General features: G+C 64.6%; 118 protein-coding genes and 1 pseudogene. 39 read left to right on the top strand and 80 right to left on the bottom strand.

The window, feature by feature from the left end:
- Nucleotides 1-688: CgeB family protein (locus tag ACTHJ1_RS13165; protein ID WP_440193062.1), on the top strand; the 688-nt coding region annotated here is incomplete at its 5' end.
- 5 nt (nucleotides 689-693) lie between these two features.
- The gene (locus tag ACTHJ1_RS13160) at nucleotides 694-1,641 is read left to right on the top strand and encodes a hypothetical protein (protein WP_440193060.1); all 948 of its coding nucleotides are present in this window, start codon (nucleotides 694-696) and stop codon (nucleotides 1,639-1,641) included.
- 21 nt (nucleotides 1,642-1,662) lie between these two features.
- On the opposite strand, the gene ACTHJ1_RS13155 is transcribed toward ACTHJ1_RS13160, so the two are convergent.
- Genes ACTHJ1_RS13155 through galE form a run of 4 tightly spaced genes read right to left on the bottom strand, consistent with a single transcriptional unit; the run spans nucleotide 1,663 to nucleotide 5,984 of the window.
- Nucleotides 1,663-3,495, bottom strand: a complete 1,833-nt coding sequence (locus ACTHJ1_RS13155; RefSeq protein WP_440193058.1) for a polysaccharide biosynthesis protein — start codon at nucleotides 3,493-3,495, stop codon at nucleotides 1,663-1,665.
- The gene (locus ACTHJ1_RS13150; protein WP_440193056.1) at nucleotides 3,492-4,046 is read right to left on the bottom strand and encodes a sugar transferase; all 555 of its coding nucleotides are present in this window, start codon (nucleotides 4,044-4,046) and stop codon (nucleotides 3,492-3,494) included. The genes ACTHJ1_RS13155 and ACTHJ1_RS13150 overlap by 4 nt, the downstream gene beginning before the upstream one ends.
- Complete coding sequence (locus tag ACTHJ1_RS13145) at nucleotides 4,043-4,981, bottom strand: UDP-glucose 4-epimerase family protein (RefSeq protein WP_440193054.1); 939 nt, start codon at nucleotides 4,979-4,981, stop codon at nucleotides 4,043-4,045. The genes ACTHJ1_RS13150 and ACTHJ1_RS13145 overlap by 4 nt, the downstream gene beginning before the upstream one ends.
- A gap of 4 nt (nucleotides 4,982-4,985) precedes the next feature.
- Nucleotides 4,986-5,984: a UDP-glucose 4-epimerase GalE gene (gene galE / locus ACTHJ1_RS13140; protein WP_440193052.1), complete on the bottom strand. Its 999-nt coding sequence runs from the start codon at nucleotides 5,982-5,984 to the stop codon at nucleotides 4,986-4,988.
- Nucleotides 5,985-6,103: 119 nt separating this feature from the next.
- Between galE and ACTHJ1_RS13135 the strand changes: the two genes are divergently transcribed.
- Nucleotides 6,104-7,237: a glycosyltransferase family 4 protein gene (locus ACTHJ1_RS13135; RefSeq protein WP_440193050.1), complete on the top strand. Its 1,134-nt coding sequence runs from the start codon at nucleotides 6,104-6,106 to the stop codon at nucleotides 7,235-7,237.
- Here the strand turns inward: ACTHJ1_RS13135 and ACTHJ1_RS13130 are convergent.
- The 5 genes from ACTHJ1_RS13130 to ACTHJ1_RS13110 all read right to left on the bottom strand — a co-directional run bounded on the left by ACTHJ1_RS13130 (nucleotide 7,234) and on the right by ACTHJ1_RS13110 (nucleotide 12,313).
- The gene (locus ACTHJ1_RS13130) at nucleotides 7,234-8,019 is read right to left on the bottom strand and encodes a glycosyltransferase family 2 protein (RefSeq protein ID WP_440193048.1); all 786 of its coding nucleotides are present in this window, start codon (nucleotides 8,017-8,019) and stop codon (nucleotides 7,234-7,236) included. The genes ACTHJ1_RS13135 and ACTHJ1_RS13130 overlap by 4 nt on opposite strands.
- Before the next feature lie 65 nt (nucleotides 8,020-8,084).
- Nucleotides 8,085-8,813 carry a glycosyltransferase family 2 protein gene (locus ACTHJ1_RS13125; protein ID WP_440193046.1) on the bottom strand — a complete coding sequence of 243 codons (729 nt, stop codon included), beginning with the start codon at nucleotides 8,811-8,813 and terminating at the stop codon, nucleotides 8,085-8,087.
- Between the two features lies 1 nt (nucleotide 8,814).
- The gene (locus ACTHJ1_RS13120) at nucleotides 8,815-9,960 is read right to left on the bottom strand and encodes a hypothetical protein (protein WP_440193044.1); all 1,146 of its coding nucleotides are present in this window, start codon (nucleotides 9,958-9,960) and stop codon (nucleotides 8,815-8,817) included.
- The gene (locus ACTHJ1_RS13115) at nucleotides 9,957-10,805 is read right to left on the bottom strand and encodes an alpha-1,2-fucosyltransferase (protein WP_440193043.1); all 849 of its coding nucleotides are present in this window, start codon (nucleotides 10,803-10,805) and stop codon (nucleotides 9,957-9,959) included. The genes ACTHJ1_RS13120 and ACTHJ1_RS13115 overlap by 4 nt, the downstream gene beginning before the upstream one ends.
- A 59-nt stretch (nucleotides 10,806-10,864) precedes the next feature.
- Nucleotides 10,865-12,313, bottom strand: a complete 1,449-nt coding sequence (locus ACTHJ1_RS13110) for a mannose-1-phosphate guanylyltransferase/mannose-6-phosphate isomerase (RefSeq protein ID WP_440193041.1) — start codon at nucleotides 12,311-12,313, stop codon at nucleotides 10,865-10,867.
- Nucleotides 12,314-12,525: 212 nt separating this feature from the next.
- Between ACTHJ1_RS13110 and ACTHJ1_RS13105 the strand changes: the two genes are divergently transcribed.
- Nucleotides 12,526-13,095 carry an SRPBCC family protein gene (locus tag ACTHJ1_RS13105; protein WP_440193039.1) on the top strand — a complete coding sequence of 190 codons (570 nt, stop codon included), beginning with the start codon at nucleotides 12,526-12,528 and terminating at the stop codon, nucleotides 13,093-13,095.
- A gap of 1 nt (nucleotide 13,096) precedes the next feature.
- On the opposite strand, the gene clsB is transcribed toward ACTHJ1_RS13105, so the two are convergent.
- From clsB to ACTHJ1_RS13080, 5 genes are read right to left on the bottom strand one after another with little or no spacing between them, the layout of a single operon-like run.
- A complete protein-coding gene (clsB, locus tag ACTHJ1_RS13100) occupies nucleotides 13,097-14,350 on the bottom strand; it encodes a cardiolipin synthase ClsB (RefSeq protein ID WP_440193037.1) in 1,254 nt (417 codons plus the stop codon).
- Nucleotides 14,347-15,060, bottom strand: a complete 714-nt coding sequence (locus ACTHJ1_RS13095; protein WP_440193035.1) for an endonuclease/exonuclease/phosphatase family protein — start codon at nucleotides 15,058-15,060, stop codon at nucleotides 14,347-14,349. Before ACTHJ1_RS13095 ends, clsB begins: the two co-directional genes overlap by 4 nt.
- A gap of 32 nt (nucleotides 15,061-15,092) precedes the next feature.
- Nucleotides 15,093-16,883, bottom strand: a complete 1,791-nt coding sequence (gene aspS, locus ACTHJ1_RS13090) for an aspartate--tRNA ligase (RefSeq protein ID WP_440193033.1) — start codon at nucleotides 16,881-16,883, stop codon at nucleotides 15,093-15,095.
- 38 nt (nucleotides 16,884-16,921) lie between these two features.
- Nucleotides 16,922-17,560, bottom strand: coding sequence for a DUF502 domain-containing protein (locus tag ACTHJ1_RS13085; RefSeq protein ID WP_440193031.1), 639 nt, complete (start codon nucleotides 17,558-17,560; stop codon nucleotides 16,922-16,924).
- Between the two features lie 14 nt (nucleotides 17,561-17,574).
- Nucleotides 17,575-17,907: an FmdB family zinc ribbon protein gene (locus tag ACTHJ1_RS13080; protein WP_440193029.1), complete on the bottom strand. Its 333-nt coding sequence runs from the start codon at nucleotides 17,905-17,907 to the stop codon at nucleotides 17,575-17,577.
- A gap of 165 nt (nucleotides 17,908-18,072) precedes the next feature.
- Here ACTHJ1_RS13080 and ACTHJ1_RS13075 point away from each other — a divergent pair, with 165 nt between their 5' ends.
- Nucleotides 18,073-18,366 carry a DUF1330 domain-containing protein gene (locus tag ACTHJ1_RS13075; protein WP_440193027.1) on the top strand — a complete coding sequence of 98 codons (294 nt, stop codon included), beginning with the start codon at nucleotides 18,073-18,075 and terminating at the stop codon, nucleotides 18,364-18,366.
- Between the two features lie 7 nt (nucleotides 18,367-18,373).
- Here the strand turns inward: ACTHJ1_RS13075 and ACTHJ1_RS13070 are convergent, their stop codons facing one another.
- Together ACTHJ1_RS13070 and ACTHJ1_RS13065 are read right to left on the bottom strand one after the other, a co-directional pair.
- A complete protein-coding gene (locus ACTHJ1_RS13070; protein WP_440193025.1) occupies nucleotides 18,374-19,672 on the bottom strand; it encodes a putative Na+/H+ antiporter in 1,299 nt (432 codons plus the stop codon).
- Between the two features lie 30 nt (nucleotides 19,673-19,702).
- Nucleotides 19,703-21,331 (bottom strand): GMC family oxidoreductase, encoded by a 1,629-nt coding sequence (locus ACTHJ1_RS13065; protein ID WP_440193023.1) that lies wholly within the window; start codon nucleotides 21,329-21,331, stop codon nucleotides 19,703-19,705.
- Between the two features lie 162 nt (nucleotides 21,332-21,493).
- Between ACTHJ1_RS13065 and ACTHJ1_RS13060 the strand changes: the two genes are divergently transcribed.
- The 3 genes from ACTHJ1_RS13060 to ACTHJ1_RS13050 are packed head-to-tail and all read left to right on the top strand — an operon-like array spanning nucleotide 21,494 to nucleotide 24,252.
- Entirely contained in the window at nucleotides 21,494-22,693 is a 1,200-nt protein-coding gene (locus tag ACTHJ1_RS13060; RefSeq protein ID WP_440193021.1) for a PLP-dependent aminotransferase family protein, read from the top strand.
- A gap of 31 nt (nucleotides 22,694-22,724) precedes the next feature.
- The gene (ubiA, locus tag ACTHJ1_RS13055) at nucleotides 22,725-23,648 is read left to right on the top strand and encodes a 4-hydroxybenzoate octaprenyltransferase (RefSeq protein ID WP_440193019.1); all 924 of its coding nucleotides are present in this window, start codon (nucleotides 22,725-22,727) and stop codon (nucleotides 23,646-23,648) included.
- A 13-nt stretch (nucleotides 23,649-23,661) separates the two neighbouring features.
- Nucleotides 23,662-24,252, top strand: coding sequence for a class I SAM-dependent methyltransferase (locus tag ACTHJ1_RS13050; RefSeq protein WP_440193017.1), 591 nt, complete (start codon nucleotides 23,662-23,664; stop codon nucleotides 24,250-24,252).
- Nucleotides 24,253-24,274: 22 nt separating this feature from the next.
- On the opposite strand, the gene glcC is transcribed toward ACTHJ1_RS13050, so the two are convergent.
- The gene (gene glcC, locus ACTHJ1_RS13045) at nucleotides 24,275-25,039 is read right to left on the bottom strand and encodes a transcriptional regulator GlcC (RefSeq protein ID WP_440193015.1); all 765 of its coding nucleotides are present in this window, start codon (nucleotides 25,037-25,039) and stop codon (nucleotides 24,275-24,277) included.
- 275 nt (nucleotides 25,040-25,314) lie between these two features.
- On the opposite strand from glcC, the gene ACTHJ1_RS13040 reads away from it, so the two are divergent.
- A complete protein-coding gene (locus ACTHJ1_RS13040; RefSeq protein WP_440193013.1) occupies nucleotides 25,315-27,492 on the top strand; it encodes a malate synthase G in 2,178 nt (725 codons plus the stop codon).
- 21 nt (nucleotides 27,493-27,513) lie between these two features.
- On the opposite strand, the gene ACTHJ1_RS13035 is transcribed toward ACTHJ1_RS13040, so the two are convergent.
- Nucleotides 27,514-28,452 carry a 2-hydroxyacid dehydrogenase gene (locus ACTHJ1_RS13035; protein WP_440193011.1) on the bottom strand — a complete coding sequence of 313 codons (939 nt, stop codon included), beginning with the start codon at nucleotides 28,450-28,452 and terminating at the stop codon, nucleotides 27,514-27,516.
- A 171-nt stretch (nucleotides 28,453-28,623) separates the two neighbouring features.
- On the opposite strand from ACTHJ1_RS13035, the gene ACTHJ1_RS13030 reads away from it, so the two are divergent.
- Both ACTHJ1_RS13030 and ACTHJ1_RS13025 read left to right on the top strand, forming a co-directional pair.
- A complete protein-coding gene (locus tag ACTHJ1_RS13030) occupies nucleotides 28,624-29,421 on the top strand; it encodes a fumarylacetoacetate hydrolase family protein (protein WP_440193009.1) in 798 nt (265 codons plus the stop codon).
- 122 nt (nucleotides 29,422-29,543) lie between these two features.
- Nucleotides 29,544-30,341 carry an enoyl-CoA hydratase/isomerase family protein gene (locus ACTHJ1_RS13025; RefSeq protein ID WP_440193007.1) on the top strand — a complete coding sequence of 266 codons (798 nt, stop codon included), beginning with the start codon at nucleotides 29,544-29,546 and terminating at the stop codon, nucleotides 30,339-30,341.
- A gap of 45 nt (nucleotides 30,342-30,386) precedes the next feature.
- Here the strand turns inward: ACTHJ1_RS13025 and ACTHJ1_RS13020 are convergent, their stop codons facing one another.
- The 9 genes from ACTHJ1_RS13020 to ACTHJ1_RS12980 all read right to left on the bottom strand — a co-directional run bounded on the left by ACTHJ1_RS13020 (nucleotide 30,387) and on the right by ACTHJ1_RS12980 (nucleotide 38,436).
- A complete protein-coding gene (locus ACTHJ1_RS13020) occupies nucleotides 30,387-31,163 on the bottom strand; it encodes an SDR family oxidoreductase (protein ID WP_440193005.1) in 777 nt (258 codons plus the stop codon).
- A 40-nt stretch (nucleotides 31,164-31,203) separates the two neighbouring features.
- A complete protein-coding gene (locus tag ACTHJ1_RS13015; protein WP_440193003.1) occupies nucleotides 31,204-32,085 on the bottom strand; it encodes a polysaccharide deacetylase family protein in 882 nt (293 codons plus the stop codon).
- A gap of 29 nt (nucleotides 32,086-32,114) precedes the next feature.
- Nucleotides 32,115-32,864, bottom strand: coding sequence for an ABC transporter ATP-binding protein (locus ACTHJ1_RS13010; RefSeq protein WP_440193001.1), 750 nt, complete (start codon nucleotides 32,862-32,864; stop codon nucleotides 32,115-32,117).
- Between the two features lie 7 nt (nucleotides 32,865-32,871).
- Complete coding sequence (locus tag ACTHJ1_RS13005; protein ID WP_440192999.1) at nucleotides 32,872-33,720, bottom strand: ABC transporter permease; 849 nt, start codon at nucleotides 33,718-33,720, stop codon at nucleotides 32,872-32,874.
- A 77-nt stretch (nucleotides 33,721-33,797) separates the two neighbouring features.
- Nucleotides 33,798-34,775 (bottom strand): ABC transporter substrate-binding protein, encoded by a 978-nt coding sequence (locus tag ACTHJ1_RS13000; protein ID WP_440192998.1) that lies wholly within the window; start codon nucleotides 34,773-34,775, stop codon nucleotides 33,798-33,800.
- A gap of 81 nt (nucleotides 34,776-34,856) precedes the next feature.
- A complete protein-coding gene (locus ACTHJ1_RS12995) occupies nucleotides 34,857-35,663 on the bottom strand; it encodes an enoyl-CoA hydratase (protein WP_440192996.1) in 807 nt (268 codons plus the stop codon).
- A 25-nt stretch (nucleotides 35,664-35,688) separates the two neighbouring features.
- Nucleotides 35,689-36,885 (bottom strand): CaiB/BaiF CoA transferase family protein, encoded by a 1,197-nt coding sequence (locus ACTHJ1_RS12990; protein ID WP_440192994.1) that lies wholly within the window; start codon nucleotides 36,883-36,885, stop codon nucleotides 35,689-35,691.
- 17 nt (nucleotides 36,886-36,902) lie between these two features.
- Nucleotides 36,903-38,291, bottom strand: a complete 1,389-nt coding sequence (locus tag ACTHJ1_RS12985) for an amidase (RefSeq protein ID WP_440192992.1) — start codon at nucleotides 38,289-38,291, stop codon at nucleotides 36,903-36,905.
- Nucleotides 38,281-38,436 carry a hypothetical protein gene (locus ACTHJ1_RS12980; protein WP_440192990.1) on the bottom strand — a complete coding sequence of 52 codons (156 nt, stop codon included), beginning with the start codon at nucleotides 38,434-38,436 and terminating at the stop codon, nucleotides 38,281-38,283. Before ACTHJ1_RS12980 ends, ACTHJ1_RS12985 begins: the two co-directional genes overlap by 11 nt.
- A gap of 93 nt (nucleotides 38,437-38,529) precedes the next feature.
- Between ACTHJ1_RS12980 and ACTHJ1_RS12975 the strand changes: the two genes are divergently transcribed.
- From ACTHJ1_RS12975 to ACTHJ1_RS12965, 3 genes are all read left to right on the top strand, one after another.
- Entirely contained in the window at nucleotides 38,530-39,192 is a 663-nt protein-coding gene (locus ACTHJ1_RS12975) for a GntR family transcriptional regulator (protein ID WP_440192988.1), read from the top strand.
- Nucleotides 39,193-39,256: 64 nt separating this feature from the next.
- Nucleotides 39,257-40,417, top strand: a complete 1,161-nt coding sequence (locus ACTHJ1_RS12970) for an acyl-CoA dehydrogenase family protein (RefSeq protein ID WP_440192986.1) — start codon at nucleotides 39,257-39,259, stop codon at nucleotides 40,415-40,417.
- 51 nt (nucleotides 40,418-40,468) lie between these two features.
- Complete coding sequence (locus tag ACTHJ1_RS12965) at nucleotides 40,469-41,833, top strand: MmgE/PrpD family protein (protein WP_440192984.1); 1,365 nt, start codon at nucleotides 40,469-40,471, stop codon at nucleotides 41,831-41,833.
- Nucleotides 41,834-41,867: 34 nt separating this feature from the next.
- Here ACTHJ1_RS12965 and ACTHJ1_RS12960 read toward each other — a convergent pair whose 3' ends face one another.
- Nucleotides 41,868-42,905 (bottom strand): LLM class flavin-dependent oxidoreductase, encoded by a 1,038-nt coding sequence (locus tag ACTHJ1_RS12960; protein ID WP_440192982.1) that lies wholly within the window; start codon nucleotides 42,903-42,905, stop codon nucleotides 41,868-41,870.
- Between the two features lie 218 nt (nucleotides 42,906-43,123).
- Here ACTHJ1_RS12960 and ACTHJ1_RS12955 point away from each other — a divergent pair, with 218 nt between their 5' ends.
- Complete coding sequence (locus ACTHJ1_RS12955; protein ID WP_440192980.1) at nucleotides 43,124-44,095, top strand: Bug family tripartite tricarboxylate transporter substrate binding protein; 972 nt, start codon at nucleotides 43,124-43,126, stop codon at nucleotides 44,093-44,095.
- A gap of 44 nt (nucleotides 44,096-44,139) precedes the next feature.
- On the opposite strand, the gene ACTHJ1_RS12950 is transcribed toward ACTHJ1_RS12955, so the two are convergent.
- Nucleotides 44,140-45,081: a LysR family transcriptional regulator gene (locus ACTHJ1_RS12950; protein WP_440192978.1), complete on the bottom strand. Its 942-nt coding sequence runs from the start codon at nucleotides 45,079-45,081 to the stop codon at nucleotides 44,140-44,142.
- A gap of 127 nt (nucleotides 45,082-45,208) precedes the next feature.
- On the opposite strand from ACTHJ1_RS12950, the gene ACTHJ1_RS12945 reads away from it, so the two are divergent.
- The 4 genes from ACTHJ1_RS12945 to ACTHJ1_RS12930 all read left to right on the top strand — a co-directional run bounded on the left by ACTHJ1_RS12945 (nucleotide 45,209) and on the right by ACTHJ1_RS12930 (nucleotide 50,075).
- Nucleotides 45,209-46,255 (top strand): 4-hydroxythreonine-4-phosphate dehydrogenase PdxA, encoded by a 1,047-nt coding sequence (locus tag ACTHJ1_RS12945; RefSeq protein ID WP_440192976.1) that lies wholly within the window; start codon nucleotides 45,209-45,211, stop codon nucleotides 46,253-46,255.
- A 51-nt stretch (nucleotides 46,256-46,306) separates the two neighbouring features.
- A complete protein-coding gene (locus ACTHJ1_RS12940; protein ID WP_440192974.1) occupies nucleotides 46,307-47,479 on the top strand; it encodes an L-rhamnonate dehydratase in 1,173 nt (390 codons plus the stop codon).
- A 2-nt stretch (nucleotides 47,480-47,481) separates the two neighbouring features.
- Complete coding sequence (locus ACTHJ1_RS12935) at nucleotides 47,482-48,399, top strand: dihydrodipicolinate synthase family protein (RefSeq protein WP_440192972.1); 918 nt, start codon at nucleotides 47,482-47,484, stop codon at nucleotides 48,397-48,399.
- A gap of 95 nt (nucleotides 48,400-48,494) precedes the next feature.
- Nucleotides 48,495-50,075 carry an aldehyde dehydrogenase (NADP(+)) gene (locus ACTHJ1_RS12930; protein WP_440192970.1) on the top strand — a complete coding sequence of 527 codons (1,581 nt, stop codon included), beginning with the start codon at nucleotides 48,495-48,497 and terminating at the stop codon, nucleotides 50,073-50,075.
- A gap of 56 nt (nucleotides 50,076-50,131) precedes the next feature.
- On the opposite strand, the gene ACTHJ1_RS12925 is transcribed toward ACTHJ1_RS12930, so the two are convergent.
- Complete coding sequence (locus ACTHJ1_RS12925) at nucleotides 50,132-50,659, bottom strand: hypothetical protein (protein ID WP_440192968.1); 528 nt, start codon at nucleotides 50,657-50,659, stop codon at nucleotides 50,132-50,134.
- An 11-nt stretch (nucleotides 50,660-50,670) separates the two neighbouring features.
- Nucleotides 50,671-51,501 carry a class I SAM-dependent methyltransferase gene (locus ACTHJ1_RS12920; protein ID WP_440192966.1) on the bottom strand — a complete coding sequence of 277 codons (831 nt, stop codon included), beginning with the start codon at nucleotides 51,499-51,501 and terminating at the stop codon, nucleotides 50,671-50,673.
- 83 nt (nucleotides 51,502-51,584) lie between these two features.
- Between ACTHJ1_RS12920 and ACTHJ1_RS12915 the strand changes: the two genes are divergently transcribed.
- Entirely contained in the window at nucleotides 51,585-52,550 is a 966-nt protein-coding gene (locus ACTHJ1_RS12915; RefSeq protein WP_440192964.1) for a LysR family transcriptional regulator, read from the top strand.
- A gap of 35 nt (nucleotides 52,551-52,585) precedes the next feature.
- Here the strand turns inward: ACTHJ1_RS12915 and ACTHJ1_RS12910 are convergent, their stop codons facing one another.
- From ACTHJ1_RS12910 to ACTHJ1_RS12890, 5 genes are all read right to left on the bottom strand, one after another.
- On the bottom strand, nucleotides 52,586-52,981 hold the full coding sequence (locus ACTHJ1_RS12910) for a polyketide cyclase (RefSeq protein ID WP_440192963.1): 396 nt from the start codon (nucleotides 52,979-52,981) through the stop codon (nucleotides 52,586-52,588).
- Between the two features lie 55 nt (nucleotides 52,982-53,036).
- The gene (locus tag ACTHJ1_RS12905; RefSeq protein ID WP_440192961.1) at nucleotides 53,037-53,417 is read right to left on the bottom strand and encodes a hypothetical protein; all 381 of its coding nucleotides are present in this window, start codon (nucleotides 53,415-53,417) and stop codon (nucleotides 53,037-53,039) included.
- A gap of 30 nt (nucleotides 53,418-53,447) precedes the next feature.
- A complete protein-coding gene (locus ACTHJ1_RS12900) occupies nucleotides 53,448-53,681 on the bottom strand; it encodes a hypothetical protein (RefSeq protein ID WP_440192959.1) in 234 nt (77 codons plus the stop codon).
- On the bottom strand, nucleotides 53,662-54,165 hold the full coding sequence (gene ssb, locus ACTHJ1_RS12895) for a single-stranded DNA-binding protein (RefSeq protein ID WP_440192957.1): 504 nt from the start codon (nucleotides 54,163-54,165) through the stop codon (nucleotides 53,662-53,664). Before ssb ends, ACTHJ1_RS12900 begins: the two co-directional genes overlap by 20 nt.
- 137 nt (nucleotides 54,166-54,302) lie before the next feature.
- Nucleotides 54,303-55,484 (bottom strand): MFS transporter, encoded by a 1,182-nt coding sequence (locus tag ACTHJ1_RS12890; protein ID WP_440192955.1) that lies wholly within the window; start codon nucleotides 55,482-55,484, stop codon nucleotides 54,303-54,305.
- A 141-nt stretch (nucleotides 55,485-55,625) separates the two neighbouring features.
- On the opposite strand from ACTHJ1_RS12890, the gene uvrA reads away from it, so the two are divergent.
- Entirely contained in the window at nucleotides 55,626-58,481 is a 2,856-nt protein-coding gene (gene uvrA, locus ACTHJ1_RS12885) for an excinuclease ABC subunit UvrA (protein WP_440192953.1), read from the top strand.
- 63 nt (nucleotides 58,482-58,544) lie between these two features.
- On the top strand, nucleotides 58,545-59,204 hold the full coding sequence (locus ACTHJ1_RS12880) for a glutathione S-transferase N-terminal domain-containing protein (RefSeq protein ID WP_440192952.1): 660 nt from the start codon (nucleotides 58,545-58,547) through the stop codon (nucleotides 59,202-59,204).
- 58 nt (nucleotides 59,205-59,262) lie between these two features.
- Here the strand turns inward: ACTHJ1_RS12880 and ACTHJ1_RS12875 are convergent, their stop codons facing one another.
- Nucleotides 59,263-59,925: an aspartate/glutamate racemase family protein gene (locus tag ACTHJ1_RS12875; RefSeq protein WP_440192950.1), complete on the bottom strand. Its 663-nt coding sequence runs from the start codon at nucleotides 59,923-59,925 to the stop codon at nucleotides 59,263-59,265.
- A gap of 163 nt (nucleotides 59,926-60,088) precedes the next feature.
- Here ACTHJ1_RS12875 and ACTHJ1_RS12870 point away from each other — a divergent pair, with 163 nt between their 5' ends.
- Genes ACTHJ1_RS12870 through ACTHJ1_RS12860 form a run of 3 tightly spaced genes read left to right on the top strand, consistent with a single transcriptional unit; the run spans nucleotide 60,089 to nucleotide 62,380 of the window.
- Nucleotides 60,089-60,925, top strand: coding sequence for a transporter substrate-binding domain-containing protein (locus ACTHJ1_RS12870; RefSeq protein WP_440192948.1), 837 nt, complete (start codon nucleotides 60,089-60,091; stop codon nucleotides 60,923-60,925).
- Nucleotides 60,926-60,938: 13 nt separating this feature from the next.
- Nucleotides 60,939-61,610: an amino acid ABC transporter permease gene (locus ACTHJ1_RS12865; RefSeq protein ID WP_440192946.1), complete on the top strand. Its 672-nt coding sequence runs from the start codon at nucleotides 60,939-60,941 to the stop codon at nucleotides 61,608-61,610.
- Nucleotides 61,607-62,380, top strand: coding sequence for an amino acid ABC transporter ATP-binding protein (locus ACTHJ1_RS12860; protein WP_440192944.1), 774 nt, complete (start codon nucleotides 61,607-61,609; stop codon nucleotides 62,378-62,380). Before ACTHJ1_RS12865 ends, ACTHJ1_RS12860 begins: the two co-directional genes overlap by 4 nt.
- Nucleotides 62,381-62,395: 15 nt before the next feature.
- On the opposite strand, the gene ACTHJ1_RS12855 is transcribed toward ACTHJ1_RS12860, so the two are convergent.
- The 3 genes from ACTHJ1_RS12855 to ACTHJ1_RS12845 are packed head-to-tail and all read right to left on the bottom strand — an operon-like array spanning nucleotide 62,396 to nucleotide 65,257.
- Nucleotides 62,396-63,544: a deoxyguanosinetriphosphate triphosphohydrolase gene (locus tag ACTHJ1_RS12855; protein WP_440192942.1), complete on the bottom strand. Its 1,149-nt coding sequence runs from the start codon at nucleotides 63,542-63,544 to the stop codon at nucleotides 62,396-62,398.
- A 10-nt stretch (nucleotides 63,545-63,554) separates the two neighbouring features.
- The gene (gene aroB, locus ACTHJ1_RS12850; protein WP_440192940.1) at nucleotides 63,555-64,634 is read right to left on the bottom strand and encodes a 3-dehydroquinate synthase; all 1,080 of its coding nucleotides are present in this window, start codon (nucleotides 64,632-64,634) and stop codon (nucleotides 63,555-63,557) included.
- Nucleotides 64,631-65,257 (bottom strand): shikimate kinase, encoded by a 627-nt coding sequence (locus ACTHJ1_RS12845; RefSeq protein ID WP_440192938.1) that lies wholly within the window; start codon nucleotides 65,255-65,257, stop codon nucleotides 64,631-64,633. The genes aroB and ACTHJ1_RS12845 overlap by 4 nt, the downstream gene beginning before the upstream one ends.
- A gap of 118 nt (nucleotides 65,258-65,375) precedes the next feature.
- On the opposite strand from ACTHJ1_RS12845, the gene ACTHJ1_RS12840 reads away from it, so the two are divergent.
- Nucleotides 65,376-67,808, top strand: coding sequence for a penicillin-binding protein 1A (locus ACTHJ1_RS12840; RefSeq protein ID WP_440192936.1), 2,433 nt, complete (start codon nucleotides 65,376-65,378; stop codon nucleotides 67,806-67,808).
- Nucleotides 67,809-67,871: 63 nt separating this feature from the next.
- Here ACTHJ1_RS12840 and cyaY read toward each other — a convergent pair whose 3' ends face one another.
- A complete protein-coding gene (gene cyaY, locus ACTHJ1_RS12835) occupies nucleotides 67,872-68,201 on the bottom strand; it encodes an iron donor protein CyaY (protein ID WP_440192934.1) in 330 nt (109 codons plus the stop codon).
- Between the two features lie 83 nt (nucleotides 68,202-68,284).
- On the opposite strand from cyaY, the gene lptM reads away from it, so the two are divergent.
- Complete coding sequence (lptM, locus tag ACTHJ1_RS12830) at nucleotides 68,285-68,476, top strand: LPS translocon maturation chaperone LptM (protein ID WP_440192932.1); 192 nt, start codon at nucleotides 68,285-68,287, stop codon at nucleotides 68,474-68,476.
- Nucleotides 68,473-69,762: a diaminopimelate decarboxylase gene (gene lysA / locus ACTHJ1_RS12825; RefSeq protein ID WP_440192930.1), complete on the top strand. Its 1,290-nt coding sequence runs from the start codon at nucleotides 68,473-68,475 to the stop codon at nucleotides 69,760-69,762. Before lptM ends, lysA begins: the two co-directional genes overlap by 4 nt.
- 257 nt (nucleotides 69,763-70,019) lie before the next feature.
- Here lysA and ccsB read toward each other — a convergent pair whose 3' ends face one another.
- Both ccsB and ACTHJ1_RS12815 read right to left on the bottom strand, forming a co-directional pair.
- Entirely contained in the window at nucleotides 70,020-71,204 is a 1,185-nt protein-coding gene (gene ccsB / locus ACTHJ1_RS12820; RefSeq protein ID WP_440192928.1) for a c-type cytochrome biogenesis protein CcsB, read from the bottom strand.
- Nucleotides 71,205-71,216: 12 nt separating this feature from the next.
- Nucleotides 71,217-73,313 (bottom strand): cytochrome c biogenesis protein ResB, encoded by a 2,097-nt coding sequence (locus ACTHJ1_RS12815; RefSeq protein WP_440193064.1) that lies wholly within the window; start codon nucleotides 73,311-73,313, stop codon nucleotides 71,217-71,219.
- Nucleotides 73,314-73,469: 156 nt separating this feature from the next.
- Here ACTHJ1_RS12815 and yihA point away from each other — a divergent pair, with 156 nt between their 5' ends.
- On the top strand, nucleotides 73,470-74,093 hold the full coding sequence (yihA, locus tag ACTHJ1_RS12810; protein WP_440192926.1) for a ribosome biogenesis GTP-binding protein YihA/YsxC: 624 nt from the start codon (nucleotides 73,470-73,472) through the stop codon (nucleotides 74,091-74,093).
- The gene (hemB, locus tag ACTHJ1_RS12805) at nucleotides 74,090-75,103 is read left to right on the top strand and encodes a porphobilinogen synthase (RefSeq protein WP_440192924.1); all 1,014 of its coding nucleotides are present in this window, start codon (nucleotides 74,090-74,092) and stop codon (nucleotides 75,101-75,103) included. The genes yihA and hemB overlap by 4 nt, the downstream gene beginning before the upstream one ends.
- 117 nt (nucleotides 75,104-75,220) lie before the next feature.
- Here the strand turns inward: hemB and dsbD are convergent, their stop codons facing one another.
- From dsbD to rplN, 21 genes are all read right to left on the bottom strand, one after another.
- Nucleotides 75,221-77,239, bottom strand: coding sequence for a protein-disulfide reductase DsbD (dsbD, locus tag ACTHJ1_RS12800; protein WP_440192922.1), 2,019 nt, complete (start codon nucleotides 77,237-77,239; stop codon nucleotides 75,221-75,223).
- Between the two features lie 5 nt (nucleotides 77,240-77,244).
- Nucleotides 77,245-77,592, bottom strand: coding sequence for a divalent-cation tolerance protein CutA (cutA, locus tag ACTHJ1_RS12795; protein WP_440192920.1), 348 nt, complete (start codon nucleotides 77,590-77,592; stop codon nucleotides 77,245-77,247).
- A gap of 115 nt (nucleotides 77,593-77,707) precedes the next feature.
- Nucleotides 77,708-78,136, bottom strand: a complete 429-nt coding sequence (locus tag ACTHJ1_RS12790; RefSeq protein WP_440192918.1) for a carboxypeptidase regulatory-like domain-containing protein — start codon at nucleotides 78,134-78,136, stop codon at nucleotides 77,708-77,710.
- 221 nt (nucleotides 78,137-78,357) lie between these two features.
- Nucleotides 78,358-78,747, bottom strand: coding sequence for a 50S ribosomal protein L17 (gene rplQ, locus ACTHJ1_RS12785; RefSeq protein WP_440192916.1), 390 nt, complete (start codon nucleotides 78,745-78,747; stop codon nucleotides 78,358-78,360).
- A gap of 246 nt (nucleotides 78,748-78,993) precedes the next feature.
- The gene (locus ACTHJ1_RS12780; protein WP_440192914.1) at nucleotides 78,994-79,986 is read right to left on the bottom strand and encodes a DNA-directed RNA polymerase subunit alpha; all 993 of its coding nucleotides are present in this window, start codon (nucleotides 79,984-79,986) and stop codon (nucleotides 78,994-78,996) included.
- A 212-nt stretch (nucleotides 79,987-80,198) separates the two neighbouring features.
- Nucleotides 80,199-80,822: a 30S ribosomal protein S4 gene (gene rpsD / locus ACTHJ1_RS12775; protein ID WP_440192912.1), complete on the bottom strand. Its 624-nt coding sequence runs from the start codon at nucleotides 80,820-80,822 to the stop codon at nucleotides 80,199-80,201.
- 11 nt (nucleotides 80,823-80,833) lie between these two features.
- On the bottom strand, nucleotides 80,834-81,235 hold the full coding sequence (rpsK, locus tag ACTHJ1_RS12770) for a 30S ribosomal protein S11 (protein WP_330914758.1): 402 nt from the start codon (nucleotides 81,233-81,235) through the stop codon (nucleotides 80,834-80,836).
- A gap of 15 nt (nucleotides 81,236-81,250) precedes the next feature.
- A complete protein-coding gene (gene rpsM / locus ACTHJ1_RS12765) occupies nucleotides 81,251-81,616 on the bottom strand; it encodes a 30S ribosomal protein S13 (protein WP_019937365.1) in 366 nt (121 codons plus the stop codon).
- A gap of 45 nt (nucleotides 81,617-81,661) precedes the next feature.
- Nucleotides 81,662-81,775: a 50S ribosomal protein L36 gene (rpmJ, locus tag ACTHJ1_RS12760; protein ID WP_003805360.1), complete on the bottom strand. Its 114-nt coding sequence runs from the start codon at nucleotides 81,773-81,775 to the stop codon at nucleotides 81,662-81,664.
- Between the two features lie 32 nt (nucleotides 81,776-81,807).
- Nucleotides 81,808-82,026, bottom strand: a complete 219-nt coding sequence (gene infA / locus ACTHJ1_RS12755; RefSeq protein WP_003806927.1) for a translation initiation factor IF-1 — start codon at nucleotides 82,024-82,026, stop codon at nucleotides 81,808-81,810.
- Between the two features lie 9 nt (nucleotides 82,027-82,035).
- Entirely contained in the window at nucleotides 82,036-83,361 is a 1,326-nt protein-coding gene (gene secY, locus ACTHJ1_RS12750; protein ID WP_440192907.1) for a preprotein translocase subunit SecY, read from the bottom strand.
- Nucleotides 83,362-83,375: 14 nt separating this feature from the next.
- Nucleotides 83,376-83,810 (bottom strand): 50S ribosomal protein L15, encoded by a 435-nt coding sequence (gene rplO, locus ACTHJ1_RS12745; protein ID WP_440192905.1) that lies wholly within the window; start codon nucleotides 83,808-83,810, stop codon nucleotides 83,376-83,378.
- Between the two features lie 9 nt (nucleotides 83,811-83,819).
- Complete coding sequence (gene rpmD / locus ACTHJ1_RS12740; RefSeq protein WP_330914753.1) at nucleotides 83,820-84,005, bottom strand: 50S ribosomal protein L30; 186 nt, start codon at nucleotides 84,003-84,005, stop codon at nucleotides 83,820-83,822.
- Between the two features lie 3 nt (nucleotides 84,006-84,008).
- Nucleotides 84,009-84,530 carry a 30S ribosomal protein S5 gene (gene rpsE / locus ACTHJ1_RS12735; RefSeq protein WP_440192903.1) on the bottom strand — a complete coding sequence of 174 codons (522 nt, stop codon included), beginning with the start codon at nucleotides 84,528-84,530 and terminating at the stop codon, nucleotides 84,009-84,011.
- A 15-nt stretch (nucleotides 84,531-84,545) separates the two neighbouring features.
- Nucleotides 84,546-84,911, bottom strand: a complete 366-nt coding sequence (gene rplR / locus ACTHJ1_RS12730; protein ID WP_330914751.1) for a 50S ribosomal protein L18 — start codon at nucleotides 84,909-84,911, stop codon at nucleotides 84,546-84,548.
- Nucleotides 84,912-84,932: 21 nt separating this feature from the next.
- Nucleotides 84,933-85,466 (bottom strand): 50S ribosomal protein L6, encoded by a 534-nt coding sequence (gene rplF / locus ACTHJ1_RS12725; protein WP_440192901.1) that lies wholly within the window; start codon nucleotides 85,464-85,466, stop codon nucleotides 84,933-84,935.
- 12 nt (nucleotides 85,467-85,478) lie between these two features.
- Entirely contained in the window at nucleotides 85,479-85,874 is a 396-nt protein-coding gene (gene rpsH, locus ACTHJ1_RS12720) for a 30S ribosomal protein S8 (protein ID WP_440192899.1), read from the bottom strand.
- 11 nt (nucleotides 85,875-85,885) lie between these two features.
- Nucleotides 85,886-86,191 (bottom strand): 30S ribosomal protein S14, encoded by a 306-nt coding sequence (gene rpsN / locus ACTHJ1_RS12715; RefSeq protein ID WP_440192897.1) that lies wholly within the window; start codon nucleotides 86,189-86,191, stop codon nucleotides 85,886-85,888.
- 12 nt (nucleotides 86,192-86,203) lie between these two features.
- Nucleotides 86,204-86,743 carry a 50S ribosomal protein L5 gene (gene rplE, locus ACTHJ1_RS12710; protein ID WP_440192895.1) on the bottom strand — a complete coding sequence of 180 codons (540 nt, stop codon included), beginning with the start codon at nucleotides 86,741-86,743 and terminating at the stop codon, nucleotides 86,204-86,206.
- A 13-nt stretch (nucleotides 86,744-86,756) separates the two neighbouring features.
- Entirely contained in the window at nucleotides 86,757-87,077 is a 321-nt protein-coding gene (gene rplX / locus ACTHJ1_RS12705) for a 50S ribosomal protein L24 (protein ID WP_440192894.1), read from the bottom strand.
- Nucleotides 87,078-87,087: 10 nt separating this feature from the next.
- Complete coding sequence (gene rplN, locus ACTHJ1_RS12700; protein WP_019937378.1) at nucleotides 87,088-87,456, bottom strand: 50S ribosomal protein L14; 369 nt, start codon at nucleotides 87,454-87,456, stop codon at nucleotides 87,088-87,090.
- A gap of 376 nt (nucleotides 87,457-87,832) precedes the next feature.
- Here rplN and ACTHJ1_RS12695 point away from each other — a divergent pair, with 376 nt between their 5' ends.
- Together ACTHJ1_RS12695 and ACTHJ1_RS12690 are read left to right on the top strand one after the other, a co-directional pair.
- Entirely contained in the window at nucleotides 87,833-89,260 is a 1,428-nt protein-coding gene (locus ACTHJ1_RS12695) for an NAD-dependent succinate-semialdehyde dehydrogenase (protein WP_440192891.1), read from the top strand.
- Nucleotides 89,261-89,302: 42 nt separating this feature from the next.
- The gene (locus ACTHJ1_RS12690) at nucleotides 89,303-91,837 is read left to right on the top strand and encodes a bifunctional diguanylate cyclase/phosphodiesterase (protein ID WP_440192889.1); all 2,535 of its coding nucleotides are present in this window, start codon (nucleotides 89,303-89,305) and stop codon (nucleotides 91,835-91,837) included.
- A gap of 4 nt (nucleotides 91,838-91,841) precedes the next feature.
- Here ACTHJ1_RS12690 and ACTHJ1_RS12685 read toward each other — a convergent pair whose 3' ends face one another.
- Entirely contained in the window at nucleotides 91,842-92,819 is a 978-nt protein-coding gene (locus ACTHJ1_RS12685) for a helix-turn-helix domain-containing protein (RefSeq protein WP_440192887.1), read from the bottom strand.
- 180 nt (nucleotides 92,820-92,999) lie between these two features.
- Between ACTHJ1_RS12685 and ACTHJ1_RS12680 the strand changes: the two genes are divergently transcribed.
- From ACTHJ1_RS12680 to ACTHJ1_RS12655, 6 genes are read left to right on the top strand one after another with little or no spacing between them, the layout of a single operon-like run.
- Nucleotides 93,000-93,887, top strand: coding sequence for an alpha/beta fold hydrolase (locus ACTHJ1_RS12680; RefSeq protein ID WP_440192885.1), 888 nt, complete (start codon nucleotides 93,000-93,002; stop codon nucleotides 93,885-93,887).
- A 22-nt stretch (nucleotides 93,888-93,909) separates the two neighbouring features.
- On the top strand, nucleotides 93,910-95,082 hold the full coding sequence (locus tag ACTHJ1_RS12675) for a substrate-binding domain-containing protein (RefSeq protein WP_440192883.1): 1,173 nt from the start codon (nucleotides 93,910-93,912) through the stop codon (nucleotides 95,080-95,082).
- Nucleotides 95,083-95,089: 7 nt separating this feature from the next.
- Nucleotides 95,090-95,860 carry an ABC transporter ATP-binding protein gene (locus tag ACTHJ1_RS12670; RefSeq protein WP_440192881.1) on the top strand — a complete coding sequence of 257 codons (771 nt, stop codon included), beginning with the start codon at nucleotides 95,090-95,092 and terminating at the stop codon, nucleotides 95,858-95,860.
- On the top strand, nucleotides 95,857-96,621 hold the full coding sequence (locus ACTHJ1_RS12665) for an ABC transporter ATP-binding protein (RefSeq protein ID WP_440192879.1): 765 nt from the start codon (nucleotides 95,857-95,859) through the stop codon (nucleotides 96,619-96,621). The genes ACTHJ1_RS12670 and ACTHJ1_RS12665 overlap by 4 nt, the downstream gene beginning before the upstream one ends.
- The gene (locus ACTHJ1_RS12660; protein ID WP_440192877.1) at nucleotides 96,618-97,628 is read left to right on the top strand and encodes a branched-chain amino acid ABC transporter permease; all 1,011 of its coding nucleotides are present in this window, start codon (nucleotides 96,618-96,620) and stop codon (nucleotides 97,626-97,628) included. The genes ACTHJ1_RS12665 and ACTHJ1_RS12660 overlap by 4 nt, the downstream gene beginning before the upstream one ends.
- Before the next feature lie 21 nt (nucleotides 97,629-97,649).
- The gene (locus ACTHJ1_RS12655) at nucleotides 97,650-98,708 is read left to right on the top strand and encodes a branched-chain amino acid ABC transporter permease (protein WP_440192875.1); all 1,059 of its coding nucleotides are present in this window, start codon (nucleotides 97,650-97,652) and stop codon (nucleotides 98,706-98,708) included.
- Nucleotides 98,709-98,751: 43 nt separating this feature from the next.
- Here the strand turns inward: ACTHJ1_RS12655 and ACTHJ1_RS12650 are convergent, their stop codons facing one another.
- From ACTHJ1_RS12650 to rplC, 13 genes are all read right to left on the bottom strand, one after another.
- A complete protein-coding gene (locus tag ACTHJ1_RS12650) occupies nucleotides 98,752-99,915 on the bottom strand; it encodes an iron-containing alcohol dehydrogenase (RefSeq protein ID WP_440192873.1) in 1,164 nt (387 codons plus the stop codon).
- A gap of 36 nt (nucleotides 99,916-99,951) precedes the next feature.
- On the bottom strand, nucleotides 99,952-101,340 hold the full coding sequence (locus ACTHJ1_RS12645) for an aldehyde dehydrogenase family protein (protein WP_440192871.1): 1,389 nt from the start codon (nucleotides 101,338-101,340) through the stop codon (nucleotides 99,952-99,954).
- Nucleotides 101,341-101,421: 81 nt separating this feature from the next.
- The gene (locus ACTHJ1_RS12640) at nucleotides 101,422-102,807 is read right to left on the bottom strand and encodes a glutamine synthetase family protein (RefSeq protein ID WP_440192869.1); all 1,386 of its coding nucleotides are present in this window, start codon (nucleotides 102,805-102,807) and stop codon (nucleotides 101,422-101,424) included.
- Nucleotides 102,808-102,988: 181 nt separating this feature from the next.
- A complete protein-coding gene (gene rpsQ / locus ACTHJ1_RS12635; RefSeq protein ID WP_330916185.1) occupies nucleotides 102,989-103,267 on the bottom strand; it encodes a 30S ribosomal protein S17 in 279 nt (92 codons plus the stop codon).
- Between the two features lie 2 nt (nucleotides 103,268-103,269).
- Nucleotides 103,270-103,461: a 50S ribosomal protein L29 gene (rpmC, locus tag ACTHJ1_RS12630; RefSeq protein ID WP_440192866.1), complete on the bottom strand. Its 192-nt coding sequence runs from the start codon at nucleotides 103,459-103,461 to the stop codon at nucleotides 103,270-103,272.
- 12 nt (nucleotides 103,462-103,473) lie between these two features.
- Nucleotides 103,474-103,890: a 50S ribosomal protein L16 gene (rplP, locus tag ACTHJ1_RS12625; protein WP_330916187.1), complete on the bottom strand. Its 417-nt coding sequence runs from the start codon at nucleotides 103,888-103,890 to the stop codon at nucleotides 103,474-103,476.
- A gap of 2 nt (nucleotides 103,891-103,892) precedes the next feature.
- Nucleotides 103,893-104,684 carry a 30S ribosomal protein S3 gene (gene rpsC / locus ACTHJ1_RS12620; protein ID WP_440192864.1) on the bottom strand — a complete coding sequence of 264 codons (792 nt, stop codon included), beginning with the start codon at nucleotides 104,682-104,684 and terminating at the stop codon, nucleotides 103,893-103,895.
- A 9-nt stretch (nucleotides 104,685-104,693) separates the two neighbouring features.
- Nucleotides 104,694-105,023 carry a 50S ribosomal protein L22 gene (rplV, locus tag ACTHJ1_RS12615; RefSeq protein ID WP_019937396.1) on the bottom strand — a complete coding sequence of 110 codons (330 nt, stop codon included), beginning with the start codon at nucleotides 105,021-105,023 and terminating at the stop codon, nucleotides 104,694-104,696.
- 10 nt (nucleotides 105,024-105,033) lie between these two features.
- Nucleotides 105,034-105,309: a 30S ribosomal protein S19 gene (gene rpsS / locus ACTHJ1_RS12610; protein ID WP_440192862.1), complete on the bottom strand. Its 276-nt coding sequence runs from the start codon at nucleotides 105,307-105,309 to the stop codon at nucleotides 105,034-105,036.
- A 12-nt stretch (nucleotides 105,310-105,321) separates the two neighbouring features.
- Complete coding sequence (gene rplB, locus ACTHJ1_RS12605) at nucleotides 105,322-106,149, bottom strand: 50S ribosomal protein L2 (protein ID WP_440192860.1); 828 nt, start codon at nucleotides 106,147-106,149, stop codon at nucleotides 105,322-105,324.
- Entirely contained in the window at nucleotides 106,150-106,446 is a 297-nt protein-coding gene (rplW, locus tag ACTHJ1_RS12600; RefSeq protein WP_440192858.1) for a 50S ribosomal protein L23, read from the bottom strand.
- A complete protein-coding gene (gene rplD / locus ACTHJ1_RS12595) occupies nucleotides 106,443-107,060 on the bottom strand; it encodes a 50S ribosomal protein L4 (RefSeq protein ID WP_440192856.1) in 618 nt (205 codons plus the stop codon). The genes rplW and rplD overlap by 4 nt, the downstream gene beginning before the upstream one ends.
- 3 nt (nucleotides 107,061-107,063) lie before the next feature.
- On the bottom strand, nucleotides 107,064-107,753 hold the full coding sequence (gene rplC, locus ACTHJ1_RS12590) for a 50S ribosomal protein L3 (RefSeq protein WP_440192855.1): 690 nt from the start codon (nucleotides 107,751-107,753) through the stop codon (nucleotides 107,064-107,066).
- Between rplC and ACTHJ1_RS12585 the strand changes: the two genes are divergently transcribed.
- Nucleotides 107,734-108,051: a hypothetical protein gene (locus ACTHJ1_RS12585; protein WP_440192853.1), complete on the top strand. Its 318-nt coding sequence runs from the start codon at nucleotides 107,734-107,736 to the stop codon at nucleotides 108,049-108,051. The two genes, rplC and ACTHJ1_RS12585, sit on opposite strands and share 20 nt — an antisense overlap.
- A gap of 17 nt (nucleotides 108,052-108,068) precedes the next feature.
- Here ACTHJ1_RS12585 and rpsJ read toward each other — a convergent pair whose 3' ends face one another.
- Both rpsJ and ACTHJ1_RS12575 read right to left on the bottom strand, forming a co-directional pair.
- Nucleotides 108,069-108,380 carry a 30S ribosomal protein S10 gene (rpsJ, locus tag ACTHJ1_RS12580; protein WP_003806903.1) on the bottom strand — a complete coding sequence of 104 codons (312 nt, stop codon included), beginning with the start codon at nucleotides 108,378-108,380 and terminating at the stop codon, nucleotides 108,069-108,071.
- A gap of 156 nt (nucleotides 108,381-108,536) precedes the next feature.
- Nucleotides 108,537-108,676, bottom strand: a pseudogene (locus ACTHJ1_RS12575) (elongation factor Tu); the annotation flags it as partial.

The following is a 108,676-nucleotide window of genomic DNA, read 5'->3' as shown; positions in this document are numbered from 1 at the left end:
GATCGCCTCGCCGCTGCCGCCGGCCGAGTATCTGAAATCGTTCGACCTGATCACTACATCTTTTCCTCATTTCGTGCCGCGCCTGAGGGCGATGGGGATCGCATCGGAGTATTTCCGGATCGCCTTCGATCCCAAGGTGCTGGAACGCCTTGGCCCTGTCGAAAAAGATATTGGCGTCAGTTTCGTCGGAGGCATTAGCCGCGACCACGTCAAGACGCTGCCTACGCTGGAATATCTGGCGCAAAATACGCCCATCGAATTTTTCGGCTATGGCGCCGATAATCTCGACGCCGCATCTCCCATCCGACCACGCCATCATGGAGAAGCATGGGGCCTGAGCATGTACCGTTCTCTAGCGCGCAGCCGCATCACGCTGAACCGGCATATCGACGTCGCGGAGAACAACGCCAACAATATGCGGCTCTTTGAAGCCACTGGTGTGGGAACCATGCTGCTGACGGACCGCAAGGACAACCTGGGCGAACTGTTCGAGATCGGCAAGGAAGTCGTCGCGTACTCGAGCCCGGAAGAAGCAGCCGAGTTGATCCGATACTATTTGGACCATCCTGAAGAGGCCCAGGCTATCGCCAAAGCCGGGCAGGCGCGAACCTTGCGGGAACACACCTATCGGCATCGCATGGAAGAGCTGGCACCCATTCTTGAGAAATACCTGACTGGTCGCCGGTAGTGCATATGGAACACTACATCACCCTTTTCGACAGCCTCTTCCTGCCACAAGGCCTGGCGTTGCACATGTCCATGGAGCGACATGCTGGCGCCTATACGCTGTGGGTTCTGTGCATGGACGAGAAAGCGCACGACGTGCTGGAAAAACTGTCGCTGCCGAATGTCCGGCTGCTGCGCGTGGGCGAACTTGAGACCGAGGAGCTCAAGCGGGTCAAGCCGGGACGCAGCAAGGGGGAGTATTGCTGGACGTTGACGCCCTTCACCCCGCGTTTTGTTTTCGAGGCAGACGCGTCCGCTTCCCGGGTTACCTATATCGACGCGGATATCTGGTTCCGCAAGTCTCCGGCCGCGCTCTTCGCCGAGCTGGAGCATTCCGGCAAACACGTGCTCATCACGGATCATGCCTATGCTCCCGAGCATGATCAGTCGGCAACATCGGGGCAATACTGCGTCCAGTTCATGACCTTCACCCGCAATGGAGGGGAGGCTGTCAGAAAGTGGTGGGAAGAGCGATGCGTCGAATGGTGCTTCAACCGCACCGAGGACGGAAAATTCGGTGACCAGAAATACCTGGACGATTGGCCTGAGCGCTTTCCGGACCAGGTGCATGTCTTGCACGACTGCGAATTGGCCATGGCCCCCTGGAATGCCGAACGATTCCCCTATGGGCGTGCTGTCATCTGGCATTTCCATGGTCTGCGCTTGATCGTAAAAGATCAGTCGCTTCAGGCCAGCTTCGGTCCTTATCACTTGCCTCAAGTGGTCTGGAGCTATATTTACAAGCCGTATCTGGCCGATCTTCGCCGCGCGATCGACCTTATCCGGAGTTGCGGCGAGACCGCGCGCTCACAAACCAGCGTCACCTTCATATCACGACTGCGCCACGCGGCCTATACGTTGCGGCAACATGGTCGAGGTCTTCTTATGATGCTGTCTGGTGTCGTGAAGTTCTAACGGCTCGCCGGTCGCCCGTCATCACTGGGCGGGCGAATACCCCGGCACATAGTGCTTGAGGCGCTGCTTGGTTTGCATCTCTTCATGAAATGGCATGGCCAGCCATGCCTCGATTTCCTGCAACCACGCCTCTCCCAAAGCCTGATCGGGTTTTGCTATCCGCAGCTTGGGGTGCGGCGTCGCTAGCGTTTGCTCGCTGTCGGCAAGCAGTTCTTCGTAGAGTTTTTCCCCCGGACGCAAACCGGTGACTTCAATCCGAATTTCGCCGTCGGTATAGCCGGACAAGCGAATCATGTCGCGGGCCAGATCGTAGATGCGCACGGGCTCGCCCATATCGAGCACGAAGATGCGGCCGCCTTCTTCGGCTTCGCTAGCCTGCAATCCCGCCTGCAGCACCAGCTGGGCCGCCTCGGGAATCAGCATGAAATAACGCGTGATCTCCAGGTGCGTCACGGTGACCGGACCGCCGGCGGCGATTTGTTCGCGGAATTTGGGGATCACGCTGCCGCTGCTGCCCAGCACGTTGCCGAAACGCACCATGACGAACCGCGTGGTCGGCGAAATCGCCTGCATCGCCTGGCAGACGAGTTCGGCCAGGCGCTTGGTGGCGCCCATGACGTTGGTCGGATTGACGGCCTTGTCGGTCGAAATCAGCACGAACTCTCGCACGCCGTGTTGCGCGGCTGCCCGAGCCAGGCATAGCGTGCCCAGCACGTTGTTGCGCACAGCCTGCCAGGCATTGGCGTTTTCCATCAGGGGCACATGCTTGTATGCCGCGGCATGGAACACGATGGCCGGTTTGTGCTCGGCAAAGACGCGCTCGAGTAGGACCGTATCCTTGACGTCGCCCACGACGTAGGTTGCCGCGAGCTTCGGGAAGGTTTTCGAGAACTCTTGCTCGATCCGGTACAACGCGAACTCGGACAGCTCCAGGAAGACGATGCGCGCCGGTGCATAGCGGGCGATCTGGCGACACAGCTCGGAGCCGATGGAACCGCCGGCTCCGCTGACGAGCACTGTCTGCTCGGAAAAAAGGCCGGACAGCCCGGCATCATCGAGCTGCACCGGGTCGCGCCCAAGCAAGTCTTCCAACTCGACACGTCGCATCTGCGATACCGAGACCTTGCCATCCAGCAGATCGCTCGACATCGGCAAGATCATCACCTTGAGCCCGGCATTGACGGCGATTTCGGTAGCTTTGCGGCGCACGCCAGCGGAAACCGACGACATTGCGACGATGGCGTGCTCCACGCCTAGGCGCTTGGCGTGAGCTTCGATCTCCTCGAAACTGCCCACCACCGGCACATTGAGTATGCGCGACCCCAACTTGCGCGAGTCATTGTCCAGCAAGGCCACCGGCCGCCAATTCGGGTTGCGGGCAAGATCGCGGAGCAAAGCGGCGGCGGCGGTTCCCGCGCCCATAATGATCACCGGCTCCGCGTTCATCTGGCTTGGCGAGAACAGCGCCCCATCCTTCCAGGCGCGGTAGAGGAAGCGGCTGCCGCCCATGAGCAGGATGAGAAAGATCGGGTCGAGGATCAAGACCGAACGCGGCACGTCGGCCAGGCGGTTGACCATGAACAAGACCACAGGTACCGCCAGCGCGGACGTGCCAACGGCCAGCACGATGCGCCGCAAGTCCGGAATGCTGGCATAGCGCCAGATGCCGCGATACAGGCCAAAGAGATAGAACGCCACGCCCTGCACCGGCACGACCCATGCCAGGTAGGACCACATGACCCGCACATATTCGGGCGGAACCTCGAGGTTGAAGCGAAACCAATAGGCCAGCAGCCACGCAATGGCGGCGACCACGAGGTCATGCAGCGTCGCGACGAAAGATCGGGAGTTCAAGATTTTCTAATCCGGTCTCCGCTCCCTTTGCCGAGAACGGTCATGAACAGATAACGGAAGTACGTGGTGGTGCTCAAATCGGCCAGCATTTTACGATCCGTCTCGGCGAGCAGATCAGGCGTGGACATGTCGATGCCATTGACCTGCGCCAGCCCCGTAATGCCCGGCCGCGCCTCGAACACGCCTTGCGCGGCGCGCGCGGCGATCAGCTCGGTCTGGTTGAATAGACAAGGACGTGGGCCGACCAGGCTCATGTCGCCGAGCAGCACGTTCCACAGCTGGGGCAGCTCATCCAGCTTGGAGCGGCGCAGAAACTTGCCCAGCGGCGTGACGGCGGAAGCGTCGGCCAGGTGGGTTGCCACCGAAGCCGTATCGGGCCGCATGGTTCTGAACTTCAGCAGCGTGAAGGGACGCTGGTGCCGCCCCACCCGGGTCTGGCGAAAGAATGGCGAGCCGGTGTCAAACAGCCCCAGAATGGTGAGTACCACCAGGACGGGCGAACCGAAAATCAAGCCACAAAGGGCAAACAGTATGTCTAGGACGCGGATCATCTGGCCATTTTTCTTAGTTGTTCATCCATGGATATGACAGGCTTCCAACCGAGCATTTGGCGAGTCTTTGACGCATCGACGACCAGCGACCCTAACAGGCGATCGGCTGCCGCCCGTTTGCCCAATGCCGCTGCGCAAAAGCGCAGCAGGCCGGCGGGAACGGGAATGAGGCGGGCAGGCAGGCCGTAGGCGGCCGCGACTTTGCGCAGCAAGGCGCTGGTGGAGACATCCTCGCCATCGGCCGCCATGAATACCTGGTTGGCTGCGGCGGAGTGGGTCAGGCAGGTCATGATCAGGTCGATCAGGTTATCCAGCGCAATAAGGCTGCGGCGATTGTCGATCGCGCCTAGAGGCAACGGAATGCCGCGCTCCAATACGCGCACCATGGCCTGGAAGTTTCCGCGAACGCCCGGACCGTACACCAGCGGCGGACGGATCACAACGAACTCCATGCCCGTCTCGAGGCACAGGCTGCGCAAGGCGCGTTCGGCGTCCAGCTTGGAGATGCCGTAGGCATCTTCGGGCGCGGGCTCGTCATCGGGCGTAAACGCCCGGCCGGGCGGCGTCAGCTCTCCGTTGACCTTGGCGCTGCTCAGAAATACAAAGCGCTTTACGCCGGCCTGCGCAGCCTGGCGCGCCAAGGCGATCGTCGCTTCCGTGTTCACGCGCCGAAACGCGAGCAGGGTGTCTTCGCCCTCCTCGCGCGACATGCTGGTGCGGGCGGCCAGATGCACGATCACGTCGATGCGATGCAATGCATCATGCCACTGGGTCTGATCGGCAATGTCACCGACGATCACCGGGGTCGCAAGACCGCCGAATGCCTGCGCCGTGCGCAGCACGGCCACGACTTCGTTGCCGCGCAGCGTGCATTCTTCGCAAAGCGCCCGGCCGACAAAGCCGGACGCGCCGGTCACCATTACGCGCAGACTCATCGGTTCACACCCTATTGCGTTGAAACTGCCAGGTGCTGGCGCACATGTCGTCCAGCGAACGCGTGGCCTGCCATCCCAGCAGGCGCTTTGCCTTGGCCGGATTCGCATAGCAGGCCGGCACGTCGCCCGGGCGCCGCGCCGCGATCACGTACGGGATGCCCCGCCCGCTCGCCTTCTCGAAGGCGCGCACCATGTCGAGCACGCTATACCCTTGGCCGGTGCCCAGATTGATGACATCCCACCCCTGATGGCTCTGAAGGTAATGCACGGCCGCGGCATGGCCTTCGGCCAGGTCCATGACGTGGATGTAGTCCCTGATGCCGGTGCCGTCCGCGGTGGGGTAGTCGTTGCCGAATACCTGCAGCCGCTCTCGCTCGCCCGACGCGACCTGCGCGATGAAGGGCATGAGATTGTTGGGAATGCCGTTGGGCCGTTCGCCGATCATGCCGCTTTCGTGCGCCCCGACGGGATTGAAATAGCGCAGGCACATGATGCGCCAGGCCGCGTCCGACCTGGCCACATCGCCCAGCATTTCTTCGACGTGAAGCTTGGTGCGTCCGTAGGGATTGATCGCGTGGGTAGGATGCGCTTCGTCGATGGGCAGATATTGAGGCAGGCCGTAAACCGTTGCGCTGCTGCTGAACAGCAGCGTCTTGACGGACACCCGTTGCATGGCCTGCAGCAGGCTCACCGTGCCGTGGATATTGTTCGCGTAGTACTCGATGGGAACGGCAACCGATTCTCCGACGGCCTTGAATCCGGCGAAATGGACAACAGCATCAATGCGATGCTCGCGCAGCGCCTTTTCGACGAGATCCGTAGCGCGCACGTCTGCCTGCACGAACGGCAGTTTCTTCCCCGCCATTGAAGAAATCTTCTCGGGAACCGCCGCATCGCTATTGGAAAGGTTGTCGAACAGCACTACATTGTGGCCGGCTTGAGCCAGAACCAGAGCCGTATGGCTGCCGATATAGCCAGCGCCGCCGGTAAGAAGGATATTCATGTAGGTCGTCAGTTGCCCTGCTTCGCGGGACCCGGAAAAATGATGCTATGCGACCATAGGCGACGCAAAGCGCGGCCATCAAGAAAGCCTTTGTAATTTTACTTCATCAAAATTAAGCCATGAACGACACGGTCGTATTAATCAGCCATGCGGTAGAGACCCTGACCAATTTTCGCGGACCGCTGATCAAGGCCATGGTGGCTGCGGGCTATCGTGTCGCCGCTTTCGCCCCGGATTACACCGACTCCAGCCGGCAGGCCATACGAGCACTGGGCGCGGAACTGGTCGACTATCCGCTCCAGCGCACGGGCATCAATCCTTGGCAGGACGTGCGCAGCATGCTGGCGCTGCGCAAGGCATTGCTGAAGATTCAGCCCGATGTCGTGCTGGCCTACACCATCAAGCCCGTCATCTGGGGCACCCTGGCCGCATGGCTGGCGCGCGTGCCGCGCCGCGTCGTCCTGATCGAGGGCCTGGGTTTCGTTTTCACCGACAGCGGCAGTTCGGTTCCGCTCAAGCGCCGGCTTCTGCGCGGCGTCGTGTCGGGGCTGTATCGCTTTGCGCTGGCGCGCGCGCATCGGGTCCTGATGCTCAATCCGGACGATATCCGGGACTTCGCGGCCCGGGGCCTGGTCGCTCCGGAAAAAGCCCTGAACATCGGCGGCATAGGCGTCGATCTGTCCGAATGGCCCGTCACGCCGTTGCCGGACGGTCCCATGACCTTTTGCCTGGCCGCGCGGCTGCTGCGCGAAAAAGGCGTCTACGAATACATCGAGGCGGCTCGCAATATCAAGGCCCGTCATCCCGAGGCGCGCTTTCTTTTGCTGGGGAGCACCGACAAGAACCCAGGATCCCTGCAAGCCGTAGAGGTGGAGCAATGGGTGCGAGAAGGCGTGGTGCAATGGCCGGGACACGTGCCCATGCGCGACTGGCTGGCCCGATCCAGCGTGTTCGTCCTGCCGTCCTACCGGGAAGGCGTGCCACGCAGCACGCAGGAAGCCATGGCCATGGGGCGCCCCGTCATCACCACGGACGTGCCGGGCTGCCGGGAAACCGTGGTCGACGGCGTCAACGGGATCATCGTTCCGCCGCGCAATGCGGCGGCGCTGGCGGCGGCCATGGAAAAGCTCATTCTCGATCCCGACCGACTTGCCGGCATGGGGGCTGCAAGCCGCCGCATGGCCGAGGAGAAATTCGACGTGCATCGCATCAACGCGGTCATTCTGCGGGAATTGCGCGGCCAGACGGCCTAGCCCAGCAAGCGATAGCGGACTTCGCGCGCGGCGTCCCGGCCCACGCGCAGCACGGTGGCGGCAAACGCCAGAGCTATCGCTCCCATTGCTTTCTGGCAATGAAAGTATTGCGCCTGCACGGCAAACAATGCCTTGCGCGTGCGCCACAACTTGCGCCAGGCAGTATGCGTGCGCAAGCGGTACGTAAGTAGCTGCGCCGGCAGTGTGTGATAGTGGCTGGATCGGTAAGCTCGCAGCAGCAGCTCCTGGTCTTCGCAGCAATACGGGCCGGGGTCTTGGTAAGGATTCTTGCGGAACCACTCCACCCGCCCCATCCAGGTGGGGTGGTACATGGGGAAACCCAGCCACGGACGGGCGCAGATCTCTTCATGGCTCGTCGCGTACGGCAGGGCTCCATTTGGCTTGCCGTTTTCGTCCATGGTGGCGCATTGCGTGGCCAGCAGGTCGACCTCCGGGTGCTTGTCCAGGAACTCGACCTGCCTGGCGAATCGTTCTGGATGGCAAAGATCGTCATGGTCCATCCGCGCGAAATAGCGGCCACGCGCCATGGCGACCGCCTGGTTCAGCCGGCCGGAGAGCCCAATGTTCCTGCCATCGCGCACGACGATGATGCGCGGGTCGTGCAAGAACGGAAGCTTGTCGATGGCATCGTCCGTCGAGCCGTCGTCGAGGATCAGCAACTCCCAGTCAACGAAGCTTTGTTCGACGACCGATCGCACGGCGGACTCCAGGACCTTGCCGCCGTTGAGAACGGATAGCGCGACCGTTATAGCGGGTGGCATTTTGTATTGTTAGTCCTATTAGGTCACAAACAGGGCGAGAAAGCAGGTGCCCCGAACCGCATTGCCTAGACCTTTATCACCAGGCCCAGCCGCTTGCACACGCGGTATCCGGCAAGCACCATGCCATACAGGGGATAGCGCCAGCCCAGCCGTTCGCGCTGCACTTGGCGGGTCTCGGCCACCGACCGCGCCACATTGCCCGACGCGCCGCCGCGCCAATGCAGCGCGGTCATCACCGGCACCGGACGGAACCGAACGCCGGCCACATAGGCTCGCAGAAAGAAGTCGTAATCTGACGCGATACGCAGGTCTTCACGAAACGGCCACTGCAGCAACAACTCGCGCTTGGCAAACAAGGCCGGGTGGTGCACCGTGCAAAAAAACGGCAGCTTCCACGGCACCGCGGGCAGCTCGCCTTCGGCAGTATTCATGACGCGCATGCCGGCGCAGACGATAGGGTCCTGGCCCGCTTCCAGCAGCGGCATGACTGTGGGAAAGCCTTCCGGCGCCAGCCTGTCGTCGCCATTGATGAACAGGACGTAGTGCCCGCGCGCCAGCGTCACGCCCTTGTTCATGGCGTTATAGATACCGGTGTCCGGTTCGCTTACCAGCCGGTCGATCAGGCCGCCGCGCGCCCGCACCCGCTCCAGGGTATCGTCGGTGGAAACGCCGTCCACCACCACGTATTCCACCCGACTGTCTTTTACCGCCGCCACGGAGTCCAGCGTTTTATCGATGGTGTCTGCACAGTTCTTGGTGACCGTGACGATGCTCAGTAGATATTCCGTCTGCATATCAGTCGATTTCTCTTTTTTCAAAAATCTGCCAGAACGCTTGCGCGCACACGGCGGGCAGATGCCGATCCATCAGAGGCAACGCCGCTGCGCCCGCAAAAATCGCGTCCGTCGCCTGGCGCAGGGCCGCCTGCAGATCGCTGGATGCGTTTTTCACCACGTAAAGATACGGATTGGGTTCTATATTTTCCGCCGCCACGGGCGTGCAAACGGCTCGCACCTGGTGCTGCAGCGCGGTCAGCACGGACGTTTTCGTGCCTGCGCCGATTTCCAGCGGGAACAGCTGTAGATCCACGGATTGCAGTAACCGGGCATAGTCGTCCACCCACGCCACATCCTGGACGGTGATGCGAGGACTTTGCGCGGTCAGCGTCTTGACGGTTTGCAACGCTTCGCGCGAGGCCTTGTGCAGCACCAGCTCTATCTTCGACTCGCCCGGCGGCAGGTGGCACAAAGTCCTGATCCAGTCCAGATACAGAGGCGTGCCGTAGAAAGCGTCTCCCAGGCCGGACATCAGAATGGTCAAGGGCCTGCCGGCCGGACGCGGCACAGGCACGGGCGGGTCGTAGTCCAGGAAAGGATGCGGCACGAACACAGGGCGCGCGCCCAGGCAGGCAAGCACCCGGGCATCCTGCCGGCCCACCACATGCACGCGGCGCCCGCGCAAATAGCGGGCCTCGAAGACCAGGTTCGCGAGCAATCCGGCCGGGTCGCGCAACAGCCGTCGCGGCTTGAAGCGCGACGCTTTCAGCTTGCGCCAATACAGCATGGTGGCGCAATCCATGCCGCTGATCACCACCGGTTGTTCGCAGTGGCGCAGCATGGGCGCGAACCAATAGGGATACGCCCATACCGCGTCGAATTTCCGCAGGTCGGGGAAAGCGAAACCCGCGATCTGCCTGACCCCTTTGGGCCACCACGCGGGCACGGCAGCGGCAGCAGGCGCGCATCGCACAAAACGCACGCCTTGCGAGGATAGTTCCCGCACTTCGGGAACCTCTTCGTAGCCGTCCAGGTTCTGGCCGAAGAGATAGACCGTCAGCGTCACTCCTGCCGGACGCCCTTGGATCATCCGGTACAGCAGCCCGCTGGGGCCGCCGACGTTTTCCTTGCGCGGCACGAAACAGGTCAGGCAGGCGATATTCATGCCAATCGCACCCAATCTCCGGGAATGAGATCGCGGGTGTCGCGCTGCGCGTCCTTGAACCATGCCAGCGGCGCCACGACGCGCTTGTGTGGGTAGGCACCCAGCCACGCCCCCCACCAGCTTAGCGAGCTGTTGGCGATCACGAAGTTCTTGCATGCTGCCATCAGCCAGAGATCCTGGTGGGCGTCATCCGGGCCGTTGACGTCGACCACAGTGAAATCCAGGCCGACGTCCAGGTTGTGCCGCACCCATTCCGGGTCATCAGAGAACACATAGCCATGGGGGTTCTTCAACTCCGCGGAAGTGATCTGAACGCCCTGGCGGTAGTAATCCATGGAGCAAAGGCCATGGAATTGGGCAGCATTCTTGTTGGTGACGTAGTCGCCCCTTCTCACATGCAGGCAAATGGCGTCTGTCGAGGAAATCTCCGTATGCAATGCGCGGCTCTTCTCGCTCAGATCGCCGACGCGGCCGATTTCCGCGCGAATGAGGTCTTGCGCATCGGAAAAATATTTTAGAGATTGCCAATGCCCGTTCAGGCATACGGGTGGAGATAGCGTGTTGACGTTGGGATCGAACCCAAACGACTTCTCGAAATACACGCCCCCCGTACTCGGCAGTCCTAATTGGCGCAGCATGCGTCTGAACGCCTTCTTCAGCAAGCTCTGAGGCTGCGTATAAAAGCCGATCGACTGTACTCGGGCATTCAATGCAAAAGGCGACAGCGCATAGTTGCGCGGCGTTATCGCATCAGAGGACGGAATATTGTCGAACCAGCTCAGGTCCAATACCAAGGGAACTGCGCACCGCGCCGCCAGGGCACGCGCCGCCGCATATTGGAACAATTGATTCCCCAGCCCTCCATACAACGAGGTAGTAACGACCTTATCCACCTGTCCCCCGATCACTGGCTGCGACCGTAATTGTCCTCAAGCCGCACAATGTCGTCTTCGCCCAGATACCCCCCTGACTGCACTTCGATGATCTCCAGCGGAATCTCACCGGGATTGGTCAAGCGATGCACCTCTCCCAGCGGGATATACGTCGACTGGTTTTCGGTAAGCAGCAGCACTTCCTTGCCGCGCGTGATCTCGGCGGTGCCCTTGACCACGATCCAGTGCTCGGCCCGATGATGATGCTTCTGCAGGCTCAGGCTCGCCTTGGGTTTGACCTGGATGCGCTTGACCTTGAAGCGGCCGCCTTCGTCGATGCTGTCGTACCAGCCCCAGGGACGATGCACCTTGCGGTGCAGGACGTGCTCTTCGCGATCGTTCGAGCCCAAGGCGTTGACGATGGCTTTAACGTCCTGGCTGCGGGCGCGGTCGGCAACCAGCACGGCGTCGGGCGTTTCAATCACGACCAAGTCGTTCACGCCCACCAGGGCGACCAGGCGGCTGGTGGCCTGGACCAGGGTATTGCGGCTGCCCGTAGTGATCACATCGCCCAGGTGCGCGTTGCCGGCTTCATCCTTGGGCAGGGTGTTCCACACGGCCTCCCAGGCGCCCAGGTCGTTCCAGCCGGCGTCCAGCGCCACCATGCGAATGGAGAAATCGCTGCCGGGGCAATGCTCCATGACGGCGTAATCGATCGATTCGCTGGGGATGGCTTCGAACTGGGCTCGGCCGGGACGCACGAACTTCTGGTCGGTGCTGCGCTGTTGCCATGCGATGCGCGTGGCCTGCACGATGTCGGGCCGAAAGCGCTCCAGCGCGGCCAGCCATACCGAGGCCTTGAGCACGAACATGCCCGCGTTCCAGTAGTAGCCGCCTTCGGCCAGGTAGGCCTGCGCGGTTGGCGCGTCGGGCTTTTCGACGAAGCGCTCGACAGGCATGTCTGCCTTGGTCGCATCGCCGGATGCTTGGGTTTTTATGTAGCCGTAGCCGGTTTCGGGGCGATCCGGCGTGATGCCCAGGATGACGATGGCGCCTTCTGCGGCGATGCGCACCGCCTGGCGCATGGCCGTCGTGAACGCGGCCGTGTCCGCCACGGTCTGGTCGGCAGGTGTCACCACCAGCACGGGATCGTCGCCGTTTTCGCGCGCGGCCAGCGCCGCCAGCGTCAGGGCCGGGGCCGTGTTGCGGCCGATCGGCTCGAGCAGGGCAGTGCCCGGCTCGATGCCCGCTTCGCGCAGTTGCTCCATAGCCAGAAAGCGGTGCTCTTCGTTGCTGACGATAAAGGGCGCGGCAACGGCCAGGCCGTCGCCTGCCAGGCCGGCCAGGCGATGGGCTGCTTGTTGGAACAGGCTCTCGTTGCCCGTGAGGCAAAGAAACTGCTTGGGAAAGCCTGCACGGGACAAAGGCCACAAGCGCGTGCCTGAACCGCCGCAGAGAATTACGGGCGAGACTGCGATCATGGGGGTGGGACTCCGGTTTGCGCCCGCTTGTCGGAACCGGGCTGCTTTAGATGCAAAAGTATAGTCTGCGGGCCGGTCATGGCCTCGATAGGCGTCCAAGTTGAAAGGCGATGCGCGCCTACCCTCGCACCCCTGGTGAAAACGCCAGCACAGGGTCAAAATGAACACATAGCCCGTTGCCGCATGAAACCAAATCCAACCAGGAGACAGCCATGCGCATAGCCGATGCCCAGTGGATCCCTTCCACGCCTCACCAGACCTGGGACGCGTTGGTCGACCCGCAGGTGCTGCAAAAGTGCTTGCCCGGGTGCGTCGAGGTCAGGCAGCTCAGCCCCGCCGAATACGCCCTGACCCTGCGCACCAAGATCGGCGGGCTGGAGCACGACTACCAGGGCGAGATTTTGCTGTCCGATGTGGAGCCCGGCCGCGGGGCCATGCTGGCTTTCGAGGGCATGGGCGCCGCCGCTGGCCTGGCCATCGGCACGGCCCAGCTCACGCTGGCCGAAAAAGAAAACGGCACGCGCGTGAGCTATACCGTGGCCGGCATGGCCGGCGGCAAGCTGGCCGAGCTGGGCGAGGCGGTGGTGCTCAAGGCCGGCCAGAAGATCCTGGACAAGTTCTTTGCCGCCTTCATCGAGCACATGTCGCGCCAGCCCCGCACGGCGCCCCCGCCGCCCCCGCCCGAGCCCGAGGCCACGGGCATGGCCAATTCATCCTGGTCCTGGGCCGTGGTGGCCTTGGTGGTGGTGGCGCTGGTGGGCTATCACCTGCTGTACCAATAGGTCAGAACGAATCGGCCTTGCCGGTCAACGCCACGCCCAGCCGCAGCGCGAAGAACGACAGCGTTTCGACGCCGCGCCGCAGCCAGCCGCGGCGGCGCAGGTCTTGCTGCGCGATGAGGGTGCCGCCGCGCGTCATGCCCTGCTCGATGCGGGCCTTCAGGTCGGCTCCGAAGGCCGCGTCGTCGACGACCACATTGGCCTCGCGCGCCAGCAGCAGGCTGAAAGGGTCCAGGTTGGACGAGCCCACCGTGGCGATGCCGTCCATGACGGCGGCCTTGGCGTGCAGATAGCCGATGCGGTATTCGTAGATTTCGATGCCGCCGGCGATGAACGTGTCGTACAGCGCGCGGGTGGCGTGGTAAAGAATGCGGTGATCCGACTTGCCCTGCAGCAAAATGCGCACCCGCACGCCGCGCGCGGCGGCATCGAGCAGGGCTTTGCGAAAATCCCTGCCCGGAAAGAAGTACGCGTTCGCGATGAGGATCTCGTGCCGGGCGCTGCGTATGCAGCATAGATACGCCCGCTCGAACACCTGGCGGTAGCGTACGTTGTCGCGCAGCACCAGCGCGGCGCGCACGCGGTCGTATTGCGAAGGCAGCGTCAAGTCCGTGTCGACGGCTTCGGCGACGAAAGCCCGCCGGGGCTTGAGCAGCGGCATGATCTGCCGCATGCGATGCCAGGCCTGAGGGCGGGGCAGGCTGGCGCGCAGGCGTACCCAGTTCAGGCGCACGTGCAGCAGGTCCTGCGCATGCATCACGTCGGCCACCAGCGGACCGCGGATCTGCACGGCAAAGTCGAAGCGCGGCGTGGTGCTGTCTTCGTCGTAGTCGTCTTCGATGTTGATGCCGCCGACAAACGCCACGGCCGCATCGATGACGGCCGTCTTGCGGTGCAGGCGGCGCAGCCGGCTGCGCGCGGGAACGAGCTTGCCCAGAAAGCGCGGCTCGGGGCGAAAGACCAGGCATTGCGCGTCGACGGCGGCCAGGCGGCCGCGCACGCGGTCGATGACGGCATGGCTGCCGAAGCCGTCGAGCACCACGCAGACATGCACCCCGCGGCGGGCCGCGGCCACGAGACAGTCGAGCACACGGTCGCCGGCGGGATCGAAGGCGAAGATGTAGGTCTCCAGGTGCACGCTGCGCTGCGCCGCGTCGATGGCCGCGCACAGCGCGGGAAAGAAATCGGCGCCGTTTTGCAGCAGGCGCACGGCGTTGCCGTCGGTCCAGGAGAGAAAGTCGAGCGCCTTGTCGTTCATCTGAGCTCGAGCTCGGCCAGCAGCGGCGCGTGGTCCGAAAGCCGGGCCCACTGCGGGCCGCGCAGGACGCGGGCCTCGTGCACGTCGAAGCCGCGCTGATAGATGCGGTCCAGGCGGAACCACGGGAACAGCGACGGAAAGGTGCGCGGCGTGCGGCCGAACACGTCGGACAGACCCAGGTCTTGCGTGAAGAAAGGGGTGAGCTTGTCGCCCCAGTCGTTGAAGTCGCCCGCCACCAGCACGGGAGCGTCGTCGGACACGAAAGCGCGGATGCGCTCGGCCAGGGCCTGCGCCTGACGCACGCGGCTGGCCGCGAACAGGCCCAGGTGCACCACGAAGCAGTGCACGTGCACCCCGCTCACGTCGACCAGCGCGTGCAGCAGGCCGCGCTGCTCCAGCCTGTGGTCGGAGATGTCCTGGTTTTCGTGCTGCAGGATGGCGTGGCGCGATAGAAAGGCATTGCCGTGGTCGGTGCGGTGCCGCACGGCGTTGCGCCCGTAGACCATGTTCAGGTCCAGCGCCGCGGCCAGGATTTCGTGCTGCGCGTCGAGCTGGACGATGCTTTCGTTGCGGCCCTGGACTTCCTGCAGAAAGACCAGGTCGGGATGCAGCCCGTGCAAGGCGGGCCGCAAGCCGTTGAGCGACTCGCGCAGCCCCAGGGACGAGCGGCCCTTGTGGATGTTGTAGGTGACGACGCGCAGCCTGGCCATCACCCTCTCCTTACCGTTGTCGCAACCCTTGCCTACTTGGCCTCGACGTTGCGCAGCCGGATGTGCAGCTCGCGCAGTTGCTTCTCGTCGACCTCGGACGGCGCCTGGGTGAGCAGGTCCTGCGCGCGCTGGGTCTTGGGGAAGGCGATCACGTCGCGGATCGACTCGGCGCCGGTCATCATGGTGACGATGCGGTCCAGGCCGAAGGCCAGGCCGCCGTGCGGGGGCGCGCCGTACTGCAGCGCGTCCAGCAGAAAGCCGAACTTCTCGCGGGCTTCTTCGGCGCCGATCTTGAGGGCGCGAAAGACCTTGCTCTGCACTTCTTCGCGATGGATACGCACCGAGCCGCCGCCGATTTCCCAACCGTTGAGCACCATGTCGTACGCCTTGGCAATGGCTTTGCCCGGATCGGTTTCGAGGTAGTCCTCGTGGCCGTCCTTGGGGCTGGTGAAGGGGTGGTGGGCGGCGGTGTAGCGGCCTTCTTCCTCGTCGTATTCGAACATGGGAAAGTCGACGACCCACAGCGGCTTCCAGCCGGCGGTGAACAGGCCCGTCTTCTTGCCGAACTCGCTGTGGCCGATTTTCACGCGCAGCGCGCCGATGGCGTCGTTGACGACCTTGGCGCTGTCGGCGCCGAAGAAGAGGATGTCGCCGTCTTTGGCGCCGGTGCGCTTGAGCAGTTCGGCGATGGCGGCGTCATGCAGGTTCTTGACGATGGGCGACTGCAGGCCCTCGCGGCCCTTGGCCTGCTCGTTGACCTTGATGTAGGCCAGGCCCTTGGCGCCGTAGATGCCGACGAACTGGGTGTAGGAGTCGATCTCGCTGCGCGGCATGTCGCCGCCGCCGGGCACGCACAGGGCCACCACGCGGCCGCCGGCCATATTGGCCGCCGAGGAAAAGACCTTGAAGTCCACGTCGCGCATCACGTCGGTGACGTCGGTGAACTCGAGCTGCACGCGCAGGTCGGGCTTGTCGGAACCGTAGCGCGTCATGGCTTCGGTCCAGGTCATTTGCGGGAAGGCCGGCAGGTCTACGTCCTGCACCACCTTGAACACGTGGCGGATCATGCCTTCGAAGATGTCGCGGATCTCGACTTCGTTCAGGAACGAGGTCTCGCAGTCGATCTGCGTGAACTCGGGCTGGCGGTCGGCGCGCAGGTCCTCGTCGCGGAAGCACTTGGTGATTTGATAGTAGCGGTCGAAGCCGGCGACCATGAGCATCTGCTTGAACAGCTGCGGCGACTGCGGCAGCGCGAAGAAGTGGCCGGCGTTCACGCGCGAGGGCACGAGGTAGTCGCGCGCGCCTTCGGGGGTGCTCTTGGTGAGCATGGGCGTTTCGATGTCGATGAAGCCCAGGCCGTCCAGGTATTTGCGCACCTCGATGGACACGCGGTAGCGCAGCATGAGGTTGCGCTGCATGGGCATGCGGCGCAGGTCCAGCACGCGGTGCGTCAAGCGCGTGGTTTCCGACAGATTGTCGTCGTCGAGCTGGAAAGGCGGCGTGACCGAGGCGTTGAGCACCTCGACTTCGCGGCACAGGATCTCGACTTCGCCCGACGCCATGTCGGGGTTGGTCGTGCCTTCGGGGCGGTTGCGCACCAGACCGACGATGCGGATGCAGAACTCGTTGCGCAGGCCTTCGGCGATCTTGAAGGCCGCGGCGTTGTCGGGGTCGAACACGATCTGGGCCAGGCCGGCGCGGTCGCGCATGTCGATGAAGATGACGCCGCCATGGTCGCGGCGCCGATTCACCCAGCCGTACAGGGTGACAGTCTGGCCGAGATGATCGCGGCAAACTTGGCCGGTGTAGCAGGTGCGGCTCATGGAAAAGACTCCGTATTGGGTATAGATGTGAAGTGTGTTCAGCGTGCGCCCAGATGCGCGTCGGACGCTTCGGGCATGGCGACGGGCGCAATGGGCGCGGGCGGCGCCACGACGCCCATCGAAACGATGTACTTGAGCGCGGCGTCGACCGACATGCGCAGCTCGATGACCTCGCCGCGCGGCACGATGAGGAAAAAGCCCGACGTGGGGTTGGGCGTGGTGGGCACGTAGACGCTCAGGTGCTCGCCCGGCAGATGCCCGGCCACCTCGCCCCCGGGTTCGCCCGTGAGAAAGGCGATCGTCCACGAGCCCTTGCGCGGGTATTCGATCAGCACCGCCTGGCGAAAGGCCCGGCCGTTGGGCGCGAGCACCGTGTCGCTGACCTGCTTGACCGAACTGTAGATGGAGCGCACCAGCGGGATCTGGTTGAGCAGGCGCTCCCACAGGGTGAACAGGCGGCGGCCCAGGAAATTGGCGGTGAACATGCCGGTGACGAGAATGACCGCGATCACCAGCACGAAGCCGAACCCGGGAATGTGCCGGTGAAAGAGCGCCTGGGACGACAGGAAGTCGGGTACGACGCCGCTGAGCGTGTTGACGATCAGGCCGATCACCCAGATGGTGATCACCAGCGGGATCCAGACCAGAAGGCCGGTAATGAAGAATTTTTTGAGCACGGGGCCCGGCCTTGTCAGGTGGACGATGAAGTGGGCGCTGCCGGCGGCGCAGCGGCGGCGGGCGCGGCGGCAGTGCTGCCGTCGCCGGACGATTTGGCCGGCTCGGACGGCGCGGCCGCATCGGGCGACGCAGCCGGCTTGGCCGCGGCGCCGTTGTTTGCGCCGTTGTTGCGGAAATCCGTGACGTACCAGCCCGAACCCTTGAGTTGGAAACCCGCGGCCGTGACCTGCTTGGCGTAGGTGGCCTGGCCGCACTGGGGGCAGACCGTCAGGGGCGCATCGGAGATTTTTTGCAGCACGTCGGCGGCATGGCCGCAGGCGCTGCACTTGTAGGCGTAGATCGGCATATCGAGCCATGCGCCCGCAAACCAGGGCGCCGTGAAAAATGAAGATAACAGGAGATTTTAGCCGAACCGGGGGAAATGCCGGGCCGGGCCGGCGGGGGCGAACGGCCCGGCGTCCGATGGCGTTAATCTAGCCCATTGCCGCAAGGTCAAACCAGGAGGATGGAAATGGCGAAAGGCTATTGGGTTGTCTCGTACCGCAAGATCAACGATCCGCAAAAACTGGATGCGTACGCCAAGCTGGCCAGCCCGGCGGTGATCGCCGGCGGCGGGCGCTTCGTGGCCCGCGGTGTGGCGGTGCAGGCCGCCGAGCACGGCCTGGTTCAGCGCACGACCGTGGTCGAGTTCGATAGCGTGGAAAAGGCCATCGCCTGCCACGACAGCGCGGCGTACCGGCAGGCGCTGGACGCCCTGGGCGACTCGGTCGAACGCGACTTTCGGATCGTGCAGGGCGTGGAGTGACGCGCCGCTAGAACAGCAGAAACGCCCCCGCCGCGACCAGCGTGGGCGCCAGCGCCGCCAGCAGCAGCTTGCCGGCAGAGATCGACTCGTCGGGAAAATACCCCTTGAGCAGCGCGAAGCCGGCCGGGTTGGGCGCGTTGGCGATGACGGTGAGCCCGCCGCCCGTCACGGCCCCGGCCACCAGCATCGTGCGCCAGGCCTCGCTGGTGCCGTGAACCAGCGAACCCAGGTAGGTCAGCGCCGCGTTGTCGGTGAGCGCGGTCAACGCCGCCGTGCCCCAGTACAGCACCTGGGGCGACAGGCCGCCCAGCAGATCCTGCAGCCACCACTGCTGCAGGCCGCCCAGCACGACCAGGCCCGCCAGGAAAAAGCCGACCAGCAGGCCCTCTTTGATCAGCAGGCGGCCCTGGTAGCGCTTGTAGGCGCTGCAAAAGCCGATAAAGAGCATGAGCAGGCCCAGGAATACCGGCGGATGGTGCGCTCCCAGCACCACGCCGGCCAGGAAGGCCAGGTGTACGGCCATGATCCAGACCGGCACCGGAGGGCGGCCGGTATTGCCGCTGCCCGCATCGGTCTCGTTCGCGTCCTGCCGTGCAGGACGGGTCGCGGCGGCTGCGGCAAGCACGTCGCGGCGGCACAGCCAGGTCAGGACCACGGCGTTGAACAGGACGGCCGCCGCGGCCCGATGGCCGAAATGCACGAGCATGTGGGGCGTATCCCAGCCGAAGGCAGTGGCCACCATCAGCACGGGCGGAGCGGCATACGCCGTAAGGACGCCGCCGATCGAGATGTTGACGAACAACACGCCCAGTGTCAGATACTTGAAGCGCGCGTTGCCGAGCGCGCGAAAATACGCGTCGCGCAGCAAGATGGCGGCCAGCGTCATGGCCGCCGGCTCGGTGATGAAGGAGCCGGCCAGCGGCACCAGGGCCATGATCAGGAAGAACATGCCCAGTTCGCGGCGCACCGGAATCAGCCGCACCACGCCGTAGAGCAGCAGGCGCGCCAGCTCCAGCACGGGCCGGCTGGCGGCCACGACCATGATGGCGAAGACGAACAGCGCCTCGGTGAAGTTGCTGCCGTCCAGATACTTCACGGCCGTGGGGACGTCGGCCAGCGCGGCGATGGCCACCAGCAGCACGAAGGCCCAGGCGCCGAACACGACCTCGACTTCGGCCAATAGATGCCACACCCCCGCATGCGGGCCGCCGCGATGCGCCAGCCGCGCAAAGATCGATACGGAAAACGTGTGCAGCACGGCTAGCGCGAAGCACAGGGTTGCGGTGATTTCGATGGCAGTGGACATAAGCGTGGAATCGGTTGACGCTGAAAAGCTTTAGTATTGCCGGCGCGCGGCGAGCAGCAGGCGCGCGCCTTTTTCCGCGATCATCAGGGTGGGTGAATTGGTGTTGCCCGAGGTGATGGTGGGCATGATGGACGCATCGATCACGCGCAGGCCCTCGACGCCGCGCACGCGCAATTGATCGTCGACCACGGCCAGCGGGTCGTTGCCCATTTTGCACGTGCCCACCGGGTGGAAGATCGTGGTGCCGATCTCGCGCGCGGCGTTGACCAGGTCTTCCTGGGTCTGCAAGGAGGCGCCCGGCTTGAATTCCTCCGGGTGGTACTGCGCCAGCGCGGGCTGCGACACGATGCGGCGCGTCAGGCGCACGCTGTCGGCCGCCACCTTGCAGTCTTCTTCCGTGGACAAATAGTTGCACAGGATCTCGGGCGCGGTGCGCGCATCGGCGGACGTGATGCGCACAGTGCCGCGGCTGGAGGGCCGCAGATTGCAGACCGACGCGGTGAAGGCCGGAAACGCGTGCAGGGCGTCGCCGAACTTATCCAGAGAAAGCGGCTGCACGTGATATTGCACATTGGCGCGCGTGTATTCGGGGCTGCTGCGCGCAAAGGCGCCCAGCTGCGACGGCGCCATGGTCAGCGGGCCGCGCTTGAAGAGCGCGTATTGCAGACCCATCATGGCCTTGCCCCGCAACGAGTTGGCCATGGTGTTGAGCGTGCGGGCATTGCCGCCGACCTTGTAGATGAGCCGCAGCTGCAGATGGTCCTGCAGGTTGCCGCCCACGCCGGGCAGATCGTGCAGCACCGGCACGCCCAACGATTGCAGCAGCGCCTGCGGGCCGATGCCGGACACTTGCAGCAATTGCGTCGAACCGATCGAACCCGCCGCCAACACCACTTCGCCTGCGGCGCGGGCTTCGCGCTCGACGCCGTCGGCCAGGCGATAGCGCACGCCCCGCGCGCGTTTGCCCTCGAAGGTGAGGCCGGCCGCTTGCGCGCCGGTGATCACATGCAGATTGGGCCGCTGCCGCACCGGATGCAAAAAGGCCTTGGCCGCGCTCCAGCGCACGCCTTGCCGCTGATTGACTTCGAAGTAGTTGCAGCCTTCGTTGTCGCCGCAGTTGAAGTCTTCGATTCTCGCCAGCCCGGCCTGCCCCGCGGCGTCGCGGAAGGCGTCGAGCAAGGTCCAGGAAAGACGCTGGCGCTCGACGCGCCATTCGCCGCCGGCGCCATGAAAGGCGCTGCTTCCGGCGTGATGGTCTTCGACCGCCTTGAACAGCGGCAGCACGTCGTCCCAGCTCCAGCCGCTGTTGCCCTGCGCCGCCCAGCCGTCGTAGTCGGCCTTTTGGCCGCGCATGTAGATCATGCCGTTGATCGACGAGCTGCCGCCCAGGACGCGCCCGCGCGGGTAGCCCAGGCTGCGGCCCGCAATGCCCGGGTCGGCTTGTGTGCGGTAGCACCAGTCGGTGCGCGGATTGCCGATGCAGTACAGGTAGCCGACGGGGATGTGCAGCCAGCGCCAGTCGTCTGGGCCGCCGGCTTCCAGCAGCAGCACCTTGACGGCCGGGTCGGCCGACAGCCGGTTGGCCAGCAGGCAGCCGGCGGTGCCGCCGCCGACGATCACATAGTCGTAGCGGGTTGCGGAAGCGTTTGAGGCGGTCATGCTTTTGTCTCCTGTTCTGGCTTAAATGTAACCGTACTGGCGCAATTCATGCCGGGTGATCGGTGCCGCATGGGTCGCCTCATAGGCGATATGTGACAATAAGGCCGATCCGGCGCATGTCTTTTTCGCCGTTATTTCAGCTCTTTTCTGGTCAGACACTCCATGGACAAACCTTACGAACCCGAGTGCGTTTTCTCGGAACGCGCCAATCAGCTCACCAGCTCCGCCATTCGCGAAATCCTCAAGGTCACCGAACGGCCCGAGGTCATTTCCTTTGCAGGCGGCCTGCCGGCCCCGGCGGGCTTCCCGGTCGAGAAGATGCGCGAGACGTTCGACAAGGTATTGGCCGAGAACGGCAAGGTCGCTTTGCAGTACGGCCCCACCGAAGGCTACAAGCCGCTGCGCGAGTGGGTGGCGCAAGACCTGAACAAGGCCGGCGCGAACCTGACCCTCGACAACATTCTGATCGTGTCCGGCTCGCAGCAGGCGCTCGATCTGCTGGGCAAGATCCTGATCGACAAGGGCAGCAAGGTGCTGGTCGAAGACCCGACCTACCTGGGCGCCCTGCAGTCGTTCAGCCAGTATCAGCCCGCCTATGCCACGGTAGCCACCGACGAGGGCGGCCTGATCCCCGAGGCCATCACGCCCGAGCTGGCCGCCGGCGCGCGCTTTCTGTACGCCCTGCCCAACTTCCAGAACCCCACCGGCCGCACGCTCGACCGCGCGCGCCGCGAGGCGCTGGTGCAAAAGGCCGCCAGCCTCAAGTTCCCCATCATCGAAGACGATCCCTACGGCGAGCTGCGCTATGCCGGCGAGCCCCAGCCGAGCCTGCTGACGCTGGGCGCCGAGGTCGGCGCCAACGTCATCCGCCTGGGTACGTTCTCCAAGGTGCTGGCTCCCGGCCTGCGCCTGGGCTTCATCGCCGCGCACGCCAAGATCATCCACAAGCTGGTGCAGGCCAAGCAGGCCACCGATCTGCACACGCCCACGCTCACGCAGATGGCGGTGTACGAGGCGGTCAAAGACGGCTTTCTGGCCGAGCACCTGCCCCATGTGCGCGAGATCTACCGCAAGCAGGGCCGCTGCATGCTGGAGTCGCTCGAACGCGAGTTCCCGGCCGGCGTCACCTGGACCAAGCCCGAAGGCGGCATGTTCCTGTGGGTGACGGTGCCCGCGCACATCGACACGCAGAAGCTCCTGACCGAGGCGGTGGAACAGAACGTGGCCTTCGTGCCGGGCGGGCCGTTCTTTGCCGGCAAGCCGCAGCACAACACCATGCGCCTGAGCTTCGCGACCGTGCCCGAAGAGAAGATCCGCACGGGCATCGCCATCTTGGGTAAGCTGCTCAAACAAAAGGTTTGAGATTGACGGCAGCGCACGTTGTTGTGACGTCATGACTTCTACGCGTTCTTCCGCCCCCGATCTGAACGACATCGTTTTCAACGATTGGGTCGAGCACTGGCTGCCGCGGTCGTGGCGGCCTTATGCGCGGCTGTGCCGGCTCGATCGCCCGATCGGCACGTGGCTGACGCTGCTGCCCTGCATCGCCGCGCTGGTGCAGGCGGCGGGCGGCTTTCCGTCGATCAGGCGGCTGATCGTGTTTTCGCTGGGCGCGCTCTTGATGCGCGGCATCGGCTGCACCGTCAACGACATGTGGGACCGCGACATCGACAAGCACGTCGAACGCACGCGCTTTCGGCCCCTGACCAGCGGGCAGCTGGGCATGCGGCAGGCGGTGGCTTTTCTCATCGGGCAATTGGCGGTCTGCGCCTGTCTGCTGTTCTTCATCAACGGCTATAGCCGTTGGCTGGCGCTGGCGGTATTGCCTTTCGTCTTCATCTACCCCTTCTGCAAGCGCGTGACGTACTGGCCGCAGGTCGTGCTGGGCATCTGCTTCAACTGGGGCATGCTGATGGCATGGTCGGATACGCGCGGCGTGCTGCCCCTGGCCGGCGTGGCGATGTGGCTGGGCGCAGTGCTGTGGCAGGTGGGCTATGACAGCATCTATGCCTATGTGGACGTGCGCGACGACCGCCGCCTGAACCTGCATTCCACCGCCATGCGCTTTGCCGACCGGGGCAAGGCGTGGATAGGCGGTTTCTACGCCGCCACGCTGCTGCTGTGGGCCTGGGCGGGGCATCGCCTAGACGCGGGCGGGTTCTATTACCTGGGCATGATCGTGCTGGCTGCGCATTTCGGCTGGCAGCTCGCGGTGTTCGATCTGCAGCGGCCCGACCGCAACTTCATGTTGTTCCGCGCCAACCTCTGGGTGGGCGTGATCCTGATCGCCGCGGCGCTGGCCGGCGCGCTGCTGTAGGCCGCATACCGACATGGATAAAGCGACCGTCGACACCTATACCGCGTCGGCGGGGCAATACGCCGACGAATGGCTCGAGCAGCCCGCGCCGGACGATATGTATGAAAGGCTGCGGCGCTTCTTCAAACTGGGCGGCACTACGGCCGATATCGGCTGCGGCGCGGGCCGCGATACGGCCTGGCTGTATGCCAACGGCTATCCGGCCGTGGGCTACGACGCGTCCGAAGGCTTGCTGGAACGCGCGCGGCTGGCTTTTCCGCACAGCCCGTTCAAGACGGCCTCGCTGCCCGAGCTGCGTGAAATCGAGGACGGCACGTTCGACAATGTGCTGTGCGAAACGGTGATCATGCACCTGCCGGCCGCGCAGATCGCGGCCGCCTGCCGGCGCCTGACCGCCATTCTCAAGCCGGGCGGCATGCTCTACCTGAGCTGGCGCGTGACCGAAGGCGCGGATGCGCGGGACAAGACCGGCCGGTTGTATTCCGCCTTCGATGCTTCGCTCGTGCTCGACAATCTGCCGGGCACCCGCATCGTGTTCAGCGAAGACGCGGTCAATCAGTCTTCCGGCAAACGCGTCTATCGCGTCGTGGCCCAGCGGATCTAGACGGCCTTTGCGCCGTCCGTATCTACGCCCACCCCTCCAGCCGCCGCGTTGCGCGCACCAGGCGCTGTTCTTCCTGCTCGATGTCGCTCAGGCTCTTGCGCACGCTGTCTACGTGCGCGGTCGCCGCGCGGTGCGCCTGCTCGGGCTGGCGGCCGACGACGGCATGAAACAGATCCGCGTGCTGCTTGTCGATGTCGCGTTTGTGCGGCTCGCGGTGGTAGAGGTTGTTGACGCAGGCGAACACCGATCCCAGCATCAGGTCGTTGAGCGCCTGCAGCGTGTGCACCAGCACCGGATTGTGCGAAGCCTCGCAGATCGACAGGTGAAAGGCATGGTCTAGATGCGCGTGTTTGGCCGTTCCCGTCTCCTGCACGCGTTCGGCCAACATGGCTTCGTAGCGGCGCCGGATCATGATGAAGTCGATATCGGTACCGCGCAGCGCGGCCAGACGGGCCGATTCGCCTTCGAGCAGGGCGCGCACTTCGAGCAGGTCATACAGGGTGCGAGGCTGCGACTGGAACAGATGCACCAGCGGCTGGGCATCGACTTGCGCAATCTGCGACACATAAGAACCCCGGCCCTGCTCGGTATGAATGATGCCGCGCGCGCGCAGCAGGCGCAGGCCTTCGCGCAGCGCGGTGCGCGACACGCCGAGTTTTTCGGTAAGACGGCGCTCGGACGGCAAGGGCTGCCCGCTCTTGAGCACGCCATCGGCGATCAGGCCCTCGATGCGCTCGGCGACGGCGTCGGCCACCAGGCGGGGGGGCTGATGCGCTTTCATGTCCATGGCTTTTTCCGAAAATCAGGGGGATCGATCGGCCGGCTATTGCTGGTATGACCAATGCCAGATCAAACCAGAAAAGAGCGACGGGTTTATACCAATGCCATGAAATATAAGAGAAATTTAATCAATCTGCTAATTTGTTGACGGAAAAACTGGTATGACCAGAGACCTTTGATATGGACAGCCTCGCGCGGCGCCGCCATTATTTGCATTGAAACGCGCCGGCGCTGACGACACCGCCCGGCGGCGCCCCACGACCCCCTCTTGCGAAACGCGCCATGACGACTCCCCGCATCAATCAATACGGCCTGCAGGTCGCCAAGCCTCTTTACGATTTCATCGAACAGGAAGCCCTGCCGGGCACGGGGCTGGACAGCGCCGCGTTCTGGAAGGGCTTCGCGGCCCTGGCGCACGATATGGCGCCGCGCAACCGCGAACTGCTGGCCCAGCGCGATCGCCTGCAGCAGCAGCTCGACGACTGGCACCGCGCCCATCCCGGCCCGATCGCCGACCCGTCGGCCTATCGCGCGTTCCTGGAAAGCATCGGGTATCTGGTGCCCGTGCCGGCTCAGGTCAAAATTCACACGACCCATGTCGATGCCGAGTTCGCCGTGCAGGCCGGCCCGCAGCTGGTGGTGCCCGCCTCCAACGCGCGCTACGCGCTCAACGCCGCCAACGCGCGCTGGGGCAGCCTGTACGACGCGCTCTACGGCACCGACGCCATCGCGCAAACCGGCGATCTCGCGCCCGCCGCCGGCTTCAACCCCAAGCGCGGCCAGGCCGTCATCGCGCGCGCGCGCGCCTTTCTCGATCAGGCGGCGCCGCTGGCCCAGGGGTCGCACGCCCAGGCCACCGGCTATTCGGTGCGCGACGGCAAGCTGGTGGTGACGACCGCACAAGGCGAAGCCGGCCTGCAGTCGCCCGAGAAATTCGCCGGCTATCAAGGCGACGCCGCGCAGCCTTCGGCCGTGCTGCTCGTCAACCACGGCCTGCACTTCGAGATCCAGATCGACCGCAGCCACGCCATCGGCAAGACCGACGCCGCCGGCGTGAAAGACGTGCTCGTCGAAGCCGCCGTCAGCACCATCATGGATTGCGAAGACTCGGTGGCTGCGGTCGATGCCGAAGACAAAGTGCACATCTACCGCAACTGGCTGGGCCTGATCAAGGGCGACTTGACCGAAGACCTCGTCAAGAACGGCAAGACCTTCACCCGCCGCATGAATCCCGATCGCGTCTACACCGCGCCGCAGGGCGGCAGTCTCACGCTGCACGGGCGCTCGCTGATGCTGATCCGCAACGTGGGGCATCTGATGACCAGCCCGGCCGTGCTCGACGACCAGGGACGCGAGCTGCCCGAAGGCATTCTCGACGCCCTGATCACGTCGCTGGCCGCCATGCGCGACCTCGCGCTCAAGCGCAACTCGCGCACGGGGTCCATCTACATCGTCAAGCCCAAGATGCACGGCCCGGCCGAAGTGCTGTTCGCCAGCGAGCTGTTCTCGCGCGTCGAAGATGTGCTCGACCTGCCGCGCAACACGCTCAAGATGGGCATCATGGACGAAGAGCGCCGCACCAGCGTCAACCTCAAGGCCTGCATCCAGGCAGCCGGCGAGCGCGTGGTGTTCATCAACACGGGCTTTCTGGACCGCACCGGCGACGAAATGCATACGGCCATGCAGGCCGGCCCCATGATGCGCAAGGGCGACATGAAGTCCAGCGCCTGGATCGCCGCCTACGAGCGCCACAACGTGCTGGTGGGCCTGGACTGCGGCCTGCGCGGCCATGCCCAGATCGGCAAGGGCATGTGGGCCATGCCCGACCTGATGGCCGCCATGCTGGAACAGAAAATCGGGCACCCCAAGGCCGGCGCCAACACGGCCTGGGTGCCGTCGCCCACCGCGGCGGTGCTGCATGCGCTGCACTACCATATGGTCGACGTGCAGGCCGTGCAGCAAGCGCTGGAAAAAACCGCTTACGCCGACGTGCGCGACGCGCTGCTCGAAGGCCTGCTGACCGTGCCGGTCGTGGCCGCGCCGCAATGGACGCCCGAAGAAATCCGTGCCGAGATCGAGAACAATGCGCAGGGCATCCTGGGTTATGTGGTGCGCTGGATCGATCAGGGCGTGGGCTGCTCCAAGGTGCCCGATATTCACGACGTGGGCCTGATGGAAGACCGCGCCACGCTGCGCATCTCCAGCCAGCACATCGCCAACTGGCTGCGCCACGGCGTGGTGACCCGGGCCCAGGTCGAAGAGACCTTCCGGCGCATGGCCGCGGTGGTGGACAAGCAGAACGCGGGCGACGCGAACTACCGACCCATGGCGGGCAACTTCGACACCTCGCTCGCCTACAAGGCGGCCTGCGCGCTGGTGTTCGAGGGCGAGGCCCAGCCCAACGGCTACACCGAACCCCTGCTGCACAAGTACCGCGCGCAGGTCAAGGCCGCGGCCTAGCGCGGCCCGACCTCACGCGGGTCAGTAGCCCGTCGCCCGATCGTACAGATTGGGCAGCGGCTCGCCGCGGCGGTGCAGGTCGATGAGCTCGGCCGCGCGCACCGCCCGGTCGCGCCGGCTGGGCGTGGACGCGATATGCGGCGTGACGATCACGCCGGGATGCGTCCAGAGCGGCGAATCGGCATCCAGCGGCTCGGGCTCGAAGACATCCAGCACGGCCTGCCGGAGCTGCCCGCTGTCGAGCGCCGCCAGCAGATCGGCCTGAACCATGTGCGAGCCGCGCGCCGCGTTGACCAGGCAGGCGCCGCGCGGCAGGCGGGCAAAGGTCCGGGCGTTGAGAATGCCGCGCGTGGCCTCGGTCGCGGGCAGCAGGCAAACCAGGATGTCGGTCTCGGCCAGGAAGGCATCGAACTCCGCTTCACCCGCATGGCACCGCACGCCCGGCAGATCGGCCCGGCGGCGCGACCAACCCGACACCATGAAGCCCGTGCGCCTGAGCAGATCTGCCGCGGCGGCGCCCAGACTGCCCAGGCCCATGATGCCCACGCGCGTGGCAGTCGAGCGCAGCGGCGGGAAGAAATCCTCCCAATGCCGGTTTGCCTGATTGACGATCATGCGCTTCATGTCGCGCACCAGCATCAGCGCCGACATCAGCACGTATTCGCTCATTTCGACGGCCGTGACATCCAGCATCATGCGCGCGATGGGCAGATGCCCGGGCAACTGCGGATCGGCCAGAATGTGGTCGACGCCCGCGCCGGAGCTGACGATGAGCTTGAGGTCGGGCAGCTCGGCCAGACGGCCCGCCTCGGGCGCCCAGACCAGGGCGTATTCGATGCCGCGCAAATCCGCCGGCGGATCGAACCAGTCCAGCACGTCGATTCCGGGCGAGACTTCCGCAAACAGGCTGCGCCATTCTTCATAGGCCTGCGGCCCACCGGATTTCACGATCAATCGCATGGTTTTCCGTTCAAGGTTCGATGCTGCATTGTGATTGAATTTTCCAGAAAAGGCTCAGGGCCTCGCGGCCGCTGCGGATCATGCCGATACAGGCTCGTGCCAGTCTCGGCATGATATTTTTCTTCTTTGCCGGATCGCCGCCCGCAGCGGCTGCCTGAAGGAATAACCACCATGACCCCGCGTATTCAACCCGAATCCTACGCCGGCTGCGACGCTGCAGCCCGCTTCCTGATCAAGGCCCGTCAGGCCGGCATGGCGGGCGAACGCCTGCCCGCCGACCTGCGTCCGGGCAATCTCGGCCAAGGTTTTGCCGTGCAACTGCGCACCGCCGAACTGCTGGAAAAAGAGCACCGCGATCCAGCCCTGGCCTGGAAAAGCGCCCTGCCCTCGGCCGACCGCGCCAGCACTGCGCCCATCTATGCATCGACCATTCTGCAGGCCGACGCCGGCCCCGTGACGATGCCGGTGGTCGACGGCAAGGTGCGCATCGAGCCCGAGATCGCGTTCGAGATCAAGCGCGATCTTCCGGCCCGCCCCCAGCCTTACACCGAAGCCGAGGTCGATGCCGCCATCGGCCGCGCGCGCCTGGCGCTGGAGATTCTGGGTTGCCGCTACGCCAGGCCCGACGACGCCAGCGCCAGCGAACTGCTGGCCGACCACATGTTCAACCACGGCCTGGTGCTGGGGCCCGATATCGCGTCGCCCGACGCCGCGCCGGTGGAGATGGACATCGTCATCCGCGCGGACGGCGACGCCCCGCAGAGCTACGCCGGCGTGCATCCCAACAAGTCGCCCAGGGCGGGGCTGTACTGGCTGGTGGAATTTCTGCGCGGCGCGGGCCTGGGCCTGAAGGCCGGCCAGCATGTCATTACCGGCTCGTATGCCGGCTATATCGACGTGCCCGCGGGCCAAGACTTGAAGATCGGCTTCGGCAGCCTGGGCACGCTGGCCGTGCGCTTTGTCGGCTGAATGCGGCCCGGGTCAGTAGGCTGCGGCCATGCCCTTCCGATCGAGACATCGCAGCCGCAAAAGCGCCGGAATATGAAAAAATTGAGTGTTGACTCTTCTCTTTTTCGACGGAATCCCGGCATATGAACCTGCCCTCCTATCCGACGCTGGATCTTCGACTGGACGGCGAGCATGTTCTGCAAGTCATGCTGAACCGCCCCGACACGGGCAACGCCATCAACACGCAGATGGGGCATGACTTGCTCGATCTGTGGCGTCGACTGACCGACGATGCCGGGTCGATTCGCTGCGCGGTCCTTACGGGTTCGGGCGACAAAATTTTTTGCGCGGGCGGCGATTTGAAAGAGCGCAACGGCATGAGCCGGCAGCAATGGCAGTCTCAGCACGAGCTTTTCGAGCGCATGTTCTGGACCCTGGTCGATCTGCCCATGCCCGTCATCGCCGCTGTCAACGGCCATGCCTATGCCGGCGGGCTGGAGCTCGCTTTGTGCTGCGATTTCATCTATGCCGCGCAAGACGTGCGCTTTGCCCTGACCGAAGTCACGCTGGGTATCATGCCCGGGGCGGGCGGCACGCAAAATCTGCCCCGCGCGCTGGGCGAACGCCGCGCCAAGGAAATCCTGCTGACCGGCAAACCCTTCACAAGCCAGCAGGCCCTCGACTGGGGGCTGGTCAACGCCTTGCACGCCCGTCAGGACATATTGCCCGAATCGTTGGCCACCGCCCGCGTCATTGCCGGCAACGCGCCGCTATCGGTGAAGCAGATCAAGAAGTCGGTGCGCTACGGCGGCCAGATGGAATTGCGCACCGCCTATCGATTCGAAGTCGAGGCCTACAACCATCTGGTCGATACCCAGGATCGACGCGAGGGCGTGCTGGCGTTCAACGAAAAGCGCAAGCCTGTTTTTCGCGGCGTATGAGTCCGGCGCCAGGGACTCCTACGCGCGTGTCGGGCTCAAAGCGAGCTAGCGGCCCGCGTACTGTTCGCCGCCGTCCAGATCGATGACCGTTCCGCTCAGGTAGCCCGCCCGGGGCGAGCAGCCGAAGACGACCAGGTCCGCGACTTCGGACGGCTCCATCAGGCGATGGAAGGGCAAGCCGGTCAGCGTCTCTTCCCAGCGTTCGGGATCGTTGAAACGCACCTGCGCTTTCTGGCGTGCAAGCGCGACGACACGATCGGTGCGGGTGCGCGACGGGTTCACGCCGAAGACGCGCACACCGTGATCCGGCGCCTGACCCCCCAGCGCCCGGGTAAAGGCGATGAGCGCGGCGTTGGCCGCGGCGCCGCAGATATAGTCGGGGCGAGGACTGGCGCCGGCCATGCCGATGATGTTGGCGATGACGCCCGAGCCGGCATCCCGCATGCGGGGGTAGTAGCAGCGAGCCAGATTGATGAATCCGTAGACCTTGAGCTCCCAGCCGGCGCGCCAGCGCGCTTCGTCGACCTGCTCGAGGCCGCCTCCGGGAACCGCCCCCGCGTTGTTGACGAGAATATCGACTGCGCCGACCTGCGCAGCCAGGCGCTGCGCCGCGCCGGGTTCGGCCAGATCGCCGACGACAACCTCCGTCTGCACGCGGTTCTCATCGGCCATTTTTTCGGCGGCCTGCTGCAGCGACGCGGCGTCGCGTCCCGCCAGGACAATCCGCGCGCCTTCGGCGGCAAACGACTGCGCGCAAGCCAGGCCGATCCCCTTGGTGGCGCCCGTGACGAGAACGCGCTTGCCGGATAAATGCAGATTCATGGGTGTCCTTGAGGTGAGCGTTTTGGCGTGAACGAGTCCGTCATTCGGGCTGAGGCGCGGGGCATTGCGACTTGAACCAATCCGCGATTTCTCCGCCCGTCATGAAGCACACCTTGGGACTGGCCATCAGCAGATCGAGCATTTTTTCGAAATCGCCGAACCGGTGCGGCACGCCCATGAGGTGCGGATGCAGCCCCAGCGCCAGCACCCGCGGTTGCTGTTCGCATTCCTGTTCGAAAAGCGCCAGCGTGCGCGTCAGGCGCAGCAGGAACTCGGGTGTGGAATGGCGTTCGATGGCGTAGATGATCGAATCGTTCAATTCGAGGTTGTAGGGCATCTGGATGAGCGACCCCTGCTTGACGCGCATCCAGTTGGGCAGGTCGTCGACGACCCAGTCGCATACGTACTCGACGCCAGCCGCCGCCAGGATATCGGGCGTGTCGACCGTCTCGCGCAGACCGGGGCTCAACCAGCCCCGAGGACGTCCGCCCGTGAAGCGTTGGAGCTTTTCCAGAGAATTCTCGATCAGCTCCTGCTCCGCGCCGGCATGGTTGATGGCTTGCTGATGCATGCCGTGACCGATGAACTCCCAACCGGCCTCGAGCATGGCCTGCGCGGCACGCGGATACGCGTCGATCACGCTGGCGTTGCAACTGGTAGAGGCCGGCAGGCCCCGGGATGAGATCGCCTGAAGCATGCGCGCCAGGCCCGCGCGCATGCCGTAATCGACCCAGCTGAAATTGGGCACGTCGGGCACGGTTTCCTTGCCGTGCGGCGGCGTGATGAGCGTGCGCGGCATGGGCTGATCGAAGCGCCAGTTCTCGACGTTGACGACCAGGTGAACCATGATCGGTCCGGCCGGCGGCGGCTGGCAGGGCGTACGGTCTTGCGGAAAGCGATGGGGGATGCGTGGATTGGCCATGATGGAAAGTGTCCGGGTGTCGCGTCGGATCAGTGACGCATCTTCAAGAGAATTTCGCGCTTCAGGTCGTTGAATACGTCGCCCGTGATCAGTTCGAGCGAACGCGGGCGCTCGATCGGAACCGTGATGCGCGTAGCGATGCGTCCCGGACGCGCCGACATGACATAGATGGTGTCGGCCAGCAGGATGGCCTCGTCGATATCGTGGGTCACGAAGACGACCGTTTTGCGCAGCGTCTGCCAAACCGAAAGCAGCAATTCCTGCATCGTCAGCCGGGTCTGCGCATCGAGCGCGCCGAACGGCTCGTCCATCAGCAGCACCTGGGAGCCCAGCGTCAGCACGCGGGCTATCCCCACGCGTTGCCGCATGCCGCCGGACAGCTGCACGGGCAGATGCCGCGTGAACCCCGAGAGCCCGGTAATTTCGAGCATTTCGCGGGCCCGGTCGACATAGGCGCTCTTGGGCTGACCGGCCAGTTTGGGACCGAACACCACGTTCTCCCAGACGTTGAGCCAGGGAAACAGCGCGGCCTCCTGGAACACCACGCCCCGGTCGGGTCCGGGCTTCGTAACGGCGGCGCCGCCGACCCGCAAATCGCCCTGGCTTGGCGACTCGAAGCCGGCAATCAGGTTCAACAGGGTCGACTTGCCGCAGCCCGACGGGCCGAGCAGCGCGACGAATTCGCCCTCGGAGACGGTCAGGTCGATATTGTCCAGCGCATGAACAGGCGTGACGCCGGGGTAGATCTTGCTCAACTGCGTGATCGAAATGTCCGACATGAGATCCTCAATGATTCTGCAACATGCGCCAGGCCAGGACGTGATGCTCGATCCACACGATCAGCCGATCGCTGACGAATCCCATCAGGCCGATCGACACCATGTCGGCGAGCACGATGTCCATGCGTCCGACGTAGTAGGCGTCCCAAAGCACATAACCCAGGCCGGATTTGACCGCCACCATTTCCGAGACGATGACGGCTGTCCAGGAGATGCCCAATCCGATGCGCAGCCCCGTGAAGATGGACGGCATGGCTGCGGGCAGCACGACGCGATGCAGCATATGCGCCGGCCGAGCCCCCATCATCAGCGCGGCGCGCACCAGATTGCGGTCTACGTCTCGGGCACCCTGGGTCGTGTTGACGACGATGGCGTAAAAGCCGCCCAGAAAGATCAGGAAGATCGAGCCCATGTCGCGTATGCCGAACAGAGCGATGGAAAATGGCAGCCAGGCCGTGATGGGAATAGGACGCAGCCCCTGGATCAGGGGATCGAGCATCTGCGAGATCAAGCGGCTCCAGCCGATCGACAATCCCAGGGGAATGCCAAAGAGCATGGCCAGCAGGAATCCCTGCAAAACGCGCCATGACGAGTACTGCACATTGGCCAGCCACGTGCCCTGATACGGGTTCAGGCCCATGCCCGGTTTGCCGAAGATCCAGACATACCAGGCCCGCGCCACCTGGACCGGGGTGGGCACCAACCCGGCCATGGCGGCACTTTGTCCGATCCATTGCCAAACCAGCAAAATCAAGATTGGCACGACCAGGCCGATGGCCGTACGCCTGAAGCCCTGCCGACGCAGGCCACGCGCTTTGGTCTGGCCCGACGACGCATTGGATGGCTTCAGATTCATTGTCGATGAACTCACCTGCTTCTCCCCTTGTGCGGATCGAGCGGCCTCACGCGGAAGGCCGCTCGCCCATGACGCATTTATTCCACCGCTTTGACCAGGGAGGGATCCCAGACCTTCCCGATCTCGGCGCTGACATCCTTGGGAATCACGCCCAGGTCATAGAACGTCTTGGCCTGTCGGCGCAACTGGTCCAGGTCCAGCACGCCCCCGAGCTTGATGAGCTTGGCCGATTCCCGGGTGACGTCGAGCGGCAGGCCGGTGTATTTCGAGTAGACCTGGGCAAACGCCTCGGGATCTTTAGCCAGCTTTTCTTCTTCGCTCTTGTAGGCCCACATGAAGCAAAGCATGGCCTCATGCTTGCTCTGCAGGGCGTCGCGGGTCGCCGCCAGGATGCCCAGCTCGGCGCCGACGGATTTGGACTTGTCGTACTCCAGGTTCTTGGCGAAATACGCATCGCCGTTCACCACCATTTGCGACTCGAACGGCTCCCAGAGCGCCACGGCGTCGACATCCCCGCGCTTGAGCGCCTGCACGAACGCCGTGCCGCCGCCCTGCACGTTGACCGCCTTGAACGTGTTGTAGGGAATGCCCTTTTCAGCCAGCGTGGCCGCCCATTGGAACCACACGGCAGAACCGGGCGCGATGCCTATGCGCTTGCCGGCCAGGTCTTTCCAGTCATTGATCTTGACGCCCTTGCGAACCACCAGATATTTGGGCGAGGACGCCACGCCGGTCAAGCCGACCACGCGGTCGCTGCCCTGAGCCAGGGCGATGGCCAGGTCGGCCGGACCGATGCCGGCCACATCCACCGAACCGGACATGAGCGCCGTGCGCGCATCGGCATAACGCACGAATTCGGCCGGCTTGACATTGACGTTGCAGGTCTTCATGCGCTCGGCGATATCCATCATGGGAGACAGATGCCCCACCTTGACGAAGCCCACGGTCAACGTCTGCGTCTGGGCGGGACCCTTGGGCGCGGGACCGACGGCGACGCTCAGGCCTGCATGGCCCAGCAGCGCTGCAGCCAACGTAATGCGATAAATCACTTTCATTTTTTTCCCCTATGGACGACTACACTGAACTGACTCAGGAACAAGCGGCTGCAAAGCCCTTCGACTACTGATTCGGCAGCCTTATCGCGCCATGAACCTCGGCGCTCTTTTCTCGCGAAACGCAATCTGTCCTTCTCGATAATCCTGGCTGCGAAAGCAGGCCTGGACCGCGTCGTCGACCTGTTGCGCATCCGGTGCGCCCGGGCCGCCCAGTATGTGGCGCATGGCCAGCCGCGCTGCGCGCAGCGTAAGCGGCGCGTTCTCGGCCACGGTTTGCACACGCGCCTGCACCAAGGCCGGGAAATCGGCATCCGGAAACACTTCTTGCACCAGGCCGATACGCCCGGCCTCGGCGCCGTCGACGATGCGCGCGGTCAAGAACAGGTCGGCCACGCGCGAGGCGCCCAGGATGTCGCACATACGCTTGACGCCCTCGCGGCTGTAGCCCAGACCGAGCCGCGCCGCCGGCATCCGGAATCGCGCTGACGCATTGCAGTAACGCAAATCGCATGCCAGGGCCAGGCCCATGCCGCCGCCCATGCATACGCCCTGGATCAGGGCCAGCGTCGGCACCGGGCTGGTCGTGAGGGCGTCCTGCGCGCGGGCCACGGCGCGGTCGTAGCGTTCGGTCTGCGCCGGATCGTTGCGCTGCTCGCCGAACTCGGAAATGTCCGCGCCGGACACGAATGCCCGCTCGCCCTCGCCCTGCAACACGATGGCCCGCAGATCGGAGCGCCGGGACACTTGCGCCAGCGCATCGCCGAGCGCTTCCCACATCGACAGCGACATGGCGTTGTAGCGTGCCGGATTGACGATGCGCACGCGCAAGACACCGGCAACGTCCTCGTCGATGTCCAGGCGGCCTCGGGTAGATTGAGCTTCATTCATGTCGATGGATCCTGTCGGGAAGAAGTCAGACCACGCCCGCCTGATGCAGCTCGGCGATCGCCTGCGGACCGTAGCCGAGCTCCTGCAGCAGCTCGTCGGTGTGCTCGCCCCACCCCGGCGCCGTGCGGGCGACGTCGGCAGGCGTGCGCGCGAGCGTGACCGGCTGCGTGATCAGGGTGCGCGTTCCGCCTTGCCACGCGTCGCACTCGCGCGCAACGCCGAGATGGGCAACCTGAGGGTCCTCGAACATCTCGGGCACGGTATAGACAGGACCTGCGGGCACGCCCGCCGCGTTCAGCGCCTCGACCCAATCTGCCACGCTTTTCTGCAGGAACACTTCCTGGATCTCGCGATTGAGCCGCTGGCGGTTGCGCACCCGAAGCTTTTCCGTCTCGAACTCGGGATCGGCCAGCCAATCGGGACGCTCGAGCACATCGCAGAACCGCCGCCAGTTTCCCTCTCCCGAGGCGCCCAGATTGAACAGGCCATCGCAGGCGCGGAAAAGACCCATCGGGCTGCTGGTGGGGTGATCGTTGCCCTCTTGGCGAGGCACATCGCCGTCGTTCAAGTAGCGTGCCGCCTGAAAATCCATCATTGCGATCTGGGCATGCAGCAGCGAGGCGTGCACCCATTGGCCTCGCCCGGAAACCTCGCGTTCGAGCAAGGCGGTAAGGATGCCCAGCGCGGCGTACAGGCCGGTGCTGGAGTCGGCCACCGCCAGGCCGGCACGTACCGGGCCCTGCGCTTCGAAGCCGGTCACCGACATCAATCCCCCCATGCCCTGCACGATCTGGTCGAATCCGGGTCGGTTGGCGTACGGTCCGGTCTGTCCGAAGCCGGAAATGCTTGCCAGGATGATGCGTGGATTGATCGCGCTGAGCGAGTCGTAGTCGACACCGAGTCGCGCCTTCACATCCGGCCGCCAGTTCTCCACCACCACGTCGGCATCGGCGACCAATTTGCGCAAAATCTCCAAGCCCTGCGGTTTTTTCAGGTTGAGCGTCAAGGATCGCTTGTTGCGGTTCAGGTTCTGGAAGTCGCCGCTCCATCGATCCGCGGCAAACATCGCCTCGTTCGGGTCCACGCCCGGCGGGGGCTCGATACGGATGACATCGGCGCCGAAGTCGGCCAGCATGCGCACGCAGGTGGGACCGGCGCGCACGCGCGAAAGATCCAGCACACGGAAACGCTTGAGGGCTTGAGAAGCATGCAAGGCGGGCATGGTGGGTTCGTATAGGACTAAATAGGTTGATGAGCGGGCAGGCGCGTAAAGCCCTGTCCGTCGAAGCGCCGCAGTTCGACCTGGCGGGCGAACGCCAGCAAAGTCGCTTCATCGCCAGGCCGCGCGATGGCTTGCACGCAGATCGGCCTGGCGTTGCGGTCGTAGGCAATGGGAAACACCGCGGCGGGCAGACCCAGGTAATTGACAAAGGACATCCAGCAGAAAAGATCGAGCAGGCGTCGTGGACGGAAATGCGGCGACACGGTGCTGACTTCGTCCTTGTCCGGCACCCCGGTGGGCAGCGCCGGCACGAGCAGCAGATGAACGTCGGCCAGAATGTCGGCGACGAAGCGGCGCGTGTGCAGAGCGCGTTCTTCCTGAGCCTGCAGGTACCACGACGCCGGCAACGCCACCCCCGGCAGCGCGATCGCTCGCGCCAGCGGGCCCAGCGCGGGCTGCGCGCCACGCAGGGCCAAGGTATGTGTCGACGCCGCCTCGGCGTAGAGCAGGGTCTGCGCCAGGCGCATCCAATGCGGCATGTCGTGCAGCAGGACATCTCGCCGGCGCCCCCGCGAGCTGCACGCGTCGGCAAATTCGTCCAGGGCACACTGCGTGGCCGAGTCGGTCGCCGACATGCCGGGGTCGCCGTGTATCCAGCAGGTCGCCACCTTCCACGCGTCGTCTGTCGCGGGCACTCCCGCGTCGCGAGACACAGGTCGGTCATTGGAAAACCGGGCCGACTGCAGGGCACGCCAAAGATAGAGCGCGTCGTCGGCGCCGCGCGCCAACAGGCCGACGCTGTCCAGCGAGGGCGCCAACGGCGCCACGCCGTCGACGGGCACCGCGCCCTGCGTCGGCTTGAGTCCGAATACCCCGCACGTCGCGGCGGGAATGCGTATCGAGCCGGCCGTATCGGTTCCCAGGGATCCGTAGCAGAGTCCGGCTGCGACAGCCACGGCCGAGCCGCTGGAAGAGCCTCCCACCGCCGCCCGGGCATCCAGCGGATTGATCACGTCCGGGTAGCGCGGATTCTGCGCCGTGGCGCCGCAGGCGTGTTCGGCCATGGCCAGCGCGGCCAGCGGCTGGCTGCCGGCGCGCGCCAGACGCACGATGGCCGACGCCGCGCGCGCGGGCGCCGCCGGCCAAGGGTGGGCCGCGCCGCACTCCGGCACGCGGTTGGCCAGGCGAAATAGGTCTTTGTGGGCGAATCCGACGCCCGACAAGGGTCCAGCGCTCTGCCGGCCCGGAACGCGCGGCATCTGCGCTACCGCGCAATGCCATGGCTCTTTGCGAAATGCCTCGCTCTGCGACGCAAGGGCCTCGTCAGGCGTCAGCGCCTTGCGCTCGATGAGTGCACGCAAGCCGGCAATATTGCCCGGCAGTCCGGCGGCGGTCTCAACGACCATGGGTCGGCGGCGCAAGGCGTGTCAGCGCACGCAGGACGGATTGCGCCTCGTCGGGCGTGACGGCGACGCCCGACAAGGCCAGCAGTGCCTGCAAGGCTTCGACGCACGACGCCGTTGCAGCTTGCTCGGGTTTCTTGATATTCATGCTGCTCCAATTTATTATTTGGACAGTTATAAATATATTTATAGATAAAGAGATAATTCTTGGCAACTCTTTTTTGCATTATTCGAGGCGCCTATGAAAGTCAGTGAACGGATCCGTCTGGCCATCGAGAGCGATATCCGCAGCGGCACGCTGCTGCCGGGGGACGCGATCGACGAGCAGAAGATCGCCGCCGATTACCAGGTGTCCCGCACGCCTGTGCGGGAAGCGATCCTGCAGCTGAAGGTGCAGGGCATCCTGGAAAGCCAGCCTCGCGGAGGGGCCGTCGTCGCCCGCATGGATGTCCAGCAACTGCTGGCGATCTGGGAATTGATGGCCGAGATGGAGGGGGTATGCGCGCGCATGGCGTGCGAACGCATGACCCAGACCGAGCGCGAGGCGCTGGCACGCCTGCATCAAGAGACTGCGTCGATGGCCGAAAGCGACGACGCGCAGGCCTGGAGCAAAGCCAATCAGGCGTTCCACGAGATGCTCTACCAGGGCTGCCGCAATCCCTACTTGCGACAGGAGCTGCTGCGTCTGCGCGCCCGCACCGGCGCCTACCTGAAACACTCGTTCAGCGCAGTGGGCCGGGTGCGCTCGTCGCACGAACAGCACGACGAGCTGGTGCAAGCCATTCTAGGCAACGACCCCGAGCGCGCCCATCGCATGATGATGCGTCATGTGAGCCTGGCACAGGGTGCCAAAGGTCTTTCGGATTTCCTCATCAACCTGCCCAAGTCCATGGTGAAGGTTTAGCCATCCGCCGCGCGAGCTCCCGACGGACACGCGCCCCTTCCACTCTTAACGATCTCCCGCAACCATGACCGATTCCGCCAACGACTACCAGGACATACGCGAAGCCGTGCGCGCGCTGTGCGCGCAATTTCCGGCCGAATACTTTCGCAAGATCGACGCCGCCCAGGGCTACCCCGAAGAGTTCGTCGACGCGCTGACGCAGGCGGGCTGGCTGGCCGCGCTGATTCCCCAGGAATACGGCGGCTCGGGCCTGGGCCTGACCGAGGCCTCGGTCATCATGGAAGAAATCAACCGCGCCGGCGGCAACTCGGGCGCCTGCCACGGCCAGATGTACAACATGGGCACCCTGCTGCGCCACGGCTCGGCCGAGCAAAAGCAAAAGTACCTGCCGCGCATCGCCAGCGGCGAGCTGCGCCTGCAGTCCATGGGCGTGACCGAGCCCACCACCGGCACCGACACCACCAAGATCAAGACCACCGCCGTCAAAAAGGGCGACCGCTATGTGGTCAACGGCCAGAAGGTCTGGATCTCGCGCGTGCAGCACTCGGACCTGATGATCCTGCTGGCGCGCACCACTCCCATCGACCAGGTCCAGCGCAAGTCCGAGGGCATGTCCATCTTCCTGGTCGACCTGCACCAGGCCATCGGCCACGGCATGCAGGTGCGGCCCATCGCCAACATGGTCAACCACGAGACCAACGAGCTCTTTTTCGACAACCTCGAAATTCCCGCCGAAAACCTCATCGGCGAAGAAGGCAAGGGGTTCAGGTACATCCTCGACGGCCTGAACGCCGAGCGCGCCCTGATCGCCGCCGAGTGCATCGGCGACGGCTACTGGTTCGTCGACAAGGTCTCGGCCTATGTGAAAGAGCGTGTGGTGTTCGGCCGGCCCATCGGCCAGAACCAGGGCGTGCAGTTCCCCATCGCCCGCGCCTTCGTCAATGTCGAGGCCGCCAGCCTCATGCGCTATGACGCCACGCGCCGCTTCGATGCCGGGCTGCCCTGCGGCACCCAGGCCAATATGGCCAAGCTGCTGGCCGCCGACGCTTCTTGGGAAGCGGCCAACGCCTGCCTGCAGTTCCACGGCGGCTTCGGCTTCGCCCACGAATACGACATCGAACGCAAGTTCCGCGAAACCCGCCTCTACCAGGTCGCTCCCATCTCCACCAACCTCATCCTGTCTTACGTGGCCGAACACGTGCTGGGCCTGCCGCGCTCATTCTGATTCGTCAGGCACGCTGTTCAACCCCGGAAAGCACCAGCCCGCAACGCCGCCATGCGTCTTGAGAGCCATCCCAGCGCCGAACTCGCGGCCTTTGCGAGCACCCTGCGCTACGAGCAGGTTCCGAGTGACGTGCTGCAGCGCTGCAAGGCGCTTTTGCTCGACAGCCTGGGGTGCAGCCTGGCGGGCGCAGGGTCGCGCCCCGTGTTGTCCATGGAGAAATTCGCCGTGTCCATGGGGCCGGGGGATGGCCCGTCGGAAGTCCTGATCTCGCGCCGCAAGACTTCGCCGATGTTTGCCGCCATGATCAACGCCGCGTCGGCCCACATGCTCGAGCTCGACGACGTGCACAACGGCGCCGTGCTGCATCCGGGCACGGTCGTCTTTCCCACCCTGCTGGCCATGGCCCAGGCGCTGGGGTCGTCGGGCCGGGCGTTCCTGACCGCCGCGGTGGCAGGCTACGAAGTGGGAATAAGGGTGGGCGAATTTCTAGGGCGCTCGCACTACAAGATCTTCCACACCACGGCCACGGCCGGCACGCTGGCAGCGGCGGCGGCCGCAGGCCGTCTGCTCGGCCTGAGCCCGGACCAGATGCTCGATGCCTTCGGCTCGGCAGGCACGCAGGCGGCGGGCTTGTGGGAGTTTCTGCGCGATGCGGCCGATGCCAAGCAACTGCACAGTTCCAATGCCGTCGTAAACGGCATGAAGTCGGCCTATCTGGCGCAGGACGGTTTCACCGGCGCCAAACGCATTCTGGAAGGGCCGCAAGGCATGGCCGCCGGCATGTCGACCGATGCCGACCCGGCCAGGCTCACCGATCGTCTGGGTACGCGCTGGACGCTTGCCGAGACCTCGTTCAAAACCCACGCCTCGTGCCGCCATACGCATCCGGCCGCCGATGCGCTGCTCAAGGTCATGAGGGAGCAATGCCTGAACGCTTCGCAGATCGCGCGCGTCGTGGCGCACGTGCATCAGAGCGCACTGGACATCCTGGGCCCGATATCGCAGCCCAAGACCGTGCTTCAGTCCAAATTCTGCATGGGGCACGTGCTGGCCATTGCCGCGCTGCGTGGCCGCGCCGGGCTGCGCGAATTCGACGCAGACTTCTCCGACCCGGAAATTCTGTCGTTTCGCGAGAAAGTCCAGATGCGCCTGGATGCGCAAGTCGAGGCGCGCTACCCCGCGCGCTGGATCGGAAAAGTCACGGTCACCACGACGGACGGCCGCGAACTCGATGCGCGCGTGGACGAGCCCAGAGGCGATCCGGGAAACAGCCTGACGCAGGCCGAGATTGAGGAAAAATTTCTAACGCTGGCGACGTATGCCCAGGCCGTGCGCGCCGACGAGGCGCCCGCGCTGATAGCGCGCGTACGGAATCTGGAAGATACCGCGCAAATCGGGCCGATTCTCGCTCGCTGATCTTCGGGCGCGAGTCCGATCGCGCCGACGCGCATCACGCCAGCATGTCGCGCACCCTGGGCACGACCTCGCGCCCATACAGCTCGATGCCGCGCATCAGCGTGTCATGCGGCGTGGGGCCGGCCGAATACTTGAGCTGAAAGCGGCTGGCCCGCAGCGCGCGCACCGTGGCCGCGATCTTGCTCGCTACGGTCTCGGGCGAGCCCACATACAGCGAGCCGTGTTCGATCTCGCTTTCGTATTCTTCGCGCCGCATGGACGGCCAGCCGCGCTCCTTGCCGATGCGATCGCGATTGGCCTTGAAGCCCGGCCAGAACTCTTCCCGCGCCTGTTCGTCGGTCTTGGCCACGTAGCCCGGCGAATGCACGCCGACCGGCCGCACGGGCCGGCCGAATTGCGCAAAGGCCCGGTGATAAAGATCGACATAAGGCGCAAAGCGCCGCGGGTCGCCGCCGATAATGGCCAGCATCAGCGGAAAGTCGTAGCGCGCGGCGCGCACCACCGATTCCGGGCTGCCGCCCACGCCCACCCAGGTCTTGAGCCTGCCGTGCTCCACGCCGGGATACACCGACTGGTTGTGCAGCGACGCACGCAGCCGGCCTTGCCAGGTCACCGGCTGTTGTTCGAGCAGGGCCGCGAACAGATCGAGTTTTTCTTCGAACAGCGCTTCGTATTGCTGCAGGTCATAGCCGAACAGCGGAAAAGATTCGGTAAAGGACCCCCGGCCGAGTATGACTTCGGCGCGGCCGTTCGATATCGCATCCACGGTGGCAAAGCGCTGAAAGACGCGCACCGGATCGTCGGAGCTGAGCACCGTGACGGCCGAGCCAAGGCGGATGCGATCGGTGCGCGCCGCCATGGCCGCCAGCACCACCTCGGGCGCGGACACGGCGAAATCGGGCCGATGGTGCTCGCCTACGCCGATGAAGTCCAGGCCGATCTGGTCGGCCAGCACGGCCTCGTCGACCAGATTGCGAATGACCTGTGCGTGCGAAAGCGGCACGCCTGCCGCGCCGTCGGTCACGTCGCCGAAAGTATCCAGGCCGAATTCGAGCGTGGAGGGAGTCGTCATGGAGGTAATGATGAAAAACGCCGTGCGCCGGGCAACGGCTTGGCCTTGTCCGGATCCGTCTGCGCCGCTCCGGGACACCGGGATTGATCACTTCTGGTAATCAATGGGTTCTAAATTTTCATTTTACGGGGAATAGAGCCCTTCCTAAGATGCATCGCATAACAACAGTCCCTCGCCCGCCGGCAGGGGCGATTCATCAAACCAGGGAGACTCCATTCATGAAAATTCGGCTGCTGACCGCGCTGGGCGCGGGTACCTTGTTGCTGGCCATGCAAGGGCCGGCCTGCGCGCAGGACACGAATTGGCCGACCCGGCCGCTGCGCATGCTGGTCGGTTCGTCGCCGGGCGGCGGCACGGACGCTTTCGCGCGCGCCACGGCGCAGGGCCTGACCCCCTTGCTGCATCAGAACGTCGTAGTGGAAAACCGGCCGGGCGCATCCAATACGCTGGCCAACGCCATCACCGCCACGTCCACCGACGGCAACACCATGGTCATGGGCGTTTCCACGGCGATGGCCATCGCGCCGCACCTGTTCAAGCTGAGCTACAAGCATGACGACCTGGTGCCGGTGGTGTTCGCGGGCGCGGTGCCCAATGTGCTGGTGGTGAACAACGATCTGCCGGCGCGGAACGTGCAGGAACTGGTCGCGCTGCTCAAGCGCAATCCCGGCCACCTGAACTTCGCCAGCAGCGGCGTGGGCAGCACCCAGCACATCGCCGCCGAGCTCTTCATGGATGCCACCGGAACCAAGATGGTCCATGTGCCTTACCAGGGCAGCGGGCCGGCCATGGTGGATCTGATGGCAGGCCAGGTGCAGGTCGATTTCGAGACCGCCGCCTCCGCCATTCCGTTCATCAAGAGCGGCAAGCTGCGCGCGCTGGCCGTGCTCAGCGCCAAGCGCCTGTCGCAGATCCCGGACGTGCCCACCCTGGCCCAGGCCGGCGTGCCCGATCTGGAAATGGGCGCCTGGTACGGCATCTACATGCCCGCCAAGACGCCGCCCGCCGTGCAGAAGACCCTGCACGACGCGGTGAACAGGGTGCTGGCCATGCCGACGACGCAGAAGATCCTGGACGCGATCGGCGCCGAAGTCACGCCCATGAGCCAGCGACAGTTCATCGCCTTCGACAAGACCGAGAACGCACGCTACGCCGCGGTCATCGAAAAGAACCACATCACCGTCCGGTAGCCGTGGACGCCCGCCCCTCGGCCCAGGCATCGGCGGCGGGCCGGTCAATCCTCGTTACGGCATTCGTCCCGATGGAACAGCGCCAGGAATTGCTGCGCCGGCGCGCTCAGCGGGCGGTCGCGGCGCACGATGCTGCCGTACGACGGCAGCTTGTGCCGGAACGTATAGTCGATCATGGCGCAGAGGCCGTGATCGACATTGCGTTCGGCCACCGTCAGCGGAATCACGCCCAGCATGTTCGCGCGATCGACCAGGTTCAGCGTCGTGAGGATCGACCCGGTCTCGATGAGGCCTCGCGGAATGGCCGCGTGATGCATGCGGAATTCGCTCTGGACCACGTCGCGCGCCGGGCTGCCTTGCGGCTGCAGTATCCAGGGGTATTCGAGCAGCGCATCGAAATCGACCGGCCCGGCCGAGGCGAGCGGATGATTGCGCCCGGCGATGATGGCCAGCGCCTCGTCGTCGACCGGGCGGAATTCGCAGCCGGCGTCGAACTTGCGGCCGATCACGACTTCCAGCACGCCGTCCTGCAGTTGCGACATCAGGCGGTCGCTGGTGTCGATCGCGATCTTGATCTCGAGCAGGGGCAAGCGTGCCTTGAGCTGCACGAAGGCCTCGGTCAGCCGGCCCGGCGCGGCCGCCATGATGCTGCCCACCGACAGGCAGCCGATGTCGCCCAGCCGCAGGTCTTCCAACTCGCGATTGAGCGCTTCCATGCTGCCGCGGATGCCGCGGAAATAGTCGAGCACCCGCGCCCCGGCCGGATTGAGCACCAGTCCGCGTCCGACGCGGTCGAAGAGCTGCCGGCCCAGCGCGCTTTCGAGTTCGTGCAGCATTTTCGTCGCGGCCGGCTGCGTCAGGCCCAGCCGATCGGCGGCGGCGCGCAAGGTCGAGCTTTCGTCGACCGCCAGCAGCAAGGCGATCTGCCGCATCCGCAGCCGGTTCAACAATTGCGGTGTCGAGTCGCGCTTGTCGATGGAGCCCATGCGTGATCACTCCCAGTTATCGATCCATCAAGCGTTTTCAATTTACCGGCAGGATACGCCTACCTAGCATGCATTCTGAGCAAATCCATCATCACGCGCGGCCTGCGCTGCGCCCGGGAGACATTAAATGACCGCTTCGTCGACCTTGCCCGTCGTGGCGCTGACTCTTGGCGATCCGGCCGGCATCGGCGCCGAGCTCATCGCCAAGCTGCTCGCGCGCCCCGAGGCGACGTCCCGCGCGAATATCGTGCTGATCGGCGACCGCTGGCTCTGGGAAGCCGGCCAGCGCATCGCCGGCGTGCAGATCGCGACCGAGCCGGCCGCCTCGCTGGCCGCGGTGCGCAACCGCCCGTCCACCGCCCTGCCCGCCTTAGTCGAGGTCGAGACGGTGGATCCGTCGCAGGTGACCGTCAGCCAGGCCGGCGCCGCGGGCGGCCGTTCGGTGCTGACCGTGCTGGACCTGTGCCTGGACGCCGCGCTCGCGCGCGATATCGACGCGATCTGCTTCGCGCCGCTGAACAAGCACGCGATGAAGCTCGGCGGACTCCGGCACGAGGACGAGCTGCACCACTTCGCCGAGCACCTCGGCGTCACGGGTTACTTCTGCGAATTCAACACGCTCGGCGACTTGTGGACCTCGCGCATCTCGTCGCATGTCCCGCTCAAGGACGCGCCGGGCTACCTGAGCATCGAACGCATCGAACAGGCCGCGGAACTCATCTACAAATCGCTGCTGGCCAACGGCATCGCCCAGCCCAAGGTCGCGGTCGCCGCGTTCAATCCGCACGGCGGCGACGGCGGCAGCTGCGGCCGCGAAGAAATCGACATCATCGAACCGGCGGTGCGCAAGCTGCAGGCGCGCGCCTGGCCGACCGAATCGCCCTTTCACGGCCCCTTCCCCGCCGACACCATTTTCTTGAAAGCGCAGGCCGGCGAATACCAGGCCATCGTGACCATGTATCACGACCAGGGGCAGATCGCCATCAAGCTGCTCGGCTTCTCGCGCGGCGTGACCGTGCAAGGCGGGCTGCCGGTGCCGATCACCACGCCCGCGCACGGCACCGCCTACGACATATCCAACAAGGGCCGCGCCGATGTCGGCGCGACCTGGCAGGCGTTCCAGATCGCGTGCCGCATGGGCCAAGCGCATCGCCAGCGGAAAATTTCGGCATGACGTCTGCGGGCCCTGCCTGAACACACCCCACCAATCCGGAGACTCGAAAGAATGAAGATCAAATCGGTACGCGCCCGCCTGTTCCAGTGGAAAGGCAAGACCGTTCCGCCGCAGGGCAACTTCTGCTCGAACGCGATGGACCTGCTGTACGCGCCGCAGGAAACCATGAGCACCTTCCGCTTCCATTCGTGGACGGTGGTCGAGGTCGAGACGGACGACGGCATCGTCGGCCTGGGCAACGTCGCGCTGGCTCCTTCCATTGCCAAGGCCATCATCGACCAGTATCTCGCGCCGCTCGTGATCGGCCAGGACCCGTGGGACTACGAATACCTGAACCAGCGCATGTACCGCGCGACCCACGCCTGGGGCCGCAAGGGCATCGGCATGGCCGCGATCTCGGCCATCGACATCGCGATCTGGGACATCCTGGGCAAGAGCGTCAACAAGCCGGTGTTCAAGCTCTTGGGCGGCCGCACCAAGGAAAAGATTCCCTGCTACTACTCCAAGCTCTATCGCACCGATCTTGCGCAAATGCAGGCCGAGGCGCAAACGTTTCTCGACCAGGGCTTTCGCGCGTTCAAGATGCGCTTCGGCTACGGCCCCGCGCACGGCCAGCAGGGCGTGGTCGAGAACCTGAAATCGGTCGAGGCAGTGCGCGAGGTGATCGGCTACGACAACGACCTGATGCTCGAGTGCTATCTGGGCTGGAATCTCGAATACGCCAAGCGCATGCTGCCCAAGCTGGAGAAATTCGAGCCGCGCTGGCTCGAAGAGCCCGTGATCGCCGACGACATCGACGGCTACGCGGAACTGAACCAGCTCACCAGCATCCCGATCTCGGGCGGCGAGCACGAGTTCTCGCTCTATGGCTTCAAGCAGCTGCTCGACCGCAAGGCCGTGTCGGTGGTGCAATACGACACCAACCGCGTGGGCGGCATCACCATGGCGCACAAGATCAACGCGCTGTGCGAGGCCCATAGCGTGCCGGTGATTCCGCATGCGGGCCAGATGCACAACTACCACCTGACGATGAGCACGCTGGCCTCGCCCATGAGCGAGTACTTCCCGATGTTCGACGTGGAAGTCGGCAACGAGCTGTTCTATTACCTCTTCGACGGCGAGCCGGTCGCCGAGAACGGCTTTCTACAGCTGCGCGACGACGTGCCGGGCCTGGGCTTGACGCTCAAGACCGAGTTCCTCGATCAATTCGACATCGTGGAGTGATCATGGCCGCGCGATATCAAGGCGTATTTCCGGTCGCACCGACCGTCTTCAAGCAGGACGGCGCGCTCGATCTCGACGGCCAGCGCCGCTGTCTGGACTTCATGATCGATGCCGGCTCGCAAGGCCTGTGCATCCACGCCAACTATTCGGAGCAGTTCGCGCTGGGCGACGACGAGCGCGACGTGCTTACCCGCCTCACGCTCGAACACGTCGCGGGCCGCGTGCCCGTCATCGTCACGACCACGCACTTCAGTTCGCGCCTCTGCGCCGAGCGCAATCTGCGCGCGCAGGAACTGGGCGCGGCGATGGTCATGGTGATGCCGCCCTACCATGGCGCGACTTTCCGCGTGTCCGAAGCGCAGATCTATCAGTTCTTCCAGGACATCACTCAGGGCCTGACTATCCCGCTGATGATCCAGGACGCACCCGCCAGCGGCACGGTGCTGTCCGTGCCCTTTCTGGCCAGACTCGCCAACGAGATCGAGGCGGTGTCGTACTTCAAGGTCGAGACCCCGGGCGCGGCGTCCAAGTTGCGCGACCTGATCGCCGCGGGCGGCGCCGCGATCGAAGGCCCGTGGGACGGCGAGGAAGGCATCACGCTGTTCGCCGATCTCGAAGCGGGCGCGACCGGCGCGATGACCGGCGGCGGCTATCCGGACGGCATCCGCCAGATCACCGACCCCTACTTTGCCGGCAGGCGCGACGACGCCTTCGCGCAGTATGCGCGCTGGCTGCCTTTGATCAATTATGAAAACCGCCAGTCGGGCTTTTTGACCGCCAAGGCCCTGATGAAAGAAGGCGGCATCATCGCCTGCGACAAACCGCGCGCGCCCTGGCCCGACCTGCATCCGCAAGTGCGCGCCGGGCTGCTCGACACCGCACGCCGGCTCGACCCGCTGGCGCTGCGCTGGGGCCGCTGACAACACGCTTGCAGGCGGACTCGGCCCGAGCGGGCACGTAGGGAATGATCTACCATATTGGGTTCGACGCACCCCCAAATTAAGCAGGCAAAACTATGCAGATCACTGGTGAAATGTTGATAGGCGGCGCCTCGGTGCGCGGCACCGAAGGAACGATTTGCGCCTTCGACCCGGCGCGCGGCGTCACGCTCGAGCCCGCATTCGGCTCGGGCAGCGCAAGCGACGTCGACCGCGCCTGCCGCCTCGCCCAGGCGGCGTTCGACCCCTACCGCTCGGCGCCGCTCGAAGATCGCGCGCGCTTTCTCGAAACCATCGCCGAGAACATCCTCGCGCTGGGCGACACGCTGATCCAGCGCGCGCACCAGGAATCGGCGCTGCCCATCGCCCGCCTCGAAGGCGAACGCGGCCGCACGGTCGGTCAACTGCGCCTGTTCGCCTCGTTCGTGCGCGACGGCCGCTGGCTGGCCGCGACGATCGATCCCGCGATGCCCGAGCGCAAGCCGCTGCCGCGCTCGGATCTGCGCCTGCGCAAGATCCCGCTGGGCCCGGTCGCCGTGTTCGGCGCCAGCAATTTCCCGCTCGCGTTCTCGGTCGCGGGCGGCGATACCGCATCGGCCCTGGCGGCCGGCTGCCCGGTCGTCGTCAAGGCGCACCCGGCGCACCTGGGCACCTCCGAACTCGTCGGCCGCGCCATCCAGCAGGCCGTCAAAACCTGCAATCTGCCCGAAGGCACGTTCTCGCTGCTGGTGGGCGCAGGCAACCTGATCGGCGAAACGCTCGTCGCGCACCCGGCCATCAAGGCCGTGGGCTTCACCGGCTCGCGCGGCGGCGGTCTCGCGCTGGCGAGCATCGCCGCGAAACGCCGCGAGCCCATCCCGGTCTATGCCGAGATGAGCAGCATCAATCCCTTCTTCGTGCTGCCCGGCGCGCTGGCCAAGCGCGGCGCCGAGGTTGCGCGCGGCTTCGTCGAATCGCTCACCATGGGCGTGGGCCAGTTCTGCACCAACCCCGGCCTGGTCATCCTGCTCGAAGGCCCCGACGCTGAGGCTTTCGCCAAGACGGCCGCCGAAGCGCTCGCGCAAAAGGGCGCGCAGACCATGCTGACCAGCGGCATCGCCTCGGCCTACGCCAAGGCCGTGTCCGACCGCACGGCGTCAGCCAATGTGAGCACGATCGCACAAGGCGCGCAGACCGATGCGCAGAACGCCGCGCGCCCGGCCCTCTTCGCCACCACGCAAGCCGCGTTCGAAAACAACGCGCACCTCGAAGACGAAATCTTCGGCCCGACCTCGCTCATCGTCACGTGCAAGAACATGGACGAGATGCTGGCGCTGACCGAACGGTTGGAAGGCCAGCTCACCGCCACGCTGCACCTTGAAGCCGACGACACGGCGCTGGCCAAGCGCCTGTTGCCTGCGCTCGAGCGCAAGGCCGGACGCATCCTGGCCAACGGTTATCCGACCGGCGTCGAAGTGTGTCACGCGATGGTGCACGGCGGCCCGTTCCCGGCCACGTCCGATTCGCGCACGACCTCGGTGGGCACCCAGGCGATCGAACGCTTCCTGCGCCCGGTCTGCTACCAGGATCTGCCGGCCGAGCTGCTGCCCGAAGCGCTGCAAGACGGCAATCCGCTGGGCCTGGCCCGAGTCATGGACGGCAAGCTCACGCTCGCGTAATTTGCGCGGCACACGGGCATGAGGATGTCCGCGCTCTTTCGAGCGCGGACATTTTTTTAGGCGCTACGCGCCGTGAAAAGCGCGTTGCCGTCTTTCGCATGGGTTCTCGGACGCCACAGCAGATAAAAAGCGGCCACGTGCGTAATCATCAGCAAGGGCACGTAGAGAATCGTGATCGCGTACGCGGCGCCCAACGCTTCCGCATGCGCGGGAAGACCGGCCTGGATCGCGTGGTAATAGTCAAAGACGAGGTCGATCATTCCCGCGATATTGAAAGCCACGACGAAAGTCCAGAAGAGCGGGCGCATGCGCACGGTGATTAGCGCCAGCAGCGCCAAGACTCCCGTCAAGAAGTCGCCGTAGGCGGCAAACGCCGCAAAACTCGCGGGAAGATCGGGCGCGACAAGGCCCGGCATGACGAAGACCAGGCCGAAGAAACGAAAGCCATGCAAGGTGGCGATCGCGCGCTGCGCCGCGAATGAGTCCATGGCCTTGAGCCTGGGCCAGAGATACGCGCCGAAGCAAAGCAGCCAAGCCACGTACCCCAGAACGAGATGCAGCGGGAAAATGAGTTCCTGCGACATGAGATCACCTGTCAGTTGTCGGATGCGGCCTCGAACACCGCGGTGAGAACGCCGAGCCTGCCTTCCATGAGATTGCGTCCCAGATTGGCGGCAAGCTGCGCAAAGTCCGGCCCCATCACCACGCCGAGATTGAGCAGGGGCGGCGGCCCCGATTCGCGCAGTTGTTTGAACCAGACCTTGGCGGCCTCGGTGTCGTCTCGCCAAGCTTGTACGCGGAAGCCCGCTTGCTCAATCAGCGCGCGCGTTGCCTCGGCAGTCAGGAGAAAGCTCGTTGCCGGCGTGCGTGCCCACGGCACCGGGTAGTGCGGTTCGCCGCCGCTTTCAACGATGTCGAAGGTCGCGAATCTGCCATGCGGCTTCAACACACGGCGGGCCTCCCGATAAAGCCGCGCGCGGTCGGCGATGTTCATCGCCACATGCTGCAGCAAGACCACGTCGAAACGGCCATTGTCAAAGGGAAGCTCCAGCGCGCTGCCTGCCTGGAACGACACTTGCTCGCTCTGGCCTGTGCGCCGGGTGAGATAGCGCGCGGCGTCCACGAACGGTTCGCTCAGGTCGATGCCCGTCACCTGGCAACCGTAGGTGGCCGCCAGAAAGCGGGCCGGCCCGCCCAGGCCCGAGCCTACGTCCAGCACCGACATGTCGGCGGTCATGCCGGTCAATTCGGCGAGCTCGGCGGTGGCGGCAAGCCCTCGGGTATGAAACTGGTCGAGCGCACCCAGCTGTTGCGGCAGAATCGGTTGATCTTGCGGCCCCAGCGCCGCGGCGAGCGCGCGCTGCAGCCGCTCGGTCAAACCAGTGGCGCGGTAGTGGTCGCGCACGCCGTCGATAGCATCCGTCATGGCAAATTTCCTCAGGTGTCATGCGAGCCTTAGGTGTAGCATCGTGACGCGTGAGCGACTATTCCCCACAATGTTGACGTGCTATGAAGCAGAACTTCACAGTCAGGCAAGGCGCGCTCGACGGCGTGGAGACCTTCCTGGCCGTTGCCCAGCACCGCAGCTTTCGCAAGGCCGCCGCGGCGCTCGGCGTGACGCCGTCGGCCGTCAGCCAGACGGTGCGCGTGCTGGAAGCGCGCATCGGCGCGGCACTTTTTCTGCGCACCACGCGCAGCGTGGGCCTGACCGAAGCCGGCGAACAATTTCTTGCGCGCGCCAAACCCGCCTTCGAAGAGCTGGTTGCAGCCAGCGACGTGGCGCGCGGACTCGGCCAGCGGCCCTCCGGACTGCTGCGCCTTGCCGTGCCGCGAGCGATCGTCCCGATACTGCTCGAACCGCTGATCGCCTCTTTTTGCCAGGCCTACCCCGAAGTCGAGGTAGAGATCGCCGCCAACGAAAAACTGATCGACGTCGCGGCGGAAGGATTCGACGCCGGCATACGCATGGGCCAGTTCGTCGATGCCGATATGATCGCGGTGCCGCTGACGCCGCCATTTCGTTTCGTCGTGGTCGGCAGCCCTGCCTATTTCGCGAGCCGCAGTCGGCCCGAGCAGCCGGACGATCTGCGCCAGCACGCCTGCTTGCGGTGGCGGCGATCCGGCGGTGCGATCGCACCGTGGTCATTCAACGACAAGGGTCAGGCGATCGAGATGGCCGTGTCCGGCCCGCTCATCGCCAACGACTTCCCCACCATACTGGGCGCGGCGATGGAAGGCATCGGCCTGGCCCAGCTACCCGAGCCGATGGTCGCCGACGGGTTGAGAACGGGCAGGCTCATGCACGTGCTGGACGCATACGCGCCGACCATGCCGGGCGTATTCCTCTACTACCCCAGCCGCCGGCAGATCCTGCCCAAGCTGCGCGCGTTCATCGATCACGTGAAGCATCACCCGATAGAACGATTCGATGCCGAAAGAAAAAAACACCGCAATCCTGCTCGGAAAGAGGCCTGAATCGTCAGCGTGGCGCTGCGCCGGCGTTCGTCGCGCTATCTCTCGAAGAGGGATTTCAACGCCTGCAGATCCTGCATCACCCAGGCAGCATCGGCCGCGAATTTTGCGTCCGTCATGCCCGGCAGGCGGTACAGGGTGAACAACACCTCCGCTGCGTCGCCGTTGGGCACGATACGCATGGGTACGCAGACCTCTTGATCGGCGCCTGCATCGATGTAGTGATCCATGATCCCGAACTCGTTCCAGGCCGTAAAACGTATCCGGACCATGCCCTCCGGCCCTTTGGCCAGCCATCGGTCGCCGTCTTTTTCCAGCGTGCTCTCAGCCAGGCCGGAAGCCCATCTGGGGAAGAATTCCGGTTGCCAGATGGTTTCGTAGAGCGTCATCCAAGGGCAAGAGATGGACACGCTGATTGTTTTGGCTTCGAGCATGGTTTCTTCAAGTGCATCGCGCGTTCAAGGCATCGCGCGATGCGTGCGCCCGGCGCTATTGCGCGCTACCTGCTTTCCACGAGCCGTTGGGTTGTTTGCAAAACCAGAAGCGCCAGTTCTCCACCGCCGAGAGTTGACTCACCTTGGCCGCGAGCAGACGACAGGTTCCTGCAGATTTCGTCTGAACCGTCTGTTGTGGCGTGAAGGCGAATTTAACAGGCTGGTTGTGCCGACCGGGGCTGCTGGCCCACTCGTAGACAGCGCCGTCGGGGGTTTTGTCAAGCGCGTGCGCGACCGCCGTTTTGAACGCTGGCGAGTCCTTGGCCGCAATACCCACTGCAATAGTCTTGTTCAAGAAGTACGGCGTCGCCCAAGCGTCCAGGGGCACCAAAGAAACCGCGACGGTCAGGGTGGCGGCGATTACACAAATCTTCATTGGCGCCTCGTGTAAAAGGGTATGCAGTGTCTAGGTGAGCTTAAGAATGTACCCGATATCATCCAGCGACAACATGGCAGGCCAGGACGCGCAGCCTTGGAGCTCTGCAGCGCTGCGCGCCTGATTATCTTGATCACGTTCTGCTGCATGAACTGCTCGGTCGGCCCTCATCAAAAAGCCTTTTGAATGCAAAAAACCCGCGGCACTGTCATGCCGCGGGTTTTTAACTTTCTCATTGCAGAAATCAGAACGGAATATCGTCATCCATATCCGTCAGGCTCGCCCCCGACGACGCCGCGGCGGGCGTCGCAGCGCGCGGCGCAGCCGCCGGACGCGAGGCCGGCGCGCGCGGCGCAGCACGCGAATCTTCATACCCGCCGCCACCGCCGAAGCTGCCTTCGCCGCCGCCTTCGCGGCCACCCAGCATCTGCATCTGGTCAGCCACGACCTCGGTGCTGTAGCGATCGGCGCCGGTGTCCTTGTCTTGCCACTTGCGGGTTTTCAAACGCCCTTCGATATAGACCGAGCGGCCCTTCTTCAGGTATTCGCCGGCGATCTCGGCCAGGCGGTTGTACATGACCACGCGGTGCCATTCGGTTTCTTCGCGCTTTTCGCCGCTGGCTTTGTCTTTCCATTGGCTGGTGGTGGCGATGGACACGTTGCAAATGGCGGCGCCATCGGGCGAGTAGCGCACTTCGGGATCGCGCCCGAGGTTGCCGACGAGGATGACTTTGTTGACGGATGCCATGGTGGTGTCCCCAAATTGATTGAATTCAGTAATAGGTCATTATCGGCGATTTCGCCGATACGAAGAAACCGGCGGCGCGACCGAAATGTCACCTGCTGCAAGCGATGCCCGGCCTGGACCGGAACATCGCCCAACGCTCAGGAAAGCGGCCGCAATCCCCACGAAACCAGCAGCCATGCCAGCGCCAGCACCGCCGCCATGATGAACACTGCGGGCGAGCCGGCGTGGGCCGCCATCCAGCCGCCCAGGGCGCCGCCGGAGAACAGGCCGGCGGCCTGCGAGGTGTTGTAGAAACCCAGAGCCAGGCCTTTGTAGTTGGCAGGCGCCAGGCGCGACACCAGCGAAGGCTGCAGGGCCTCCAGGATGTTGAAGGCCACGAAAAAGCCCGTCAGCGCCACGGCCAGCGTGTAGAAATGATGCGATGCCGCCGGCAGCAGGCCGCACACCACGACCAGGCCGGCCACGCTGTACAGCAGGGCGCCGCGGTGGGCACGGCGCTTTTCGGCATAGATGACGCCGGGCACCATCAGCACGAAGGACGCAAAAATGATGGGCAGGTAGACCTTCCACAGCTGATCGGCCTGCAGGCCGCCCAGCCGGGTCAGTAGCGCGGGCGTGACCACAAAGAGCGATACCTGGATGAAGTGCAGCGAGTACACCCCGAAGTCGAGCCGCAGCAGGTCGCGATGCTTGAGCACTTGCGCGGGCCGCACCGACTGCATGCTGCGCGCGTCGTTGGCCGGCACCTGGGGCACCACCCAGCGGGCCAGCCCCAGGCTGGCCACGCCCAGGGCGGCGATCACCCAGAACAGGCCGCGCAGGCCCCATTCGCCCACCAGCAGCGGCGACGCGATCAGCGCAACGGCAAAGGACAGTCCGATGGAGCTGCCTACCATGGCCATGGCACGGGCGCGGACTTCGTCGCGGGTGGCGTCGGCCAGCCAGGCGGTGACCGCGGCCGAAATGGCGCCGGAGCCCTGAATGGCGCGGCCGATGATGATCCAGAATATGTCGTGCGACAAGGCGCAGACTACGCTGCCCACGATGAACAGCAGCAGCCCGGCCATTACCACCGGTCGGCGGCCCCAGCGGTCGGAAGCCAGGCCGAAGGGGATCTGCATAAAGGCCTGGGTCAGCCCGTACATGCCCAGCGCCAGGCCCACGCGGACCGGGCTGTCGCCCCCGGGCAGACCGCGAGCCGCCACGGCGAACACGGGCAACAGCAGAAACAGGCCCAGCATGCGGCAGGCGAACAGGCTCGCCAGCGCGATGCTGGCGCGACGTTCGACAGGGGTAAGGGCTAGGCGGGGAGTCGACATTGAGATGAGCCTCGGCAGGCGCGAGAAGACGCCTCGGCCTGCGGACCTTCGACTTCTCGCCGGGCCGGACAGCGCTTCAGTCCGGACGTTGATGCCGCGCTATAGTAGCAAGTTGCCCTTGAAATTCGCTTACACAGCCCGATGGACGCCATCCGCATCCGGGGTGCCCGCACCCACAACCTGAAGAACGTATCGCTCGACCTGCCCCGGCACAAGCTGGTGGTGGTGACCGGGCTGTCGGGCTCGGGCAAATCTTCGCTGGCCTTCGACACGCTGTACGCGGAAGGGCAGCGCCGCTATGTGGAAAGCCTCTCGGCCTATGCGCGGCAGTTCCTGCAATTGATGGACAAGCCCGACGTGGATCTGATCGAGGGCCTGTCGCCGGCGATCTCGATCGAGCAGAAGGCCGCCAGCCACAACCCGCGTTCCACCGTGGGCACGATCACCGAGATTCACGACTACCTGCGCCTGCTGTATGCGCGCGTGGGCACGCCCTATTGCCCCGACCACGGCCTGCCGCTGCAGGCGCAGAGCGTGAGCCAGATGGTCGACGCGGTGCTGGCCTGGCCGGCCGAGACGCGCCTGGCCGTGCTGGCGCCGATCGCGCGCGGCAAGAAGGGAAGCTTCGAAGACGAATGCGCCAGCCTGCAGGCGCAGGGCTATGTGCGCCTGCGCGTGGACGGCGAGATGGTCGAGATCGACTCCATGCCGGCCTTGAAAAAGACCGAGAAGCACGACATCGACGTGGTGCTCGACCGCCTGCGCGTGCGCACCGAGAGCACGCAGCGCCTGGCCGAAAGCTTCGAGACGGCCTTGAAGCTGGCCGATGGCCGCGCCATCGCGCTGGATATGGACAGCGGACGAGAACAGGTCTTCTCCAGCCGCTATGCCTGCCCGGTGTGCAGCCACAGTCTGCCCGAACTGGAGCCGCGTCTTTTCAGCTTCAACAATCCCATGGGCGCGTGCCCCGCCTGCGACGGCATCGGCCAGGTGGGCTTCTTCGATCCCAAGCGCGTGGTGGCCTTTCCCGAATTGAGCCTGGCGGCCGGCGCCATTCGCGGCTGGGACAAGCGCAACAGCTTTGCCTATACCCTGCTCACCAGCCTGGCGGCGCATTACGAGTTCGACATCGACACGCCGTTCGAGGAACTGCCCGACGCCGTGCGCGACAAGGTGCTGTTCGGCTCGGGCGAAGAAGAGCTCGCGTTTCTCTATCTCAATGAAAAAGGCAAGAGCACGGTCAAGCGCCATCCCTTCGAAGGCGTGATACCCAATCTTCAGCGCCGCTGGCTCGAGACCGATTCGGCCAATGTGCGCGAAGAGCTCGGCAAACTGCGCAACATCAAGACCTGCCCCGACTGCGGCGGTTCGCGCCTGCGTGCCGAGGCGCGCAACGTGCTCATCGGCAACGACCCGGGCATGGGCGAGCGCCGCGGCAAGGCCCTGTACGAAGTCGAGGCCATGCCGCTGTCGGCCTGCCTGGGCTGGTTCCAGGCGCTCGCGCTGACCGGATCCAAGCAGGAGATCGCGCAGCGCATCGTGCGCGAGATCGAGGCGCGGCTGAGCTTTCTGAACAATGTCGGCCTGACCTATCTGTCGCTGGACCGCAGCGCCGACACCATTTCGGGCGGCGAGGCGCAGCGCATCCGCCTGGCCAGCCAGATCGGCTCGGGCCTGACAGGCGTGATGTACGTGCTGGACGAACCCTCGATCGGCCTGCACCAGCGCGACAACGACCGGCTCATCGCCACGCTGCAGCACCTGCGCGACCTGGGCAACAGCGTGATCGTGGTCGAGCACGACGAAGACATGATCCGCTCGGCCGACTGGGTGGTGGACATGGGACCGGCCGCGGGCGAGCACGGCGGCCATGTGGTGGCCCAGGGTACGCCCGACCAGATCCAGTCCGACGACAAATCGCTCACCGGCCAGTATCTGAGCGGCAGGCGCGCCATCGCCGTGCCGCGCCGCCGCGCCATCGCCGAAGACCAGGCCTGGTTGACGCTGACCGGCGCCAGCGGCAACAACCTCAAAGACGTGACGCTGAGCATCCCGGCCGGCCGACTGGTGTGCGTGACGGGCGTATCCGGTTCGGGCAAATCCACCGTGGTCAACGACACGCTGTCGGTGGCCGCGGCGCGCGCGCTCAATCACGCGCAGAGCGAGCCCGCTCCCTATGCGCAACTGACCGGGCTCGAGCACTTCGACAAGATCATCAGCGTGGACCAGAGCCCCATCGGCCGCACGCCGCGCAGCAACCCGGCCACTTACACGGGGCTGTTCACGCCCATCCGCGAGCTGTTCGCCGGCGTGCCCGAGGCGCGCGCGCGCGGCTACGATCCGGGCCGCTTCAGCTTCAACGTCAAGGGCGGACGCTGCGAGGCCTGCCAGGGCGACGGCGTGGTCAAGGTCGAGATGCACTTTCTGCCCGACATGTACGTGCCCTGCGACGTCTGCCACGGCAAGCGCTACAACCGCGAAACGCTGGAGATCCGCTATCGCGGCCGCAACGTCAGCGAAGTGCTCGACCTGACGGTGGAGCAGGCGCTGGAATACTTCGACTCGGTGCCTGCCATCGCGCGCAAGCTGCAGACGCTGATGGACGTGGGCCTTTCGTACATTCGCCTGGGGCAAAGCGCCACCACGCTGTCGGGCGGCGAGGCGCAGCGCGTGAAGCTCTCGCAAGAGCTGTCGCGCCGCAGCACGGGCCGCACGCTGTACATTCTGGACGAGCCCACCACCGGCCTGCATTTCCGCGATATCGAACTGCTGCTGGAGGTGCTCAATCAACTGGTCGACAGCGGCAACACCGTGCTGATCATCGAGCACAACCTGGACGTCATCAAGACGGCCGACTGGCTGGTGGACATGGGCCCGGAAGGCGGCGACGGCGGCGGGCGCGTCGTGGCCCAGGGCACGCCGGAAGACGTGGCCGCAGCGGCCGAAAGCCATACGGGGCGCTATCTGGCGCGCGCATTGCAAGCGAACACTGCATAAGAGTCCACACGCCGGATAAACTGGTCTGCCGATTCATCATCGTCACCACCCTCACGGATCGCCATGTACACCCTCGTCATCGCCAACAAGAACTACTCGTCCTGGTCGCTTCGGGCCTGGCTCGCGCTGCGCGCGGCCGGCATCGCCTTCGAAGAAAAGCGCCTGAATCTGGACACCCCCGAATTCGCGCCGCAGCTCAAAGGGCTGACGCCGGCCGGCAAGGTGCCTTGCCTGATCGACGAGGGTTTCTCGGTGTGGGACTCGCTGGCCATCTGCGAATATGCCGCCGAGCGCCATCCCGAAGCCGGCCTCTGGCCCGCCGATCCGCGCGCCCGCGCCCGGGCGCGCTCGCTGGCCGCGCAGATGCATAGCGGCTTCGGCGATCTGCGCCGCGTCATGCCCATGAACATCGAAGCCCACCTGCCCGGCATCGACGTCACCGACGCGCAGAAAGACATCGCGCAGGTCCTGGCGCTATGGCGCGACACCCGCGCCGAATTCGGCCAGGCCGGCCCTTTCCTCTTCGGCAAGTTCAGCATCGCCGATGCGTTCTACGCGCCCATTGTGTCGCGCTTCACGACCTACGGCGTCGCCGTCGACGGTGCGGCGCGCGAGTACATGGACGCCATTCAGGCCCTGCCCGCCATGCAGGAATGGACGCGCGATGCGCTCGCCGAGGGTCTCTGGGTCGCGCAAGACGAGCCTTACCGCACGCAGCGCTGAACAAAAGCGGTGTCAGGCCTGTCGCCTGTCGCCTGTTGCCGCGCGGCGCGACTGACGTCTAAACCGAACCCCGCCAGCGTGCCTGCAAAAGCGTGACGATGTCGCGCACCGGCCGGCCGGTGGCCGCTTCGATCGCCGCGCGGTAAGGCGGCATATTGGTGCACTCCAGAACCAGGGTGCGCACGCCGGGATGGCGGCGCACCAGTTCCCGCGCCGCGTCCACCACATTGCGCTCGGCCTCTTGCAAGTCGAGCCGGTCGTGGTTGTGCAGCAGGCGGGTATGGAACTCGCAGCCGGGCGCGATGCCCTGCACCGGTGTGCCCGGCGGCACGCCGGCGCGCCGCATGAGTTCAGGCGTCAAGGACTGCGCATCGAAAGTCAGCACGCCGGGCGATTCCAGATCCGCGCATTGCAGCAGGCTCGAGGTCACCACGGGCACGTCGAGCGCCGCGGCCATGTCCGCTTGAAAAGCCGCCAGAAACCCGCAACTCGTGGAGATCAGCGATGCGCCCTGCCCCACCAGCATGCGCGCGGCTGCGATAAAAGGCGCCAGCAGCGTCGGATCGCCTTCGCGCACGACCCGCATGGGCGAGGCGCCCGCGACCGTGAGGTAGCGCACGGGAATGCCCAGCGCGTCGAACGTCGCCGGATTGCCGATATCGCCGGGCGGACGAGGAAAACGCGTGTCGAGCATCAAAACGCCCAGAAAGGCCTTGCGCATGGCGTTTTCGACCCGCGGCCCTTGCGCGGGGCTTTTTTTGCCTTGAGCCGACCCGGCGGCAAAAAAAACCATAGAATCCCCTTGCAGTTGCTCAACATCGTGCCATACGGGCATCTTACCGTCCCGCGCGGCGCAGCCAACATATCAAACAAGGGGAAGCTTCATGCGCTTCATGCATCGCATCGTCAAGGCCGTCGTCGCCATTTCCCTGGCCGCGATCGGTTTCACCGCCGCCGCCCAGAGCGGCGCGCAGTCCAGCTGGGATCAGCTGCAGCACACCAAAGTGCTGCGCGTCGGCGTGATCGCCGATGCCATTCCCTACTTCCACAAAAACCTGGCCACCGGCCAGTGGGACGGCTTCGGCCCCGACTTCGCGCAAGATCTGGCCAAGACGCTGGGCGTCAAGGTCCAGTATGTCGAGACCACCTGGGGCAATGCGGTGCTCGATCTGCAATCGAACAAGATCGACGTGATGTTCGGCCTGGCGCCCACCCCGGCGCGCGCCAAGTCTGTCAACTTCAGCGACACGCTGTTCGTCAACACGTATACCTCGGTCTGCAACAAGACCTATGCCGGCAAGGACTGGGCCGAACTGAACAATCCCAAGGTGAAGATCGGTGTGGACGTCGGCTCCAGCAACGACATGGCCGCCACCAAGATGGCGCCCAACGCCACCATCGAGCGCTTCGACAGCCAGGGTGCCGCCACGCTGGCCCTGCAGTCGGGCCGCGTCGACTGCCAGGTACTGGTGATCCTGCTGGCCCAGCCCATGCTGGTCAAGGTGCCCGACGCCGGCACGCTCACCATTCCCAAGCCGATCTTCTCCAACGCCACTGCCATCGGCCTGCGCAAAGAGTCCGACACCCGCCTGCTCGACGCCGTCAACAAGTGGCTCAAGCAAGAGCACGACAGCGGCCAGATCAAGCAGGTCATCCTGAACAACATGCAGAAGCTCGTGGGCGTCAAGCCCGAGTCCTTCCCGGCCGACGTGAAGTTCTAGGCGAGTCCGCGTCATGACTTACACGTGGCACTTCGAGGTACTCTGGGAATACCGTTGGATCATTCTGCACGGCCTGGGGTACACGATCCTGTTCACCATCATCTGCGTGGTGCTGGGTCTCCTGGTGGGGCTGCTGACGGGCATGGGCCGGCTGGCCCGCTCCCGCTGGATCACCGCCCCCATCCGGGCCTATATCGAAGTGTTCCGCTGCACGCCGGTGCTGGTGCAGCTGATCTGGTTCTATTACGCGCTGCCCGTGCTCGCCGGCATCTCGATCTCGGCACCCGTCGCCGCGGCGCTGTGCCTGTCGCTGTACGGCGGCGCGTTCTATTCCGAGATCATCCGCGGCGGCATCATCGCCACGGACCCGGGCCAGACCGAAGCCGGCCAGGCCCTGGGCATGACGCGCGCGCAGGTGATGCGCCGCGTCGTGCTGCCGCAAGCCTTCAAGCGCATGGTGCCGCCGCTCATCAGCCAGTCCATCATGCAGCTCAAGAACACGTCGCTGCTGTCGGTGCTGGCGCTGCCCGACCTGCTCTATCAGGGCCAGGTGATCGCGCACGACACCTACCGGCCGCTTGAAATCTACACCTTGGTCGCCGTGCTGTATTTCGTCGTGCTGCTGCCCGTGACGATCTGGGCCAAACGCCTGGAATTCGGCTCTTCCGTCAAGGAATCTTCATGACGCAAGCGTCGCTCATCGAAATCCGGGGCCTGGAAAAGTCCTTCGGTAAAAACGCCGTGCTCAAGGGCATCGAGCTCGACGTCGCCAAAGGCGAAGTGGTGGCCTTGATCGGGCCCTCGGGTTCGGGCAAGTCCACGCTCCTGCGCTGCATCAACCTGCTGACGCTGCCCGATTCGGGTCAGGTGCGCGTAGGCGATCACGACGCCGTCTTCGGCAAGAACGCCACCCGCATGCCGGGCGACCGCGAGCTGGCGCGCTTTCGCGCCCGCACCGGCATGGTGTTCCAGCACTTCAATCTGTTCCCGCACATGACGGCGCTGGGCAATGTGATGGAAGGCCCGGTGACCGTGCTCAAGCAAAGCAGAAAGGAAGCCGAAGCCACGGCGCGCTCACTGCTGAAAAAAGTCGGGCTGGCCGACAAGACCGACTTCTATCCCGACAAACTCTCGGGCGGGCAGAAACAGCGCGTGGCCATCGCGCGGGCGCTGGCCATGCGGCCCGAGGTCATGCTGTTCGACGAGGCCACGTCGGCGCTCGATCCCGAGCTGGTGGGCGAGGTGCTGCAAGTGATCAAGTCGCTGGCCCGCGAAGGCATGACGATGATGCTGGTCACGCACGAGATCGCTTTCGCCAGAGAAGTCGCCGACAAGGTGATCTTCATGCGCGACGGCGTCGTGGTGGAATGCGGCCCGCCGTCGCAAGTGATCGAGGCGCCTTTGCAGGAAGCCACGCGCAACTTTCTCGCGCGCTTCAAGGGCACGCACGCCTGAAGACCTGCGCGCCGCTTACGGCTGCGGATTGATTTCGAACAGGCGCCGGTGCTCGCGGATCGCGTAGCGGTCCGTCATGCCGGCGATGTAATCGGAGATGGCGCGCGCCTGTGCGGTTTTGCCGTCGCGGCGATAGTCGGGCGGCAGCAGGCGCGGATCGTCCTGGAAGGCCACGAACAGCTCGCGCACCACGCGGCGCATCTTGGCCGTCATGCGCATCACTTGATAGTGCCGGTAGAGATTGTCGAAGAGGAATTTCTTCAACGCGTCGGCCTCGCGCCGCACGGCGTCGGAGAAGCCCGCCAATGGCGGCGCGGCACGCACGTCGTCGCTGCTGGCCGGCGCCTGCGCGGCGATGCGCTCGCGCGTGGTGGCCGTGAGGTCGACGATGAGCGTATTGATCATGCGGCGGATGGTTTCCGAGATGGCGCGGCGCGGCGCCAGTTGCGGATACCGCTGCGCGACTTCGGCATAGTGCCGGGCGAAAAACGCCACTTCCTGCAGCTGATCCAGCGTGAGCAGGCCCGAGCGCAAACCGTCGTCGATGTCGTGATTGTTGTAGGCCACCTCGTCGGCCAGATTGGCCAGCTGCGCTTCCAGCGAAGGCTGGGTGCGCTCCAGAAATCGCCGCCCCACCTCGCCCAGCTGTCGGGCATGGGCCGCCGAGCAGTGTTTGAGTATGCCTTCGCGCGTTTCGAAGCACAGGTTCAGCCCGTTGAACTCGGCATAGCGCTCTTCGAGTTCGTCGACCACCCTCAGGCTTTGCAGATTGTGCTCAAAGCCGCCTGAGTCCGGCGCCAGCTCGCGCATGCAGGCGTTGAGTTCGTCCTGGCCGGCATGACCGAAGGGCGTGTGGCCCAGATCGTGCGCCAGCGCGATGGCTTCGATCAAGTCTTCGGAGAGCCCCAGGCTGCGCGCCACGGTGCGGGCGATCTGCGCGACCTCCAGGCTATGCGTGAGCCGCGTGCGAAAAAGATCGCCTTCGTGGTTGATGAAAACCTGGGTTTTGTATTCGAGCCGGCGGAAAGCGCCGGAGTGGATGATGCGGTCGCGGTCGCGCTGGAATTCGCTGCGGTTGGACGCGGGCGGCTCCGCGTGCAGGCGGCCGCGGGTGCGGGCGGGATCGCAGGCGTAAGACGCGAGGACGGGAAACGATGCCGACATCGTCGCGCCCTCAGGCCGTGGTGCAGGCCAGCGTTTCACGCACCGCCGCTTCGGGCGCCGCGCGGGAGACTGCCTCGCCGATACGCGGCAGCAGCACGAACCTGATCTCGCCGCCCTCGGTCTTCTTGTCGACCTGCATCAGCGCCAGCCAGCGCTCGGCGCCCAGATCGGGAGCCGCGACGGGACAGCCTATGTCCGCCACCAGCCTGCGCACGCGCGCCACGTCGGCCGGCGCGAAGCCCGCCACGCGGGCCGACAGCTCGGCGGCCTGCACCAGGCCGCAGCCCACGGCCTCGCCGTGCAGCCACTGGCCGTAGCCCAGACCCGATTCGATGGCATGGCCGAAGGTATGGCCCAGGTTGAGAATCGCGCGCAGGCCCGATTCGCGTTCGTCCTTGCCCACCACCTGCGCCTTGAGCTCGCAGGACCGGCGAATGGCGTAGGACAGCGCCTCCCGGTCTAACGCACGCAGCCTGGCCGCGTTGGCCTCGCACCAGGACCAGAACTCAGGATCGAGAATCAGGCCGTATTTGATGACTTCGGCCAGACCGGCCGAGATTTCGCGCGCCGGCAAGGTCGCCAGCGCCTCGATGTCGATCTCCACGGCCAGGGGCTGGTAGAACGCCCCGATCATGTTCTTGCCCAGCGGATGATTTACCGCCGTCTTGCCGCCCACCGACGAATCCACCTGCGCCAGCAGCGTGGTGGGCACCTGCACGAAGCGTACGCCGCGCATGTAGACGGCCGCGGCAAAACCCGTCATGTCGCCGATCACGCCGCCGCCCAGCGCCACCAGCACGCAGCGCCGGTCGCAGCGGTTCTCGAGCAGCGCATCGAAGATCAGATTCAGGGTCTGCCAGTCTTTGTAGGCCTCGCCGTCGGGCAGCTCGATGGTGATCACGCGCCGGCCGGTGCGCGCCAGGGCCGCCTGCGCACGCTGCGTGTATAACGCCCCCACGGTAGGGTTGGTGACGATGGCGATGGACGTGGCGTCGGCGGGGATGCTGGCGTCGAGCCGATCGAGCCGGCCCGCGCCGATGTGGATGGGATATTGCCCGCCGGGGGTGTCGACGTGGACCACAGTCGTCATGGAGCGATCTCGATGTTGTTCAGCCGGTTCAGCACGTGCTTGACTACCGCGTTGACCGACGAGGCGCCGGTGTCGATGGTCACGTGCGCGACTTCGGTGTAGAGCGGATCGCGCGCCGTCATCAGCTGGCGCAGGGTGCCGCGCGGGTCGGGGGTGGCCAGAAGAGGCCGGTTGCGGTCGCGGGAGGTGCGGCGAAACAGCTCGTCCAGCGTGGCGCGCAGATAGACCACCAGACCACGCTCGCGCAGCAGGCTGCGGCTTTGTTCGGCCAGGATGGCGCCGCCGCCGGTGGCCATGACGATGTCGCGCCGTTGGGTACACTCTTGCAGCGTCTGGGCCTCGCGCCGACGGAATCCGGCCTCGCCTTCGATCTCGAAAATCACCGGCACGCGTACGCCGCAGCGAGCCTCCAGCTCATGATCCAGGTCGACGAATTCGCGTCCCAGCATACGGGCCAGGCCGCGGCCGATGGTGGTCTTGCCCGCGCCCATCATGCCCACCAGAAAGAGCGGCCGGCCGTCGGCCAGGCAGGCAGGCGGGCTGACGAGGCAGGGTGCGCCGGACTCGCACGACACGTCGGGATCGGGCTCGGACGCCCCGTCGAAATTCACTTGCCTATTCATAGTTGCAATTATCCCATTGCCGCGCCAGTTGTGCGGTTACCACAGCCCGGACCATTTGTTACAGCGCCCCGGCGCCCCCTGCCCGAACTGAATTGAGTTCAAAAGTAAAATCGCCGCGATGCGCACCCGACAAAATTCCCCCAAGCAAGATCCGCAACCCATAGCGGGCACCCCCTGGATCCTGCGATTCATTCTCAAGGCCGTTATTTTCTTCGGCGGCCTGGGCCTTTGCGGCGTGCTGCTGGGTGCCATGGCCATGGCCCTGGCCTGGCCCAATCTGCCCGACCTGCACGCGATGACCGACTATCGGCCGCGCATACCGCTGCGCGTGTACACGGCCGACAAGACGCTCATCGGCGAGTTCGGCGAAGAACGCCGCGACGTGCTGCGCTTTTCGGAGATTCCCGATCTCATGAAGGCGGCGGTGCTTTCGGCGGAAGACGACCGCTTCTATCAGCATGGCGGGGTGGACTGGACAGGCGTGATCCGCGCAGCGGTCACCAATCTGGTCAAGGACTCCAAGGCGCAGGGCGCCAGCACCATCACCATGCAGGTGGCGCGCAACTTCTATCTCTCGTCCGAGAAAACCTATTCGCGCAAGTTCTACGAACTGCTGCTCACTTTCAAGATCGAATCGCAGCTCAGCAAGGACCAGATCCTCGAGCTGTACATGAACCAGATTTACCTGGGCCACCGCGCCTATGGTTTCGCAGCCGCGGCGCGCACCTATTTCGGCAAGAAGCTGGCCGACTTGACGCCGGCCGAAGCCGCCATGCTCGCGGGCATCCCCAAGGCGCCTTCGCGCTTCAATCCGCTGTCCAACCTGACCCGCGCCGAGGTCCGACAGCACTACGTGCTGGGCCGCATGCTGGCCCTGGGCTATCTGACCCAGCCCGAATACCAGGCCGCGATGGCCCAGAAAATCGTGACGCGCTCGAGCGCCGGCACGGCGCCCGGCGCATTCCAGATACACGGCGAATACGTAGCCGAGCTGGCCCGCCAGCTGCTCTACAACATTTACCACGACGATCTGTATTCGCGCGGCATCAATATCTACACCACCGTGCGGGCCAAGGATCAGGAGCTGGCCTATCAATCGCTGCGCGACGGCGTGCTCGACTACACGCGCCGCGCCCCCTACCCCGGCCCGGAAGAAAACATCGACCTGCCGGCCAACGTCGAGCAGGATCCGCAGAAGCTGGACGAGATCATCGACGCCGTGCTCGAGAAGTATCCCGACAGCGGCGGCGACTTGCTGACCGGCGTCGTTCTTTCGGCCAGCCCCACGCAAATCACCGTGGCGCGCAGCTCCAAGGAAATCGTCACCGTCAACGACAAAAAAGCGCTGTCGACCGTGGCGCGCGCGCTGGGCGACAAAGCCAAGCCCGAGGTGCGCATCAAGCGCGGCTCGGTGGTTTACGTGCATAAAGACCCTGACGGCAACTGGGAAGTGATCAACTATCCCGCGGTGCAGGCCGCCCTGGTCGTGCTCACACCCAACGACGGCGCCATCCGCGCCATGGTGGGAGGTTTCGACTTCTATCGCGGCAATTTCAACCGCGTTACGCAGGCCTGGCGCCAGCCGGGCTCGAACATCAAGCCCTTCATCTACGCTGCCGCGATCGAGCGCGGTTTCTCGACGGCCACGCAGATCTCCAACGAGCCGTTCTTCCTGACGGCCGCGCAGACCGGCTCCAAACCCTGGGCGCCCAAGAACTACGGCGACGAATACGAGCCCATGCTCACGCTGCGCCAGGCGCTGTACAAGTCCATGAACATGGTCACCGTGCGCATCATGCAGGCTATCGGTCCGGCCTATGCGCAGCAATACCTGACGCGCTTCGGTTTCGACAAGTCGCGCCAACCGGCGGTGCTGCCCATGGCGCTGGGCGCAGGCACGGTGACGCCGCTGCAGCTGGCCGGCGCGTATTCGGTGTTCGCCAACGGGGGCTTTCGCGTCACGCCCTACCTGATCGACCACGTTACCGACAGCGACGGCAAGACGATCATGCAGGCCAAGCCCGCCGAGGCCGGCGACGAATCGATTCGCGCCATCGACCCGCGCGTCGACTACATCATGAACAATCTGCTGGAAGGCGTGGCCACCTACGGCACAGGCGCGCGCGCGCATGCCGTGCTCAAGCGCATCGTCGCCGGCAAGACGGGCACCACCAACGATTCGATGGACGCCTGGTTCTCCGGCTATACCTCGGGCCTGGAAGCCACGGCCTGGCTGGGCTACGACCAGCCCAAGTCGCTGGGCGCGCGCGAGACCGGCGGCGGCGTGGCCTTGCCGATCTGGCTGGGCTATATGCAGGAAGCGGTCAAGAACCTGCCCATGCCCACGCCGCGCGCCAAGCCCGATGGCGTCATCGAAGCGAACAACGAGCTATATCTTTCGGATTACCCGCCCGGCCAGTCGGTTGCCTCGCTAGGCCTGGGCGGCAACGCCCAGACCGCCGATACGGGAAGCGCAGCAGCGCCGGCGCAATCGGATTCGCTGGGCGATTTCCTGAACAACCTCGCAGGCAGCAGCAAGGTCGGTCATTGAGCGCCTGAATGAGCGAACCCGGCATCGCGCCGGGTTCGTTTGCATGCCAGGCCGCGTTTCAAATCAAAGATGCACGGTCAGCGGCGTGTCGGCCGCCGCGGAGCAGATTTGCGACAGCGCTTCGGGCAGCGGCGGGCCGCCGCGCGTATCGTTCCAGCTGCGGCCGTCGTAGCGGTAGTGAAAGCCGCCGCTGCGCGCCGCCACCCAGATTTCGCGCATGGGGGCCTGGGAATTGATCACGACATGGATGTCGTTGTCGAAAACCAGGGTCAGCACGTGGCCGCTACGGCTGGTTTCGATGTCGAGGTCGGTCGCGGACGACCAGTCGTCGGCTTGGCTCTCGATGCTGTCGAGCACCTGGTCTACCAGGGCAAGGAATTCGGTTTCGGTCATAATCCAACATGCCATCGATTACGGAGTCTTCTGTGCATTTCGCGCACTCGGCACGCAGCCGTTCCATCTCTCGCATTGTAGCCATGCTGGCCGCCTGCGGCGTGCTGGCAGCCTGCGGCTACAAAGGGCCGCTGTATCTGCCGGGCAGCCCGCAGGATCATCACCGGCCCGTGCCGCCGCCCGCACTCAAGCAAGAGGGGGTCGCCGCGCCAGGCAATTCCGTCCCCGACGGCACCCGGCCCGCCCAACCCGTACCGGATCTATTCCAGCAATGAGCGTCTGCGCCATCCACGCCGAGATGATCGGTCATCCGCATTTTCATTACCGCGACGACGTGCTGCATGGCGAAGTCGTGCCTCTGGACAAGCTGGCTGCCGAGCTGGGCACGCCGCTATACGTGTACTCGCGCGCCGCGCTGGGCGCCGCCCTGGGCCGCTACCAGCAGGCCATCGGCGATCGACCGGTGCTGGTCTGCTACGGCATGAAGGCCAATTCCAATCTGGCCGTGCTGGGCGAATTCGCCCGTCTGGGCGCCGGCTTCGACATCGTGTCCGGCGGCGAGCTGGCGCGCGTGCTGGCTGCCGGCGGCGATCCGTCCAAGGTCGTGTTTTCGGGCGTGGGCAAGCAGGCCTGGGAGATGCGCGCCGCCATCGAGGCCGACGTCAAATGCTTCAACGTCGAATCGCAGGACGAGCTCTATCGCCTGTCGGACGTGGCCCAGGGCATGGGCCGGCGCGCGCGCGTATCGCTGCGCGTAAATCCCGACGTGGATGCGCAGACTCACCCCTATATTTCGACGGGCCTGAAGGAAAACAAATTCGGCATCGCCATCGAAGACGCACCCGAGGCCTACCGCGTCGCGGCCGGCCTGCCGGGCCTGGAGGTGGTGGGCGTGGACTGCCACATCGGTTCGCAGCTCACCGATATCAGCCCATATCTCGATGCCCTGGAAAAGCTCATCGATCTGGTCGACACGCTCAAGGCCGCAGGCATCGCCATCGAGCATCTGGATCTGGGCGGCGGCCTGGGCATCCGCTATACCGACGAGGTCCCGCCTTCGCCCAAGGCGCTGCTCGATCAGGTGTTCGAACGCCTGGCCGCACGCGGCTACGGTCATTTGCATCTGGTGCTGGAGCCGGGCCGTTCGCTGGTGGGCAATGCCGGCGTGCTCTTGACCACGGTGCAGTTTCTCAAGCATGCGCAGGCGCGCAATTTCGCCATCGTCGATGCGGCCATGAACGATCTGCTGCGGCCTTCGCTGTATACGGCCTGGCACGGTCTGCGCGCGGTGCGGCCGCGTTCGGGCGAGGCGCGCACGTACGACGTGGTGGGGCCGATCTGCGAAAGCGGCGACTGGCTGGCCAAAGGACGCGAGCTGTGCGTGCAGCAAGGCGACGTGCTGGCGCTGGAGTCGGCGGGGGCTTATGGCATGACCATGGCCAGCAACTACAACTCCCGGCCTAGGCCTGCCGAAGTCATCGTGGATGGCGGGAAGTACTACGTAGTGCGTCAGCGGGAGTCGATCGCGGATGTGATGCGGGGCGAGTCTACGTTGCCGTAGTTGTTCGTGGGCGTTTGTTATTTGAGTTCATAAGACGTCCGTCTGGGCCGTGTGCCCGGCCGGCCCCGAAGAGTCGGGTTTGGGCGCCGCGAGGAAGTACCCCCAAGCCCCCCAAGGGGGCGCTTGCCTTGGGGCGGCCCGGCGGCAAGCAGCGCCCAAAGTCCCTTCGGGACTGCCCCGACTCTTAAGTCGCTCGACCGGGCACGCGGCCCAGACGGACTTGCATTAGCGCTTAATTCGTCAGGGCTTCACAGCTATCACAGCTCACCGTACGAGTGCAGGCCTGACAAAAACATGTTCACGCCCAGGAAGGCGAAGGTGGTCACCAGGAGGCCTACCAGCGCCCACCAGGCGGCCATGCTGCCGCGCAGGCCTTTCATCAATCGCATGTGCAGCCAGGCGGCATAGTTCAGCCAGACGATCAGGGCCCAGGTTTCCTTCGGGTCCCACTGCCAATAGGTGCCCCAGGCGTCGGCGGCCCATAGCGCCCCCAGCACGGTGGCCACGGTGAAGAAGGCGAAGCCCACCGCGATGGAGCGGTACATGAGGTCGTCGAGCACTTGCGGCGCGGGCAGGGCGCGGGCCAGGCGGCCGCCGGGAAAGTGCTGCTTGACCAGGTAGGCGCAGGCCACCATGGCCGAGAGCGAGAACGAGCCGTAGCCGATGAAGTTGGCCGGCACGTGCAGTTTCATCCACCAGCTTTGCAGAGCCGGCACCAGGGGCTGTATTTGCCAGGCGTCGCGCGTAAGCGCGTACCAGAGCAGAAAGCCGACCGCCGCGGAGATCACCAGCAGCACGAAGCCGCCCAGCGCGCGCGTGGCGTAGCGGCGTTCGTAGTACAGGTAGAAGAGCGCGGTGATGAGCGAGAACAGCACGAAGACTTCGTACAGATTGCTCACGGGGATATGGCCCAGTCCGGGGCCCATGAGGTGGCTTTCGCGCCAGCGCACCAGCATGCCTGTCAGGCCCGCGAAGACGGCGCCCCAGGTGCAGGCCGTGCCCAGCCAGGCGCAGGTCGGGCTGAAGAAGCCCAGCCAGTAGCAAACCGTGGCCAAGATGAAGAGCGCGCTCATCCACAGAATGGCCGACTGCGAGGACAGCAGATACTTGAGCAGGAGGTCGTGCTCGGCGCGCGACAGGTCGTGGCCGTAGAGCGCGACGGCCAGGCCCGCGGCCAGGCCGCAGGCAACGAGGAGCACGCGCATCGGGCGCCACAGCCAGCCCAGCCAGGTCAGCACCGGCACGCCGGCGCACAGGATGAGCTTCTCGTAGTAGTCCATCGCGCTGCCGTGATGCGCAAGCGTCCAGCCCGCGCTGGCGGCAAGCGCCAGGAAGAACACGATGTCGGACATGTCGGGACGGCCGCGGTGCGGCCGGCTATCGCCGCCGGCCAGCGGCACAGTCTGCCAGAGTGAGGACGAAGTCGTAGAGTCGGTGGTCATGCTTGCCCTTGCTTAGTGAGCCCGCGGCGCCGCGTCCAGCGTCGTGGCGGCCGCGCGCAATCGCTCGAACTCCTGGTCGAAATCGAGTGTACGCCGCTGGGTGGTCATGGCAGCCAGCACCGTGGCGCCGCCGTCGGCGGGCTGTACCCAGGCCCAGATGCGCCGGTCGCGCAGGTAGAACATGGTGAAGATGCCGACGATCAGCAGCAGCGCCCCCAGCACCACGCCGTATTCGCCGGGGCTGCGCGTGATCTGGAAGACGCTGGCCTGCACCTGATTGAAATCGTCCAGTTCGTAGATGACCGGCGCCGGGTAATGCGCCAGATCCGACAAGGCTGCGACGGCCAGGCGCGTCCACCGGGCCTGCGCGTCGGTGCGCGGCGCCGCGGGCAGTCCGTCGCGCTGGCGCGCCAGGTCGTTCAGCTCGGCCATGCTGGCCCCGATCAGGCGCACCACCATGTCGGCCGCGTGCCTCATTTGATCGGACGGCGTATTGGCCTGCAGCAGGTCGGCCACGCCTTGCAGGCCGCCGACTGCAAAGGTGTCCAGCGCATGCTGCGCGGCGGCCTGCAAGGCCGAGGTATCGACCGGCGACGACGTGCTGGCAGCGGCGAAGCGCTGCGCGGCGGCGCGCCGCATATCGGGGTCGGCCAGCGCCGCGCGCAGGCGCGCGAATTCCGCCAAGGAGCCCTGCGTATCGGCGGGAATGCGCACATAGCGATAGGCGCCGTCATTGCCTTGCACGCCCACGAGAAAGACCGAAGCGCCATCCAGCGTGACAGGCGCCATGTAGTTGCGGAACCTGTGCGCCTGCCCGGCTGCATCGGTCAGGCGGTATTCGATGCTGGGGCCGATGTTGTGCAGGTTCTCGTTCTTCTTGCCTGCGGCGCTGCCGGTGACCGACGCCAGTTCTTGCTCTAGCGATTTGTGATCGACCGGCGCGCCGCTCGACATGTTCTCGACGTTGATGACGCGTAGCGCGGCCAGATCCATATGCAGCGTGTCGGACGGCGCATGGCCGCCCTGCTGCGCCACGGCCGCGCCGGCGGCGGCAGGATCGACCGTCAGCGATTTGCCTATCGTGCCCTGCACCGTGGCGCCCCGCGCCAGTACGCCCTTCAAGGGGTAGGCTGCCAGCGTCACCTGGCTGCCGCCGTCGTCGAAGCTCGACTGGTACACCGTGATGCCCTTGTAGTGCAGCGGGTGATTGACTTCGATGGTGGCGGGAAAACGTTTGCCTGTCGCGGGATCGGTGACCTCGACCTGGCTGGCGAAGCGGCTGGGCATGCCGGTGGAGTAATAGTCCACCACGAAATGCTTGAGCCGCAGCGTGAAGGGCAGCGGCTGCACCAGCGCACCGTCGCCCACCATCACCACCGCCGAAGACGTCTGCCCGCCTTCGGGCACCAGGATATTGCCGCGAAAGCTCGGATTGCGCGGCGACAGCCGGCCGCTGGCCGGCACGTCGGCGATCATCATATTGCCCACCACGGGCTGCTTGCCGCCCAGCCACATCTGCAGGCGCAGCGACATGTCGCTATCGACCAATCCGCCCAGACAAATGATGATCAGGGCCGAGTGCGCGCAAATATAGCCAAGGCGGTTGACGCTGCCCTTCTTGGCCGCCACCATCAGCCCCGCCGCGTCGCGGCGCACACGCACGGCATAGCCCTGGCTCTTGAACAGCCTGCTCAGGGCCTGGGCGGCAGGCTCCGGAGCCATGGCACAGCGGGTTTCGAAGCGATGCGCAAAAGCGCGCAGACTATCGGCGCGCACATACTCGCGAAAAGACCGGGCATCGCGCAGCATGCGCGGCGCGTTGCGCGTGAGGCAGATCGAGGTGGACACGACCAGAAAGGCCATGATCACCAGGAACCAGCCGCTGTTATAGACGCGCCACAGCGAAAAATGATCGAACACCTCGAACCAGAACGGGCCGAACTGATCGATATAGGCGCTGTCCGGGCTGTTCTGCGGCAGCACCGTACCCACGATGCTGGCCACGCAAAGGATGCCAAGCAGGCTGACGGCAAAACGCATCGAGCCGAGCAGCTCGAAAAATGCGCTCAATATCTGTCGCGGGACGGGGCGGGAAGACGTACGGCTCATCATGTCGGAGAACAGCATACCGCTGCCGTGCTGACGGCGAACTGCCGTGCGCGCAGGCGCGAGACGCCAAATCGTACAATGTGGGATTCACGGCCGCCCGCGCGATGTCATCGTTGCGCTGCGGTCCACCATTCGCCCTCGACCTAGGCATCCGACGTGTCCCTACTTCAACACGCTTCATTTTTTGTGTCGGCGGCCCGACTGGACCAGCTGCCGCCCCCCGGCGCGCCGGAAGTCTGCTTCGTGGGCCGCTCCAACGCCGGCAAATCCTCGGCCATCAACGTGCTGTGCAACCAAAAGCGCCTGGCTTTCTCGAGCAAGACACCCGGCCGCACACGCCTGATCAATCTCTTCGGTCTGCCCGATCCGCTGGATCCGAGCGGGCAGCTGGGCTTTCTGGTCGACCTGCCGGGTTACGGCTACGCGTCGGTGGCGCATCGCGAGAAAGAGGCCTGGGCCGACATCCTGGGCGGCTATCTGCGCGACCGCTCGTCGCTGGCCGGCATCGTGCTGCTGCTGGACATCCGCCGCGGCGTGACCGACCTGGATCGGCGCCTGGCCAGCTTCATCGCGCCCACGGGCCGGCCCGTGCTGGCGCTGCTCACCAAGGCCGACAAGCTGCCCTACGGCCAGCGCGTGCGGGCGGTGCAGGCCGTGCGCAAGGAACTCGCCGACATCGGCCAGCTCAACGCCATTCCCTTTTCGTCCACCGATCGCATCGGCCTGCCTGAAGCCACGCTGGCCGTCGAGAACTGGATTTCTCCGCAGGTCGTGCCATGACTGAATACCTCGTTTCCGCCAGCTATCCCACCGCCCGCCCCCGGCGTCTGCGCCGCGACGATTTCACGCGCCGCCTGGTGCGCGAAAACAGACTGTCCGTCGACGACCTGATCTATCCCGTGTTCGTGGCCGAGGGCGCAGGCCTTTCTCAGCCCGTGCCCTCGCTGCCGGGCGTAGTGCGCTACTCGCTCGACACCCTGCTGCCCGTGGCCGAAGAATGCGTGGCGCTGGGCATCCCGGTGATGGCGCTCTTTCCCGTGATCGACCCTGCCCTCAAGACGCCCGACGGCATCGAGGCCGCCAATCCCAACGGCCTCATCCCGTCGGTGGTGGCGCAGTTGAAAAGACGCTTTCCCGAGCTGGGCATCCTCACCGACGTGGCGCTGGACCCCTACACCAGCCACGGTCAGGACGGGCTCATCGACGAGCATGGCTACGTGCTCAACGAGCCCACCATCGAGGTGCTGGTCAAGCAGGCCATGGTGCAGGCGCAGGCCGGCGTAGACATCGTCGCCCCCAGCGACATGATGGACGGCCGCGTCGGCGCCATCCGCCAGGCGCTCGAAAACAGGCAGTTCATCCACACGCGCATCATGGCCTATTCGGCCAAGTACGCCAGCGCCTTCTACGGACCCTTCCGCGACGCGGTGGGCTCGGCTTCCAATCTGGGCAAGTCCAGCAAGCAGGCCTACCAGATGGATCCGGGCAATATCGACGAGGCCTTGCGCGAAGTGGCGGCCGACCTCGCCGAGGGCGCCGATATGGTGATGGTCAAGCCCGGCATGCCCTACCTGGACGTGCTGCGCCGCGTGAAGGACGCTTTCGGCGTGCCGACCTTCGCCTATCAGGTGAGCGGCGAATACGCCATGATCAAGGCCGCCGCCAACAACGGCTGGCTGGATCACGACAAGGTGATGATGGAAGCCCTGCTAGGTTTCAAGCGCGCCGGCGCAGACGGCATCCTGACGTATTTCGCCGTCGAGGCAGCCAGGCTGCTCAAGCGGGATTGAGTGGTTCTTGTTGCTGGCATCGCGAACGCCCTCCATGGAGGGCGTTTTGCTTTGGCGCCGCTTGAATCGGCATCGAACGCACGTCGACTTGCTCGGCCGTGGCGCGCACGATCTTCTTTACTGCGTCTTCAATACCGTATCGAGCGCCGCGCCGAAACGGCCGGCGTCTTCGTAGCCGATGACCCGCGTGGCCAGTTCGCGGCCGCCGGGCGCGAAAAAGACCGTGCCCGGCGGGCCGAAGAGCCTGAAGCGCCTGAGCAGCGCGCGATCGGCGACGCTGTTGCCCGTGACGTCGGCGCGCAGCAGCAGCATGCGGTCCATGCGCGCGGCAACCGACGCGTCGCTGAAGGTATAACGCTCCATCTCGCGGCACGACACGCACCAGTCGGCGTAAAAATCCAGCATGGCCGGTTTGCTGCTGCCAGCCAGCGCGGCATCGAGCTCCGCCACACTGTGCACCGCGGTGAACGCCGGCTGCGGCGCGTTGCCTGCGTGCCCCGCGACTTGCGTCGTCTCCTGCATGCGCGCCGACGCGCTCAACTGCAGCAAGGGCCGCAGCACATCGCGCCCGCCGCTGGCCGCGCCCACCAGCCAGACCACGCCTGCCAGCGCCAGCAGCACCCCCAATGCCTTGGCGAACACACGCCCCACGCCGGCCTCGGCCGGTAGCGCGTCGAAGGCGCGCAGCATCACGGCGCTCGCAATGGCCAGAAACGCCCAGCCCAGCATCTGCGTCCAGCCCGGCAGCACCGGCATGAGCATCCACCAGGCCGTGGCCAGGAGCAGCATGCCGAACAGACGCTTGATCGATTCCATCCACGGCCCCGTGCGCGGCAGCAAGGCGCCTGCCGAGCCGCCCACCGCCAGGAGCGGCACGCCCATGCCCCAGGCCAGCGCGAATAGCGCCGAACCGCCGAGCAGCACATCGCCGGTGCGGGAGATATACAGCAACGCCCCCGCCAGCGGCGCGGCCACGCAGGGCCCGACGATCAGGGCCGACACGGCGCCCATCATCAGCGCGCCCGTATGGCGGCCACCCGGCATGCGATTGGCCCAGGCGCTCAGGCCCGCCTGCGCCTGCGTCGGCACCTGAAAGACATAGACGTCGAACATGGCCAGTGCCAACAGCGCGAGCAATAACGCAAATATGCCCAGCGCCCAGGGCGTCTGCAGCCAGCCGGCCAAGCCGGCGCCGGAGAGCCCGGCAGCCACGCCCAGCGCGGTGTAGACCACCGACATGCCCAGCACATACGCCGCCGCCAGACCCAGGCCGCGCCAACGCGAGGGCCGCGCCGCGCCGCCCAGCACCAGGGCCGATACGATGGGAATCATGGGCAGCACACAGGGCGTGAACGACAGCAGCACGCCCAGCAAGAGGAACACGCCTGCCGTCTTGACCCAGCCCAGACCGCCCAGAGCCCGCGCCAGGCCGGTGTCGCCGGCCTGCAGCAGCGCGCCGAGGGCTGCCGGGCTCGCAGGCATCGCAGCGGCCGCCGCAGAGGGGGTGCCGGACGCGGTGGATGCGATAGGAGACGCAGCCTGCGGCGTATCGACGCCCGCGCTGCGCGCCATGGCCGACGACAGGCCAAGCCCGCGCGCGCTGCTTGCCGCAGGCGCGAACAAGCCGCCCGTCGCCGGCGCCGCCACAGCACCCGCTTGCGGCAAATCGACGCCCGCCACCGCATAGCCGTCGGCCACGGGCTTCAGCGTCACGGCATGATCCATGGGCGGATAGCAGATGCCCGCCTCGGCGCAGCCCTGATTGGTCACCGTCAGCACCCACGACCCCGCCGCGCCCGGCTTGAGCGGCACGCGGACATCCAGGTCGTGGTGATAGACCTCCATATCCTGGTCAAAGACCGGGTCGTGCTTGACCTCGCCTTTGGGATAGACCGCCGCGCCCAGCCATTGCTCGTCGCCCGCCGCCGCCGCCAGCGCAAACCGCTCGCGGTACAGGTAATACCCCGGCGCCACGCGGTAGTGAAGCAACAGCGTGTCCGGCGCGGCCATCTTCGCCTGCAGCACGAAGGCCCTCTCGGGCGGCAAAAAGTCGGATTCGTTCTGCGCTGATGCGCCGCGCCAGCCCGAGAGCGCCAGGCACAGCACGCACAGAGCCAGCCATACGAGTCGTTTCATCGATTTCAATGCCATTGCACCCGCGTCTGCCGCCGCACCCAGTCCAGGTAGGAATCCAGCCCGTCCTGTGTGCTCACCACCAGCACTTCGGGCACTTCATAGGGATGGAGCTTGGCCAACGCCTGCACCACTTCGTCCTGCCGGGCACGGGTCGTCTTGATCACGAGCGGAACTTCCTCGGTGCGCTCGACCCTGCCCTGCCAGGAATAGATCGAGGTCATGCACGCGCCCATATTGACGCAAGCCGCCAGACCGCCGTCGACCAGCAGCTGCGCGATGCGCTCGGCCAGAGGAGCATCGGGCGCGTTGCTCAATATCAGCACGACATCGTCATCGTTCTCGCTCGTTTTCATGGGCAGCTTCCAAAAGCCCGATCGGGCCGAAGCCTTCATTCTAAAGCCGCCGATGCCGCGGCCCGAGTCGGGACGCGCGGCAGATCGGCGAGCACGGCCTGGCCCACGACCGGGGCTATTGCGTGTTCCAGCGAAAAGCCACCGACGCGTGCCCGGAGATATTGACGTTCTTTTGCTGCTTTTGATGCTTGTACGCGGCGCGGATCGTATAGGCTCCCGGCGGCAGCTTCACCAGCATGAACGGTCCCTGCGAGACGGCTTCGAGTACCTTGGTGCCGTCGCGCTTCATGATGCTGAGATGAATGTCGGCGATGTACTGCCCGCCTGCGCCCGAGAACTGCAAGGCCAGCGGCCAGTTCGGCGCCTGCTGTTTGAATGCCTGCTCTTCGTCCTGGCCCACGCCGCCGGACGTGTAACTTATCTGGCCACGCGAATAGATCGTGGGCAGTCCGTCGGTCTGCGCATAGGCGGTGGTCATGGCGCCGGCGATGGCAAGCACCGCTGCCGCCAGGGTTCCGGCAACTCGAAGGCTCGGTTTTTTCATTGATCTTCTCCCACATGTGCTGGCCGTCGTCAGGCTGAGCAACGCTGATCCGATGACGACTCGCGATCTGGAATATTCTCGCGCGAAGACAGGCATTCGGCAAAACCTGCACGCACCGCGCCCTGCGGACTCGCTGCCCACCCGCGAGCCGGAGGCCATAAAAAAACGGGCCGGGTTTATGCAACCCGGCCCGTCTCATGCCTTGCTCTTGCCCTGCGCGATTACTCGGCGCTGGCTTCGGCTTCCTGGGGTTCCGGCCGGTCGACCAGTTCCATGAAGGCCATGGGAGCATTGTCGCCCTGGCGGAAGCCCATTTTCAGCACGCGGGTGTAGCCACCGTTGCGGCTGGCGTAGCGCGGGCCGATTTCGGCGAACAGCTTGATGACGGCATCGCGATCGCGCAGGCGAGCGAAGGCCAGGCGCTTGTTCGCCAGGGTGGGCTGCTTGCCCAGGGTGATCAGGGGTTCGATGACGCGGCGCAATTCTTTCGCCTTGGGCAGCGTGGTCTTGATCGCTTCGTGCTGAATCAGCGAAACGGCCATGTTGCGGAACATGGCAAGACGGTGGCTGCTGGTGCGGTTGAGTTTGCGCAGACCATTACCGTGACGCATGGTGTATTTCCTTTTTCTGAATCTACATGATGACTTTGTGGGTCATCGGGTTGTTCGGCTCTTCTATCTGCGTATCCGGCAGCGGTCCGATGGAAAGGGGCTTACTACTGCTAACTGCAAAACAATCTTTCTTAAGCCGCCGAGGCTGCCCTGCGCAATTCCGATGCTCGCCCGGTGGGCTATGCTTCGGATTGCTCCGGGGTCCTCGGCTCGCGGTCGTTGCTTGCCGCGATTACTGCATACTGCTTACGGACGCTCGAGGCCCAGCGGGGGCCAGTTCTCGAGCTTCATGCCCAGGGTCAGGCCGCGTGCGGCCAGGACTTCCTTGATCTCGTTGAGCGACTTGCGACCCAGGTTCGGGGTCTTGAGCAGTTCGTTCTCGGTGCGCTGGATCAGGTCGCCGATGTAGTAGATGTTTTCGGCCTTCAGGCAGTTGGCCGAGCGCACCGTCAGCTCCAGATCGTCGACCGGGCGCAGCAGGACGGGGTCGATCTGCGGGGCGCTGCCGCGGGCGTCGCCGCCGTAGCTGCTTTCCGCGGCGCCTTCCAGGGCGGCGAAGACCGAGATCTGATCCATCAAGATGCGGGCCGACTGGCGCACGGCTTCCTCGGGCGAGATGACGCCGTTGGTTTCGATGTCCAGAACCAGCTTGTCCAGGTCGGTGCGCTGCTCGACGCGGGCGCTTTCGACGGCGTAGCTCACGCGGCGCACGGGCGAGAACGAGGCGTCCAGCACGATGCGGCCGATAGTGTGGCCGCGGTCTTCGACCAGCGCGCGCACGTTGCCCGGCACGTAACCGCGGCCTTTCTCGACCTTGATCTGCATTTCCAGCTTGCCGGCTTCGGTCAGGTTGCAGATGAGGTGGTCGGGGTTGATGATCTCGACGTCGTGGGGCAGCTCGATGTCGCTGGCGCGCACTTCGCCGGCGCCCGACTTGCGCAGCACCAGGGTCACGTCTTCGCGGTTGTGCAGCTTGAACACAACGCCTTTGAGGTTCAGCAGAATGTCGACCACGTCTTCGCGCACGCCGGCGATGGTCGAGTACTCGTGCACCACACCCGTCATCTGGACTTCGGTGGGCGCATAGCCGGTCATCGACGACAGCAGGATGCGGCGCAGGGCGTTGCCCAGCGTGTGGCCGTAGCCGCGCTCGAAGGGCTCCATCACGATCTTGGCGTGATTGGGGCCGACGGGTTCGACTTCGATGGAGCGCGGCTTCAGAAAACCTTGAGTGGACATCTTGGTAGGATCCTTTTCAATACCCTCGGCTCGTTACACCGATAAGGCTGATGGATTAAGGGAAAAAACGTGCTGCAAAAAAGATTCTTTCTAAACACACCGAGGCTGCCTGCAGGAATTCCGATGCCGGCCCATGAAACAGGCCGCGATTCGGATTCCTTTCGGAAGCCTCGGCTCGCGGCAACTGCGTGCCGCGGTCGCGTCGAATTGGATTAACGCGAGTACAGTTCGACGACCATCGATTCGTTGATGTCGCGGGCGACGTCAGCGCGATCGGGCATGGCCTTGAAGGTACCGGTCATCTTGGTAGCGTCGACTTCCACCCATTGGGGGATGCCGATGCTAGTTGCCAGGTCGAGCGATTCCTTGATGCGGCCTTGCTTCTTGGACTTCTCACGCACAGAAACCACGTCGCCGGCCTTGACGATCAGCGAGGCGATGTCGGCCGTGTGGCCGTTCAGCTCGATGGCGCGGTGGCTGACCAGCTGGCGAGCCTCGGCGCGGGTCGAACCGAAACCCATGCGGTAGACGACGTTGTCCAGGCGCGATTCGAGCAGCTGGATCAACATTTCGCCAGTGTTGCCGCGACGACGCTCGGCTTCGGCAAAATATTTGCGGAATTGCTTTTCCAGAACGCCGTACATGCGCTTGAGCTTCTGCTTCTCACGCAGCTGCAGGCCGTAGTCGGAGGTACGGGCACCCGAGGTGCGGCCGTGCTGACCGGGCTTGGAATCCAGCTTGCACTTGGAATCCAGCGAGCGACGGGCGCTCTTGAGGAAAAGATCGGTACCCTCGCGACGCGAGAGCTTGCACTTGGGGCCAATATAACGAGCCATGTTGGTTCCCTTTAGATACGACGACGCTTCGGCGGACGGCAGCCGTTGTGCGGAATGGGCGTGATGTCGGAGATGCTGGTGATCTTGATGCCCAGGGCATTCAGAGCACGCACCGACGATTCGCGGCCGGGGCCGGGGCCCTTGATCAGCACTTCGAGATTCTTGATGCCGTATTCCATCGCGACACGGCCGGCCGTTTCGGCAGCGACCTGAGCGGCGAACGGGGTCGATTTGCGCGAGCCCTTGAAGCCGGCGCCGCCCGAAGTCGCCCACGACAAGGCATTGCCCTGACGGTCGGTGATGGTGATGATGGTGTTGTTGAACGAAGCGTGGACGTGCGCGATGCCGTCCGAGACGTTCTTCTTGACCTTTTTGCGCACACGCGAGGCGGCGCCAGTAGAAGCCTTGGCCATGTTCTCTTCCTCGGATTATTTCTTCAGGGACGCAGCGGCGCGACGCGGACCCTTGCGGGTGCGGGCGTTGGTGCGGGTACGCTGGCCGCGCACGGGCAAACCGCGCTTGTGACGCATGCCACGATAGGTTCCCAGATCGATCAGACGCTTGATCGAGAGCTGGACTTCACGACGCAGATCGCCTTCCACCGTGAACGTGCCCACGCCTTCGCGGATGCGCTCGAGTTCGGCGTCGGACAGGTCCTTGACCTTCTTGGTGACGGGCACGCCAGCGACTTCGCAAATCTTGCGAGCACGAGTGCGACCGATACCGAAGATGGCGGTCAGACCGATCTCAGTGTGCTGTTGCGGCGGAATGTTGATGCCGGCAATACGGGCCATAACGTTTCCTTAGTAGTTCCGTTGCTTCAGGGGTCCGTTGCCGGATCAGCCCTGACGCTGCTTGTGACGCGGGTCGGTGCAGATAACGCGCACCACGCCGTGACGTTTGATGATTTTGCAGTTGCGGCAAATCCGCTTAACCGATGCCATTACTTTCATGGTTGACTCCTAATTTTCCGAAACCCTGCCGATCACTTCGATCGGAACACGATCCTGGCTCGCGTCAGGTCATAGGGCGTGAGTTCCACTGTGACCTTATCGCCCGGCAGGATCCGGATGTAATGCATACGCATCTTGCCGGAAATATGGCCTAACACCACATGACCGTTTTCAAGCTTGACGCGAAAAGTTGCGTTGGGAAGGTTCTCGAGAACCTCGCCTTGCATCTGGATGACGTCGTCCTTGGACATTTGTTCTGTCTACCGCAGCGGCAGGCTACCCGTACCCTTGAAGTTGGCCTTCTTGAGCAGCGAGTCATACTGTTGGGACATCATGTAAGCCTGCACCTGCGCCATGAAGTCCATGGTAACAACAACAATAATCAGCAGGGACGTGCCGCCAAAATTGAACGGGACGTTCCAGTGCATGACCATGAACTCGGGCAACAGGCACACCAGCGTGATGTACAGGCCGCCGACCAGCGTCAGGCGCATCAGTATCTTGTCGATGAAGCGCGCCGTCTGTTCGCCAGGACGGATGCCGGGCACGAAGGCACCGCTCTTCTTCAGGTTGTCCGCCGTTTCACGGCTGTTGAACACCAGGGCCGTGTAGAAGAAACAGAAGAAGATGATCGCGACCGAGTACAGCGTGATGTAGAGCGGTTGGCGCGGCTGCAGCGCAGCGGCCAGATCACGCAGCCACATCATCTTGCCGCTGGCCGAGAACCAGCTCGTAACCGTTGCCGGGAACAGGATGATCGACGAGGCGAAGATCGGCGGAATCACGCCGGCCATGTTCACCTTGAGCGGCAGATGCGAGCTCTGACCGCCATACACCTTGTTGCCCACCTGGCGCTTGGCGTAGTTCACCGTGATCTTGCGCTGGCCGCGCTCGACGAATACGACGAAGGCAGTCACCAACACCACCAGGGCGATGATGAAGAGCGCCGACAGCACCGACATCGAGTTGGTTCGCACCAGGTCCAGCAGGCCGCCAAGTGCCGACGGCAGACCCGCGACGATACCGCCGAAGATCAGGATCGAGATGCCATTGCCCAGACCGCGTTCGGTGATCTGCTCGCCCAACCACATGACGAACATGGTGCCGGTGACCAGCGTGACCACGGTCGTGACGCGGAACACGATGCCCGGATCGACCACCAGACCGTGCTGCGACTCCAGCGCGACCGAGATGCCGACCGCCTGCACCAGCGCCAGCAATACTGTGCCGTAGCGGGTGTACTGGGTAATCTTGCGCTGACCCGCCTGGCCTTCTTTCTTGAGGGCTTCGAGCGAGGGCATCACCACCGCCATCAACTGCATGATGATGGAGGCGGAGATGTAGGGCATGATCCCCAGGGCGAACACGGAAAAGCGCGACAGGGCGCCGCCCGAGAACATGTTGAACAGTCCAAGGATCCCGCCCTGGTTCTGGCGGAACAGCTCCGACAGCGCATCCGGATTGATGCCCGGAACGGGAATGTGCGTGCCCAGGCGATAGACGACCAGGGCGAGCGCCAGGAACACGAGACGGCGCTTCAAATCGCCGTATCGGTCAGCCTTGCCAGGAGTCTGTGCTTTAGCCACGCGTCACCTCGAAATCATTCAGCAAGCGAACCGCCAGCCGCTTCGATCGCGGCGCGAGCGCCGGCCGTGGCGGAAATACCGCGCAGGGTAATCTTGCGCGACACTTCACCCGACTTGATCACTTTGGCGTAACGAACCTGCTGGCCGACCACGCCGGCGGCCTTCAGAGCCTGCACATCGATCTCGTCGATGGGCAGAGCCTGCAGGTCCGACAGACGGATCTGGGCGTACAGGTGCTGACCCAGGGGCGTGAAACCACGCTTGGGCAGACGGCGATGCAGAGGCATCTGGCCGCCTTCGAAACCAACCTTGTGGAAGCCGCCCGAACGCGACTTCTGACCCTTGTGGCCACGGCCGGCGGTTTTACCCAGACCCGAACCGATACCACGGCCGACGCGGCGCTTGGCGTGCTTGCTGCCCTCTGCGGGCTTGAGCGAATTGAGTTCCATAACCGTTCCTTAGACTTCCGAGACGGAGACGAGATAGTCCACTTTGCGGATCATCCCGCGGACCTCGGGCGTGTCGATCAGCACGCGGCTGCTATTGACCTTACCCAGGCCCAGGCCCTTGACGGTGGCGCGGTGATCGGCTTTCGTACCGATCACGGAGCGCACCAGCGTAACTTTGATCTGCTTCTGAGCCATGATTTACCCCAGGATCTCTTCGACGGTCTTGCCGCGCTTGGCGGCAACATCCGACGGCGTCATGGAAGCGCGCAGGCCGTTGAGCGTGGCGCGAACCATGTTGTAGGGGTTGCTCGAGCCGAGGCTCTTGGCAACCACGTTGCGCACGCCCATCACGTCGAAGATGGCGCGCATCGGGCCGCCGGCGATCACGCCGGTACCCTCGGCGGCGGGCGAGATCAGCACCGTCAAGGCGCCGTGCTTGCCGACCACGGTGTGATGCAGCGTGCCGTTCTTCAGAGCGACCTTGAACATGCCGCGACGAGCCTGTTCCATCGCCTTCTGGACCGAGACCGGCACTTCACGCGCCTTGCCCTTGCCCATACCGATGCGGCCATCGCCGTCACCGACCACGGTCAGCGCGGCAAAGCTCATGGTGCGACCACCCTTGACAACCTTGCTGACGCGATTGACCGCGATCATTTTTTCGCGCAGACCGTCGTCGTTCTCTTTCTCGGCGGCGTTCTTGCCTTGTACCTTAGCCATTTGACTGATCCTCGCTTAGAACTTCAGGCCGGCTTCACGGGCGGCGTCGGCCAGAGCCTTGACGCGACCGTGATAACGGAAGCCCGAACGGTCGAAGGCAACCAGCTCGATGCCGGCGGCCTTGGCTTTCTCGGCAACGCGCTTGCCCACCAGAGCGGCAGCGGCGGTGTTGCCGCCCAGGCCGGTCTTGCCGGCCAGCTCGGCGCGCACTTCGGCTTCCAGCGTCGAAGCGCTGACCAGCACGCGGTCGCCTTCCGGCGAAATGATGTTGGCGTAGATGTGCTGGTTCGAGCGGAAGATCGAGAGGCGATGCACTCGCAGCTCGGCGATCTTGCGACGGGTCGGAACCGCACGACGCAAACGGGAGAGTTTCTTGTCCATGATTCGTCCTTGCGTGCGCCGTTATTTCTTCTTGGTCTCTTTGATGACCACGCGCTCGTCCGCATAGCGCACGCCCTTGCCCTTGTAGGGTTCGGGTTCGCGATAGGCTCGGATTTCAGCGGCCACTTGACCGACGACCTGCTTGTCGGCGCCCTTGATGATGATTTCGGTCTGGGTGGGGCACTCGGCCTTCACGCCAGCAGGCAGCGCGTGCAGGCCGTCGTGCGAAAAACCCAGTTGCAGCTTGACGGCGTTGCCGGCGATCGACGCACGGTAACCCACGCCAACCAGCGTCAGTTTGCGCTCGAAGCCCTTGCTCACGCCGGTGACCATGTTGTTGACCAGCGCACGAATGGTGCCCGACATGGCGTTGGCGTGACGGTCTTCGCTCAGCGCGGCGAACGTCAGCTTGCCGCTATCCTGGTGGATGGCGACTTCGCCGGTCAGCGTCTGCGTCAGCGTGCCCAGCGGGCCCTTGACGGTGATCTGGCCGGCGCCGATGCTGGCTTCGACGCCCTTGGGCAGTTCGACCGGATATTTAGCGATACGTGACATGAGAATTGCTCCTTAGGCCACGTAGCACAGGACTTCGCCGCCCACGCCGTTGGCGCGAGCCTTGCGGTCGGTCATCACGCCGCGCGAGGTCGAAACGATAGCCACGCCCAGGCCGTTCATGACCTGAGGAATGTTGCTGCGGCCCTTGTAAATACGCAGACCGGGCTTCGAGACGCGTTCGATGCGCTCGATGACCGGACGGCCGGCGTAATACTTCAGGGTGATTTCGAGTTCAGGCTTGGCCTGGTCGCCCTTGACCTGGAAACCGTCGATGTAGCCTTCGTCAGCCAACACGGCGGCGATGGCCACCTTCAGCTTCGAGGAAGGCATGGCCACGGTGACCTTGTCAACTTGCTGCGCATTGCGAATGCGGGTCAGCATATCGGCGATGGGATCGCTCATGCTCATTTCTGTTCTCCTTACCAGCTGGCCTTGGTCATGCCGGGGATTTCGCCCTTCATGGCCATTTCACGCAGTTTGTGGCGGGTAAGGCCAAACTTGCTGAACACGCCGCGGGGGCGACCGGTGACGACGCAGCGGTTGCGTTGGCGCGAGGGATTGGCGTTGCGCGGCAATTGCTGCAGCTTCAGGCGAGCCTGATAACGCTCTTCGTCGGTCTTGGATTGATCGTCGATAATCGCTTTCAGTTCAGCGCGCTTGGCGGAGAATTTCTCGGCCAGCTTGGCGCGCTTGATGTCGCGATTGATGAGGGAAAGTTTAGCCACGTCAACAGCCCCTTAGTTACGGAACGGGAAGCTGAAGGCGGTCAGGAGCGCCTTGGCTTCTTCGTCGGTCTTGGCGGTGGTGGTGATGCTGATGTTCAGCCCACGCAGCGCGTCGATCTTGTCGTATTCGATTTCGGGGAAAATGATCTGCTCTTTCACCCCGATGTTGTAGTTGCCGCGACCGTCGAAAGCGCGACCGGAGATACCGCGGAAGTCGCGCACGCGAGGCAGCGCAACCGCGACCAGGCGATCGAGGAATTCGTACATACGCTGACCGCGCAGGGTCACCATGCAACCAATGGGGTAGTTTTCGCGGATCTTGAAACCGGCGATCGCCTTCTTGGTCTTGGTGATCACGGGCTTCTGGCCGGCGATCTTGGTCAGGTCGGACACGGCGTGCTCGATGACCTTCTTGTCGGCCACGGCTTCGGAAACGCCCATGTTCAGCGTGATCTTGGTGATGCGGGGCACCTCCATGACACTCTTGTAGCCGAACTGGGTCTTCAGGTCGCCGGCGACCTTGTTCTTGTAAAACTCTTGCAAGCGAGACATGTCTTATCGCCCCTTATGCCTTGACGCCGACGACGGCGCCATTGGAACGGAACACACGCACCTTCTTACCATCCACTTCCTTGAAGCCGACGCGATCGCCCTTGCCGGTGGCAGGATTGAACAGCGCGATATTGGAAACATGGATGGGCATCGTCTTGTCGACGATGCCGCCAGGCTGGTTGGCCATGGGGTTGGGCTTGGTGTGCTTCTTGACGACATTGATGCCTTCGACCAGGACATGGTCGACATCGACGCGGGACAGCACGGTGCCGCGGCGGCTCTTGTCGCGGCCGGTCAGCACGACGACTTCGTCGCCTTTACGGATCTTGTTCATCGTGGGCTCCTTACAGCACTTCGGGGGCCAGCGACACGATCTTCATGAACTTCTCGGTACGCAGCTCGCGCGTAACGGGTCCGAAGATGCGGGTGCCGATGGGCTCCAGCTTGGCATTGAGCAGCACGGCGGCATTGCCGCCGAAACGGATCAGCGAACCGTCTTTGCGGCGCACGCCCTTGGCGGTGCGAACCACCACGGCGTTGTAGATTTCGCCTTTTTTGACGCGGCCACGGGGGGCGGCGTCCTTGACGCTGACTTTGATAACATCGCCGATGCCGGCATAACGGCGCTTGGAGCCGCCGAGCACCTTGATGCACATCACAGAGCGTGCACCCGTGTTGTCGGCCACGTCCAGCGTGGTCTGCATTTGGATCATGATTTTTCCTGTTCCAACTTAGCTGAACTGCGCAAAACCGCTTCATTTAAGAACCGGGCTTGCTCATTCCAGCCAGTTTTGGTCCCGTAGGGCTCCTGGCGCGGCTCTCGCTGCCCCAGCAACCCGGGTTGAAATCTTGCGGAATTTCCTGTGTTTTCAAGTTGTTGGCGCGCGCGCTTTCGATGCATTCACGCGCCAGACCAACCATCCAGCACACTCCCCCCAAACTTTTTGGGGAAAGAGCTAAGCATTCTAGCGCGTCTTTCAGGGTTTACGCAAGTACTTTATCGCCATGTGGTTTAGACTGGTGGATGCCTGGCCACGAGCATGCGGTATTGCCGCGGTCGCCCCCCATTTTTCGGAGCCCGAACGCATCATGTACGAATCTCTAGCCCTCTATATCAACGGCGAATTCATCGGCGGCGACGGCCGCAAGACCGAAGACGTCGTCAACCCGGCCACCCAGGAGGTCCTGGGCCAGTTGCCCCATGCCACACAGTCCGATCTGGACCACGCCCTGGAATCGGCCCAGCGCGCCTTCGAATCCTGGAAACGCTCCTCGCCCATGGACCGCTCGGCCATCCTGCGCAAGGTCGCCGAGCTGGCCCGAGCCGGCGCCAAGGAGATCGGCCGCAACATGACGCTGGACCAGGGCAAGCCCCTGGCCGAGTCCGTCGGCGAGATCGTGTCCTGCTCCGAGCACCTGGACTGGGCCGCCGAAGAATGCCGCCGCCTCTACGGCCGCGTGATTCCGCCGCGCAACCCCGACGCGCGCCAGATCGTGGTGCGCGAACCGGTCGGTGTCTGCGCCGCCTTCACACCCTGGAACTTTCCCTATAACCAGGCCATTCGCAAAGTTGCCGCCGCGATCGCCTCGGGCTGCTCCATCGTGCTCAAGGGCCCCGAAGACTCGCCCAGCGCCATCATGGCGATCGCCCGCATGTTCCACGAGGCCGGCCTGCCCAAGGGCGTGCTGAACATCGTCTGGGGCAAGCCGGCCGAAGTCTCCGACTACCTGATCCGCTCGCCCATCGTACGCAAGGTCAGCTTCACCGGCTCCGTGCCGGTCGGCAAGCAGCTGGCGGCTCTGGCGGGCCAATACATGAAGCGCGGCACCTGGGAGCTGGGCGGCCACTCGCCCGTCATGGTGTTCGACGACGCCGACATCGACCGCGCCGCCACCATGCTGGCCAAGTTCAAGATCCGCAACGCCGGCCAGGTGTGCGTGTCGCCCACCCGCTTTTATGTGCAAAAGGGCGCCTATGACCAATTCCTGGCCAAGTTCACCGACGTGCTCAAGGGCATCAAGGTGGGCGACGGCCTGGAAGCCGGCACCGAGATGGGCCCGCTGGCGCACGAGCGCCGCGTCCCCGCGATCGAGCGCTTCGTCGAAGACTCGGTCAAACGCGGCGGCAAGATCGTGCTGGGCGGCGACGCGCCCGAGGGCAAGGGCTTTTTCTTCAACCCGACCGTGATCACCGGCCTGCCCGACGACTCGATGCTCATGACCGAAGAGCCCTTCGGCCCGATCGCGCCCGTGGTGCCCTTCACCGATATGGAAGAAGTACTCAAGCGCGCCAACAGCCTGCCCTTCGGCCTGTCGTCCTATGTGTTCACCAACTCGCTGCAAACGGCGACCAAGGTGTCCAACGGCATCGAGGCCGGCATGGTCAACATCAACCACTTCGGCAGCGCACTGGCCGAGACACCCTTCGGCGGCGTGAAGGACAGCGGCATCGGCAGCGAGGGCGGCACCGAGATGTTCGACGGTTACCTGGTGACCAAGTTCATCACCCACGTCTGACCCCTTCCCGCCCAGGGCTACGCCATGCGGAAAGAACCTGCCTTGCGATCGGCATCTTCTTTCTCGCGTGCCCTGGTTTCCAACATTGTCGGGCTGCTCCTCGCCCTCGGTCTGGCCCTGCTGATCGCCATCGCCTGGCAAGGCGTGGCCAGCACCGAGCGGGCTTCCCGGCAGGAAATCAAAGAGACGCTGGAGCGGTCTGCCGACCGCCTGCAGGCGCTGATCGACGCCGCGGAACTGACTGCCCGTTCCGTGGAACGCGTCGCACGCACGGATCAGGTAGGCTCGGCCACCCTTCTACCCGCCCTGCAAACTTTGCAGGCGGCATTCGAACAACAGCCGGACCTGAGCTATCTCGGTATCGTTCTGCCGAAAACCGGCGAATACGGAAATCTGGAGCGCACCGCCGATGGCGCCGTGCTGCTCTGGCTCTTTCCCGGCGACAGGCCGATCGACCCGACGGTACGCAACTTTGTCCTGACGGACAGGGGCTTCGTGCCGCATCTGCACTATCCCACCGACGGCTACGACCCGCGCAAACGACCTTTCTATCAGGCGGCGCTGGCAGACGGCGCGGCGGGCGGCATCTGGATGCCGGTCTATCGATGGGTGGTCCATACCGACACCCGCGAAGAACTCTGGGGATTCAGTTATGTGAAGGCCCTGCGCAACGGCGATGGAACGCTGCTGTGCGTGATAGATGCCGATTTCGACATGCCGGCCCTGAACCGTTTCCTGCGCTCTCTTTCGAGGGAATACCACGCGCAATTGCGTGTCGTGGAATTAGGGCCGACGCCGCGTCTGATCGGCGCTCCGGGCGCCAGCGCCATGCCGCTACCCCTGCCCAAAGAACTGGCGCAGCTCGCGCATCGCACCTCCGGCGCCGAGATTTCCGTCGACCGAATTTCACTGGACGGCACGGCGCAATGGGTGGGCGCGCGCCGAATTCAACTCAAGGGCGGCATGTCATGGCTGCTCGTCGTTTCGCGCGCGGCACCGTTCATCGAAGCGCCCTTGCGCCGCCAGCTCTATGAGGTGCTGGGCATGGGCCTGGCCATTGCGCTGGGCCTGGTGCTGCTTTCCGTACGCATTGCACGCCGCTTCGGCAAGCCTCTGGCCGAATTGGAAAGGCGCGTGGCAGCCATCGGCCAGCCTGCGCCGGACGAATCGCAGGCCCGCGAGCCTTCGTCGGTAAACAGCTTTCTGGAAACCCGGCGTCTGGGCGAATCGCTGGATCGAATGATCGCGGAGCGCAAGCAAGCGGAAGCGAATCTGCGCACCATGGCGATGTACGACCACCTGACCGGTCTGGCCAACCGCAACCTGATCGAGGAACAGATCGCGACGGCCATCGCGCATGCCCGGCGACACGGCACGCTGCTGGCGCTGCTCTATATTGATCTGGACCGATTCAAGGTCATCAACGACGGCTACGGCCATCTGTTCGGCGACGCCGTGCTTCAGGCCGTGGGCCAGCAGCTGGCCATACTGGTGCGCCAGCACGATACGGTGGCCCGGCTCGGCGGCGACGAGTTCCTTATCCTCCTGACCCATCTCACGCGATCGAGCGACGCAGGCCTGGTTGCGCGCAAGATCGTCGCGTGCCTGGACCGCCCGCTCGTTGTGCAAGATCGGAAAATCCATCTTTCAGGCAGCGTAGGCGTGAGCGTTTTTCCCAAGGACGGCGAGACAGGCCAGACCTTGGTCGACAACGCCGATATGGCGATGTATCGAGCCAAAGAACTGGGCCGCAACAATTGGCAATTCTTCGCGATCGGCATGAGCCTGGAGACCCAGTACCGCGTCGACCTGGAAATAAAGCTTCGAGCCGCGGTCGGCGCAGGCCAGCTGCACCTGGCCTATCAACCCAAGATCAACCTGGACAGCGGCCGCATCACCGGTTGCGAAGCGCTGCTGCGCTGGCGCCATCCCGAACTGGGCGACGTGCCGCCGGATCAGTTCATTCCCATCGCTGAAGACTCAGGCCTGATCGTGCCTATCGGCGACTGGGTATTGCGCACGGCCTGCATCCAGGCTCGTGCCTGGATCGACGCCGGACTGCCTGGCATCTGCGTCGCGGTAAATCTTTCGGTGCGCCAGTTCCTGCAGCAGGACGTGGCAGCCTGGGTGGCGCGCACGCTGCACGATACGCAACTGCCGCCCGGGTGTCTGGAGCTGGAACTTACCGAGAGCCTGATCGCGCAGGACGTCGAGAACGTCATCGCAACAATCGACGCGGTCAAAAGGCTCGGCGTAAAGCTGTCCATCGACGATTTCGGCACGGGGTATTCCAGCCTCAATTACCTGAAACGTTTCCGCGTGGATACGCTCAAGATCGATCAGTCCTTCGTTCGCAACATGCTGACCGAAAAAGAGGACGAAGCCATCGTGCAGGCCATGATCGCCCTGGCCCACACTCTTAAATTCAAGGTGATTGCCGAAGGTGTCGAAACCGAGCAGCACTGCCGCTTCCTAAGCCGGCACAACTGCGACGAAATCCAGGGCTACTATTTCAGCGCACCCGTCACGCCGGACGAATTCGCAGTCATGCTGCGCACGGACAAGCGCCTGATCTGATTCGTCAGCCCGATGCGCGTTCGGCTCGAAAGGCCCGCGCCGACGCGCCGAACCGGCGCTTGAACAGACGGCTGAAATGCGAGGGATGCACGAACCCCGCCTGATAAGCCAGCTCCGCAATGCTGCGATGCGCGTGCCGCGGACTGGCGAGCAGGTCGCGGCAAAGCAGGAGGCGTTGCTCGTAGAGATACGCCTCGACCCCCACTCCCTGGAAGATCCGGTGCAAGTAGCTCGGCGAAATGCCGCAGGCCTGCGCAATCGCTTCAGGCCTAAGGTTCGGATCGCCCAGATGGCGCTTGATGTAGGACTCGATGCGCTCGCGGTGAGCCAGCGTGACGCTGCTGTCGGCCTCCGAGGCCTGAGCCCGGCCGGGCTCGACCAGGAACAGCACGATCAGGTCGATCAGGCGTTCGCCCAGTTCGGCCACTTCGGCATCGGACCAGTCTCCCAGGCCCTTGAATAGCTGCTCCAGATATTGCGCCAGCATGGCGCCGCGCGGCGAACCGTCGCCGATGAAGAGTTTGTAGAACGGTTCGATGCGAGCGTGGCGCCGCTCCAGCGCCTCGCGGGGAAACGAGACGCTCAGGCTGCGGTAGCCCTGCTCGCCCTGCGCCGCGGCACGATACGGCGCGCTCTGGTTCATCAGGTACACACAGCCTGGTTCGACCTGGAACTGCCGGCCCGAGCGCGACACCTCGAGCGGCCCGGTCAGCGGCAGGCCAAAGGTATAGAACTCCTGCGACAGCCGCGCCACATTGTGCGAGGTGCGCTCGATCTGCTGGCCCTGGTAGTGCAGGTCGTTGAACTGGAACCCGGCGCGGCGCACGTACTGCACGCTGCCGGCGAATGCCTCGGACGAGCCGCGGTGCACTTCGAACGGCCCGAACGCGTCGCTCAACGTTTCGCACCACTGCTCGTAGCCCTGCGGCCCGCCATTGCGCGCGCCGCCCAGAGCCTGATGCCTGGAATTCCCTGCTGTCATGGCGATGTCTCCTGGGGAACTGCGCGCCCGGTTCATTTTTACCCTGGCTCTACATTCTGTTGACCCAGTCCGCACCTGGCGTGGGTATATGTTGCGCGTGGAATTTCCGCGCGCCTATAGTCGGACGAAACGCTGATAACTATAACGCCGGGCGCGGGCCCGGGCACCAGGAAGGAGACTATGCGCGACGATCCCATCTGCGGGATGGCGACGGCCTGTTCAGAGCCGGTTTCCCGCTACGCCGACTGTCTGGGCCGGGAGCTGCATTATGTGGAATGGGGTTCGGCCTCGGCGCCCCCCCTCATCATGTGGCACGGCCTGGCCCGCACCGGACGCGACTTCGACGATCTGGCCCGGGTATTGGCCGCGCGCTATCGCGTCATCTGTCCCGATACGATCGGCCGCGGTCTGTCGCAATGGAGCGCCGATCCCGTCGCGGACTATCGGCTGGACGCCTATGCCCGCCTGGCCGCCGCACTGGCCGACGCGCTGGACCTGACGCAATTGCGCTGGGTCGGCACCTCCATGGGCGGCGCCATCGGGTTGGTCGCCGCCGCCACCACGCTGCGCGGCCGGATCTCGCACCTGGCGCTCAACGACATCGGTCCCGAACTGCCTGCCCCCGCCGTAGAGCGCATCACGACCTATGTCGGCAACCCGCCCGCCTTCGCCACGGTCACCGAGCTGGGGACCTGGCTGCGCCAGGCCTATCGCCCCTATGGCTGGCAAAGCGACGCGCAGTGGCGACGCATGGCCGAGACCTCGACGCGCCGCCTGCCCGACGGGCGCGTCACGCTGCACTACGACCCGGCCATCGTCGGTCAGTTCCGCCACCACCCGCGCGACTACGACCGCTGGGACGAATACGACTCGCTGCGGCTGCCAGTGCTGCTGCTGCGCGGCGCGCAGTCCGACCTGCTGCCCGACGCCGTAGCCGCCGCGATGACGCAGCGCGGACCGCGCGCCACGCGCATCGATTTCGAAGACTGCGGCCACGCGCCGGCCTTGAACGTTACCCCCCAGATCAACGCCGTGGCCGATTTCCTGGCTCGACCCGGCGAACTTTAAAAACGCCACGAAGGAGACATTCATGAAACGACTGCTGCTGGCCGCCCTGGCCACCTTTGCCTTGCAAGCCCCGGCGTGGGCGAACGACTTCATCATCGCTCACGTCTACGACAAGACCGGCCCTCTCGAAGCCTATGCCAAGCAGACCCAGACCGGCCTGATGATGGGCCTGGAATACGCGACCCACGGCACCATGGAAATCGACGGCCGCAAGATCCGCGTGATCGAGAAGGACGACCAGGGCAAGCCCGACGTGGGCCGCGCGCAGCTGGCCTCGGCCTATGCCGACGACCACGCCGATATTGCCGTGGGCCCGACCTCGTCGGGCGTGGCGCTGGCCATGCTGCCCATCGCCGAGCAATATCAGAAAGTGCTGCTGGTCGAACCCGCCGTGGCCGACTCGATCACCGGCGCCAAGTGGAACCGCTACATCTTCCGCACTGCTCGCAACTCGTCGCAGGACGCCATCGCCAACGCCACGGTCTTCGACAAGGAAGGCACATCCATCGCCATGCTGGCGCAAGACTATGCCTTCGGCCGCGACGGCGTGAAAGCCTTCAAGAGCGCGCTCAAGCACGCCAAGATCGTCCATGAAGAATATCTGCCGGTGAACACCACCGACTTCACCGCCGGCGCGCAGCGCCTCTTCGATTCGCTCAAGGGCAAGCCCGGCCGCAAGATCATCTTCATTCTGTGGGCCGGCGCGGGCAATCCGTTCAAGATCGCCGACCTCGATCCCCAGCGCTACGGCATCGAGCTCGCCACCGGCGGCAATATCCTGCCCGCCACCGCGTCGTGGAAGTCGCTGCCCGGCATGGAGGGCGCCACGTATTACTACTACGGCATGCCCAAGAACCCCATCAACGACTGGCTCGTGGCCGAGCACGAAAAGCGCTACGGCCAACCGCCCGATTTCTTCACCTGCGGCGGCATGTCGGCAGCGCTGGCCATCGTCGAAGCCTTGAAAAAGACCCAGGGCAAATCCGACACCGAGACGCTGATCAAAACCATGGAAGGCATGAGCTTCGAAACGCCCAAAGGCAAGATGACCTTTCGCCCGCAAGATCACCAGGCCATGCAGAGCATGTATCACTTCCGCATCAAGAACAATCCGTCGCTGTCCTGGGCCGAGCAGGATCTGGTCAATGTGATCACGCCCGATCAGATGAACGTGCCCATCCTCAACAAACACTGATTGCAACGTGCTGGAAACCCGCGATCTCACCATTCGATTCGGCGGCCACACGGCCGTGGATCAGGTCAGCTGCCGGTATGAACCCGGCACGCTGACCGCCCTGGTCGGTCCCAACGGCGCAGGCAAGACGACCTATTTCAATCTGATCTCAGGACAATTGCGCCCCAACGCGGGCACCGTTCATCTGGACGGACGCGATCTCACCGCTCTGGGCGCCTCGGCCCGCACGCATGCCGGCCTGGGCCGCGCTTTTCAGCTCACGCAGCTGTTCCCGCGCCTGAGCGTGCACGAGAACATACGCCTGGCGCTGCAGTCGCGGGCTCAAGGGGCGAGTTGGCGTCGCATCCGCCTGTGGCGCGTCTGGGACACGGATCGCACGCTGCTGGAACGGGCCGACTTTCTGCTCGAACGCACGTCGCTCGAAGACCGCCGCAACCAGTCCGCCGCCAGCCTGCCGCACGGCGATCAGCGCAAGCTGGAGATCGCCATGTTGATGGCGCTGTCGCCGCGCGTCTACATGCTGGACGAACCCACGGCGGGCATGAGCGTGGACGACATGCCCGTCATGCTCGACCTGATCCGCGAGCTCAAACAGGACAGCGGCAAGATCATCCTGCTCGTCGAACACAAGATGGACGTGGTGCGCGAGCTGGCCGACCGCATCGTGGTGCTGCACAACGGCAGGCTCATGGCCGACGGCGAGCCCTCCGAAGTGATCGCCTCCGACATCGTGCAGCAGGCCTACCTGGGCACCGCACCCGACCGGAGCGCAGCGTGAGCAATTCTTCAGCCGCGCCCCCTCTTCTCGAACTGCGCGGCGTGCACACGCACATCGGCGCGTATCACATCCTGCACGGCGTCGACCTGGCCGTGCCGCAAGGCCAGGTCACCCTGCTGCTGGGCCGCAACGGCGCCGGCAAGACCACGACCCTGCGCACCATCATGGGCCTGTGGCGCATCTCGGCCGGCGAGTTGCGCCTGCACGACCGCATGGTCGGCAACGCCGACCGGCACATCACGCCACCTGACATGGTGGACCAGGGCATCGCCTACGTGCCCGAAAGCATGGGCATATTTGCCGACCTCAGCGTGCAGGAAAACATGCTGCTGGCAGCCCGCAAGGCGCGCAGGGCCGGCGACCTGGACACCGCGCGCCTGGAATGGATCTTCGGTTTCTTTCCGGCGTTGCGCAAATTCTGGCTGCACCCAGCCGGCAAGCTGTCCGGCGGGCAGAAGCAGATGCTGGCGGTGGCGCGCGCCCTCATCGAACCGCGCCGGCTGCTGCTGATCGACGAGCCCAGCAAGGGCCTGGCCCCGGCCATCGTGCAGAGCATGATCGAGGCCTTCGCCGAACTCAAGCGCGACGCCACCACCGTGCTGCTGGTCGAGCAGAACTTCGACTTCGCCCGCCGCCTGGGCGATCGCGTCGCGGTCATGGACGACGGCCGTATCGTGCATCAGGGCAGCATGGCCGAACTCGCCCAGGACGCCGCTCTGCAGACCCGCCTCCTGGGCCTTTCCCTGGACAGCCATCAATGACCGCAATCGCCCAAGATAGCCCACTGCCCGGCACGCGCCTGGATCCCGTCCCCATGCTGCTGGTCGCCGGCCTGGCGCTGGTCGCCCTGCCCCTGATGGGCGGCTTTTCCACCTGGCTCACGCTCACCATTGCCGGCCTGGCCATGGGCATGATCATTTTCATCGTGGCGTCCGGCATGACGCTGGTGTTCGGCCTCATGGACGTGCTGAACTTCGGACACGGCCTGTTCATCACACTGGGCGCCTACGTCGCATGCAGCGTCATGAGCGGCATGGCCGGCTGGACGCAATCGGGCAGCCTGCTCGCCAATCTGGGCGCGATACTGCCCGCCGCCGTGATCGGCATGCTGGTCGCCGGTGCGGTGGGCGCAGCGTTCGAGCGTCTCATCATCCGGCCCGTGTACGGCCAGCATCTGAAGCAGATTCTCATCACCGTGGGCGGCCTGATCGTGGGCCAGGAGCTCATCAAGGCCATCTGGGGTCCGCAGACGCTGCCCTTTGCGCTACCGCAGGCCTTGAGCGGCGCCGTGCTCATGGGCGATGCCGCGGTCGAGAAATTCCGGCTGCTGGCACTGGTCATCGGCATCGCGGTGCTGGCGCTCATGCTGTGGGTGCTCAACCGCACCAAGCTGGGCTTGCTGGTGCGCGCCGGCGTGGAAGACCGCGAGATGGTCGAAAGCCTGGGCTATCGCATCCGCCATCTTTTTATCGGCGTGTTCGTCGCCGGCGCCATGCTGGCCGGCCTGGGCGGCGTGCTGTGGGGCATGTACCAGCAGGCCGTCGTTCCCGAGCTGGGCGCGCAGGTCAACATCCTCATCTTCATCGTGATCATGATCGGCGGCATGGGTTCAACGCTGGGCTGCCTGATCGGTTCGCTGCTCGTGGGCCTGATGGCCAACTACACGGGCTTTCTCATGCCCAAGGCTGCGCTCTTTTCCAATATCGCCCTGCTCATTGCGATTCTGATGTGGCGCCCGCAAGGCGTCTATCCGGTCGCCTCGCGCTGAGCTTATTTTTTCGATTCGCCCATGCCCCGCATCCTCTCCGGCGATCTCCCCCGCAGCCGCATCCTGGCCGCGCTGCTGCTACTGACCCTGGTCGTGCTCGCCGTATCGCCCTTCCTCTTTCACGGCCCGCGCGCGCTCGCGGTCGCCGGCAAGGTGCTGGTGTTCATCGTCCTGGTGGCCAGCTACGATCTGCTGCTGGGTTACACCGGCATTGTGAGCTTCGCCCACACCATGTTCTTCGGCATCGGTGCCTATGGCGTCGCCATCGCGAGCACCACCATCGGTTCGAGCTGGAGCGCCATTGCACTGGGCACGGGCGCCGCGCTGCTGACGTCGCTGGTTCTGGCCGCCGTCGTCGGCCTGGTCAGCTTGCGGGTGCGCGCAATTTTTTACGCCATGATCACGCTGGCCATCGCGGCCGCGTTCCAGACATTGGTGTCGCAGCTGTCGGATCTGACCGGGGGCGAGGACGGTCTGAGCTTCGGCGTGCCGCACCTGTTGAGCCCGGCATTCCGGCCTTTTCCGGGCCGCCTGTTCGGCGTTGCGGTGGACGGCGGCATCATCGGTTATTACCTGCTGTTCATGGTGTGCGCCGCCCTGTTCCTGGCTTTGCTGCGCATCGTCAACTCGCCCTTCGGGCGGGTGCTGCAGGCTATACGCGAAAACGCCTTCCGCGCCGAAGCCATCGGCTTTCGCACCGTGGTCTACCGCAGCGGGTCCAACGTGCTGGCCGCCGCCTTCGCCACGCTGGCGGGTGCGCTGTATGCGCTCTGGCTGCGCTACAACGGGCCGGACACGACCCTCTCTTTCGAGATCATGCTCAACATTCTGCTCATGCTGGTGATCGGCGGCATGGGCACGTTATACGGCGCCGTGCCGGGTGCCGCGATCTTCGTGCTGGCGCAGAGCTATCTGCAGGACGGCCTGCGTGTCCTGCACCACGCGTTGTCCGGCCTGGGGCCGGTCGCGGCCTTTTTCCAGCCGGACCGTTGGCTCTTGTGGCTGGGGCTCTTGTTCGTGCTGTCGGTCTATTACTTTCCCACCGGCATTGCCGGCCGCTTGCGGGAACGCGAGAGATAAGACGTTCGCGCCGCCGCAAGCCGCTGCAGGCCATGAAGCTTTTTTATAGGTTGCCCTGCACGGCCGATTCGAATATCGCGGCGTAGCCCGCGGCATCTAAGGCAATCGGGTTCGTGCCGGCAGAACCGTCGACCACCGCCATCTCGCCGATGCGCCCGGCTTCACGCGCGTCGATGCCGATATCGGAAAGCTTGTGCGGAATGCCGATGGATTCGCGCAAGCCCAGCACCCAATCCATGAAGCCTTCGAAGCTGGCCGACGGCAGATCGAGATAACGCGCCAAGGCCTCGATGCGCTCGCCGATGGCAGATTCGTTGGCGCGCAGTACATAGGGCATCAGGATCGCGTTGAGCATGCCGTGATGCGCGTCGTACAGCGCGCCCAATGGGTGCGCCAGGGCATGCATGGCGCCCAGGCCGCGCTGGAAAGCCGTCGCCCCCATCGCCGACGCGACGAGCATCTGCTGGCGGGCCTCCAGATCCTTGCCGTCGTTCACCGCGCGCGGCAGATATTCCTTGATCAGCCGCATGCCTTCGACCGCGATGCCGACCGCCATAGGATGGTAGAACGGCGAGGAGTAGGCCTCGAGATTGTGCGAAAGCGCATCCATGCCTGTCGCAGCGGTCAACTTGGCGGGCAGGCCCGTGGTCAGCTCGGGGTCGAGAATCACCACCGCCGGCAGCATGCGCGCATGGAAGATGATGCGCTTGACGTGCGCGGCCTCGTCGGTGATGACCGAGGCGCGCCCAACTTCCGAGCCGGTGCCGGCCGTGGTCGGCACGGCCACCACGGGCACCATGCCATCCACGTTCACGCGCAGGTAGTTGTCGCCCACGTCTTCGAAATCCCAGAGGGGGCGCGTTTGCCCCGCCATCAGGGCTATCGCCTTGGCGGCATCCAGCGCCGAGCCGCCGCCGAACGCGATCACGCCGTCATGTCGCCCCTCGCGCAAGGCCCGCACACCGTCATCGACGTTGGCCCCGGTGGGGTTGCCTTTGATATTGTGGAAGAGACCGCAAGACAGACCGGCGGCCTCGCAGGCCGCGCGCGCGGCAGCCACCATGGGCATGCCCGCCAGGCCGGGATCGGTCACGAGCAGCGGGCGCTTCATGCCCAGGCTCTTGCACCAGTCGGGCAGTTCGGCGATGCGTCCGGGGCCGACCTTGACCGCAGTCGGGTAATTCCAGTTGACGGAAGCAGGCTTCATAAAACTCATCCTTGGCAATTGATCGGGTTGAGCGCGTCAGAGCGCGCGCAGATGGAAGGACTTGGGCTGCGTCAAGTGTTCGTAGCCGATCACCGACAGCGAGGCGCCGCGGCCGGTATTTTTCACCCCGGTCCAGGCCAGCGCGGGGTCCAGATAGTCGCACCGGTTCATGAAGAACGTCCCGGTCGCCACACGGTCGCCGATGCGCACCGCGGCGGCTTCATCACGGGTGAAGACAGCGGCGCTCAGGCCATAGGGGCTGTCGTTCATCCAGCGAATGGCCTCGTCGTCGTCCTTGACCGGCATGATGCCTACGACCGGACCAAAGCACTCGTCGTTCATCACCGTCATGCCGTGGTCTACATTGACCAGCAGCGCCGGCGCCATATAGGCCGTGTCTGCGCGGGCGGCCGGAAACCGGCTCGCATCGATGAGATTGCGCGCGCCGCGCGCAACGGCGTCGTCCACGATTTTGCGTACGCCGTCGGCAGCCGACCGGCGCACCAGCGGGCCGAGCGTGGTTTCTTTCTGCATCGGGTCGCCCAGCACATACTGCTGGGTCAGCGCTACGGCCTGCTCGACGAACGCGTCGTACAACGACTGCGCCACGTAAATGCGCTGAATGCCGCAGCACGACTGCCCGGAATTGAAGAAGGCACCGTCGACCAGCGTCTCGACCGCGTGATCGAGCTTGGCGTCCGCGCGCACATAGGCCGGGTCGTTGCCGCCCAACTCCAGGCCCACGCCGATGAACCGGCCGGCAGCCGTCTGCTCGACCATGCGCCCGCCGTTGACCGAGCCTGTGAACGACACGTAGCCGACCTCGGACGCAGCGATGAGCCGCTGCGTCATGTCGTGGCTGGCGTGGACAAACTGGAACACGCCTTCGGGCACGCCCGCCTCGACGAAGGCGCGGTGCATCAGCTCGGCGCACAGAGGCGTCTGCTCCGAATGCTTGAGGATCACCGTGTTGCCGGCCAATAGCGCGGGCACGATGCTGTTGACCGCCGTGAGCAAGGGGTAGTTCCACGGCGCGATGGTCAGCACGACGCCGATCGGCTCGCGCTTGATATATCGCGTGAAGCCGGCCTGCGGCGCGACCTGCACCGGAGCCAGAGCCTCTTCGGCGATCTGCATCATGTGCCGCGCGCGGCCGGCAAAGCCGTCGACTTCGCCCGGCGTGTAGCGCAGCGGACGGCCCATCTGGCGGGTGATCGCTTCGGCCACTTCGTCTTTCATTTCGACAAAGCGGTCGACCGCCGCGCCGACGAGCGCCTTGCGCTCGGCCAGTGCACACGCACCCCATGCGCGTTGCGCCGATTTTGCGCGGGCCAGCAGCGTCGACAGCTCGGCCTCGGTGACATAGGGACGGCGCACAATCTCGCGGCCGTCGATGGGGCTGATGGTGATGAGTTCCGGTTTCATGGGCATAGAATATAAGGTCGGTACAAAGCGGCAACGCGGATGACACCACGGATGGATGCCATGCCGCAACGAGTCCGTGCTTCAGATGATTTCGAAGTAGCGCGCCAGTTCCCAGTCGGTGACGTGACGGCGGAATTCGCGTTCCTCCCATTCGCGCGTGGCGGCGAAATGTTCGACGAATGCTTCGCCGAACAGCGTGCGTGCGGCGGCGGAGGCACGCAGGCGCTGCGCGGCGTCCCACAGCGTGTTGGGCAGCTTCAGGTGCTCGGGGAATTGCTGGGTATAGGCGTTGCCCTGGACCATGGGCTCGGGTTCGAGCTCCATCTCGATGCCGTGCAGGCCCGAGCCCAGCGCCGCGGCCAGCGCCACATAGGGGTTGGCGTCCGCCGAGCCGATGCGCACCTCCACCCGCTGCGACTTCTCGCTGCCGGGAATCAGCCGCAGGGCCGTGGTGCGGTTCTCCATGCCCCAGGTGGCGTCCAGCGGCGCCCAATACCCCGGCACCAGGCGCGAATAGCTGTTGACCGTCTGCGCGTACATCGCCATGAACTCGGGCAGGTAGCGCTGCACCCCGGCCATGAAGCTGGCCTGGGTCTTGCTCATGCAGTAAGGCTGGCTTTCGTCGTGGAAGGCCGACTTGTTCGTCTTCTTGTCGCGCAGCGACAGATGAATATGGCCGCTCTGGCCCGGATGGTCGTGCGACCACTTCGCCATGAACGTGGCCATCATGCCGTTGCGCTGTGCCAGCGCCTTGGTGAAGGTCTTGAACAGAAAGCCCTTGTCGGCCGCCTTGGCCACCAAGTCCACCGCCAGCGCAGCTTCCAGCACACCGGGACCCGTTTCGGTGTGCAGGCCTTCGATGGGCATGTCCATCGCTTCGCACATCTCGTTCAACTGACGATAGAAGTCGGATTCCACCGTGCTGCGCAAGACCGAATAGCCGAAATTGCCCGGCGTCCAGTTCTGCAGATTGCGATAGCCTTTCTCGCGCACCGATTGCGGTGTCTCGGTGAACATGAAGAACTCGTATTCGAGCGCGCCGTACGCATCGAAGCCCAGGCTATCCGCACGCTCCAGCACACGATGCAGCAATCGGCGGGGACACACGTCGGCCGCGGCACCTTCGAATTCGGCCAGGAAGAACAACATGGGTTCGCCGCCCGGCCCCGTCTCGAGCGGAAGGCGGCGGCAACTCTCGGGCACGATGCGGACCTGCGCATCCGGATACGCGGTGTGCCAGCCGGTGTATTTGACGTTGTCGTACAGGTGGTCGTCCAAGTCCCAGCCCAGGACGACATTGCAAAAACCCAGGCCGGATTTTAGAGTGGACAGGAATTTGTCCTTGCGCAGGTATTTGCCCCGCATCACGCCGTCGATATCCGACAGGCCCACCTTGATATGCGTCAATGCGCTCGCCTCGACCAGCGCAACTGCGTCCGCCACCGTTTTCACTGCGCGTTCTTGCATTGTTCCACCCATAGGTCGTTGTCATTGCTTCGCGCGCCACCAGGGCACACGCCCGACTGCAAGCAAGACCATACCACCGACGTGAGGCGCAAAGCGCGGGCTTTTTCCCGGAAAAGCCTCGTGGCCAATAAAAAAAGCCAGAGGAACCCCTCTGGCTTTCTTATTGCGAGACCGCAGCTGCTTAGATGATGCGAGCAGCCTCGACCAGGCGCACCACCGACCACGCCTTGGAGCGGGAGATGGGACGGCCTTCGGCGATTTCGACCGTGTCGCCTTCGTTGTACTGGTTGGTTTCGTCGTGCGCCTTGTACTTGGCCGAACGCATGACGATCTTGCCGTAGATGGGGTGCTTGACGCGGCGCTCGACGAGCACCACGACGGTCTTGTCCATCTTGTTGCTGACGACCTTGCCAACCAGCGTGCGCTGGCGCTTGGCCACTTGAGTGGTTTGTTCGGTCATGATTATTTTCCTGCCTTCGCGGTCAGCACGGTGCGCACGCGCGCGATGTCGCGGCGCACTTTGCGAAGCTGGCTGGTGTTGGCGAGCTGCTGCGTGGCCTTCTGCATGCGCAGGCCAAACTGCGCCTTCAGCAGGCTTTCGAGCTCTTTGCCGAGCTCGGCGGCGTCCTTCGAATGGAGTTCGTTGGCTTTCATATTCGTTACTCCTTAAGCACCGATATGACGCGACACGAACGTGGTCGAGATCGGCAGCTTGGCAGCGGCCAGGCGGAACGCCTCGCGCGCCAGCTCTTCGCTGACCCCTTCCATTTCGTACAGCACCTTGCCGGGCTGGATCTCGGCGACCCAGTATTCCGGGTTGCCCTTACCGTTACCCATACGGACTTCGGCAGGTTTCTGCGAGATCGGCTTGTCGGGGAAGATACGGATCCAGATACGGCCGCCACGCTTGATGTGACGGTTGATGGCACGACGGGCAGCTTCGATCTGGCGAGCGGTCAGACGGCCGCGGCCGGTGGCCTTCAGACCGAAGTCGCCGAACGAAACGTCGGCGCCGCGAGTCGCCAGGCCGGTGTTGCGGCCCTTCTGCTCTTTACGATATTTCCTGCGAGAGGGTTGCAGCATGTTTATTCTCCTTCAGGAGCCGGAGCGGCATCCGCCTTGCGGGGACCGCGGCCACGGCCGCCAGGACGACCCGCACGGGCGCCTTCCGGACGGTCGCCACGGGGGGCGCGACGCGGACGGCGCTCTTCTTCACGCGGAGCGGCGGTTTCGGGGGGCAGCTCGCCATTGGCCAGCAGATCGCCCTTGTAGACCCAGACCTTGACGCCGACCACGCCGTACGTGGTGTGGGCTTCGGAGGTGCCGTAGTCGATGTTCGCCTTCAGCGTGTGCAGCGGCACACGGCCTTCGCGGTACCACTCGGTGCGCGCGATTTCGATACCGTTCAGACGGCCCGAGCTCATGATCTTGATGCCCTGGGCGCCCAGACGCATGGCGTTCTGCATGGCGCGCTTCATGGCGCGGCGGAACATGATGCGCTTTTCGAGCTGCTGGGTGATCGAATCGGCGATCAGCTGAGCGTCGGTTTCCGGCTTGCGGATTTCTTCGATGTTGACGTGCACGGGCACGCCCATCAGGCGCTGCAGGTCGCTCTTGAGGCTTTCGATGTCCTCACCGCGCTTGCCGATCACCACGCCCGGACGAGCCGAGTAAACGGTGATGCGGGCGTTTTTGGCGGGACGCTCGATGATGACGCGGCCGACCGAAGCGCTCTTGAGCTTCTTCTTCAGATATTCGCGCACGCGGATATCTTCAGCCAGCATGCCGCCGAAAGCCTTGTCGTCGGCGTACCAACGCGAGGTCCAGTTACGGGTGACCGCGAGACGGAACCCAGTGGGATGTATTTTCTGACCCATCTTGACTCCTTAAGCTCCGACCTTGACCGTGATGTGGCAGGTCTGCTTCTCGATACGGTTACCGCGGCCCTTGGCGCGAGCCGAGAAACGCTTCATCGATTCGGCCTTGTCCACGTAAATCGTGGTGACCTTCAGTTCGTCGATGTCGGCGCCGTCGTTGTGCTCAGCGTTGGCGATGGCGGACTCGACAGCCTTTTTCAGGATGCCGGCGGCCTTCTTGGGCGAGAAGGTGAGGATGTTCAGCGCCTGAGCGACCGACTTGCCGCGGATCAGGTCCGCGACCAGGCGAGTCTTCTGCGCCGAGATGTGCACCCCACGGATAATGGCAGTAGTTTCCATGGTTTATCCCTTACTTCTTGGACTTCTTGTCCGCAGCATGACCCTTGAACGTACGGGTCAGCGCGAACTCGCCAAGCTTGTGACCGACCATGTTCTCGTTGACGTACACGGGAACGTGTTGCTTGCCGTTGTGCACGGCAATCGTCAGACCGATGAACTCGGGCAGAATCGTGGAACGGCGCGACCAGGTCTTGATCGGCTTCTTGTCTTTGCCCGCAACGGCCGCGTCCACCTTCTTGATGAGGTGAGCGTCGACAAACGGGCCCTTCTTGATCGAACGTGACATAGTGTTCGCCTCTTACTTGCGCTTGCGACGTTGGACGATCATGCTGTCCGTCCGCTTGTTACGGCGGGTCTTGTAACCCTTGGCCGGGGTGCCCCACGGGCTGACGGGCACGCCGCCTTCGCCAGTGCGGCCTTCACCACCACCGTGCGGGTGATCGACCGGGTTCATGGCCACGCCGCGAACCGTCGGGCGGATACCGCGCCAACGCATCGCGCCGGCCTTGCCGATCTGGCGCAGGCTGTGTTCTTCGTTGCTGACTTCACCGATGGTGGCGCGGCACTCGACGTGCACGCGGCGCACTTCGCCGGAGCGCAGGCGGACCTGGGCGTAGATGCCTTCGCGGGCCAGCAGCACGGCGGAAGCGCCGGCCGAGCGGGCCATTTGAGCCCCCTTGCCGGGCAGCATCTCGATGCAGTGGATCGTGGTACCGACCGGGATGTTGCGGATGGGCAGCGTGTTGCCGGCGCGGATCGGGGCTTCGATGCCGGAGATCAGTGTGGCGCCTACGGCCAGGCCGCGCGGCGCAATGATGTAGCGACGCTCGCCGTCGGCGTAGCACAGCAGCGCGATGTGCGCGGTGCGGTTGGGGTCGTACTCGAGGCGCTCGACCTTGGCGGGGATGCCGTCCTTGTTGCGACGGAAGTCCACGACACGGTAGTGCTGCTTGTGGCCGCCGCCCTTGTGGCGAACGGTGATGTGGCCGTTGTTGTTACGGCCCGAACCACGGATCTTCTTCTCGAGTAGCGAGGCTTCGGGAGCACCCTTGTGCAGATTGGGGTGCACCACCTTGACCATGCCGCGACGGCCGGCCGAGGTCGGTTTCGTTTTTACGAGGGCCATTTACTTCACCTCCGCAAAGTCGATTTCCTGACCGGCGACGAGCGAGACATAAGCCTTGCGTTCGTTGCGGCGGCGACCGATGAAGCGACCGAAGCGCTTCTCTTTGCCTTTGCGATTGAGAACCTGCACGGACTCGACCTGCACCTTGAAGAGCAGTTCGACGGCAGCCTTGATTTCCGGCTTGGTGGCGTCAGCGACGACACGGAAGGCGATCTGATTGTTCTTCTCGGCGACGAAGGTGGCCTTTTCGGTCACGATCGGGGCGAGAATGACTTGCATCAAGCGTTCGGCGTTCATCCCAGCATCTCCTCGAGTTGCGCGATGGCCGGCTTGGTGATCAGCACTTTCTTGTAGTGGATCAGCGACAGCGGGTCGGCATAGCGGGGTTCGACCACGGCAACATGAGGCAGGTTGCGGGTGGCGAGGTAAACGTTCTCATCGACGTTGTCGGTGATGATCAGCACCGAATCCAGGCCCATGGTCTTGAGCTTGGCGGCAGCCAGCTTGGTCTTGGGCGATTCGAGGGCGAACGTGTCGACGACAGCGATGCGGTCTTCGCGGGCCAGCTGCGACAGAATCGAGCGGATGCCGGCGCGGTACATCTTCTTGTTGACCTTCTGGCTGAAGTTTTCTTCAGGCGAGTTCGGGAAGATGCGACCGCCCCCACGCCACAGAGGCGAGGAGGTCATACCAGCACGAGCGCGGCCGGTGCCCTTCTGGCGCCACGGCTTCTTGGTGCTGTGCTTGACGTCGGTGCGGTCCTTCTGGGCGCGGTTGCCGCTGCGGGCGTTGGCCTGGTAGGCCACCACGATCTGGTGAACCAGCGCTTCGTTGTAGTCGCGGCCGAACACGGTGTCGGGCGCGCTAAACGTGGTCGATTGACCTTGTTCGTTCAGGAGCTTGATGTCCATTGCTTATGCTCCCTTCTTGGCAGGGGCCTTGACGGCCGGGCGCACGATGACGTCGCCGCCGGCCGAGCCGGGAACGGCGCCCTTGACGAGCAGCAGGCCGCGCTCGGCGTCGACACGAACCACATCCAGGTTCTGGACGGTGCGCGTGACGTCACCCAGGTGACCGGACATGCGCTTGCCGGGGAAAATGCGGCCGGGATCCTGCGCCTGGCCGATCGAGCCGGGAACGCGGTGCGAACGCGAGTTACCGTGCGAAGCGCGCTGCGAACCGAAGTGGTGGCGCTTGATCGTGCCGGCGAAGCCCTTACCGATGGTGGTGCCCGTCACGTCGACCTGTTGGCCGGCTTCGAACACGGATTCCACGGCAACGACCGAGCCTGCCGTAAATTCGGCAGCCTTGGCGGGATCCAGACGGAATTCTTTGAGATTGCTGCCGGCTTCGATGCCGGCCTTGGCGTAGTGGCCTGCTTGCGCCTTGGCGACGCGCGAGGCACGACGGGTGCCGTAAGCCAGCTGGACGGCGGCATAGCCGTCGGTTTCCAGCGACTTCACCTGGGCCACGCGGTTGTTCGACACGTCCAGCACGGTCACGGGGATGGACTCGCCATCTTCCGTGAACACACGGGTCATGCCGACCTTGCGACCCACCAGACCCAGTCGGAAGGCGACGGGCGTGGATGTCGTATTCGACATTGTTTTCTCCACAGGGCCAAAAGCCCCAGGTTACATTCCCGACTGCGATTGGTCGGGGCTAATCGGATTCGACGGTAAAGGCATCGAATCCTACATATTTGCTCTGGCACACCCAATAAGGCGCACACAAACTCACCAAAAAGGCGAGCTTTGCATCATAGCACGGCAGGCCTTGATTTCGCAAGACCTTTTGTCTGGCACAGAACATACGGGAAAAGCACGTCGTGCGCGCCTCGCCCTCGATGAAAAAAGCCGGACTTTCGGAAAAGTCCGGCTTTTTTCAGCCCCGCTCTTTTGAGCCGGGCTGGTGTGGCCTTACTGCAGTGCGATTTCCACGTCGACGCCAGCCGGCAGGTCCAGGCGCATCAGCGCGTCGACCGTCTTGTCGGTGGGATCAACGATATCCATCAGGCGCTGATGGGTGCGGATTTCGAACTGGTCGCGCGAGGTCTTGTTCACGTGCGGCGAACGCAGCACGTCGTAGCGGCGGATACGGGTGGGCAGGGGCACAGGGCCACGGACCACAGCGCCGGTGCGCTTGGCGGTGTCGACGATCTCGGCGGCGGATTGATCGATCAGCTTGTAATCGAAGGCTTTCAAGCGGATGCGGATCTTTTGATTTTTCATGAAATTTCCTAAAGAACGATTTAACCCGGAGCGTGGGTTTTTTGGCCTGCCGGTTGTACTTTTGCGGTCAGCGATCAAAGCCAAACGCGAAAGTCTATCCGATTAGGAGGCCTAGTGGAATAGGCACCCCATTTTCACGGGGTGCCGCAGCCACATTTAGGCGATGATTTTAGCGACGACGCCGGCGCCGACGGTGCGACCGCCTTCGCGGATGGCGAAGCGCAGGCCTTCTTCCATGGCGATGGGGGCCAGCAGCTTGACCGTCATGGTCACGTTATCGCCGGGCAGCACCATTT

Origin of the sequence: Bordetella sp. (assembly GCF_051960075.1) — a bacterium.
Classification (GTDB): Bacteria; Pseudomonadota; Gammaproteobacteria; order Burkholderiales; family Burkholderiaceae_B; genus Bordetella.
Note: the sequence above shows the minus strand (reverse complement) of the source record. Positions and strands in the feature narration are given on the sequence as shown.

Coding starts and splice junctions, on each gene's coding strand:
- rpsJ (WP_003806903.1), bottom strand. CDS start 108,380: ATGAAAAATCAAAAGATCCGCATCCGCTTGAAAGCCTTCGATTACAAG.
- rplD (WP_440192856.1), bottom strand. CDS start 107,060: ATGGACATCAAGCTCCTGAACGAACAAGGTCAATCGACCACGTTTAGC.
- ACTHJ1_RS12870 (WP_440192948.1), top strand. CDS start 60,089: ATGCGCTTCATGCATCGCATCGTCAAGGCCGTCGTCGCCATTTCCCTG.
- aroB (WP_440192940.1), bottom strand. CDS start 64,634: ATGACGACTGTGGTCCACGTCGACACCCCCGGCGGGCAATATCCCATC.
- rplE (WP_440192895.1), bottom strand. CDS start 86,743: ATGTCTCGCTTGCAAGAGTTTTACAAGAACAAGGTCGCCGGCGACCTG.
- rpsQ (WP_330916185.1), bottom strand. CDS start 103,267: ATGACCGAACAAACCACTCAAGTGGCCAAGCGCCAGCGCACGCTGGTT.
- ACTHJ1_RS13110 (WP_440193041.1), bottom strand. CDS start 12,313: ATGATCGCAGTCTCGCCCGTAATTCTCTGCGGCGGTTCAGGCACGCGC.
- rpsH (WP_440192899.1), bottom strand. CDS start 85,874: ATGAGCATGAGCGATCCCATCGCCGATATGCTGACCCGCATTCGCAAT.
- ACTHJ1_RS12645 (WP_440192871.1), bottom strand. CDS start 101,340: ATGAAACCGGAACTCATCACCATCAGCCCCATCGACGGCCGCGAGATT.
- ACTHJ1_RS13120 (WP_440193044.1), bottom strand. CDS start 9,960: ATGAATATCGCCTGCCTGACCTGTTTCGTGCCGCGCAAGGAAAACGTC.
- ACTHJ1_RS12640 (WP_440192869.1), bottom strand. CDS start 102,807: ATGCAAGAACGCGCAGTGAAAACGGTGGCGGACGCAGTTGCGCTGGTC.
- ACTHJ1_RS12995 (WP_440192996.1), bottom strand. CDS start 35,663: ATGAATGAAGCTCAATCTACCCGAGGCCGCCTGGACATCGACGAGGAC.
- rpsC (WP_440192864.1), bottom strand. CDS start 104,684: ATGGGTCAGAAAATACATCCCACTGGGTTCCGTCTCGCGGTCACCCGT.
- ACTHJ1_RS13080 (WP_440193029.1), bottom strand. CDS start 17,907: ATGCCGATCTACGCCTACAAGTGCAGCGCCTGCGGCCATGCCGCCGAC.
- ACTHJ1_RS12985 (WP_440192992.1), bottom strand. CDS start 38,291: ATGGTCGTTGAGACCGCCGCCGGACTGCCGGGCAATATTGCCGGCTTG.
- aspS (WP_440193033.1), bottom strand. CDS start 16,883: ATGAGCCGCACCTGCTACACCGGCCAAGTTTGCCGCGATCATCTCGGC.
- lptM (WP_440192932.1), top strand. CDS start 68,285: ATGCTGGCCGCCTGCGGCGTGCTGGCAGCCTGCGGCTACAAAGGGCCG.
- ACTHJ1_RS12650 (WP_440192873.1), bottom strand. CDS start 99,915: ATGAAGCCTGCTTCCGTCAACTGGAATTACCCGACTGCGGTCAAGGTC.
- rplP (WP_330916187.1), bottom strand. CDS start 103,890: ATGCTGCAACCCTCTCGCAGGAAATATCGTAAAGAGCAGAAGGGCCGC.
- ACTHJ1_RS12980 (WP_440192990.1), bottom strand. CDS start 38,436: ATGAATATCAAGAAACCCGAGCAAGCTGCAACGGCGTCGTGCGTCGAA.
- ACTHJ1_RS12925 (WP_440192968.1), bottom strand. CDS start 50,659: ATGTCGCAGGAACTCATTTTCCCGCTGCATCTCGTTCTGGGGTACGTG.
- rpsE (WP_440192903.1), bottom strand. CDS start 84,530: ATGGCTAAGGTACAAGGCAAGAACGCCGCCGAGAAAGAGAACGACGAC.
- ACTHJ1_RS13030 (WP_440193009.1), top strand. CDS start 28,624: ATGACCCCGCGTATTCAACCCGAATCCTACGCCGGCTGCGACGCTGCA.
- ACTHJ1_RS13025 (WP_440193007.1), top strand. CDS start 29,544: ATGAACCTGCCCTCCTATCCGACGCTGGATCTTCGACTGGACGGCGAG.
- cyaY (WP_440192934.1), bottom strand. CDS start 68,201: ATGACCGAAACCGAATTCCTTGCCCTGGTAGACCAGGTGCTCGACAGC.
- ACTHJ1_RS12935 (WP_440192972.1), top strand. CDS start 47,482: ATGGCCGCGCGATATCAAGGCGTATTTCCGGTCGCACCGACCGTCTTC.
- ACTHJ1_RS12955 (WP_440192980.1), top strand. CDS start 43,124: ATGAAAATTCGGCTGCTGACCGCGCTGGGCGCGGGTACCTTGTTGCTG.
- ACTHJ1_RS12965 (WP_440192984.1), top strand. CDS start 40,469: ATGCGTCTTGAGAGCCATCCCAGCGCCGAACTCGCGGCCTTTGCGAGC.
- ACTHJ1_RS13105 (WP_440193039.1), top strand. CDS start 12,526: ATGCGCATAGCCGATGCCCAGTGGATCCCTTCCACGCCTCACCAGACC.
- ACTHJ1_RS12855 (WP_440192942.1), bottom strand. CDS start 63,544: ATGTCGGCATCGTTTCCCGTCCTCGCGTCTTACGCCTGCGATCCCGCC.
- ACTHJ1_RS12685 (WP_440192887.1), bottom strand. CDS start 92,819: ATGACAGCAGGGAATTCCAGGCATCAGGCTCTGGGCGGCGCGCGCAAT.
- rplQ (WP_440192916.1), bottom strand. CDS start 78,747: ATGCGTCACGGTAATGGTCTGCGCAAACTCAACCGCACCAGCAGCCAC.
- rpmC (WP_440192866.1), bottom strand. CDS start 103,461: ATGAAAGCCAACGAACTCCATTCGAAGGACGCCGCCGAGCTCGGCAAA.
- ACTHJ1_RS12675 (WP_440192883.1), top strand. CDS start 93,910: ATGAAACGACTGCTGCTGGCCGCCCTGGCCACCTTTGCCTTGCAAGCC.
- ACTHJ1_RS12915 (WP_440192964.1), top strand. CDS start 51,585: ATGAAGCAGAACTTCACAGTCAGGCAAGGCGCGCTCGACGGCGTGGAG.
- rplX (WP_440192894.1), bottom strand. CDS start 87,077: ATGAACAAGATCCGTAAAGGCGACGAAGTCGTCGTGCTGACCGGCCGC.
- rpsK (WP_330914758.1), bottom strand. CDS start 81,235: ATGGCCAAGGCTTCTACTGGCGCCGCCTCGCGTGTGCGCAAAAAGGTC.
- ssb (WP_440192957.1), bottom strand. CDS start 54,165: ATGGCATCCGTCAACAAAGTCATCCTCGTCGGCAACCTCGGGCGCGAT.
- ACTHJ1_RS13015 (WP_440193003.1), bottom strand. CDS start 32,085: ATGGCCAATCCACGCATCCCCCATCGCTTTCCGCAAGACCGTACGCCC.
- ACTHJ1_RS12890 (WP_440192955.1), bottom strand. CDS start 55,484: ATGTCGACTCCCCGCCTAGCCCTTACCCCTGTCGAACGTCGCGCCAGC.
- infA (WP_003806927.1), bottom strand. CDS start 82,026: ATGTCCAAGGACGACGTCATCCAGATGCAAGGCGAGGTTCTCGAGAAC.
- rpmJ (WP_003805360.1), bottom strand. CDS start 81,775: ATGAAAGTAATGGCATCGGTTAAGCGGATTTGCCGCAACTGCAAAATC.
- clsB (WP_440193037.1), bottom strand. CDS start 14,350: ATGAACGACAAGGCGCTCGACTTTCTCTCCTGGACCGACGGCAACGCC.
- ACTHJ1_RS13035 (WP_440193011.1), bottom strand. CDS start 28,452: ATGCGATTGATCGTGAAATCCGGTGGGCCGCAGGCCTATGAAGAATGG.
- ACTHJ1_RS12845 (WP_440192938.1), bottom strand. CDS start 65,257: ATGAATAGGCAAGTGAATTTCGACGGGGCGTCCGAGCCCGATCCCGAC.
- rpsS (WP_440192862.1), bottom strand. CDS start 105,309: ATGTCACGTTCGATCAAGAAGGGCCCGTTTGTCGACGCTCACCTCATC.
- ACTHJ1_RS12860 (WP_440192944.1), top strand. CDS start 61,607: ATGACGCAAGCGTCGCTCATCGAAATCCGGGGCCTGGAAAAGTCCTTC.
- ccsB (WP_440192928.1), bottom strand. CDS start 71,204: ATGACCACCGACTCTACGACTTCGTCCTCACTCTGGCAGACTGTGCCG.
- ACTHJ1_RS13040 (WP_440193013.1), top strand. CDS start 25,315: ATGACGACTCCCCGCATCAATCAATACGGCCTGCAGGTCGCCAAGCCT.
- dsbD (WP_440192922.1), bottom strand. CDS start 77,239: ATGAAACGACTCGTATGGCTGGCTCTGTGCGTGCTGTGCCTGGCGCTC.
- rplC (WP_440192855.1), bottom strand. CDS start 107,753: ATGTCGAATACGACATCCACGCCCGTCGCCTTCCGACTGGGTCTGGTG.
- rplB (WP_440192860.1), bottom strand. CDS start 106,149: ATGGCCCTCGTAAAAACGAAACCGACCTCGGCCGGCCGTCGCGGCATG.
- rplR (WP_330914751.1), bottom strand. CDS start 84,911: ATGGACAAGAAACTCTCCCGTTTGCGTCGTGCGGTTCCGACCCGTCGC.
- ACTHJ1_RS12880 (WP_440192952.1), top strand. CDS start 58,545: ATGTACACCCTCGTCATCGCCAACAAGAACTACTCGTCCTGGTCGCTT.
- galE (WP_440193052.1), bottom strand. CDS start 5,984: ATGAATATCCTTCTTACCGGCGGCGCTGGCTATATCGGCAGCCATACG.
- ACTHJ1_RS12655 (WP_440192875.1), top strand. CDS start 97,650: ATGCCCCGCATCCTCTCCGGCGATCTCCCCCGCAGCCGCATCCTGGCC.
- ACTHJ1_RS13050 (WP_440193017.1), top strand. CDS start 23,662: ATGGATAAAGCGACCGTCGACACCTATACCGCGTCGGCGGGGCAATAC.
- ACTHJ1_RS12910 (WP_440192963.1), bottom strand. CDS start 52,981: ATGCTCGAAGCCAAAACAATCAGCGTGTCCATCTCTTGCCCTTGGATG.
- ACTHJ1_RS13095 (WP_440193035.1), bottom strand. CDS start 15,060: ATGGCCAGGCTGCGCGTCGTCACCTACAACATCCACAAGGGCCGCTCG.
- ACTHJ1_RS13000 (WP_440192998.1), bottom strand. CDS start 34,775: ATGAAAGTGATTTATCGCATTACGTTGGCTGCAGCGCTGCTGGGCCAT.
- ACTHJ1_RS12930 (WP_440192970.1), top strand. CDS start 48,495: ATGCAGATCACTGGTGAAATGTTGATAGGCGGCGCCTCGGTGCGCGGC.
- ubiA (WP_440193019.1), top strand. CDS start 22,725: ATGACTTCTACGCGTTCTTCCGCCCCCGATCTGAACGACATCGTTTTC.
- rpsM (WP_019937365.1), bottom strand. CDS start 81,616: ATGGCCCGTATTGCCGGCATCAACATTCCGCCGCAACAGCACACTGAG.
- ACTHJ1_RS13130 (WP_440193048.1), bottom strand. CDS start 8,019: ATGCCACCCGCTATAACGGTCGCGCTATCCGTTCTCAACGGCGGCAAG.
- ACTHJ1_RS13005 (WP_440192999.1), bottom strand. CDS start 33,720: ATGAATCTGAAGCCATCCAATGCGTCGTCGGGCCAGACCAAAGCGCGT.
- ACTHJ1_RS13125 (WP_440193046.1), bottom strand. CDS start 8,813: ATGCAGACGGAATATCTACTGAGCATCGTCACGGTCACCAAGAACTGT.
- ACTHJ1_RS13145 (WP_440193054.1), bottom strand. CDS start 4,981: ATGAGTCTGCGCGTAATGGTGACCGGCGCGTCCGGCTTTGTCGGCCGG.
- ACTHJ1_RS13010 (WP_440193001.1), bottom strand. CDS start 32,864: ATGTCGGACATTTCGATCACGCAGTTGAGCAAGATCTACCCCGGCGTC.
- ACTHJ1_RS12875 (WP_440192950.1), bottom strand. CDS start 59,925: ATGCGCAAGGCCTTTCTGGGCGTTTTGATGCTCGACACGCGTTTTCCT.
- ACTHJ1_RS13060 (WP_440193021.1), top strand. CDS start 21,494: ATGGACAAACCTTACGAACCCGAGTGCGTTTTCTCGGAACGCGCCAAT.
- rplV (WP_019937396.1), bottom strand. CDS start 105,023: ATGGAAACTACTGCCATTATCCGTGGGGTGCACATCTCGGCGCAGAAG.
- ACTHJ1_RS12960 (WP_440192982.1), bottom strand. CDS start 42,905: ATGACGACTCCCTCCACGCTCGAATTCGGCCTGGATACTTTCGGCGAC.
- ACTHJ1_RS12865 (WP_440192946.1), top strand. CDS start 60,939: ATGACTTACACGTGGCACTTCGAGGTACTCTGGGAATACCGTTGGATC.
- ACTHJ1_RS12905 (WP_440192961.1), bottom strand. CDS start 53,417: ATGAAGATTTGTGTAATCGCCGCCACCCTGACCGTCGCGGTTTCTTTG.
- ACTHJ1_RS12975 (WP_440192988.1), top strand. CDS start 38,530: ATGAAAGTCAGTGAACGGATCCGTCTGGCCATCGAGAGCGATATCCGC.
- ACTHJ1_RS13075 (WP_440193027.1), top strand. CDS start 18,073: ATGGCGAAAGGCTATTGGGTTGTCTCGTACCGCAAGATCAACGATCCG.
- ACTHJ1_RS12940 (WP_440192974.1), top strand. CDS start 46,307: ATGAAGATCAAATCGGTACGCGCCCGCCTGTTCCAGTGGAAAGGCAAG.
- cutA (WP_440192920.1), bottom strand. CDS start 77,592: ATGAAAACGAGCGAGAACGATGACGATGTCGTGCTGATATTGAGCAAC.
- rplN (WP_019937378.1), bottom strand. CDS start 87,456: ATGATCCAAATGCAGACCACGCTGGACGTGGCCGACAACACGGGTGCA.
- ACTHJ1_RS12920 (WP_440192966.1), bottom strand. CDS start 51,501: ATGACGGATGCTATCGACGGCGTGCGCGACCACTACCGCGCCACTGGT.
- ACTHJ1_RS12950 (WP_440192978.1), bottom strand. CDS start 45,081: ATGGGCTCCATCGACAAGCGCGACTCGACACCGCAATTGTTGAACCGG.
- lysA (WP_440192930.1), top strand. CDS start 68,473: ATGAGCGTCTGCGCCATCCACGCCGAGATGATCGGTCATCCGCATTTT.
- rplF (WP_440192901.1), bottom strand. CDS start 85,466: ATGTCACGTATCGCTAAATATCCGGTCGAACTGCCCAAGGGCGTCGAA.
- ACTHJ1_RS13070 (WP_440193025.1), bottom strand. CDS start 19,672: ATGTCCACTGCCATCGAAATCACCGCAACCCTGTGCTTCGCGCTAGCC.
- ACTHJ1_RS12945 (WP_440192976.1), top strand. CDS start 45,209: ATGACCGCTTCGTCGACCTTGCCCGTCGTGGCGCTGACTCTTGGCGAT.
- ACTHJ1_RS12780 (WP_440192914.1), bottom strand. CDS start 79,986: ATGTCCACTCAAGGTTTTCTGAAGCCGCGCTCCATCGAAGTCGAACCC.
- rplW (WP_440192858.1), bottom strand. CDS start 106,446: ATGAACGCCGAACGCTTGATGCAAGTCATTCTCGCCCCGATCGTGACC.
- ACTHJ1_RS12680 (WP_440192885.1), top strand. CDS start 93,000: ATGCGCGACGATCCCATCTGCGGGATGGCGACGGCCTGTTCAGAGCCG.
- ACTHJ1_RS13065 (WP_440193023.1), bottom strand. CDS start 21,331: ATGACCGCCTCAAACGCTTCCGCAACCCGCTACGACTATGTGATCGTC.
- ACTHJ1_RS12970 (WP_440192986.1), top strand. CDS start 39,257: ATGACCGATTCCGCCAACGACTACCAGGACATACGCGAAGCCGTGCGC.
- rpmD (WP_330914753.1), bottom strand. CDS start 84,005: ATGGCTCAGAAGCAGATCAAAGTTACGCTGGTGCGCTCCGTGATCGGT.
- ACTHJ1_RS12840 (WP_440192936.1), top strand. CDS start 65,376: ATGCGCACCCGACAAAATTCCCCCAAGCAAGATCCGCAACCCATAGCG.
- ACTHJ1_RS13135 (WP_440193050.1), top strand. CDS start 6,104: ATGAACGACACGGTCGTATTAATCAGCCATGCGGTAGAGACCCTGACC.
- ACTHJ1_RS12695 (WP_440192891.1), top strand. CDS start 87,833: ATGTACGAATCTCTAGCCCTCTATATCAACGGCGAATTCATCGGCGGC.
- ACTHJ1_RS12660 (WP_440192877.1), top strand. CDS start 96,618: ATGACCGCAATCGCCCAAGATAGCCCACTGCCCGGCACGCGCCTGGAT.
- hemB (WP_440192924.1), top strand. CDS start 74,090: ATGACTGAATACCTCGTTTCCGCCAGCTATCCCACCGCCCGCCCCCGG.
- ACTHJ1_RS13150 (WP_440193056.1), bottom strand. CDS start 4,046: ATGATCCGCGTCCTAGACATACTGTTTGCCCTTTGTGGCTTGATTTTC.
- ACTHJ1_RS13020 (WP_440193005.1), bottom strand. CDS start 31,163: ATGAATCTGCATTTATCCGGCAAGCGCGTTCTCGTCACGGGCGCCACC.
- ACTHJ1_RS12900 (WP_440192959.1), bottom strand. CDS start 53,681: ATGACGATATTCCGTTCTGATTTCTGCAATGAGAAAGTTAAAAACCCG.
- ACTHJ1_RS13160 (WP_440193060.1), top strand. CDS start 694: ATGGAACACTACATCACCCTTTTCGACAGCCTCTTCCTGCCACAAGGC.
- ACTHJ1_RS12790 (WP_440192918.1), bottom strand. CDS start 78,136: ATGAAAAAACCGAGCCTTCGAGTTGCCGGAACCCTGGCGGCAGCGGTG.
- rpsD (WP_440192912.1), bottom strand. CDS start 80,822: ATGGCTCGTTATATTGGCCCCAAGTGCAAGCTCTCGCGTCGCGAGGGT.
- ACTHJ1_RS12815 (WP_440193064.1), bottom strand. CDS start 73,313: ATGAGCCGTACGTCTTCCCGCCCCGTCCCGCGACAGATATTGAGCGCA.
- rplO (WP_440192905.1), bottom strand. CDS start 83,810: ATGGAACTCAATTCGCTCAAGCCCGCAGAGGGCAGCAAGCACGCCAAG.
- glcC (WP_440193015.1), bottom strand. CDS start 25,039: ATGGACATGAAAGCGCATCAGCCCCCCCGCCTGGTGGCCGACGCCGTC.
- ACTHJ1_RS12990 (WP_440192994.1), bottom strand. CDS start 36,885: ATGCCCGCCTTGCATGCTTCTCAAGCCCTCAAGCGTTTCCGTGTGCTG.
- uvrA (WP_440192953.1), top strand. CDS start 55,626: ATGGACGCCATCCGCATCCGGGGTGCCCGCACCCACAACCTGAAGAAC.